Source organism: Sphingobium sp. YR768 (assembly GCF_900111125.1).
Classification (GTDB): domain Bacteria; phylum Pseudomonadota; class Alphaproteobacteria; order Sphingomonadales; family Sphingomonadaceae; genus Sphingobium.
On the sequence record NZ_FOGE01000014.1, the window covers coordinates 1 to 111,161 of the forward strand.

At 64.3% G+C, this 111,161-nt stretch carries 116 protein-coding genes (1 of these 116 running past the window's edge); 39 read left to right on the plus strand and 77 right to left on the minus strand.

The genetic code is table 11. The features are described 5' to 3' along the window. Window positions 1–270 (plus strand): UDP binding domain-containing protein (locus tag BMX92_RS15605; protein ID WP_305728178.1); only part of this gene is annotated, 270 nt, incomplete at its 5' end. Beyond that, complete coding sequence (locus tag BMX92_RS28065) at window positions 267–395, plus strand: hypothetical protein (RefSeq protein WP_256213464.1); 129 nt, start codon at window positions 267–269, stop codon at window positions 393–395. The genes BMX92_RS15605 and BMX92_RS28065, both read left to right, overlap by 4 nt. A gap of 156 nt (window positions 396–551) precedes the next feature. Here the strand turns inward: BMX92_RS28065 and BMX92_RS15610 are convergent, their stop codons facing one another. Next, complete coding sequence (locus BMX92_RS15610; protein ID WP_093018158.1) at window positions 552–1,412, minus strand: ABC transporter permease; 861 nt, start codon at window positions 1,410–1,412, stop codon at window positions 552–554. A gap of 118 nt (window positions 1,413–1,530) precedes the next feature. Here BMX92_RS15610 and BMX92_RS15615 point away from each other — a divergent pair, with 118 nt between their 5' ends. Next, complete coding sequence (locus BMX92_RS15615) at window positions 1,531–2,226, plus strand: GcrA family cell cycle regulator (protein ID WP_093018160.1); 696 nt, start codon at window positions 1,531–1,533, stop codon at window positions 2,224–2,226. Window positions 2,227–2,296: 70 nt separating this feature from the next. Here the strand turns inward: BMX92_RS15615 and BMX92_RS15620 are convergent, their stop codons facing one another. Continuing rightward, window positions 2,297–3,136 carry an outer membrane protein gene (locus BMX92_RS15620; protein ID WP_093018162.1) on the minus strand — a complete coding sequence of 280 codons (840 nt, stop codon included), beginning with the start codon at window positions 3,134–3,136 and terminating at the stop codon, window positions 2,297–2,299. A gap of 161 nt (window positions 3,137–3,297) precedes the next feature. Here BMX92_RS15620 and parE point away from each other — a divergent pair, with 161 nt between their 5' ends. Together parE and BMX92_RS15630 are read left to right on the plus strand one after the other, a co-directional pair. Then, entirely contained in the window at window positions 3,298–5,274 is a 1,977-nt protein-coding gene (gene parE / locus BMX92_RS15625; protein ID WP_093018164.1) for a DNA topoisomerase IV subunit B, read from the plus strand. Between the two features lie 119 nt (window positions 5,275–5,393). After that, window positions 5,394–6,644, plus strand: a complete 1,251-nt coding sequence (locus tag BMX92_RS15630; protein ID WP_093018166.1) for a serine hydrolase — start codon at window positions 5,394–5,396, stop codon at window positions 6,642–6,644. A 4-nt stretch (window positions 6,645–6,648) separates the two neighbouring features. On the opposite strand, the gene BMX92_RS15635 is transcribed toward BMX92_RS15630, so the two are convergent. The 12 genes from BMX92_RS15635 to uvrC all read right to left on the minus strand — a co-directional run bounded on the left by BMX92_RS15635 (window position 6,649) and on the right by uvrC (window position 20,448). Next, entirely contained in the window at window positions 6,649–7,014 is a 366-nt protein-coding gene (locus BMX92_RS15635; RefSeq protein ID WP_093018169.1) for a hypothetical protein, read from the minus strand. Between the two features lie 248 nt (window positions 7,015–7,262). Further along, the gene (locus tag BMX92_RS15640; protein WP_177185079.1) at window positions 7,263–10,007 is read right to left on the minus strand and encodes an autotransporter outer membrane beta-barrel domain-containing protein; all 2,745 of its coding nucleotides are present in this window, start codon (window positions 10,005–10,007) and stop codon (window positions 7,263–7,265) included. Window positions 10,008–10,185: 178 nt separating this feature from the next. Next, window positions 10,186–10,494, minus strand: coding sequence for a hypothetical protein (locus BMX92_RS26965; RefSeq protein WP_143066803.1), 309 nt, complete (start codon window positions 10,492–10,494; stop codon window positions 10,186–10,188). Window positions 10,495–10,659: 165 nt separating this feature from the next. Next, on the minus strand, window positions 10,660–11,451 hold the full coding sequence (locus BMX92_RS15645) for a LysR family transcriptional regulator (RefSeq protein WP_093018173.1): 792 nt from the start codon (window positions 11,449–11,451) through the stop codon (window positions 10,660–10,662). Further along, entirely contained in the window at window positions 11,448–11,846 is a 399-nt protein-coding gene (gene apaG, locus BMX92_RS15650) for a Co2+/Mg2+ efflux protein ApaG (RefSeq protein ID WP_093018356.1), read from the minus strand. Before apaG ends, BMX92_RS15645 begins: the two co-directional genes overlap by 4 nt. 38 nt (window positions 11,847–11,884) lie before the next feature. Continuing rightward, window positions 11,885–13,093, minus strand: coding sequence for an O-succinylhomoserine sulfhydrylase (gene metZ, locus BMX92_RS15655; protein WP_093018175.1), 1,209 nt, complete (start codon window positions 13,091–13,093; stop codon window positions 11,885–11,887). Further along, entirely contained in the window at window positions 13,090–14,082 is a 993-nt protein-coding gene (locus BMX92_RS15660) for a threonine dehydratase (protein WP_093018176.1), read from the minus strand. Before BMX92_RS15660 ends, metZ begins: the two co-directional genes overlap by 4 nt. Before the next feature lie 64 nt (window positions 14,083–14,146). Beyond that, window positions 14,147–14,566, minus strand: a complete 420-nt coding sequence (locus BMX92_RS15665; protein WP_093018358.1) for a hypothetical protein — start codon at window positions 14,564–14,566, stop codon at window positions 14,147–14,149. Window positions 14,567–14,654: 88 nt separating this feature from the next. Further along, a complete protein-coding gene (gene leuB, locus BMX92_RS15670) occupies window positions 14,655–15,698 on the minus strand; it encodes a 3-isopropylmalate dehydrogenase (RefSeq protein WP_093018178.1) in 1,044 nt (347 codons plus the stop codon). A 92-nt stretch (window positions 15,699–15,790) separates the two neighbouring features. After that, complete coding sequence (recO, locus tag BMX92_RS15675; RefSeq protein WP_093018180.1) at window positions 15,791–16,525, minus strand: DNA repair protein RecO; 735 nt, start codon at window positions 16,523–16,525, stop codon at window positions 15,791–15,793. 56 nt (window positions 16,526–16,581) lie between these two features. Next, the gene (locus BMX92_RS15680) at window positions 16,582–17,943 is read right to left on the minus strand and encodes an NAD-dependent succinate-semialdehyde dehydrogenase (RefSeq protein ID WP_093018360.1); all 1,362 of its coding nucleotides are present in this window, start codon (window positions 17,941–17,943) and stop codon (window positions 16,582–16,584) included. Between the two features lie 591 nt (window positions 17,944–18,534). After that, on the minus strand, window positions 18,535–20,448 hold the full coding sequence (gene uvrC / locus BMX92_RS15685) for an excinuclease ABC subunit UvrC (RefSeq protein WP_093018182.1): 1,914 nt from the start codon (window positions 20,446–20,448) through the stop codon (window positions 18,535–18,537). A gap of 155 nt (window positions 20,449–20,603) precedes the next feature. On the opposite strand from uvrC, the gene BMX92_RS15690 reads away from it, so the two are divergent. After that, window positions 20,604–21,656, plus strand: a complete 1,053-nt coding sequence (locus BMX92_RS15690; RefSeq protein WP_093018184.1) for an NAD(P)-dependent alcohol dehydrogenase — start codon at window positions 20,604–20,606, stop codon at window positions 21,654–21,656. A gap of 149 nt (window positions 21,657–21,805) precedes the next feature. Beyond that, window positions 21,806–23,110: a M20/M25/M40 family metallo-hydrolase gene (locus tag BMX92_RS15695; protein WP_093018186.1), complete on the plus strand. Its 1,305-nt coding sequence runs from the start codon at window positions 21,806–21,808 to the stop codon at window positions 23,108–23,110. Window positions 23,111–23,340: 230 nt separating this feature from the next. Here the strand turns inward: BMX92_RS15695 and BMX92_RS15700 are convergent, their stop codons facing one another. The 5 genes from BMX92_RS15700 to BMX92_RS15720 form a co-directional block, all read right to left on the minus strand. Then, a complete protein-coding gene (locus BMX92_RS15700; RefSeq protein WP_093018188.1) occupies window positions 23,341–23,952 on the minus strand; it encodes a F0F1 ATP synthase subunit B family protein in 612 nt (203 codons plus the stop codon). Then, window positions 23,945–24,439 (minus strand): F0F1 ATP synthase subunit B family protein, encoded by a 495-nt coding sequence (locus tag BMX92_RS15705; RefSeq protein ID WP_093018190.1) that lies wholly within the window; start codon window positions 24,437–24,439, stop codon window positions 23,945–23,947. Before BMX92_RS15705 ends, BMX92_RS15700 begins: the two co-directional genes overlap by 8 nt. Window positions 24,440–24,527: 88 nt before the next feature. Further along, window positions 24,528–24,755 (minus strand): F0F1 ATP synthase subunit C, encoded by a 228-nt coding sequence (locus tag BMX92_RS15710; protein ID WP_006961951.1) that lies wholly within the window; start codon window positions 24,753–24,755, stop codon window positions 24,528–24,530. Between the two features lie 60 nt (window positions 24,756–24,815). Continuing rightward, the gene (locus tag BMX92_RS15715) at window positions 24,816–25,601 is read right to left on the minus strand and encodes a F0F1 ATP synthase subunit A (protein ID WP_093018191.1); all 786 of its coding nucleotides are present in this window, start codon (window positions 25,599–25,601) and stop codon (window positions 24,816–24,818) included. A gap of 47 nt (window positions 25,602–25,648) precedes the next feature. Next, window positions 25,649–25,972 carry an AtpZ/AtpI family protein gene (locus tag BMX92_RS15720; RefSeq protein ID WP_093018192.1) on the minus strand — a complete coding sequence of 108 codons (324 nt, stop codon included), beginning with the start codon at window positions 25,970–25,972 and terminating at the stop codon, window positions 25,649–25,651. A gap of 191 nt (window positions 25,973–26,163) precedes the next feature. Here BMX92_RS15720 and BMX92_RS15725 point away from each other — a divergent pair, with 191 nt between their 5' ends. Continuing rightward, the gene (locus BMX92_RS15725; RefSeq protein WP_093018193.1) at window positions 26,164–26,469 is read left to right on the plus strand and encodes a metalloregulator ArsR/SmtB family transcription factor; all 306 of its coding nucleotides are present in this window, start codon (window positions 26,164–26,166) and stop codon (window positions 26,467–26,469) included. 935 nt (window positions 26,470–27,404) lie between these two features. On the opposite strand, the gene BMX92_RS15730 is transcribed toward BMX92_RS15725, so the two are convergent. The 3 genes from BMX92_RS15730 to BMX92_RS15740 are packed head-to-tail and all read right to left on the minus strand — an operon-like array spanning window position 27,405 to window position 31,200. Further along, a complete protein-coding gene (locus BMX92_RS15730) occupies window positions 27,405–27,785 on the minus strand; it encodes a YdbL family protein (protein WP_093018194.1) in 381 nt (126 codons plus the stop codon). Next, window positions 27,782–27,970 (minus strand): YnbE family lipoprotein, encoded by a 189-nt coding sequence (locus BMX92_RS15735; RefSeq protein WP_093018195.1) that lies wholly within the window; start codon window positions 27,968–27,970, stop codon window positions 27,782–27,784. Before BMX92_RS15735 ends, BMX92_RS15730 begins: the two co-directional genes overlap by 4 nt. Continuing rightward, the gene (locus tag BMX92_RS15740) at window positions 27,967–31,200 is read right to left on the minus strand and encodes an intermembrane phospholipid transport protein YdbH family protein (RefSeq protein WP_093018196.1); all 3,234 of its coding nucleotides are present in this window, start codon (window positions 31,198–31,200) and stop codon (window positions 27,967–27,969) included. The genes BMX92_RS15735 and BMX92_RS15740 overlap by 4 nt, the downstream gene beginning before the upstream one ends. 146 nt (window positions 31,201–31,346) lie before the next feature. Between BMX92_RS15740 and radC the strand changes: the two genes are divergently transcribed. The 5 genes from radC to rimO all read left to right on the plus strand — a co-directional run bounded on the left by radC (window position 31,347) and on the right by rimO (window position 38,701). Continuing rightward, entirely contained in the window at window positions 31,347–32,042 is a 696-nt protein-coding gene (gene radC, locus BMX92_RS15745) for a RadC family protein (protein ID WP_093018362.1), read from the plus strand. 82 nt (window positions 32,043–32,124) lie between these two features. Then, on the plus strand, window positions 32,125–33,192 hold the full coding sequence (locus BMX92_RS15750) for a LysM peptidoglycan-binding domain-containing M23 family metallopeptidase (protein ID WP_093018364.1): 1,068 nt from the start codon (window positions 32,125–32,127) through the stop codon (window positions 33,190–33,192). After that, on the plus strand, window positions 33,189–34,247 hold the full coding sequence (locus BMX92_RS15755; RefSeq protein ID WP_093018197.1) for a potassium channel family protein: 1,059 nt from the start codon (window positions 33,189–33,191) through the stop codon (window positions 34,245–34,247). Before BMX92_RS15750 ends, BMX92_RS15755 begins: the two co-directional genes overlap by 4 nt. Before the next feature lie 142 nt (window positions 34,248–34,389). After that, window positions 34,390–37,212: a TonB-dependent receptor domain-containing protein gene (locus BMX92_RS15760; RefSeq protein ID WP_093018198.1), complete on the plus strand. Its 2,823-nt coding sequence runs from the start codon at window positions 34,390–34,392 to the stop codon at window positions 37,210–37,212. Between the two features lie 106 nt (window positions 37,213–37,318). Continuing rightward, the gene (gene rimO / locus BMX92_RS15765; RefSeq protein WP_177185094.1) at window positions 37,319–38,701 is read left to right on the plus strand and encodes a 30S ribosomal protein S12 methylthiotransferase RimO; all 1,383 of its coding nucleotides are present in this window, start codon (window positions 37,319–37,321) and stop codon (window positions 38,699–38,701) included. 77 nt (window positions 38,702–38,778) lie between these two features. On the opposite strand, the gene BMX92_RS15770 is transcribed toward rimO, so the two are convergent. Beyond that, entirely contained in the window at window positions 38,779–39,612 is an 834-nt protein-coding gene (locus BMX92_RS15770; RefSeq protein WP_093018199.1) for a DUF4163 domain-containing protein, read from the minus strand. Beyond that, complete coding sequence (locus BMX92_RS15775; protein ID WP_093018368.1) at window positions 39,612–39,812, minus strand: hypothetical protein; 201 nt, start codon at window positions 39,810–39,812, stop codon at window positions 39,612–39,614. The genes BMX92_RS15770 and BMX92_RS15775 overlap by 1 nt, the downstream gene beginning before the upstream one ends. Before the next feature lie 141 nt (window positions 39,813–39,953). Here BMX92_RS15775 and BMX92_RS15780 point away from each other — a divergent pair, with 141 nt between their 5' ends. The 4 genes from BMX92_RS15780 to argC are packed head-to-tail and all read left to right on the plus strand — an operon-like array spanning window position 39,954 to window position 43,603. Next, entirely contained in the window at window positions 39,954–41,351 is a 1,398-nt protein-coding gene (locus BMX92_RS15780) for a leucyl aminopeptidase family protein (protein ID WP_093018200.1), read from the plus strand. 47 nt (window positions 41,352–41,398) lie between these two features. Next, window positions 41,399–41,794 carry a MarR family winged helix-turn-helix transcriptional regulator gene (locus tag BMX92_RS15785; RefSeq protein WP_093018201.1) on the plus strand — a complete coding sequence of 132 codons (396 nt, stop codon included), beginning with the start codon at window positions 41,399–41,401 and terminating at the stop codon, window positions 41,792–41,794. Continuing rightward, window positions 41,754–42,662: a C40 family peptidase gene (locus BMX92_RS15790; protein ID WP_093018203.1), complete on the plus strand. Its 909-nt coding sequence runs from the start codon at window positions 41,754–41,756 to the stop codon at window positions 42,660–42,662. Before BMX92_RS15785 ends, BMX92_RS15790 begins: the two co-directional genes overlap by 41 nt. Next, window positions 42,659–43,603, plus strand: coding sequence for an N-acetyl-gamma-glutamyl-phosphate reductase (gene argC, locus BMX92_RS15795; RefSeq protein WP_093018204.1), 945 nt, complete (start codon window positions 42,659–42,661; stop codon window positions 43,601–43,603). Before BMX92_RS15790 ends, argC begins: the two co-directional genes overlap by 4 nt. Before the next feature lie 6 nt (window positions 43,604–43,609). Here the strand turns inward: argC and BMX92_RS15800 are convergent, their stop codons facing one another. Continuing rightward, window positions 43,610–43,819, minus strand: coding sequence for a hypothetical protein (locus tag BMX92_RS15800; protein ID WP_177185080.1), 210 nt, complete (start codon window positions 43,817–43,819; stop codon window positions 43,610–43,612). A gap of 232 nt (window positions 43,820–44,051) precedes the next feature. Here BMX92_RS15800 and BMX92_RS27380 point away from each other — a divergent pair, with 232 nt between their 5' ends. Continuing rightward, a complete protein-coding gene (locus BMX92_RS27380; RefSeq protein ID WP_177185081.1) occupies window positions 44,052–44,225 on the plus strand; it encodes a hypothetical protein in 174 nt (57 codons plus the stop codon). A 61-nt stretch (window positions 44,226–44,286) separates the two neighbouring features. Further along, complete coding sequence (locus tag BMX92_RS15805) at window positions 44,287–45,612, plus strand: PQQ-dependent sugar dehydrogenase (RefSeq protein ID WP_093018206.1); 1,326 nt, start codon at window positions 44,287–44,289, stop codon at window positions 45,610–45,612. 84 nt (window positions 45,613–45,696) lie between these two features. Here the strand turns inward: BMX92_RS15805 and BMX92_RS15810 are convergent, their stop codons facing one another. After that, window positions 45,697–46,515: an ATP-binding protein gene (locus BMX92_RS15810; RefSeq protein WP_093018208.1), complete on the minus strand. Its 819-nt coding sequence runs from the start codon at window positions 46,513–46,515 to the stop codon at window positions 45,697–45,699. A gap of 241 nt (window positions 46,516–46,756) precedes the next feature. On the opposite strand from BMX92_RS15810, the gene BMX92_RS15815 reads away from it, so the two are divergent. Next, window positions 46,757–47,710 (plus strand): L-threonylcarbamoyladenylate synthase, encoded by a 954-nt coding sequence (locus tag BMX92_RS15815; RefSeq protein WP_093018372.1) that lies wholly within the window; start codon window positions 46,757–46,759, stop codon window positions 47,708–47,710. Between the two features lie 29 nt (window positions 47,711–47,739). Here BMX92_RS15815 and BMX92_RS15820 read toward each other — a convergent pair whose 3' ends face one another. The 8 genes from BMX92_RS15820 to BMX92_RS15850 all read right to left on the minus strand — a co-directional run bounded on the left by BMX92_RS15820 (window position 47,740) and on the right by BMX92_RS15850 (window position 54,989). Further along, window positions 47,740–48,003, minus strand: coding sequence for a hypothetical protein (locus BMX92_RS15820; protein ID WP_093018374.1), 264 nt, complete (start codon window positions 48,001–48,003; stop codon window positions 47,740–47,742). A 323-nt stretch (window positions 48,004–48,326) separates the two neighbouring features. Further along, complete coding sequence (msrA, locus tag BMX92_RS15825; RefSeq protein WP_093018210.1) at window positions 48,327–48,860, minus strand: peptide-methionine (S)-S-oxide reductase MsrA; 534 nt, start codon at window positions 48,858–48,860, stop codon at window positions 48,327–48,329. 42 nt (window positions 48,861–48,902) lie between these two features. Continuing rightward, on the minus strand, window positions 48,903–50,609 hold the full coding sequence (locus BMX92_RS15830) for a long-chain-fatty-acid--CoA ligase (protein ID WP_093018212.1): 1,707 nt from the start codon (window positions 50,607–50,609) through the stop codon (window positions 48,903–48,905). Window positions 50,610–50,745: 136 nt separating this feature from the next. After that, the gene (locus BMX92_RS15835) at window positions 50,746–51,429 is read right to left on the minus strand and encodes a DUF1013 domain-containing protein (RefSeq protein WP_093018214.1); all 684 of its coding nucleotides are present in this window, start codon (window positions 51,427–51,429) and stop codon (window positions 50,746–50,748) included. A gap of 126 nt (window positions 51,430–51,555) precedes the next feature. Next, window positions 51,556–52,596 carry a glycosyltransferase family 4 protein gene (locus tag BMX92_RS15840; protein WP_093018216.1) on the minus strand — a complete coding sequence of 347 codons (1,041 nt, stop codon included), beginning with the start codon at window positions 52,594–52,596 and terminating at the stop codon, window positions 51,556–51,558. Window positions 52,597–52,707: 111 nt separating this feature from the next. Next, the gene (locus BMX92_RS15845) at window positions 52,708–53,580 is read right to left on the minus strand and encodes a UDP-2,3-diacylglucosamine diphosphatase (protein ID WP_093018376.1); all 873 of its coding nucleotides are present in this window, start codon (window positions 53,578–53,580) and stop codon (window positions 52,708–52,710) included. Between the two features lie 211 nt (window positions 53,581–53,791). Next, window positions 53,792–53,974 (minus strand): hypothetical protein, encoded by a 183-nt coding sequence (locus tag BMX92_RS26970; protein WP_143066804.1) that lies wholly within the window; start codon window positions 53,972–53,974, stop codon window positions 53,792–53,794. Between the two features lie 10 nt (window positions 53,975–53,984). Further along, complete coding sequence (locus BMX92_RS15850; RefSeq protein WP_093018218.1) at window positions 53,985–54,989, minus strand: NAD(P)H-quinone oxidoreductase; 1,005 nt, start codon at window positions 54,987–54,989, stop codon at window positions 53,985–53,987. Between the two features lie 105 nt (window positions 54,990–55,094). Here BMX92_RS15850 and BMX92_RS15855 point away from each other — a divergent pair, with 105 nt between their 5' ends. The 4 genes from BMX92_RS15855 (at window position 55,095) to BMX92_RS15870 (ending at window position 59,336) form a co-directional block, all read left to right on the plus strand. Beyond that, window positions 55,095–55,292 carry a DUF1192 domain-containing protein gene (locus BMX92_RS15855; RefSeq protein ID WP_093018220.1) on the plus strand — a complete coding sequence of 66 codons (198 nt, stop codon included), beginning with the start codon at window positions 55,095–55,097 and terminating at the stop codon, window positions 55,290–55,292. 152 nt (window positions 55,293–55,444) lie between these two features. Then, window positions 55,445–57,778: an ATP-dependent Clp protease ATP-binding subunit ClpA gene (clpA, locus tag BMX92_RS15860; protein ID WP_093018222.1), complete on the plus strand. Its 2,334-nt coding sequence runs from the start codon at window positions 55,445–55,447 to the stop codon at window positions 57,776–57,778. A gap of 174 nt (window positions 57,779–57,952) precedes the next feature. Further along, window positions 57,953–58,657: an immunity protein Imm33 domain-containing protein gene (locus BMX92_RS15865; RefSeq protein ID WP_093018224.1), complete on the plus strand. Its 705-nt coding sequence runs from the start codon at window positions 57,953–57,955 to the stop codon at window positions 58,655–58,657. Then, window positions 58,644–59,336 carry an esterase/lipase family protein gene (locus tag BMX92_RS15870; RefSeq protein WP_093018226.1) on the plus strand — a complete coding sequence of 231 codons (693 nt, stop codon included), beginning with the start codon at window positions 58,644–58,646 and terminating at the stop codon, window positions 59,334–59,336. The genes BMX92_RS15865 and BMX92_RS15870 overlap by 14 nt, the downstream gene beginning before the upstream one ends. Here the strand turns inward: BMX92_RS15870 and BMX92_RS27385 are convergent. Beyond that, a complete protein-coding gene (locus BMX92_RS27385; RefSeq protein WP_177185082.1) occupies window positions 59,312–59,695 on the minus strand; it encodes a hypothetical protein in 384 nt (127 codons plus the stop codon). The two genes, BMX92_RS15870 and BMX92_RS27385, sit on opposite strands and share 25 nt — an antisense overlap. A 39-nt stretch (window positions 59,696–59,734) precedes the next feature. Here BMX92_RS27385 and BMX92_RS27390 point away from each other — a divergent pair, with 39 nt between their 5' ends. From BMX92_RS27390 to BMX92_RS15885, 3 genes are all read left to right on the plus strand, one after another. After that, window positions 59,735–60,145, plus strand: coding sequence for a hypothetical protein (locus BMX92_RS27390; protein ID WP_177185083.1), 411 nt, complete (start codon window positions 59,735–59,737; stop codon window positions 60,143–60,145). A 97-nt stretch (window positions 60,146–60,242) separates the two neighbouring features. After that, window positions 60,243–61,487, plus strand: coding sequence for a hypothetical protein (locus BMX92_RS15880; protein WP_093018230.1), 1,245 nt, complete (start codon window positions 60,243–60,245; stop codon window positions 61,485–61,487). Between the two features lie 238 nt (window positions 61,488–61,725). Further along, window positions 61,726–62,355, plus strand: a complete 630-nt coding sequence (locus tag BMX92_RS15885; RefSeq protein ID WP_093018232.1) for a glutathione S-transferase family protein — start codon at window positions 61,726–61,728, stop codon at window positions 62,353–62,355. A 152-nt stretch (window positions 62,356–62,507) separates the two neighbouring features. Here the strand turns inward: BMX92_RS15885 and BMX92_RS15890 are convergent, their stop codons facing one another. Beyond that, window positions 62,508–63,242, minus strand: coding sequence for a Bax inhibitor-1/YccA family protein (locus BMX92_RS15890; protein ID WP_093018378.1), 735 nt, complete (start codon window positions 63,240–63,242; stop codon window positions 62,508–62,510). A 1,151-nt stretch (window positions 63,243–64,393) separates the two neighbouring features. Here BMX92_RS15890 and thpR point away from each other — a divergent pair. Beyond that, window positions 64,394–64,930: an RNA 2',3'-cyclic phosphodiesterase gene (gene thpR / locus BMX92_RS15895; RefSeq protein WP_093018234.1), complete on the plus strand. Its 537-nt coding sequence runs from the start codon at window positions 64,394–64,396 to the stop codon at window positions 64,928–64,930. Window positions 64,931–65,002: 72 nt separating this feature from the next. Here the strand turns inward: thpR and BMX92_RS15900 are convergent, their stop codons facing one another. The 15 genes from BMX92_RS15900 to BMX92_RS15970 all read right to left on the minus strand — a co-directional run bounded on the left by BMX92_RS15900 (window position 65,003) and on the right by BMX92_RS15970 (window position 78,961). Continuing rightward, a complete protein-coding gene (locus BMX92_RS15900) occupies window positions 65,003–65,536 on the minus strand; it encodes a superoxide dismutase family protein (RefSeq protein ID WP_093018236.1) in 534 nt (177 codons plus the stop codon). Window positions 65,537–65,674: 138 nt separating this feature from the next. Next, window positions 65,675–66,694: an aromatic ring-hydroxylating dioxygenase subunit alpha gene (locus tag BMX92_RS15905; protein WP_256213465.1), complete on the minus strand. Its 1,020-nt coding sequence runs from the start codon at window positions 66,692–66,694 to the stop codon at window positions 65,675–65,677. Window positions 66,695–67,212: 518 nt separating this feature from the next. Beyond that, window positions 67,213–67,647 (minus strand): DUF7684 family protein, encoded by a 435-nt coding sequence (locus BMX92_RS15910; protein ID WP_093018238.1) that lies wholly within the window; start codon window positions 67,645–67,647, stop codon window positions 67,213–67,215. A 121-nt stretch (window positions 67,648–67,768) separates the two neighbouring features. Then, entirely contained in the window at window positions 67,769–68,926 is a 1,158-nt protein-coding gene (locus BMX92_RS15915) for an AAA family ATPase (protein WP_218145795.1), read from the minus strand. Between the two features lie 227 nt (window positions 68,927–69,153). Then, window positions 69,154–69,660 carry a hypothetical protein gene (locus tag BMX92_RS15920; RefSeq protein WP_093018240.1) on the minus strand — a complete coding sequence of 169 codons (507 nt, stop codon included), beginning with the start codon at window positions 69,658–69,660 and terminating at the stop codon, window positions 69,154–69,156. A gap of 147 nt (window positions 69,661–69,807) precedes the next feature. Next, entirely contained in the window at window positions 69,808–70,869 is a 1,062-nt protein-coding gene (locus BMX92_RS15925; RefSeq protein ID WP_093018242.1) for an OmpA family protein, read from the minus strand. Between the two features lie 200 nt (window positions 70,870–71,069). Beyond that, window positions 71,070–71,567 carry a DUF2793 domain-containing protein gene (locus BMX92_RS15930; protein WP_093018383.1) on the minus strand — a complete coding sequence of 166 codons (498 nt, stop codon included), beginning with the start codon at window positions 71,565–71,567 and terminating at the stop codon, window positions 71,070–71,072. Window positions 71,568–71,590: 23 nt separating this feature from the next. Further along, complete coding sequence (locus tag BMX92_RS15935; protein ID WP_093018244.1) at window positions 71,591–73,786, minus strand: phage tail protein; 2,196 nt, start codon at window positions 73,784–73,786, stop codon at window positions 71,591–71,593. A 91-nt stretch (window positions 73,787–73,877) separates the two neighbouring features. Then, window positions 73,878–74,246 carry a hypothetical protein gene (locus tag BMX92_RS15940; protein ID WP_093018246.1) on the minus strand — a complete coding sequence of 123 codons (369 nt, stop codon included), beginning with the start codon at window positions 74,244–74,246 and terminating at the stop codon, window positions 73,878–73,880. Next, entirely contained in the window at window positions 74,243–75,052 is an 810-nt protein-coding gene (locus tag BMX92_RS15945) for a DUF2163 domain-containing protein (RefSeq protein ID WP_093018249.1), read from the minus strand. Before BMX92_RS15945 ends, BMX92_RS15940 begins: the two co-directional genes overlap by 4 nt. Beyond that, window positions 75,049–77,376 (minus strand): DUF2460 domain-containing protein, encoded by a 2,328-nt coding sequence (locus BMX92_RS15950; RefSeq protein WP_093018251.1) that lies wholly within the window; start codon window positions 77,374–77,376, stop codon window positions 75,049–75,051. Before BMX92_RS15950 ends, BMX92_RS15945 begins: the two co-directional genes overlap by 4 nt. Beyond that, the gene (locus tag BMX92_RS15955; RefSeq protein ID WP_093018253.1) at window positions 77,373–77,933 is read right to left on the minus strand and encodes a tail tape measure protein; all 561 of its coding nucleotides are present in this window, start codon (window positions 77,931–77,933) and stop codon (window positions 77,373–77,375) included. Before BMX92_RS15955 ends, BMX92_RS15950 begins: the two co-directional genes overlap by 4 nt. A 100-nt stretch (window positions 77,934–78,033) precedes the next feature. Continuing rightward, entirely contained in the window at window positions 78,034–78,234 is a 201-nt protein-coding gene (locus tag BMX92_RS15960; protein WP_371262425.1) for a phage tail assembly chaperone, read from the minus strand. Beyond that, window positions 78,231–78,557 (minus strand): GTA-gp10 family protein, encoded by a 327-nt coding sequence (locus BMX92_RS15965; RefSeq protein WP_093018255.1) that lies wholly within the window; start codon window positions 78,555–78,557, stop codon window positions 78,231–78,233. The genes BMX92_RS15960 and BMX92_RS15965 overlap by 4 nt, the downstream gene beginning before the upstream one ends. Then, window positions 78,554–78,961, minus strand: a complete 408-nt coding sequence (locus BMX92_RS15970) for a phage tail tube protein (RefSeq protein ID WP_093018257.1) — start codon at window positions 78,959–78,961, stop codon at window positions 78,554–78,556. The genes BMX92_RS15965 and BMX92_RS15970 overlap by 4 nt, the downstream gene beginning before the upstream one ends. Window positions 78,962–79,098: 137 nt before the next feature. Here BMX92_RS15970 and BMX92_RS15975 point away from each other — a divergent pair, with 137 nt between their 5' ends. Next, on the plus strand, window positions 79,099–79,422 hold the full coding sequence (locus tag BMX92_RS15975) for a hypothetical protein (RefSeq protein WP_093018258.1): 324 nt from the start codon (window positions 79,099–79,101) through the stop codon (window positions 79,420–79,422). Between the two features lie 88 nt (window positions 79,423–79,510). On the opposite strand, the gene BMX92_RS15980 is transcribed toward BMX92_RS15975, so the two are convergent. From BMX92_RS15980 to BMX92_RS16005, 7 genes are all read right to left on the minus strand, one after another. After that, window positions 79,511–79,909: a tail completion protein gp17 gene (locus BMX92_RS15980; protein ID WP_093018260.1), complete on the minus strand. Its 399-nt coding sequence runs from the start codon at window positions 79,907–79,909 to the stop codon at window positions 79,511–79,513. Further along, entirely contained in the window at window positions 79,906–80,094 is a 189-nt protein-coding gene (locus BMX92_RS15985; protein ID WP_177185084.1) for a hypothetical protein, read from the minus strand. Before BMX92_RS15985 ends, BMX92_RS15980 begins: the two co-directional genes overlap by 4 nt. Beyond that, entirely contained in the window at window positions 80,091–80,615 is a 525-nt protein-coding gene (locus BMX92_RS15990; RefSeq protein ID WP_093018264.1) for a head-tail connector protein, read from the minus strand. Before BMX92_RS15990 ends, BMX92_RS15985 begins: the two co-directional genes overlap by 4 nt. Then, a complete protein-coding gene (locus BMX92_RS15995; protein ID WP_093018266.1) occupies window positions 80,615–80,893 on the minus strand; it encodes a phage fiber-tail adaptor protein in 279 nt (92 codons plus the stop codon). The genes BMX92_RS15990 and BMX92_RS15995 overlap by 1 nt, the downstream gene beginning before the upstream one ends. After that, window positions 80,890–81,057 carry a hypothetical protein gene (locus tag BMX92_RS27395; RefSeq protein ID WP_177185085.1) on the minus strand — a complete coding sequence of 56 codons (168 nt, stop codon included), beginning with the start codon at window positions 81,055–81,057 and terminating at the stop codon, window positions 80,890–80,892. Before BMX92_RS27395 ends, BMX92_RS15995 begins: the two co-directional genes overlap by 4 nt. After that, window positions 81,047–82,855, minus strand: coding sequence for a tail fiber domain-containing protein (locus BMX92_RS16000; RefSeq protein ID WP_143066806.1), 1,809 nt, complete (start codon window positions 82,853–82,855; stop codon window positions 81,047–81,049). The genes BMX92_RS27395 and BMX92_RS16000 overlap by 11 nt, the downstream gene beginning before the upstream one ends. 148 nt (window positions 82,856–83,003) lie before the next feature. Beyond that, window positions 83,004–84,119 carry a phage major capsid protein gene (locus tag BMX92_RS16005; protein ID WP_093018387.1) on the minus strand — a complete coding sequence of 372 codons (1,116 nt, stop codon included), beginning with the start codon at window positions 84,117–84,119 and terminating at the stop codon, window positions 83,004–83,006. Between the two features lie 297 nt (window positions 84,120–84,416). On the opposite strand from BMX92_RS16005, the gene BMX92_RS16010 reads away from it, so the two are divergent. Beyond that, window positions 84,417–85,085, plus strand: a complete 669-nt coding sequence (locus tag BMX92_RS16010; protein WP_093018270.1) for a phytanoyl-CoA dioxygenase family protein — start codon at window positions 84,417–84,419, stop codon at window positions 85,083–85,085. Between the two features lie 113 nt (window positions 85,086–85,198). Here the strand turns inward: BMX92_RS16010 and BMX92_RS16015 are convergent, their stop codons facing one another. Together BMX92_RS16015 and BMX92_RS16020 are read right to left on the minus strand one after the other, a co-directional pair. Further along, window positions 85,199–85,603, minus strand: a complete 405-nt coding sequence (locus BMX92_RS16015; protein ID WP_093018272.1) for an HK97 family phage prohead protease — start codon at window positions 85,601–85,603, stop codon at window positions 85,199–85,201. 178 nt (window positions 85,604–85,781) lie between these two features. Continuing rightward, the gene (locus tag BMX92_RS16020; RefSeq protein WP_093018389.1) at window positions 85,782–86,090 is read right to left on the minus strand and encodes a DUF6127 family protein; all 309 of its coding nucleotides are present in this window, start codon (window positions 86,088–86,090) and stop codon (window positions 85,782–85,784) included. 46 nt (window positions 86,091–86,136) lie between these two features. On the opposite strand from BMX92_RS16020, the gene BMX92_RS27400 reads away from it, so the two are divergent. Further along, window positions 86,137–86,310: a hypothetical protein gene (locus BMX92_RS27400; protein ID WP_177185086.1), complete on the plus strand. Its 174-nt coding sequence runs from the start codon at window positions 86,137–86,139 to the stop codon at window positions 86,308–86,310. A gap of 93 nt (window positions 86,311–86,403) precedes the next feature. On the opposite strand, the gene BMX92_RS16025 is transcribed toward BMX92_RS27400, so the two are convergent. The 6 genes from BMX92_RS16025 to BMX92_RS16045 form a co-directional block, all read right to left on the minus strand. Further along, a complete protein-coding gene (locus BMX92_RS16025; protein ID WP_093018274.1) occupies window positions 86,404–87,528 on the minus strand; it encodes a phage portal protein in 1,125 nt (374 codons plus the stop codon). Between the two features lie 114 nt (window positions 87,529–87,642). Beyond that, window positions 87,643–88,134: a GNAT family N-acetyltransferase gene (locus BMX92_RS16030; RefSeq protein WP_256213467.1), complete on the minus strand. Its 492-nt coding sequence runs from the start codon at window positions 88,132–88,134 to the stop codon at window positions 87,643–87,645. Window positions 88,135–88,192: 58 nt separating this feature from the next. Then, complete coding sequence (locus BMX92_RS27405) at window positions 88,193–88,357, minus strand: hypothetical protein (protein WP_177185088.1); 165 nt, start codon at window positions 88,355–88,357, stop codon at window positions 88,193–88,195. 161 nt (window positions 88,358–88,518) lie between these two features. Beyond that, a complete protein-coding gene (locus BMX92_RS16035; RefSeq protein WP_093018278.1) occupies window positions 88,519–88,857 on the minus strand; it encodes a hypothetical protein in 339 nt (112 codons plus the stop codon). Window positions 88,858–88,932: 75 nt separating this feature from the next. Next, window positions 88,933–89,565, minus strand: coding sequence for an NAD(P)H-dependent oxidoreductase (locus BMX92_RS16040; protein WP_093018279.1), 633 nt, complete (start codon window positions 89,563–89,565; stop codon window positions 88,933–88,935). A 226-nt stretch (window positions 89,566–89,791) separates the two neighbouring features. Next, the gene (locus BMX92_RS16045) at window positions 89,792–91,678 is read right to left on the minus strand and encodes a hypothetical protein (RefSeq protein WP_093018280.1); all 1,887 of its coding nucleotides are present in this window, start codon (window positions 91,676–91,678) and stop codon (window positions 89,792–89,794) included. Window positions 91,679–91,931: 253 nt separating this feature from the next. Here BMX92_RS16045 and BMX92_RS16050 point away from each other — a divergent pair, with 253 nt between their 5' ends. The 3 genes from BMX92_RS16050 to BMX92_RS16060 all read left to right on the plus strand — a co-directional run bounded on the left by BMX92_RS16050 (window position 91,932) and on the right by BMX92_RS16060 (window position 92,841). Continuing rightward, the gene (locus BMX92_RS16050) at window positions 91,932–92,303 is read left to right on the plus strand and encodes a hypothetical protein (protein WP_143066808.1); all 372 of its coding nucleotides are present in this window, start codon (window positions 91,932–91,934) and stop codon (window positions 92,301–92,303) included. Between the two features lie 82 nt (window positions 92,304–92,385). Then, a complete protein-coding gene (locus tag BMX92_RS16055) occupies window positions 92,386–92,601 on the plus strand; it encodes a hypothetical protein (protein ID WP_093018284.1) in 216 nt (71 codons plus the stop codon). 12 nt (window positions 92,602–92,613) lie between these two features. Continuing rightward, on the plus strand, window positions 92,614–92,841 hold the full coding sequence (locus tag BMX92_RS16060; protein WP_093018286.1) for a hypothetical protein: 228 nt from the start codon (window positions 92,614–92,616) through the stop codon (window positions 92,839–92,841). Between the two features lie 7 nt (window positions 92,842–92,848). On the opposite strand, the gene BMX92_RS16065 is transcribed toward BMX92_RS16060, so the two are convergent. Both BMX92_RS16065 and BMX92_RS16070 read right to left on the minus strand, forming a co-directional pair. Then, window positions 92,849–94,162 carry a DNA-packaging protein gene (locus tag BMX92_RS16065; RefSeq protein WP_093018288.1) on the minus strand — a complete coding sequence of 438 codons (1,314 nt, stop codon included), beginning with the start codon at window positions 94,160–94,162 and terminating at the stop codon, window positions 92,849–92,851. 91 nt (window positions 94,163–94,253) lie between these two features. Continuing rightward, window positions 94,254–95,567, minus strand: a complete 1,314-nt coding sequence (locus tag BMX92_RS16070; protein WP_093018290.1) for a M28 family peptidase — start codon at window positions 95,565–95,567, stop codon at window positions 94,254–94,256. A gap of 382 nt (window positions 95,568–95,949) precedes the next feature. On the opposite strand from BMX92_RS16070, the gene BMX92_RS16075 reads away from it, so the two are divergent. Further along, the gene (locus BMX92_RS16075; RefSeq protein WP_177185090.1) at window positions 95,950–96,654 is read left to right on the plus strand and encodes a hypothetical protein; all 705 of its coding nucleotides are present in this window, start codon (window positions 95,950–95,952) and stop codon (window positions 96,652–96,654) included. A 691-nt stretch (window positions 96,655–97,345) separates the two neighbouring features. On the opposite strand, the gene BMX92_RS16080 is transcribed toward BMX92_RS16075, so the two are convergent. After that, window positions 97,346–97,858, minus strand: coding sequence for a hypothetical protein (locus BMX92_RS16080; protein ID WP_093018292.1), 513 nt, complete (start codon window positions 97,856–97,858; stop codon window positions 97,346–97,348). A 191-nt stretch (window positions 97,859–98,049) separates the two neighbouring features. On the opposite strand from BMX92_RS16080, the gene BMX92_RS27410 reads away from it, so the two are divergent. Beyond that, window positions 98,050–98,208 (plus strand): hypothetical protein, encoded by a 159-nt coding sequence (locus BMX92_RS27410; protein WP_177185091.1) that lies wholly within the window; start codon window positions 98,050–98,052, stop codon window positions 98,206–98,208. Window positions 98,209–98,494: 286 nt separating this feature from the next. Here the strand turns inward: BMX92_RS27410 and BMX92_RS16085 are convergent, their stop codons facing one another. The 6 genes from BMX92_RS16085 to BMX92_RS16110 form a co-directional block, all read right to left on the minus strand. Further along, the gene (locus BMX92_RS16085; RefSeq protein WP_093018294.1) at window positions 98,495–99,046 is read right to left on the minus strand and encodes a hypothetical protein; all 552 of its coding nucleotides are present in this window, start codon (window positions 99,044–99,046) and stop codon (window positions 98,495–98,497) included. 154 nt (window positions 99,047–99,200) lie between these two features. Beyond that, window positions 99,201–99,860 (minus strand): glutathione S-transferase family protein, encoded by a 660-nt coding sequence (locus BMX92_RS16090; RefSeq protein WP_093018296.1) that lies wholly within the window; start codon window positions 99,858–99,860, stop codon window positions 99,201–99,203. Between the two features lie 83 nt (window positions 99,861–99,943). Next, window positions 99,944–100,543 (minus strand): hypothetical protein, encoded by a 600-nt coding sequence (locus tag BMX92_RS16095; protein WP_177185092.1) that lies wholly within the window; start codon window positions 100,541–100,543, stop codon window positions 99,944–99,946. Window positions 100,544–100,613: 70 nt separating this feature from the next. Continuing rightward, window positions 100,614–101,207, minus strand: coding sequence for a DJ-1/PfpI family protein (locus BMX92_RS16100; RefSeq protein ID WP_093018298.1), 594 nt, complete (start codon window positions 101,205–101,207; stop codon window positions 100,614–100,616). Window positions 101,208–101,596: 389 nt separating this feature from the next. After that, window positions 101,597–102,046: an Lrp/AsnC family transcriptional regulator gene (locus BMX92_RS16105; RefSeq protein ID WP_093018300.1), complete on the minus strand. Its 450-nt coding sequence runs from the start codon at window positions 102,044–102,046 to the stop codon at window positions 101,597–101,599. A 73-nt stretch (window positions 102,047–102,119) separates the two neighbouring features. Then, window positions 102,120–103,139 (minus strand): cyanophycinase, encoded by a 1,020-nt coding sequence (locus BMX92_RS16110; RefSeq protein ID WP_093018302.1) that lies wholly within the window; start codon window positions 103,137–103,139, stop codon window positions 102,120–102,122. A gap of 176 nt (window positions 103,140–103,315) precedes the next feature. Between BMX92_RS16110 and BMX92_RS16115 the strand changes: the two genes are divergently transcribed. From BMX92_RS16115 to BMX92_RS16125, 3 genes are all read left to right on the plus strand, one after another. After that, entirely contained in the window at window positions 103,316–106,114 is a 2,799-nt protein-coding gene (locus BMX92_RS16115; protein ID WP_093018304.1) for a TonB-dependent receptor plug domain-containing protein, read from the plus strand. Window positions 106,115–106,196: 82 nt separating this feature from the next. Continuing rightward, complete coding sequence (locus BMX92_RS16120) at window positions 106,197–106,682, plus strand: GAF domain-containing protein (RefSeq protein WP_093018306.1); 486 nt, start codon at window positions 106,197–106,199, stop codon at window positions 106,680–106,682. Window positions 106,683–106,860: 178 nt separating this feature from the next. Next, on the plus strand, window positions 106,861–107,919 hold the full coding sequence (locus BMX92_RS16125; RefSeq protein ID WP_093018308.1) for an RcnB family protein: 1,059 nt from the start codon (window positions 106,861–106,863) through the stop codon (window positions 107,917–107,919). A gap of 57 nt (window positions 107,920–107,976) precedes the next feature. On the opposite strand, the gene BMX92_RS16130 is transcribed toward BMX92_RS16125, so the two are convergent. Both BMX92_RS16130 and BMX92_RS16135 read right to left on the minus strand, forming a co-directional pair. Further along, window positions 107,977–110,517: a putative bifunctional diguanylate cyclase/phosphodiesterase gene (locus BMX92_RS16130; RefSeq protein WP_093018310.1), complete on the minus strand. Its 2,541-nt coding sequence runs from the start codon at window positions 110,515–110,517 to the stop codon at window positions 107,977–107,979. Window positions 110,518–110,654: 137 nt separating this feature from the next. Further along, window positions 110,655–111,161, minus strand: partial view of an arginyltransferase gene (locus tag BMX92_RS16135; protein WP_093018312.1) — the 3' portion only. 312 nt of this gene lie beyond the right edge of the window; only the last 507 of its 819 coding nucleotides appear in the window; its start codon lies off the right edge, out of view; it ends in the stop codon at window positions 110,655–110,657.

The following is a 111,161-nucleotide window of genomic DNA, read 5'->3' on the forward strand; positions in this document are numbered from 1 at the left end:
GCGAAGGTGGTGGCCTATGACCCGGAGGGGATGGAAGTGGCCGCGCCGATGATGCCGGGCGTGACGATGGTGAAGGACGCCTATGAAGCGGCGGCCGGGGCCGATGTGCTGGTGCTGGTGACGGAATGGGATATTTTCCGGGCGCTGGACCTGAAGCGTCTGGCCGCGTCGATGGTGCAGCCGGTGCTGGTGGACCTGCGCAACATCTATCCCGTCGCCGAAGCCACCGAAGCGGGCTTTGCCATTACACGCGTCGGGCAGAAGGGGTGATCCACTGGCCCTGGCAGGAAGGGCCGTCGAATGACGCCCTTCCCCGCTGGTATCACTGGCTGATCGCGGCGGCGACCCTGTTCCTGATGGGGATCGCCGTCCCCATCTTCGCAGCGTTTACCTGAAACGAGTCCGTTTGAAAAATGCGCGAAAGAGCGCATTTTTAGCCGCACCAGCCCGCTCCCCCACCCGGCCACCCATATGATACTGCCGTTGGGTGGCCGGGTGGGGGAGCGGGCTGGTGCGGCAAATCCGGCTTTGGCCGGATTTCTATGAAAACTTCAGGCCTTGATCTTCCAGCCGCGCTTCAACAGCGTGTAGCAGAGGCCACCAAGGACGAGGTTCAGGCCCAGCAAGACGCTGCTGCCGATCACGACATTGGTATCCGCCGCAGCGACGAAGCCGTAGCGGAAGCCGGAAATGATATAGAAGAAGGGGTTGGCGTGGCTGATCCCCTGAAACAGCGGCGGCAAGCGATCAATCGAATAAAAAGTACCCGAAAGCAGGGCGAGCGGACCGATCACGAAATTGGTGATCGCCGCACCATGATCGAATTTTTCCGCCCAGATCGACGTCAGCACGCCCAGAAAGGCGATGAAGCTGGTGCCGAGCAGGCCGAACCACACCACCGCCCACAGATGCGCCGGGGTCACATGCACGCCGGGCCACAGCGCCATCGCGCCCCAGAGCGCAAAGCCGACCATGATCGCGCGCGTCATGGAGGAGGAGACCAGCGCGAACAGCAATTCGCCGACAGAAATAGGCGGCATCAGATAGTCGACCAGCGTCCCCTGCACCTTCCCCACCATCAGCGCAAAGCTGGCATTGGCGAAGCAGGCATTGATCATGCCCATGATGATCAGGCCCGGCGCGATGAAGTCGGCGAAAGGCACCGCTTCCCCGCGCAGCATCACCGTCCGGCCGCTGCCGCCCAGCGCGACGATGAAGATGATCAGGAACATCAGCGTCGTGATTGCCGGCGCCCATACGGTCTGGAGCTGCACTTTCATGAAGCGGCGCACCTCCTTGCGGTAAAGCGCCCAGGTCCCGGCCCAGTTCACATTGCGGATCTGCGGCACGCCCGGCTCGGCAAAAGGCGAATCGAGGGGCGTGACGGCGACAATTTTGGGCTGGTCGTTCATGGCAGGATCGACTATCGGCTGGTCCGTTGTGCTGCAAGGGGTCAGGTCCAAAGGATTTGAACCTGCGCGCTGTGCTTCCCATATAGGAAGCCATACGAGATTTGTGAGGAGTTTTTCATTGTCCTGGACCGACGAGCGTATCGACCAGCTCAAGGGGATGTGGGAACGCGGTCTGACCGCGAGCCAGATCGCCGATGAACTGGGTGGCGTCAGCCGCAATGCGGTGATCGGCAAGGCCCATCGCCTGGGCCTGCAATCGCGTCCTTCGCCGGTCAAGGCGAACGACGCGCCCAAGAAGGCGGCAGCCGCCCCTGCCCCGCGCAAGCCAGCGCCGGAAGCCGAAGCGCCCCGCGCCGCCGCACCGGCAGCGCCCGCCCCCGCCGCCCCGGTTCGCGCGCCCGCGCCGCAGCCGGTTGCGCCTGCCGCACCGGTCGCCGCCGCACCGGCGGCGGAAGATGCCCCCACCCCCGCGCCGCAGCCGCGCATCATTTCGGTCGGCCCCGGCGGCTTCCTGCGTCAGGGCCCCGGCGATCAGCAGGCGCCGATTCCGCCCGCGCCGCCGCGCCGTCTGGTCCCCGCCAAGCCCAGCGCCGAAATCGCCGGCAAGACGAGCCTTCTCGATCTGACCGAGCGTATCTGCAAATGGCCGATGGGCCATCCAGGCGAACCCGATTTCCATTTCTGCGGCGAGCAGGTGAATCCCGGTTTCCCTTATTGCGTCGAGCATTGCGGCCGCGCCTATCAGGCACAGTTGCCGCGCGGCACGCGCCGTCCGCCCCCGCCGCTGCCCTTCGGCGGCCCGCGCGTTCGCTGATTTCGGATCAGACATGAAAAAGGCCCGGCTTCCTTATGGAAACCGGGCCTTTTTTGTAGCAGGCGCCTGATCAGAAGCGATAGCTGGTCGTGACCATCACGCTTTGCGTGTCGAACTTGTCTCCTCGATTGATGCTGGCGCCGCCCGATGGGGTGATGCGGAAGGGGTTGGTCGCGGGCGCCGTTCCGGCCCCGACATCGACCCGATAGTCGCCGACATTATAGCGGGTCCACAGATAGCGGGCGCCGATCGAGAAATTGCTCGACACCTTGGCCTCGACGCCGCCGCCCATGGTCCAGCCCCAGGCATCTTCCTTATTGTCGAACTGTGTGAAACTGTTCGCGGCATTGCTGGTCGTGAAGTTGTTCTTGACCTTTGCATAGGCCAGACCGCCGGTGATGTAGGGCATGATCCCACCCGGCGTCGTATAGCCCAGTCGCGCCCGCAGATTGGCATTCCAGTCAATCTTGCGCCGCATCGTGTAGAAGGCCGGGGTAGTCGAATATTCCGTCACCTTATCATCGATATAGGCCTGGCCGGCTTCGGCCACGACACCGGCGACGATGCTGCCAAATTGCCGATCATAGCCGACATGCCCCATCCAGCTAATGGCGTCCTTGTCGCCATCGCAACCGCTGGCCGGGGTCGATCCGCGCGCCGCGCCGCCGCAGGTTCCGGGTGAAAAGGCATTCGCCCCGGACGCCGTCGTCACGACATCGTCATAGGCTCCATCGGCATCGGTATCGAAACGCAGATGCTCGTTATTGTCGCTTTTTTGAAAAGTGTAGCCAAAGGAGCCACCAACATAGGGGCCAGTCCAATCCACAGCCCCCCTATCCTGCGCGACGGCCGGTGTCGCCAGGGCGAGCGCCAGCGTGGCGCCAAGCGGCGCAAATGCGATTGTCTTCATGAAACTATCTCCTCACCTGATGCAGAGAATTACCTCTCCACGGTCACGCTGCGAACGAAGGGGCAGATGACTTTGTTGCATCAGCCTTTGTGACAATTGATTGCTGCTGTGGCTTATGCGCAACGCTTGCGCCTGCCGCCCGGCCGCTTATAGCTTGTGGCATGTCCGAAGACCTGTTCGCCGCCAACACCCCCGCCGCCCCGCAATATGACGCCTCGACCATTGAGGTGCTGGAAGGACTGGAGCCGGTCCGCCGACGCCCCGGCATGTATATCGGCGGCACCGACGAACGAGCGCTGCATCATCTGGGCAGCGAAGTGCTGGACAACAGCATGGACGAAGCGGTCGCGGGCCACGCCACCCGGATCGAGGTGACGCTGGAGGCGGGCAACCGGCTGACCATCGTCGACAATGGCCGTGGCATGCCGATCGACGAGCATCCCAAATTCCCCGGCAAGTCAGCGCTGGAAGTGATCATGACCACGCTCCATTCGGGCGGCAAGTTCGAGGGGAAGGCCTATGCCACCTCCGGCGGTCTCCACGGTGTGGGCGCCAGCGTGGTCAATGCGCTGTCAACCGAGACGATCGTGGAAGTGGCGCGCAACAAGGAATTGTTCCGCCAGACTTTCTCACGCGGCCTGCCGCAGACCGAATTGCTGAAGGTCGGTGCGGCCCCCAACCGGCGCGGCACGTCGGTCAGCTTCATTCCCGACACCGAGATTTTCAGCGAGCAGAAGTTCAAGCCGGCGCGGCTGCATCGCCTCGCCCGTTCGAAGGCCTATCTGTTCGCGGGCGTCGAGATACGCTGGAAATGCGATCCGGCGCTGATCAGCGACGATACGCCGGCCGAAGCCGTGTTCCAGTTCCCCGGCGGCCTGGCCGACCATCTGAAGGAACAGGTCGGCGACCGCGATTGCGCCACCAGCGTCTTCTTTTCGGGCAATCAGGATTTTCCCGGCACCGCCGGCCGGGTGGAATGGGCGGTCGCATGGCCACTCTGGTCCGATGGCAGCTATAGCTGGTATTGCAACACCATCCCGACGCCCGACGGCGGCACCCATGAAGCCGGGCTGCGCACCGCGCTGGTCAAGGGCATCCGCGCCTTTGGCGAGTTGGTGGGGCAGAAAAAGGCGAAGGATATCACCGCCGACGACATCATGACGTCCTCGGAAATCATGCTATCCGTCTTCATCCGCGAACCGCAGTTCCAGAGCCAGACCAAGGACCGGCTGACCAGCCCGGACGCCGCACGGCTGGTGGAAAATGCGGTGCGCGACCATTTCGACCATTATCTGACCGACCATATGGACCGGGGCAAGGCGCTGCTGTCCTATGTGCTGGACCGCATGGACGAGCGGCTGAAGCGTAAGCAGGAGAAGGAGGTCAAGCGCAAGACCGCGACCAACAGCCGCAAGCTGCGGCTGCCCGGCAAGCTGACGGATTGTTCGAACGATGATCCGGAAGGTGCTGAAATCTTTCTGGTCGAAGGCGATTCCGCAGGCGGTTCCGCCAAGCAGGCACGCGACCGCAAGACACAGGCGATCCTCCCGTTGCGCGGCAAGATCCTCAACGTAGCCTCAGCAAACACCGCCAAGATATTGGCAAATCAGGAAATTGCCGACATGATCCTGGCGCTGGGCTGCGGCACGCGCAAGGATTGCAACCCGGATAACCTGCGCTACGAACGCATCGTCATCATGACCGACGCCGATGTCGACGGCGCGCATATCGCTACCCTGCTGATGACCTTCTTCTTTCAGGAAATGCCGGAACTGGTGCGGCGCGGGCATCTCTATCTGGCGCAACCCCCGCTCTATCGCCTGGTTGCGGGCGGCAAGAGCCTCTACGCCAAGGATGATGCGCATCGCGAGGAACTACTGGCGAAGGAGTTCAAGGGCAAGAAGGTCGACATCAGCCGCTTCAAGGGGCTGGGCGAAATGAACCCGATGCAGTTGCGCGAAACCACCATGGACCCCAAGACGCGCATCCTGATCCGCATCACCCTGCCCGACGATGTCGAAGACCGGCAGCAGGTGCGCGATCTGGTCGATCGGCTGATGGGCACCAATCCGGCGCACCGCTTCGCCTTCATTCAGGAAAATGCGGCGGCGGTGGACGAGGAAGCGATCGACGCATGAGGGGCATTCCAGTCCACCCGGAACGTGCTCCTGCGAAAGCAGGAGCCCACATCAGAGGGTGGAACTGGGCTCCTGCTTTCGCAGGAGCACGCTATATCTGGCTGACGGGTCTGCTATCCATGCTGACCATGTCCCTTTTCCCCCTGTCCGCGCACGCTGCCCCCTCTCCCGCCTATCAGGCCCGCGCCGAACAATTGCTTGGCATCCTCGCTGCGCCCGGTGGCGAGGAGGCGTACTTCTCCTCCCTCTTCCTCGACGCGGTGCCGGTGGATCGCTGGCGCGCCATTGCCGCCGATCTGCGTGCCCAGCATGGTCAGCCGATGGCACTGGGGGCTGTCAGCCAGACCAGCGATACCGCCGGGCAGGTCGAGATCCGTTATGAACGGGCGACGGTCGGCTTCTCGCTGGTGGTCGCGCCGCAAGCGCCCAATCGGGTCGTCGGCCTGCATATCGTCGGCGCAAAGACGGCGCAGGACAGCCTGGACAAGGTGATGGCCGATATCGCCGCCCTGCCCGGCAGCAGCGCCTTCGCCATCGCGAAACTGACCGATGCAGGACCGCAACTGCTGCGCGCCCAGCGGGCCGACGCACAGATGGCGACCGGCTCCAGCTTCAAACTCTATATCCTTGCCGAACTGGCCCGCGCGACTGGTGCCCGTCAAAGGCGCTGGAGCGACGTCATCCCGCTGGGTCCGAAGAGCTTTTCCGGCCGGCTGATGAACTGGCCGGACAAGGCGCCGATGACGCTGCACAGTCTGGCGACGGCGATGATCGCCGAAAGCGACAATAGCGCCAGCGACACGCTGCTCCGCGCGCTGGGCCGGGAGAAGGTCGATGCGATGCTGGCGACGGCGGGCCATATCGACGCAGGCAAGGCGCTGCCACTGCTGAGCACCGCCGAGGCCTTTGCGCTGAAGATGCCGGCCAATGCCGATCTGCGTCAGCGTTATGAGACGGGATCGCTGACTGAGCGGCGTGACCTGCTGCGGGATGCAGCAGCGCGCCTGACCGCCAATAAGGTCGATGTCGGCAGCGTTGCGGAAAACCCGACCGCGATCGACAGCATCGAATGGTTTGCTTCCCCGACCGACATGATCGCGCTGCTCGACTGGCTGCGTATGCATGGTGGAGAGGCCCTGCCGATCATGGCCGTCAATCCCGGCATCGCGCCAGCCGATGCGAAGCGCTGGCGCTATCTGGGGTACAAGGGCGGCAGCGAGCCGGGGGTCATGGCGATGAACCTGCTGGCACAGGCGCAGGACGGAAGCTGGTATGCCGTCAGTGGTAGCTGGAACAATCCGGCGGCGCGGGTGGAGGAGAGCCGGTTCGTTGCGCTGATGACGCGGGCGATGAATTTGGTCGCGAATTGAGGGATCAGCCCTCGTCCGCCAACCAGTCCCGCGCATCCTCCAAAGTCAGAAAGACACGCAGCCGGGGATGCACCAGAGTTCGTTCCGCCTGCGCCCTGTTCAACTGACTGCCGACGACCACAGCGGCTCGCCCGGTGGTAAGGACCATTCCGCCGCGCATGATGCCGGCGAGCAGGTCCGCGACATCGTTCGCCTGCACAGGAAAGTCGAAGGATTCGACGATGACGTTGAAATCGTCGCGGATCGCCCTGGCCTGATTGGCCTTCAAACCCACTTCCCGCGCGAGCGCGGAGACATTGTCGGGGTTCCAGAAACCCTCCACCTTGAGGGTGAGGATATTGGTGAAACGATCATAATCTACCTGAAACATCTGCCCCTCGGCCCACGGCCAGACATGGCTTCGTAAAAAGCCGTAAGATATTGGCAGATGGTGGTTTGCTGATCCTCTCCCTCGCACCATCGGCACCTTGGCTTGCTTCTGCCGCCATTGGCGCGACAACGCAATCCGTCAGAGGCGAACGGAGCCAGGATGATCACCGAAGGCAATCCCAGTAGAGGCGGGCAAGAGTGGCATGGCGGAGAAAGGCTTGCCCTCCCCCGCCACACATATCGTCTCTGTCAGAGCGGCCAGCGCAGGCTGGCCTTTACGCCATGATCGCGCAGATCATTGCCGATCTGCCCGGAATAGGACAGGCTGAGAACCGGGCCGGACGCCAGCCGTGCCTCGACGCCGAAGTCCACCGCCGCGACATCCTTGGCGATGGGCGGTGCGGTGATGGCGAAGCGATCGCCATCGGCAAAGGCCAGCGATGCCAGCGCATCGCGATTATGGCTGGCATGGCGCCAAGCCGCCGAGCCGGTCAGCGCGACGACGGTGCCCCCCTGCGGCGACAGATCAGCCTTGAACCGTGCCCCTAAGGTGCTGAACAGGATTTGCGAATTCTTGGCATGGACGAACAGTTTCGATGCCCCGCCGCTTTCGACGCCCTGACTGGAATCGAGATGGACATAGGCCAGACCGGCGACCGGTTCGATCGTCGCCGGACCGACGCCGATCTTGTAGCCAAGCTCGCCAAAGGCCTGACCGATGCCGATATCATATTTGCTGCCGAGCGAGTCGGTGAAGCCGGTGAAGGCAACCGACCGGTTCGTCTTGATGGACCGGAACGTGTAGGAAGCGCCCAGACGCGCGGCGAAACCCACATCCTTGCCGATCCCGACATAGGCGCCCAGATGCACGTCATCCGCCTTGGCCGAAGAGGAACGGGCCGGCAGCTTGACGCTGCTATGGCTGTAGCCGGTCAGCAGGCCGATGCGCAGCGCGCCGCTGCGAACCATGTCATAGCCGAGGAAGAAGCCGCCAATGTCGCGATCATAGCGTGCAGCATTGCCGTCCCCCTTCATCCGGCCCCAGGAGCCATAGCCCCTGAACCAGAGCGCATTGGGATCGGTCGCATCCAGCAGGCGGCCATTCACGGCCTCCCGAATGAAGCGGCTGTCCTCCAGCGCGGCGGCGCGGACGGTGGCATGGATTTCGCCCGAGATGGAATCGAAGGCGACACGGGCCTCCGCTTCCGTTTGCAGATAGCCGATCGCGTCGTGCAGCGTGCCGGTCGTGCTGTCCGCGCCTGCGGCCGCGGAAATCTGGTTCGGCGTTGCCCCGGCCGAGGCGAAGGAGCGGGTCTGCGCGACATCGAGATAGACATGTGTCGCGTCATAATTGTCGACCAGATTGTAGAAGAGCGACACCTGCGTATCGCCCGACAACGCATAGTCGCCGGTCACGCCGCCATCGGCGGTCAGCACGGTATAACGCTTGCCCAGCACATAGCGCGCGGCGTCCGTCTTGGTCACGACCAGTCGGGAGCCGCTATCCAGCGTCGCCGCGCCGGACACGTCCAGCAGGTCGGTGTCGCCGGTCGAGGTCAGTTCCACGGCATAGCGTGACCCCGTCGCCTGATGATAATCGCCATTGACGCTGAGCGTGCCGATCGATCCGCCCGGAGCGACCGTCGATCCCGTCTGCGCACTGATGCCGCCCACGGTGCCATAGCCGCCCAAAATGGCGCCGTTGCCGACTGTCACTGTTGACGTGGCGAGGCTGCCATTGACCTGGAGCTTCCCGGAGACGACCGTCGTCGGGCCGGTCAGGCTGCTGTCGGCCGTCAGTTCAAGCGCGCCGGCACCGGCCTTGAACAGGCTGCCTTCCCCGGAAATCGCATTGGCGAAGCTTGCATCGGCCGCCTGATCGATGATCATGCTGGCTCCGGCGTCGATCACCGCTTCGCCGCTGCCGAAGCTGGTGGCTGATCCGATCAACGTTCCGCCCGCCACGGTGGTCGTGCCGGAATAGCTGTTCTCGCCACCCAGAACCAATATGCCCAGATCCGTCTTGGTGAGGCCGGCCGTGCCGGTCAGCGGTGCGTCGATCGTAGCGACGAAGGACACGCCGTTAGCGGTGCCATCCCCCACCCGCATGGTCGCGGCGCTGCCGCTCAGTTCGATCGGTTCGCCGACGATATGATAGCCATCGACAGCGAAATACATGCCTTCGACCGCGACATTGCCCAGACTGTTGTCGACCGTCACCGTGCCGGCCGTGCCCGCGAAGGTCACGCTGCCCGGATTGGGCGTATAGGCGCCATTGGTGCCGCCGCCCGCTTCGGTCCAGTTGGCGGTGGTCGCATCCCACACGCCGTCGCCGCCATTCACCACGCCATTGTCGGCATTGCCGGCGGCGGCGCCGTCCCAATAGAGGAACTGGCCGGTCGGCGGGACAGTCGGCGGCGTCACCACCGGCCCGGTGCCGACATCGATCAGGCCGCCATCGACACCCTGCGTGAAATCGAAATAATTGTCATAGGGATCGACGTCGTTCAGCGTGAAGGCGAGCGCGTTGCTCGCCAGCAGGCTGTTGTAGATTTCCGTAAGGACCGCGACGTCCGTGATGCTGAAAAAGCCGGTCGCCAAGATGTCGTTACCGAACCCGTTGGTCGTGCTGAGCAGAGTCTGGCCATCGGACGTGGTCTGATAGGCGGTCACATCGGACCAGTTGCCGAGCAGGATATCATTGACCGACAGGGTATTTTCGCCCTCGTCGAAATCGCCCGGCGCGGTATCGCCATCATAGAGGGTGATGCGGATGGACAGGGACTGGATACCGCCGCCAAGCTGGTCCAGCAGCGTGCTGTCATAGCCAGTCTGGGTACCGAACAGCAAAGGATTGCCGGTCGCAACACCCGGAACCGCATTTTCCGAATAATTGGCATAGCCCCGGTATAATTGGGATGCTGCCAGCTGCGACACCACGCGCGTATCGTTGGTGCCGGTCAGATCGACGACGATGCCGCCAACTTCCGTCACACCGGATGGAAGAGCGCCGCCGGTTGGAGAATTTCTGGTTTCATCGCTGGCACTTGCAGGAACAGTATAACTTAGCGCCAAGGCACTAGCGGCTAACAACAATCCTATTTTCATGCTTCACTCCATTTGCAGCTATAATTGGCGAGCCAATATATAAATCTGTGGAGCGACCCCTTTTTTAAGCCTGTGCATTATTGCGCACATGCCATCTGATCGGCGGCATTTTACCGCGCGGCAATATGCTGCAACAACAGAGGATCAGATGAGGACGACGTTGCGTCAAAATGAAAGAAATATGCGCTGGAATGAAAATTATTACATAATGAATATGACAATTATTGTTAGAAATTTGTTTCGAATACGAAATAATATCCAAAAATTCATTATTCGCTGCAAACAATCCCGCTCTGACTCGAAATTTCGTAGAATATTGGGCCTGAATATTCAGCATCCCAGCCACACAAGGCTGCAATGCCGCATATGCCATGCAGCAGCCCTTCCACATATCATGATTGGAAGAGATAATTTCTTGTTATCAGACCATTAGAGCGGAGTGACTTCATATTGAGCCGTCATTGCGAGCGCAGATCAAAGCACTCCGATCTCACTTCGGATCAATCCTGCCGGACTGGCCCCCAGCCAGAGCGGGGTTTCAGGCGATCAGCGCCTCGACCAGCGCCTTGACCTTCTTCTGCCGCCATTGGGGCAGCGGCGCGATCAGCCAGTAGGCGAGCAGGGTCGGGCTGGTGTCGCCCACCTGCCGCACCCGGCCCGCCGCGATATCCGCCTGCGCCAGCAATTGCGGCACGCGGGCACGACCGAAGCCGTTCGCCGCTGCCTCGATTGCCAACCCGCCATCAGCCACGCGAATGGTCGCAGGCTTGTCGCCAGCGGGGCAACCGGGCCAGTCGATGCGATGATCGGGGCCGCCAGCCGCCGCTTCGACGGTGATATAGACGGCCTCGCCGATCTTCACGCCCTCATGCTCGCCTGCGCCGTCGGTCAGCCGCAGGGCGATGTCCAGATTGGCTTCGGTGAAGTCCAACGCTTCGTCAGCGGATATCAACTGGAACGTCAGGTCCGGCTGGCTGGCAGCATAGGCGGCCAGACGCGGCTGGAGCCATTTGGCGGTGATGTCGCGGGGCGCGGCGATGGTCAGCGCATGGCTGGACTGGCCCGCCTGCATCGCGCGGACGGCTTCCTCAAATTCCAGAAAACCGGCGCGCAGGGCATCCAGGCCCGCTTCGGTTTCCGGGGTTAGCTCCAGCCCCTTGGGTGTGCGGCGAAACAGCACGACGCCCAGCATATCCTCCAGCGCGCGAATCTGTTGCCCGACGGCCGCCGGCGTCACCGCCAGTTCGTCCGCCGCGCGGGTGAAGGACAGATGCCGCGCCGCCGCATCCAGCACGCGCAGGCCGTTGAGCGGCAAATGGGTCCGCTTCATTCGGCCACCGCCGGTGCGATCAGCGCGAAATGGGGGATGGCGACTTCGAATGTGTCACCGTCAATGCCGATCATGCGATAGCTGCCCTTCATCGACCCGGTCGGGGTACCCAGCGGACAACCCGAAACATAGTCATAGCTTTTCCCCGGCTGCACCACCGGTTGCTCCCCCACCACGCCGTCACCATCGACGCTATGCTGCGATCCGCGCCCGTCGGTGATGATCCAGTGACGCGTCAGAAGCTGCACCGGATGGTCGCCCTGATTTTCGATCCGGATATGATAGGCCCAGAACCAGCGGCCCCGATCCGGCTCCGACTGTTCGGGCAGGAACGTCACTGCGACATGGATAGTGATGTCGCGCGTCGTCGCATGAAAGGGGAAGAGCGCAAGCACGGTCATGTCTCAGGAATGCGCCCTAACCCCCTCGTCCGTCAACGGCCTATCGCGCGCAGCGCCTGATCGAAATCGGCGATGACATCGTCCGGGTCTTCCAGACCGACGTTGAGGCGCAGCATGTCCTCGGTAATGCCGACTTCCAGCCGGGCTTCTTCCGCCATGCCGAAATGGGTGGTGGAGGCCGGATGGGTCATCAGCGATCGCGAGTCGCCGATATTGTTGCTGATGTCGACCAGTTCCAGCGCATTGAGCAGGCCATGCGCCTCCGCACGGCCGCCACCGACATAAAGCGAGAAGATCGGACCGGCGGCCTCCATCTGCTGCATGGCCAGCGCATGCTGCGGATGGCTTTCAAGGCCGGGATAATTGACCTTGGGCAGGCGCGTTTCCAGGAAGCGCGCGACCTTGAGCGCATTGTCGCTCTGGCGACGGATGCGCAGGTCCAGCGTTTCCAGCCCCTTGAGCACCACCCAGGCGTTGAACGCGCTGAGCGTCGGCCCGGTGTTGCGGTGGAAGGGCAGCAGGACATTGTCGATCCAGTCGCGCGTGCCGCAGATGGCGCCGGCGAGCACGCGGCCCTGCCCGTCCATCATCTTGGTCGCGCTATAGGCCACGACGTCCGCGCCAAATTCCATCGGCCGCTGGAGCGCGGGCGAGGCAAAGGCATTGTCGACGACGGTGGTGATGCCATGCGCCTTCGCTATGGCGCACACGGCGGCGATATCCACCACGTCCATCGTCGGATTGGCCGGGGTTTCGAAGAAGAAGACCTTCGTATTCGGCTTCACCGCCGCTTCCCAGGCTGCAACGTCGGCGCCGTCGATCGTGGTCGTCTGAATGCCGAACTTGGGCAGCAGCGTGTCGACCAGCCAGCGGCAGGAGCCAAAGGCCGCCTTGGCCGCGACGACATGGTCGCCGGCCGACAACTGGCAGAGCAGCGCCGCCGTCATCGCCGCCATGCCGGTAGCCGTGGCGCGGCAGGCCTCGGCGCCTTCCAGCAGGGCGATGCGCTGTTCCAGCATCTCGACTGTCGGGTTCTGAAGGCGGCTATAGGTCATGCCGACCTGATCGCCAGCGAAGCGCGCGGCGGCATCCTCCGCCCGGTCATAGCAATAGCCGCTGGTCAGGAAGAGCGCTTCGGACGTTTCGCCATATTCGCTGCGCGCCGTGCCGCCCCGGATCGCCAGCGTCGCCGGCTTCCAGTTCTTCGTGATCTCCGGATTCTGTCCGCTCTTCCGCTTCATATCGCCTTCCGCAATTCCACGCGCGGGGTGGCCCCGCCCAATATCTCGGCCATCTGGCTTCTGTCGCCATTACCGCCCGACAGGATTACCGCAACCTTCTTGCCGCGCATTCGCTCTTTTTCCTGCATCAGCGCAGCCAGCGCGACGGCCCCCGCCCCTTCGGTCAGATTATGCGTGTCCTCCCAATAGATGCGGATCGCCTCGGCCACTTCATCATCGGTCACGGCGACGAAGCGATCGGCGCGCGGCCCGAAATAGTCGAGCGCAGCCTGAACCGGGGTGCAGACCGCCACGCCATCGGCAAAGGTGTAGGCTGTGGGACTGGAGATGAGGCGCCCTGCCTCGAAGCTGCGCTTGGCCGCATCGACATGGGCGGAGACGACGCCGACGACCTTCGTCTTCAGGCCCAGCGCATCGCGCGCCGCAATCGTACCGCACAGGCCGGAGCCGCAACCCACAGGCACGTAAACGGTGTCGAGGTCCGGCACCGCGTCGAACAGTTCCAGCCCATAGCTGGCCACACCGCGCACCAGCTGATCATGATAGGCGGGGACCATGAAGAGCCCCTGTTCCTGCGACAGGCGCAGCGCCTCCGCCTTGGCACTGTCGAAATCATGACCATGTTCGATCAGGTTCGCGCCAAAGGCGCGCATCGCCCGGTTCTTTTCCAGCGCATTGCCATGGGGCACGACGATGGTGACGGACAGACCGGCCGCCTTGGCCGCGCGCACCTGTGCCTGGCCATGATTGCCGCGCGTGGCGGTGATGATGCCCTTCACTTCGGGATGGGCCGTGCGCAGCCAGTCGATATAGGTGATCGCGCCGCGCACCTTGAACGCGCCGGTGGGCGTGTGATTTTCATGCTTCACCCACACATCGCAACCGCTGCGGCCCGCCAGCAGCGGCCAGGCATATTGCGGCGTCGGCGGCACCTGCTCATGGATCAGGGCAGCGGCGGAACGGAGCGAGGCAAGCGAAAGATCGGTCATCCTGCACATCTATCGGCCATGCACCGCCCGGGACAGGACCGATATGGGCGGATTGGCCCCTTTTTCAGGCTGCCTTGCGCACCCGACCGGCAAAGAGCGGGTGGAGATGGGCTTCTTCCCATTCCATCCGGTCATACAGGCCGTTCTGCAATTCCAGCACGGCGGCGCGATAGCCGGGCCAGTCGGCGGCGATCTGTGCCGGGGTCCAATATTTGATATGGTCGCTGTAGCGCAGGAACAGCGCAACCATGGCGCGGCTGCTGGTGCGGACCACCTGATCGGCGTGGGGCGTCATCGGATTGCGGCGCAAATCCTGCACCATCGCATCCTCGCGCGCCATATGTTCGCGGAACAGTTGCGAGAAGGCGATGCGGCGTCGCGCGATATCCGGCATGTCCTCCGCCCGCGCGCTTTCCATGGCGTGGGCGAAATCCCGCATCATCCTGCGGAGGCCGTCATGATCCTGCGCCAATTCCATATGCATATTCTGCGACCCCATTTTCCGATTAGATCGGCATGGAGCCGCAAAAGTTAAGCCGGTTCGCCGATTATGCGACGAACCGAAGGACGCTTCAAAGCGCGGCGAGCACAGCCTCGCCCATTTCCAGCGTGTTCATGCTGCCACCCAGATCGGGCGAGCGGGCGCCGTCGCGCAGCGCCTTCGCCACGGCCGCCTCAATCCGGTCGGCCTGTTCGGGCAGGTCCAGCGAGTAACGCAGCATCATTGCCGCCGACAATATGGTCGCCAGCGGATTGGCCTTGCCCTGCCCGGCAATATCGGGCGCGGAACCGTGGATCGGCTCATACAGGCCCTGCCCGCTGCCGTTGAGCGTAGCGGACGCCAGCATGCCGATCGAGCCAACGCACATGCTCGCCTGATCCGACAGGATATCGCCGAACAGATTGCCGGTGACGATGACGTCGAACTGGCCGGGGTTGCGGACCAGCTGCATCGCGGCATTGTCGACATACATGTGGCTGAGCGCGACATCGGGATAGTCCGCCGATACCGCGATCACCACGTCGCGCCACAATTGGCTGGTTTCCAGCACATTGGCCTTGTCCACCGAACAGAGTTTGCCGCGACGGGCGCGGGCGGCCTGGAAACCGGCATGGGCGATGCGGCGCACTTCGGCTTCGTTATAGGACATGATGTCATAGCCTTCACGCAGGCCATCGACGGTGGTGCGGAAACCCTTTTCGCCGAAATAGACGTCGCCATTGGTTTCGCGGACGATCAGCAGGTCGATCGATCCGGCGACTTCCGGCTTCAGCGCCGATTCATGCGCCAGTTCGGGGAAGACCTTGGCCGGGCGCAGGTTGGAAAAGAGGCCCAGTTCCTTGCGCAGGCCCAGGATCGCCTGTTCGGGGCGCAGATGCCGTTCCAGCGCGTCGCAATCGGGATCGCCGACCGCGCCGAACAGGATGGCGTCGGCGCGCTTGGCGATGTCCAGCGTTTCGGGCGGCAGCGGATGGCCGACCGCCTTATAGGCTGCGCCGCCGACCAGCCCCTCTTCATAGGTCAGGCCGTCGATCGCCAGCGCATCGAGCACGCGCTTCGCCTGTGCGACGATCTCGGGGCCGATACCATCTCCGGGGAACAGGGCGATCAACATGACGGTGCTTCCTCACAATATGTTCGTACAGCCCCAGGACGTGCAATAATGGGGCAGATTGTCGGCGCCCGCCTTTGCAGAAGCTGCCCGCTTTAGGCAACCGCTCTTTTGAGCCGTTCGACCAGTCTTTCCCGCGCCGCCAGCACATCGGCGCGCCGGTCGGTGAGGACGGAGCGCTCCAGAAAGAAGCCGGTCAGGCGCAGCCCATCGATAATCTGGTCCCAGTCGCCCATGCCCCCTTCCAGGAGGAAAGGCGGCAGCGGCAGCAGGCGGTTTTCATAGCCGACCGCCGCCGTGCGGCTGACGGCGGCGGCGCTGCGCGGGCTGACATAGGCCAGATCGGTCGTATCGCCCAACGCCGCGCAGCGCGTGAGATCGAGGCCGAAGCCCAGTTCGGCGAGCAACAGCAGTTCATAGCGGACCAGCGCCGCCGCCCAGCCTCGCGCCGCCGGGGCCGCCTCCACCGCGTCGAGCAGCCCGGACAAAGCCTGATGCAGCGCCGGATAGGGCGTCCCTTCGGGCAGGGATGCGGCGGTGAGCGCGCAGCTCCAGTCGATCGCGGCGGCCGGCAGCGGCTCGGCATGGAGCGGCGCGCGGCTATGGGCGAGTTCGACGGTCAGGCCCGCCAGTTGATCTTCGGTCCGGGCGCGAAATTCCGCCATCACCACATTGCCCGGCAGCAGCACCGGCCGCATAGTCCGCGACCGGCCGCCACGGACATAGCCGGGCAGCAGACCATCACCCGGCGTCAACAACCGCGCGATCGCGCCATGTTCGCCATGATGGCGCAACGCACAGACGATCGCGGTGGTGGAGAGATGGGGCATCGCCCTCTCCTAGAGCGAAGCGTGCTCCTGCGAAAGCAGGAGCCCATCCTTCCCGCTCACTTCCGATAAACGCTCTTGAGGTTCATGAATTCGTGCAGACCATAAGGGCCGAGTTCGCGGCCATGGCCGGAACGCTTCACGCCACCGAAGGGGGCTTCAGGCGCGGAGGCGAGCATCTGGTTCACGGCGGTCATGCCGGCCTGCACATCGCGGATGAAACGGGTCTGCTCGTCGGCATCGCTGGTCCAGACCGACGAACCCAGGCCGAAGGGGATGGCGTTGGCGATGGCGATCGCATCATCGATGTCTGTCGCCCGGAACAGCATGGCGATCGGCCCGAAAATCTCCTCCCCCATCAGTGCGGGATCGGTCGGCACATCGGTCAATATGCCGGCATTTATGTAAGCGCCCGGCCCCGGATGCGCCTCCCCGCCGATCAGCGTGGCGCCGGCCGCCTTCAGCTTCCAAATCTGCTCCTGCACGGTGCGGCGCTGTTCCTCGCTGGACAGCGGCCCCATGTCGGTCGCCGTGTCGAACGGATCGCCCGCCTTTACCGCCGCCATCGCCGCCGCATAGCGCTCCAGAAAAGCGTCATAGATATCCGTATGGACGATCATCCGCTTGCCGCAGATGCAGCTCTGGCCCGTATTCTGGATGCGGGCGGTGACCGCCTGCTTCACCGCCGCGTCGAGATCGGCCGAGGGCATGACGATGAAGGGATCGGCCCCGCCCAGTTCCAGCACGACCTTCTTGAGCGCCCGGCCCGCCTGTTCCGCGACCGCGCGCCCTGCCCCCTCGCTGCCCGTCAGGGTGACGGCGGCGACCCGATCGTCGGCGATGATCGCCGCGACCGCATCCGACCGGATCGGCAGGTTCTGGAACAGGCCGTCGGGCGCGGCGACGCGCGTCATCATCTCCTGCATCAGCGCGGCCACGCCCTGCACATTGCTGGCATGTTTGAGCAGCCCGACATTGCCGGCGAGGATGCAGGGGGCCAGGAAACGGGCGACCTGCCAATAAGGGAAATTCCACGGCATCACCGCCAGCACCGGACCGATGGGCAGCCACACCAGATCGGCCTTGCCTCCGGAGGCCAGCGGGATGCTGCCGCCCTCCAGCATGGCCGGGCCTTCTTTGGCATAATGGCGGAAGACGGCGACGCATTTGTCGACCTCCGCCAGCGCGGATTTCAGCGTCTTGCCCATTTCCAGCGTCGCCATGCGGGCGAGACGGTCGCGATGGTCATGATAGGCGTCGGCCAGGTCGGAGAGGAGCGCAGTGCGTTCCGACAGGTCCGTCTCCCGCCATGTCGCGAAGCCTGCCATCGCCCGGTCGAGCGCAGCGTCGATCTGCGCTTCGGTCAGCGCCTCATGGACGGCGATTTCCTCACCGGTGGCGGGATTGATGCTTTTCATGATCGGCTCCGGACGGGAATGATTCGGGGTGGAGAGAGCAATATGGGGATGCTCTTGCAGGGTCACAACGCAGTCGCGGGGGCGAAGTTCACACTGTCAATGGGGTACGGGAAACTGCGGAAAAATGGGGGATCAGCCGCGGTCGACGCGACAGGAAGGCGACGGCAACGCGCCTGCTACGCGCCGCTGACGCGACGGGTGCGCCATCATGGCGCGCCGGGTGGGTCACGGTGACGCGCCTGTTTTTTTGGAGAGAGCGTGCCGGGAGCTTTTCTGAATGGGCCATCCCACAGGGTAGATCAGAGGAAATCCTACATTGATAGCGGGATTTTGCGCAGCCGTTCGGGGTGCTGGTGAGCGGTCGGGCGGGCGATTTAGGGCACAGGTGATGGGTTCTCAATTTGCCCTCTCCCGCCTTCGCGGGAGAGGCTTCGGAGACTTGGCAGCTTGCTGCCTAGTCGATGTCGGTGAGGGTCTTCTTCCTTTTCCTGAGGATGCACGAAGGGAAGGAAGACCCTCACCCAACCTTCAAACGAGGCACGCGCCTCGTTTGAACCCGTGAAGACGGGAGAGGGCTAAAGAGGCTTCCCCTCCCTATCCATGGAAATAATCATAGACCTGTTGCGCGACCGCCTTCGACACGCCGGGCGCCTTGGCAAGGTCGTCCAGCGCCGCGTCCCGCACCGCCCGCGCCGTGCCGAAGTGCATCAGCAGCGCCTTCTTACGGGCGGGGCCGATGCCTGGGACGTCGTCCAGCGACGATACGGTGATCGCCTTGCTGCGCTTGGCGCGGTGGGCGCCGATGGCGAAGCGGTGGGCTTCGTCGCGCAGGCGCTGAAGGTAGAAGAGCACCGGATGGTTGAGCGGGAAGGTGATTTCGCGACCGTCGAGCAGATGGAAGACCTCTCGCCCCTCTCGGCCATGATGCGGCCCCTTGGCGACGCCGATCATGGTCACATCCTCTATGCCCATTTCCTCCAGCATGGCGCGGGCCGCCGATAGCTGGCCCTTGCCGCCGTCAATCAGGACCAGATCGGGCCATTCGCCGCTGTCGCGGTCCGGGTCTTCCTTCTGCGCGCGCCCGAAGCGGCGTTCGAACATTTCGCGCATCATCGCGAAATCGTCGTTCGAGATTTCGGGGTCTTTCATGTTGAACTTGCGATAGGCGTTCTTGCGGAAACCCTCCGGCCCGGCGACCACCATCGCGCCCAGGGCATGCGCGCCCTGAATATGGCTGTTGTCGTAAATCTCGATCCGGTCGGGCACGCCCTCCAGCCCGAAGGCCTCGACCATATCCTCCATGATGCGGCCCTGACTGGTCGTTTCCGCCAGTCGCCGGTCGAGCGCCTCCACCGCATTGCGCTGGGCTTGCTTGATCAGGCGGGTGCGGTCGCCGCGCTGGGGCACTTCGATCCGCACCTTGCTGCCGATCCGTTCCGACAGCGCCAGCGCCATCAGTTCGCATTCGGCCGGTTCGCGATCGGTCAGGATCAGCTTGGGCGGCGGCACTTCTTCGTAAAATTGCGCCATGAAGCTTTCCAGCACCTCCTCCGTCGCGACGTCGGCGGTGTGGACGGGGAAGAAGCTGCGATGGCCCCAATTTTGCCCGCCGCGTATGAAGAAGGCCTGGATGCACATCGATCCGCCCTTCTCCGCCAGCGCGAAGATATCGGCATCGCCCAGCCCTTCGGCGTTGATGGCCTGACTGCCCTGGATGAAGGTCAGCGCCTTCAGCCGGTCGCGGATCACCGCTGCCTGTTCGAAATCCAGCGCTTCGGCCGCCTGCTCCATCGCCGCGCCCAGCTTCTTCTGCACGGCGGTCGATTTGCCGCCAAGGAAGTCCTGCGCATCGCTGACCAGTTCGGCATAGCCCGCCGCATCGATCCGATCGACGCAGGGGGCCGAGCAGCGTTTGATTTGATACAGCAGGCAGGGCCGCGATCGGTTTGAAAAGAAACTGTCCGTGCAGGAGCGCAGCAGGAACAGTTTTTGCAGCGCGTTGATGGTGCGCGTCACTGACCCGGCGCTGGCGAAGGGACCATAATAGCGGCCCTTATATTTCCGCGCGCCGCGATGCTTCTGCACGCGAGGGAAGGCATGATCGTCGCGCAGCAGGATGAAGGGAAAGCTCTTATCGTCGCGCAGCAGGACATTATAGGGCGGACGATAGCGCTTGATCAGTTGCGCCTCCAGCAGCAGCGCTTCGGCTTCGCTGTTGGTGGTGACGATGGTCATGCTGCGGGTCTGGGCCACCATGCGGCGCAGGCGGTTGGGCAGGCGATCGACCTGCGTATAGTTGGCGACGCGGTTCTTCAGCGCGCGGGCCTTGCCCACATAGAGCACATCGCCGCGCGCATCATGCATGCGGTACACACCGGGACGGGTCGGCAGCGTCCGGAGCGTGGTGCGGATCGCTTCAACCCCCGCATCGATATCCGGCTGACTGCCGGTGACGGTGAAGCTCGCTTTGTCTTCGTTGAAACGATCGGGGGACTGGGGGCCGGACATGGGGGCAGAGATAGCGCCGGACGGTGGTTTGGCAATGGGCGGGCTTGAACGCCGCCTGTTTCCTTTCTATCTATACCGGGCTGTATAGATTTACGGCCTCTCCTAATCCTCCTCGCCATCTCTGGCGACATTATCAGCATCAAAGGGACCACCCAATGAGCGTAAAAGCCTATGGCGCCTATGCCGCCGACAAGCCGCTGGAATCCATCGACATCGAACGGCGCGCGGTCGGCGCCCATGATGTGCAGATTGCCATCGCCTATTGCGGCGTCTGCCATTCGGACCTGCATCAGGTCCGTTCCGAATGGGACGGCACCCAATATCCCTGTGTGCCCGGCCATGAAATCGTCGGCCATGTCACCGCCGTCGGCGACCATGTGAGCAAGTTCAAGGTCGGCGACACGGTCGGCGTCGGCTGTATGGTCGACAGCTGCCAGAGCTGCGCCGCCTGCGACGAAGGGCTGGAGCAATATTGCGAAACCGGCTTTACCGGCACCTATAATGGCGCGACCGAGGATGCGCCGGGCCACACGCTGGGCGGCTATTCGCAGAGCATCGTCGTGAAGGATGATTTCGTCCTGAAGATCAGCCATGCGCCCGAACAGCTGGCCGCGGTCGCACCTTTGCTGTGCGCGGGCATCACCACCTGGTCGCCGCTGCGCCACTGGAAGGTCGGGCCGGGCCAGAAGGTCGGCATCGTCGGCATCGGCGGTCTGGGCCATATGGGCATCAAGCTGGCCCATGCGCTGGGCGCACATGTGGTGGCCTTCACCACGTCCGAGTCGAAGCGGCAGGACGCGCTGGATCTGGGTGCGGACGAAGTGGTCGTGTCGCGCAACGAGGAAGAGATGGCGGCCCATGCCAACAGCTTCGACTTCATCCTGAACACGGTCGCCGCCAGCCATAATCTGGACGCCTTCACCACCCTGCTGAAGCGCGATGGCACGCTGACTTTGGTGGGCGTGCCCGAACATGCGCATCCGTCGCCCAATGTCGCCGCGCTGATCTTCAAGCGCCGCGCCATTGCCGGATCGTTGATCGGCGGCATCGCGGAAACCCAGGAAATGCTCGATTTCTGTGCCGAAAAGGGCATCACCTCCGAAATCGAACTGATCGCCGCGCAGGATATCGAAGCCGCCTATGCACGGATGGTGAAGAGCGACGTGAAATATCGCTTCGTGATCGACAGCGCCACGCTGGCGGCCTGAACCGATCTCATGAAGTCAGGGAAAGGGGGTGCGGAAACGCGCCCCCTTTTCGTTGGCCCCTTTCGTCAGAACACAGGCTCGACAATCCATGGCCGCACTCTTTAGACCAGCCCGACGTGTCGCACTGATAATCACGAAAAGGACGTAGAATGAAGCGCCTGGCGCTAAGCATGATCCTGGCGGGAACGGCCCTGTCGGCCACTATCGCCCCTGCCGCAACGGCCCCCGCCCCCGCCCCCGCAGATGCCAGGGCGATCGCCGCCATCCGCGCGCGCCCGGCGGTGAAAACCGCCTTCGCCGCGTTGGAGGCCGAGCATGCGCAATGGGTGAAGAATATCATCACCCTGACCGAAATTCCCGCCCCGCCCTTCAAGGAGCAGGCGCGCGGCAAGGCCTATGCCGATCTGTTCCGCGCCGCCGGTTTCGGCGATGTGGAGATTGACCCGGTGGGCAATGTGCTGGCGCTGCGGCGTGGCACGGGCAAGCCGGGTGGCAAAGTGGTCGTCATCGCGGCGCATCTGGATACCGTCTTTCCCGAAAGCACGCCGGTCACGGTCAAGCGCGAAGGCAATCGCCTGATGGCGCCGGGGATCGGCGACGATACGTCGGGCCTCGCCACGCTGCTGAGCCTGGCCAAGGCGATGAACGCCGCGAAGATCGAAACGCCGATGGATATCTTGTTCGTCGGCAATGTCGGCGAAGAAGGGCTGGGCGACCTGCGCGGCGCGAAGCAATTGTTCAATGCGGGCACATATCAGGGCCGCATCGCCAGCTTCTTTTCTATGGATGACAGTTCGACCGATGGCATCGTGACCGGCGGCGTCGGATCGAAGCGGTACAAGCTGCGCTTCAAGGGACCGGGCGGCCACAGCTTCGGCGCGTTCGGACTGGTCAACCCGATGACGGCGATGAGCCAGACGGTGGTGGACCTGTACAAGATCCCGGTGCCGGCATCGCCCAAGACGACCTACAGCGCCAGCGTCGTAGGCGGCGGTTCTTCGGTGAACGCCATTCCGGAGGAGACTTGGTTGCAGGTCGACATGCGATCGGAAAGCGCGGAGGAACTGGCGAAGCTGGAACAGGCGATGCTGGCGACGGCGGACCGTGCGGTCGCGACCGAAAATGCGGCGCGATCGACGAAGGAAGGCGCGATCAGCGTCGACAAGACGATGATCGGCGATCGCCCGGCCGGCCATAGCGACACCAACAGCGCGCTGGTCCGCCAGACGGTGGCGGCCTATGCGGCGGAGGGCGTGACCGCCCGGTTGAGCTTCAGTTCGACCGACGCGAATGTGCCGATGAGCCTGGGCATTCCCGCCGTCACCATCCCGCGCGCGGCGACTGGCGGGCGCGGCCATTCGCCGGACGAATGGATCGACGTGACGGCGGAACCCTCGCTGAAGGTCAAGCGGATGGACCTGATCGCGCTGCTGGCGGCGGCGGGATATCGCTGAGCCGTCCTCGCAGTTCGTCTCAGAGCATCCAGCAAATATGCCCCGTTCGCCCTGAGTAGGGACTGAGCGAAGTCGAAGGCCCGTATCGAAGGGTCCATCCTTCGATACGCCGCTTCGACAAGCTCAGCGGCCACTCAGGACGAACGGGTCGCGATCATCCGATGCCGCACAAACAGAAAAGGGCCGGTGCGACATGCGCACCGGCCCTTTTCTGTTGCGCTCTGATCCGATCAGTTGATCGTGCCGAGACCCGAAATCGCGCTGTCGACCAGTGCCTTGTCCGCCTTGGCGTCATGGCCCTGGGCGATCAGGGTAGCGGCGGCGGCGGTGGCCGCGTTCACCGTCTTGGCGCGGATGCTGGCGATGGCGGCGCGTTCGGCGGCGCCGATCTTGTCTTCCGCCATCTTCTGGCGACGGGCGACGAGATCTTCGGCATTGACCCTGGCGTCGGCGATCAGCCCTTCGGCTTCATGCTCGGCCGCCTTGCGCATGGCGTCGGCTTCACCGGCCGCAGCGGCCAGCTTGGCTTCATATTCGCCCTTGAGCGCTTCGGCTTCGGCGCGCAGGCGCGATGCTTCGGCCAGTTGCTCCTTGATCTGGGCGATCCGGCCGTCCAGCGTCTTGCCGATCAGGGCAGGCACCTTCTTGACCAGCAGGATGACGATGAACACCGCCATCGCCAGGCTGACCCAGGCGGTTGCGTCCAGACCGACCGCCTTGGGATCGGTATGGGGCACGACGCCTTCATGGGCGACGGTGCCGACCGGTTCCATGCCTTCGCTATGGATCGCCTGATTCAGGTGCGGAACGTCCGCTGCGCTATGTGCTGCTGCCTCAGCCATGGGCCAGTGCCGCCTTTACTGCGTTGCGGGCTGCATCGTCAGACGTTTCCACGCCGGAAATGCGAGCCACCATGTCGCGCGCCGCATCGACGGCGACGGTTTCGATTTCTGCCAGCGCCGCAGTGCTTGCGGCCTGGATGCGGGCTTCGGCCGCAGCGATCTTGCTGGCGACTTCGGCATCGGCGGCGGCGAGCTTCACTTCCGAAGCCTTGGCCGCTTCCGATTTCGCCTTCGCCACGACAGCCTGAGCGGCGGTGCGGTTCTGGGCGTCGCGAACGCGATAGTCGGCTTCCGCTTCGTCGGCGCGGGCGAAAGCCGCCTTGGCCGCGTCCAGATCGCCGCTGATCTTCGCGTCGCGCGCGTCCGCCGTACCCTGAACCTTGGGCACCATGCCCAGGCCAATGACGAAGAAGACGAAGCCGAACGTCAGCAGCAACCAGAATATCTGGCTGGAATAGGTATCGGCGATTTGCGCGATTTGAGGCATTTTACGGTCCGTCCGATCAGAGGGCGGTCAACAGGGAAGCGGGCAGGCACGGCGCAATGGCCGCCCTGCCCGCTTCAATTTCGTGCTATCAGGCCACGAACACCAGGATCATGGCGATAACGAACGCCAGCAGACCCAGAAGTTCCGCCGCGGCGAAACCGATGAACAGACGGCCCTGCTGGCCATCAGCGGCGCCCGGATTGCGCAGCGCGCCTTCGAGGAACGCGCTGAACACGTTGCCCACACCGAGGGCGGCGATGCCCGCACCGATCGCGGCCAGGCCAGCACCGAGCAGCTTTGCGGCTTCTGCGTCCATGTCGTAAACTCCTTTGTTAAATCAGATGAAAGTTGAACAAATCAGGCGAAACTTGAAACCTTAGTGCAGGTTCTCGGCATCGTTCAGATAGACCGAGGTCAGCAGCGCGAACACATAGGCCTGGATGACCGCGACCAGCATTTCCAGCGCGCTGATGCCGATCATCAGGATGAAGCTGGCAGTGCCGACGGTCAGACCCAAAGCCGGCGAGGCGTTGGCGCTGTTGATGACGAAGCCTGCGAGCACCTTCAGCAGAACGTGGCCAGCGGTCATCGCGACGAACAGTCGCAGGCCAAGGCTGAACGGACGCACCATGAAGGAGACGAGTTCGATGAAGAAGAGCGGCACCACCATCGCGATCGGCGTGCCGTGCGGCACGAACAGCGAGAAGAAGTGGAAACCATGCTTCCAGAAGCCGACGATCAGCACGATCGAGAAGCTCATGATCGCCAGCACGCCGGTTGCGGTGAAGTGGCTGGTGAAGGTGAAGGGATGCATCCCGATCAGCCCCAGCGGCAACAGGCCCAGCAGGTTGGCGAGCAGGATGAACATGAAGAGCGAGAAGACATAAGGAATGTACTTCCGGCCCTTTTCACCGATATTGGCGATCAGCAGGTTCTTGATGAAGCCGGTCATATATTCGACCGCCATCTGCCAGCGACCGGGGACCAGTTCACGCTTCATGCCGCCGATCACGAAGATCCACAGCACCACGGCGGCGAGCACCATATAGAGCGCGCTGTTGGTGAAGGCGATGTTGAAACCGCCGAGCGACAGGTGATCCGTACCGAACAGAGGTTCGATCGCAAACTGGTGCATCGGATCGATTTTGCCGGATTCTGCCACTTGGACCCCTGTTGCCGTCTAGCATTCGGACTAAGAGCGAAGCGGCCTTATTGTTCGGGCGGCTTCGTCGTCGTCAATCTGATGATATTCCTGAAGGCCGCCACGATCCCAAGACCGAGGAACACCAGCAGGAGCCAGGGCGTCGTGTTGAACCACCGGTCAAGAACCCAGCCGATCAACGCGCCACCGACAAGACCACCGATCAGTTCCGCCAGCACCCGGTTCCCCAGCCGCGACCCATCGTCCGCAGCCTGTTCCGTGGCGCCTTGCCTGACCTTTTCGACATGCTCGGCCTTCGCGATCCGCTCCTCTAGGGAAGCGATCCGCGAGTCCTCGCCCGCCTGGTCCTGTCCGGGTGTATCCGTGGCCATGCATCTCCTCCATCAGGCCTTCAGGCCTGTGGTGGCTGGCATGGCGCTTGCGGCTGCACCCGTCAAGGCGAGGCCCCTCTAGGAAGGGTTGGTCGGAGTGTCAACCCCGACAAAAGCCGCGGAAATCGGCCTTTTGGCCAATAGGCGCCGGAGCCTTGCGTTTTACCATTTTCCTATTTAGCTAAATAAGAATGGACAAGATCTTCAAGGCGCTGGCGTCCGAACCGCGCCGCCGCATCCTGCACTATCTGGTAGCCGAGCCGATGACGGTGGGGGAGATTGCCGACAATTTCGAAATGGCGATGCCGTCCATTTCGCGCCATCTGGCGGTGCTGAAGGAAGCCGGCGTGGTGCGGGAGCAGAAGCGCGGCCAATATGTCATCTACGCGCTCGTGCCGGAGCAGCTGACCGGGCAACTCTATGATTTCCTGACCCCCTTTTGCGAACAGGCGCGGGAGATTGTGGAAGCAAGGCCGCGGCGGCGTGGGCGGGAGTGAGGGGGGCTTGGGTAGTTATAAGACCGTCTGGTTATGGACGCAGGAGCAAAAAAACCTGCCTAGCAGGATTGCCCGAAAACCAACTCCAAGCGTCAAACCGACATGAGTGCGTCAAACACGACGCTACGCCATTCATGTTTGATGAGTAGCCGCAACTCGGCAGAGCGCACCTCTCCCCCTTTGGTCGTCATAACCTGAATGCGGTAATGGTCCTGTCCGGACAGTGTATAGAGTGCTGGCATTTCGAGCCGACAGGGATATCCTGCTTCATGTCGGCTTCGGGCGCATGACAATCCTGACGCGATGACCTTTTCAGACGGCATGGATACAAGCGCTGTGGCATCAGGTCGTCCCTTTGGCGCATCGTCGCAATTGTTTACGAAGACGCGGACGTCCAAAGGATAAGCAACCCGAGTAGCCAACACCCCGTTGCGCCAGCCTCCATTGCTAGTCGTGGAAATTGTGCAGCCCGTTTGGTTTGCTGAGACGATACTTTCGACGGTTTCCAAGCGATAAGGCCAGAGCATTAGACAAAGCAGTGCAAATCCCATCGCAGCACTGGCGACTACGTATCCCCGCTTCATCGGCATCATGGCCCCACGTTTATTACGACTGCGCCCAATGTGACAGTGCTGTGTGGAGCATAGCGTGGGCGTCAGGGTCCGCAATCGAGTATCGATTTACTGATGAAGAGTGACCTAGAATGGTCGCTTCGAGCCATTCCCTCGCTCGTCATGGCGGGCTTGACCCGGCATCCCGCTTTTCTCTTCAAACGCCGAAAAAGAAGCGGGACCCCGGATCAAGTCCGGGGTGACGCGAACTGGTCGTTTTTCCCGCCATGCCAGCAAAAGCTGAAATGACACCACCATCAGAACATAAAAAAGCGCGGTGACAGTGCCACCGCGCCTTCATTTCCCTGCAATCACGCCCGGCGTTCAGCCCGCCGTCGCGCAATAGGATGGCAGCGAAATCGCCCCTGCCCCCTTGGTCTGCCATGCGCCCGCGCCGATGCGATAGGCCTGGCCCTGCTTCAGGCGGGTGAGCGTCTGGCAGGCGGTGGCGGCGGCCATGTCCTGCACGGTCACGCCGCGCTGGCCGGCCAACTGGGTATAGGCGGCGCGGCGCTTGATATTGATCGATTCGACTTCGGAACGGACATCCGCGCCGACCGTGCCGGCGATGCCGAGATAGCCGTCGGCCTGTTCGCCCACGGTGCCCGCGCTCATCGCAGCGGCGACGGCGCCCGACTGTGCCATGACCGGCCCGGCGACAGCCAGGCCCAGCGCGGCGGCGACAAACCAAATCTTGCGTGTCATTGCGGGAACAACTCCGGATTATTCTGAATGAGGTCCTGGGCGTCGCGTTGCAGCTTCACCACAACCTCCTGCTGCACCTTCACATTCAGGTTGATTTCGATCGGCTTGTCCGGGGCCTTCACCTGGATGCAGCCCCCCAGCGCAAGACCGGCGAAACCGGCCGTCATGATTGCTCGTATCTTCATTTCGGCTCCCCGTTTATCGCCTTTTCGCTTTCCGCAGGCTGAACCGCAAGATTTTGTTGCGTACCCGTGCGCATTTCGCCCTGCACCTTGTCGCCGATGCTGTTCTGGATCAGTTGCGACGGGTCGATGAAGGACTGGGCCGTGCCCATCAGCCCCCGGAACGGCGCGGAAATGCGCACGTTGAAGATGAAGGGCAGGCCGATGAAGCTGCGCGAAATGCCGGTCGGCGCATCGCCCAGCTTGCCCCGATTGACGCCGTTGAAGACGACATTCGTCACCATTTCGCCATCCAGCGCGCCGTCCATCAGGATGGTCAGGCATTTATATTGCAGATCCTTGAGCGCGTCGAAGGCCATCTTGCCCATCACGCCGACCTGCTCGTTGGAGACGGGGCCGATATAGGAGAGCACGCCCGACTGGCGCGTGGGATCGCAGGGGATCACCGGCAGCACGCCTTCGGGCATGATCAGCGGCGGCATGCCCTGTTGCCGGGCGACCAGCACGCCGCCCGCGACTCGCCCGCCCTTCGCATTGAAGATCAGCGGCATGATGCCGTCGAACGTGCCGGTGGCCGACACATTGTCCAGTTCCATCGCCTGAATGAAGGCGCCCGCGTCCAGACCGATGACGCGGAAGGTCAGATAGCGGTCGACATCGGCGGAAAAATCCATCGTCGTCGGCAGCAATTCCAGCTTTCCGCCGGAAAAGGGCCATCCGCCCCCTTCGATCCGCACCTTCTGCCCCGCTTCCAGCCGGTAGCGGACCGTGCCGTCATGCGCCTCCACACCCGGATTGACGGAGCGGATCGTCACTTGCTGACCGGGCGCGGTGACCATGTTGATCAGGTCGGTGAAGTGGATTTCGCCCGACAGCCCCTCCACCGGGCCGAAGGCGGCGGCGAGACTGGCATTGTCGGTGCGGAAGGCGCCGCTGCTGGTGAGGGTGGAGCCGGTCCAGTCGATTCGCCCCTGTCCCTGGACGGTGGCGTTCACATTGGCGACCACGCCCATCGCCAGCGGCGTGATCTGCTCCGGCTGGAGGCTGGCGTTGAACCGCAAATCCGGCACGATCAGGTCGGCATGCCCCTTCCCGCTGGCCAGATCATGCGCGATGTCCAGCTTCGCCACGGCCGCGTCACCCTGCGGCGCCGTCAGCGTCCCGGTGGCGGCAATGCGGCCATCCTTCAGCGTCAGGGCGAAATCGGGCACGGGCATGGGATGGAAGCGCGCAGTCGCCTGCGAATCGCGCACGGTCATCGCCGCCTTGAACGTCAGCGCGCCGCTGGCGAAGCGCCAGTCGCCCACGCCCTGCTCCACGATCAGCGGCACGGTGCCGATCTGCCCGCCCGCGCCATTGACCTTGCCGCCAAAGCCGTTGGCGATCATCGCCCCGTCCAGCGTCGCGGCGGACAGGCGCACCGGCGCTTCCTGCGGGCCGATCGCCAACGCGGCATTGGTCATGGCAAAGCCGGTCTTGCCCAGCCGCACCTGCGCCTGATCGGCCGTCAGTTTCATCGGGCTGTCGCCGCTGCGCCCGTTCAGCGCCAGATCGCGGATCGCCGCCCCGCCGCTGACACCGGACGGGCCGGTGGCGATCATCGCGCCGCCATCCACCGGGCACAGGGTCTGGCGCGTCTGGCCGAGCGCGAAATTGCCGTAACGCGCCTCCACCAGCGACAGGGGGACGCAGCCCGGATTGATCGCGATCGCGCCATTAGCGGCGATCCGCCCCTCGACCGGCAGGCTGAGGCCGCGCACATGGCCATCGGGCAAGGGTCCGTCCAGCCGCACCGCCGTCGTCGCGAACCGGGTGGCGCCGTTGCGATCGGCGGTGAAGCGCACCGTATCGAGCGCCAGCCGCGCGTCACCCGCCGCATAGGGATCGACGAATAATTGCCCGCCAAAGCCGCCGCCCGGCCGCCGCGCCAGCTTGAGCGCGGCGCGGGGCAGGCCACCGCCATCCGTCGTCACCGCGCCATCCAACGCCCAGTCGATCGCCGCCACTTTGCCCGGCCAGGTCAGGGTCAGCCGGCTGTCGGCGCCCAGACCGATCCGCGCGCCGCTCTTCGCCTCCAGCCCGCCATCGGTGACGACCAGACTGCCGCCGCCCGCCTTCTGCACCAGCGCGAAGCGGGTTTGCAGGCGGTTATGTGCGCCCGCCTTCTCCACCGCATCGGCCAGCTTGGCAGCCAGCGGCGCGACAGGCGTTCCGGCGGCCGATGCGCGCAGTCCGGCCAGCGGATCGCGCCCGGCCAGATGCAGATCCTGCCCGGCAATCTGCCCTTTCAGGCTGGAACCATCCTTGCCGACCGACCAGTCGCCGGTCAGCGCGGCGTCCCGCAGCAGCGCGCCCTGCCCCGTCAGCGCCCGCGCGCCCATCCGCACGCGCCCGGCTGTCCGCTGTGCCGTGCCATCAAAATCGATCCGCCCATCAGGAGACGCCAGCACCAGACCGCTGCCTTTCAGCGCCTGACCCGACAGGTCGACATGGCCGGTCCAGCGTTCAAGCGCCTTGCCCAGCGTCAGGTCCACGACCGCCTTGGGCCGGGCGATCGCCGCGCCGGCGCTGCGACAGGCCATCGCATCCGCGCTGATCGGTCCGCTCAGATGCGGTTGCCCCTGTTGCATGGCGATGGCGACCATTGCTCGCGCCATGGTGAGGCCGCATCCGGGCAGCGCGGCGCGCGGCATGGCGGCGGCAAGCCGCCCCTGAAAACCGGACTGGAGATTGCCGCTGCCGTCCAGTTGCATGCCCACGCGCCCGGCGTCGGTATCCAGCGTCATGCGCGCGTCGGCCAGCGACACCAATATATCGGGCAGGCTGAACGGCGCGGTCGAATCGGGATCGCGAAACTTGTCCAGTTCGCCCAGTCGCAGCACATTGTCGCGATAGGAACCGCGCAGCCGCACGCCGCTGGCGCGCACCGCCGCCACTTGCGGCGTCAATCCAGCAAAGGCGATATCCACCTCCACCCAGCGGGCGGTCATATCCGGCCGGACGGGATCGCCCAGCACGATATTTTCGATCCGCTGGGTCCGAAAGCCGACATCGACCAGATCATAATTGGCCTGAACGCCCCGCCGGTTGAGTTCGCGGCTGACGAAATTCTCGGCGATCGGCGCGCGCTGCGTCCACAGGCCGACCAGCACCAGCGCCAATGACCCCGTGCCCACGCCCAGCCAGCGCAACCATGCCCGGCGAACCGTGTCTTCGCCGTCCTGTTCTTCCATGCCTATGGCCAACCCCGGCTTACTGCGACGCATCCGTCCGTAACGGGACCATAACGTCCTGCACGGCGGAAATATCCTTTTAAATATCCTTGCCCCGCGATTCCGCAACGCATAGCCTTTCAAACACCGCAACGGGGGGCGTGGATTTGGCCGAAGAGGATGCAAAAGCCACGCATGACGGCGCGGGCCATCGCGCCCGCTTACGCCAGAAACTGGCCGAGACTGGCGGCGTTGGGCTGCATGATCATGAACTGATCGAATATCTGCTGGCGCTGGCCATCCCCCGCCGCGACACCAAGCCGCTGGCCAAGGAATTGCTGCGCAGCTTCGGCGGGATCGGCGGGCTGATGAGCGCGGACTGGCAGGCGATCGCCCGCGTGCCCGGCATGGGCGACACCAGCGTCGCCGCGATCAAGATCGTGCAGGCGACCGCGCTGCGCCTGCTGCGCAACGAAGTCGCCGCGCGCCCGGTGCTGGCGAGTTGGCAGGCGCTGCTGGACTATTTGCGGGCGGACATGGCCTATCTGGGGGTGGAGCGGGTGCGCGTGCTGCACCTCAACAGCCGCAACATGCTGATCCGCGACGATCATATGGGGGACGGATCGATCGATCAGGCCGCCATCTATGTGCGGGAAGTTATCAAACGCGCAATGGAGCTGGGATCGGCGGCTTTGATATTGGTCCACAATCATCCATCGGGCGACCCCTCCCCCAGCCGGCAGGATATCGACATCACCCGGCAGATCATCGACGCCGGCAAGCGTCTGGGCATCGCGGTCCACGATCATATCATCATCGCCGCGAGCGGGCACACGAGCCTGCGGGCGCAGGGTTTGCTATAGAAAGTCCCGTTTCGGATCGACAGCGAGCAGGCATGATGGTTAAGGGCTGGAAACCATTACCGGATACGGTAAACGGATGCCGATGCAGCGCCTGCCTTTCTCTCTTCTCATCCTGTCCTCCGGTTCGCTGATGCTGGCCGGTTGCATTCCCCATCAGGCTGATCGCGCCGAACCCGCGCCGTCCTACACCCCGCCGCCCCGGATGGACGGGGACGCCTCGACCGTGAAGCTGGCCGAGCCCGAACCGGTCTGGACCGCGCAGCAGGTCGCCGCCAATGCCCGGCCGGTTACGGCGTCCACCTATGTCGTGCAGCCCGGCGATACCCTGCGCGGCGTGGGCAATCGCACCGGCGCAGGCTCCGAAGCGATCGCGCGGGCCAATGGCCTGATCGCGCCCTATATGCTGCGCGCGGGGCAAAGGCTGGCCATCCCCGGCGGCCGCTATCATCTGGTGGCGGAAGGCGAGACGGGCATCGCCATCGCATCGACCTATGGCGTGCCGTGGCGGCAGATTGTCGACGAGAACGGGCTGGAGGAACCCTATGTGCTGCGGCGGGGCCAGCGCCTGTTGCTGCCCGGCGCCAGCGCCACCCCGTCGCCGAGCGTGCCGCCGAGCATGGAACGGCGCGCCGCCGCCTTCCGCATCGATATTGACGATGTGCTGACCGGCGGCCAGCCCGCCATTGCCGACAATACGCCCCGTCTGGCGGCATCGACCGGCACCAAACCATTGCCGACCAATGTGCCCATCGCCCAGCCCGCCCGTTTCGCCGGCAGCTTCGCCTGGCCGGTCAAGGGCATGATCCTGTCCCGCTTCGGCCCCGGCGAAAGCGGCGCGAAGAATAATGGCATCGACATTGCCGCGCCGGTCGGCACGCCGATCCGCGCATCGGCCGACGGCGTCGTCGCCTATGCCGGAGACAAGGTGGCGGTGTTCGGCGGCCTGGTGCTGATCAACCATGGCGGCAGTTGGGTCAGCGCCTATGGCCATGCCAGCCGGGTCGATGTCGTACGCGGGCAAAAGATCAGCAAGGGCCAGGTCATCGGCCTGACCGGCGACACCGGCTATGCCAGCAAGCCCAAGCTGCATTTCGAACTGCGCAAGGATCGCGTGCCGGTGAACCCCATCGGGCAGCTTCCCCCGGCATGAGGATCGACCGGCCGCAGCCCTCCTCCCCCACGGCCGGTTTCCTGCGGCGCCGGTCCGGCCTGCCGATCTGGGCGGACCTGACATGGCGCGTGGGGCTGGTGTCCGGGCTGATCGGCGTGGTGCTGGCGCTCCACTGGTTCGGGCGCGACGGGCTGAAGGACAATTATGACAACCAGATCAGTTTCATCGATGTCCTCTATTTCACCACGGTAACCGTCACCACGGTCGGCTATGGCGATATCGTGCCGGTCACGCCCGAGGCGCGGCTGTTCGAATCGATTTTCGTGACGCCGATCCGGCTGTTCGTCTGGCTGATCTTCCTTGGCACGGCCTATAATCTCTTTTTCCGCAACATCCTCTACAGGTGGCGCATGGCGCGTATTCAGGCAGACCTGCATAATCACATCATCGTCACCGGTTTCGGCACCAGCGGGCAGGAAGCGGTGAACGAACTGCTGGCGCGCGGTGTAGACCCGCGCGAAATCGTCGTGATCGACGGCAGCGAAAAGGCGCTGGCGCTGGCCGAAGCGCAGGGCTGCAACATATTATGCGGCGATTCCACCCGCGACCGGACCCTGAAGGACGTGGCCATCCACCGCGCCCGCAGCATGATCGTGTCGGCCGGGCGCGACGACACGTCGATCCTGATCACGCTCACCGCCCGACACCTCGCCCCGCGCCTGCCGATCAGCATCGTCGTGCGCAATGAAGATAATGAATTGCCTGCACGGCAGGCGGGCGCGACCACGGTGATCAACCCGGTCAGCTTCGCCGGTCTGCTGCTGGCGGGTAGCACCAGCGGCCGGCATATCGCCGATTATATGGCAGATCTGGCGGCGTCGGGCGGGCGGGTGAAGCTGAACGAACGCTCTGTCCTGCCGCAGGAAATCGGCGGCCCCTTGTCCGCCATCCGCACCGGCCTTGGCGTGCGTATCTATCGCGATGACCGGCCGATCGGTTTCTGGGAAGAAGCGGCGCAAAGGCTCCAGACCGGCGACTGCATCATCGAGATCGTGGACGAAGGACAGGATCGGAAGGCGCCTGCCGACGAATAGAGCATCAGCGGAGACAGACCGTTCGCACTTGTTGCGAACCGGCAACATATTGCAAAATTCGCGCTACATTCATCCCGCCCCAATTGCCTTGCTGTAGTAGAACGGAAACACTCCCCTCACCGGTCTTATAGAGGGGTGTAACATGCGGTTTAAAAGTGCCTTGCAATGTGGCGTCGTCCTGTCGGTCGTCGCCTGGACCATTCCCGCCTTTGCCCAAGTCGAACCACAGGCCGACGATGGCACCGCCATCATCGTCACCGGTTCCCGCATCCGCCAGAACCCGCTGGAGCAGGACAAGCCGATCGTCACGGTCGACCAGCAGGCGATCGCCCGCACCGGCCTGACCTCGATCGCCGATGTGCTGCAACGCATCCCCAGCGCGGCCGGCGGCCTCAACACCAAGACCAATAATGCCGGTAATATCGGCGGCCCGCCCGATGGCACCGGCGTCAGCTCCGGCTCGGCCGAAATCGACCTGCGCTATCTGGGCGCCAAGCGGACGCTCGTGCTGGTGGACGGCATGCGTTACGTCAACGGATCGGCGGCGGGCGGCATCCCGGCCTCGGTCGACCTCAACACCATCCCGCAAAGCATGATCGAGCGGGTGGAAGTGCTGCAATCGGGCGCCTCCCCGCTTTATGGTTCGGACGCGGTGGCGGGCGTGGTGAACATCATCACCCGCCAGTCGCAAAAGGGCCTCGACATGTCGGCCCAGTTCGGCACCTATCGCGCGGGCGACGGCCACACCTACGACATCAACGCCAGCTACGGCATCCAGTCCGATCGCGTATCGGTCGTCTTGGGCGGCAATTATGTGAAGCAGGAAGGCGTCAGCACCGCCGACCGCTCCATATCGCAATGGCCCGCCGCAGGCGGCAGCAGTTGTGCCGATGGCGGCTGTTCCAGCGCCACGCCCAATGGCCGTTACGACGTGCTGGGCCGCAGCCTGACGCTCAGTAATCCGATCATCGGTCGCGCGCCGGTGGAGAGCGACTATCGCGCCTATAATAGCTCGACCGACTCCTTCAACTTCGCGCCTTATAATTATCTGCTCACCCCGTCCGAACGCTATGGCGCCTTCCTGAACGGCAAGTTCGAATTTTCCGACGCGGTCAGCCTGCGCACCCGGCTGGTCTATCAGCATCGCGAATCCACCACGCAGGCCGCTTTCCTGCCGCTGTTCATCGGGCCGGATGCGGGCAACGGCAATCTGCTCGACACCATTTCGGTCCATTCCACCAATCCCTACAACCCGTTCGGCGTCACCCTGTCGTCCGGGGCGGACGGATCGGAGGCCAATTATTCGACGATCCGTCGCCGCTTTGTCGAAGGCGGGCCGCGCATCTTCAGCCAGGAAGTCGACACGCTGACGATGGCGGCGACGCTGGAGGGCACATTCGATGTCGGCGAGCATAAATGGTATTGGGACGTCAACGGCAGTTACGGCACCAACAATGCGCACCAGACCTTCACCGGCAACCTGAATGCCGCCAAGCTGGCGCAGGCGCTCGGCCCGGTCGCAGACTGCACCGGCGCCTGCGTGCCGTTCAACATCTTCGGCGGCGCTGGCTCCATCACCCAGGCGATGCTCGACTATGTGACTTTTGACGAGCGTGACCGCAGCGAACAGGAATTGTGGGACGTCACCGCCAACCTGTCAGGCGACCTGTTCGACCTGCCGGCCGGTGCCGTGGGCTTCGCGATTGGTTATGAACATCGCGACCAGCAGGCGTCCTACACGCCCGATCCGATCATTACCGCAGGTCTGGGCGCGGACGTGCCGACCAGTCCCGCGCGCGGCGGCTTCAACGTCGATGAAGTCTATGGCGAAATTCGCATCCCGATCCTCGCCAATACGCCCTTCTTCCAGAAGCTGGAGCTGGACGGCGCGGTGCGCCATTCCAATTATAGCAGCTTCGGCAGCAACACGACCTACACCGTGTCAGGCCTGTGGAAACCAACCCGTGACCTGTTGCTGCGCGGCGGCTATGCCGAAAGCCTGCGCGCGCCCAGCATCGGCGAGCTTTATGCCGGTCGCTCCCGCACCGACGCGACGATCAACGACCCCTGCACCAATGTGCCGGGCAGCGCCTGGCAGACCAATGCCACCGTGCGGGCCAACTGTATCGCCAATGGCGTGCCGGAAAATGGCAGCTATGCCGAACCGCAGGGCGGCCAGCTTGGCGTCTTCTCGCAGGGCTTTACCGGCCTGAAGCCGGAAACGTCCAAGACCTGGACAGCGGGCGGCGTCTATAGCCCGGCCTGGGCGCGCGACAGTTTCGCCAGCCAGTTCAGCATCGAGGTCAATTATTACACCATCACGCTGAAGAATGCGATCGACTCGGTCCCCGCCTCGCTCACGCTGCAACGCTGCGCGTTCGAGGCTGATCCGATCAGTTGCGCCGCGATCACCCGCACCGGCAGCGGCGCGGTGGCCGGCATCAACGGCGTGCTCCAGAACCTCAACGCGATCGAAACCGACGGTATCGACGGCACGCTGAACTATCGTTCGAAGATGGTCGGCAACGGATCGATCGGCCTGAATGTCAACGCCGCCTATCTGCTGAAGTATAATATCAAGCCGCCAGCCGATCTGGGCGCGCCGACCATCAAATGCGCTGGCACGGAACGCTGCGGGTCGAGCGATCAGGCCTATCCCCACTTCAAGGCGAATGCGACGCTGGACTATTCGACCGAAGGCTATGGCCTGTCCTTCACCGGCCGCTATCTGAGCAAAGTCACCGAAGGCGACGGCAACGTCATGAAGGCGACCTTCTATGGCGACATTCAGGCCTATTTCTCGCCCGACTGGATGGACCACCGCGCGCGCTTCACGCTGGGTGTCAACAATCTGTTCAATCAGGACCCGCCGCTGTGCGGCACCTGTGACGGCGCGAACTTCGATACGACCAGCTATGATGTGCCGGGGCAATTCGGCTATCTGCGCCTGTCCTATAAAATGTAAGCGATCCAGTCGCTTATCGAATGGAAGGGCGCGCTATCAAAGCGCGCCCTTTTTCTTTGCGACCAACATGCATGACGCCCCCGTGACATTTGGCGCAAAAATCCCTATGTGCGCGGCGATCATGGCAACCAAAATCCCAGACGCGCCGAAAATCGGCATGGTTTCGCTCGGCTGTCCCAAGAATCTGGTCGACTCCGAACGTATCCTGACCAAGCTGCGGTCCGACGGCTATCAGATGTCCGCCGACTATGCCGGCGCCGACGTCGTGCTGGTCAACACCTGCGGCTTCCTCGATTCCGCCAAGGAAGAATCGCTGGAGGCGATCGGCGAGGCGATGGCCGAAAATGGCCGCGTCATCGTGACCGGCTGCATGGGTGACGAGGCGGATGTGATCCGGGCGAAATTCCCGCAGGTTCTGGCCGTGACCGGCGCGCATCAATATGAGCAGGTGGTCAATGCGGTGCATGACGCATCGCCGCCTATCCCGAACGCCTTCATCGACCTGGTGCCCGAAGGCGGGCTGAAATTGACCCCGCGCCATTACAGCTATCTCAAGATTTCAGAGGGCTGCAATCACCGCTGCTCCTTCTGCATCATCCCCTCTATCCGGGGAGATCTGGTGTCGCGGCGCATCGACGCGGTGCTGCGCGAGGCGGAGAAGCTGGTCGCGGCCGGCACCAAGGAATTGCTGGTCATCAGCCAGGATACGTCGGCCTATGGCGTCGATACCCGGCATGATCCGCGCATGTGGAAGGGCCGCGAGGTCCGCGCGCACATGACCGACATGGCGCGCGAACTGGGGCAACTGCGCACCGCCGACGGCAAGGCGCCGTGGGTACGGCTCCACTATGTCTATCCCTATCCCCATGTCGATCAGGTCATCCCGCTGATGGCCGAAGGGCTGCTTACGCCCTATCTCGACATTCCCTTCCAGCATGCTTCGCCGTCAGTGCTGAAGGCGATGAAGCGCCCGGCCAATGAAGCCAAGGTGCTGGACCGTATCCGCAAGTGGCGCGACATCTGCCCCGATATCGCGATCCGCTCCAGCTTCGTCGTCGGCTTCCCCGGCGAGACGGAGGCCGATTTCCAATATCTGCTCGACTGGCTGGAAGAAGCGCAACTCGACCGTGTCGGCGCCTTCCGCTTCGAACCGGTCGAGGGTGCGCCTGCCAACGCCTTGCCGGGCGCCGTGCCCGAAGAGGTCAAGGAAGAACGCTATCAGCGGATCATGGAAAAGACCGCCGCGATCAGCGCCGCCAAGTTGCAGGCGAAGGTCGGCCGTGTCCTGCCCGTGATCCTCGACGAAGTCGGCGAACCGGACGAGGAAGATGGCAGCATCGGCGCCACTGCCCGCAGTCAGGCCGATGCGCCGGAAATCGACGGCAACGTATTCCTGCGTGACGTGGGCGAAGGCCGTCAGGCCGGCGACATGTTCGACGTGCTGATCGAGGACGCCGACGATCATGATCTGTACGGCGTGCCGGTCTAAGACTAACGTGCTCCTGCGAAAGCAGGAGCCCAGTTCCACCGTTTCAACTGGACTCCTGCTTTCGCAGGAGCACAGCCTTACTTGCCCGCAAACCCGTCCTGATACTCGGTCTTGATCGCCTTGCGCATCGCCGCGTCTATGGGCAGCACCACGTCATAGCTGCCCTCCGCATAGGGGCCGGCGCTATAGGGGCCGACCACCACGGTCATGGCGTCGATCAGCTTGCCGTCTTTCGATGTCGGCACGATCACTTCCGCCATCGGATCGATACATTGGGTAAAGGGATCATCCCCCCGCACCACCGGCGCGCCGCGCTTTTCGGCACGCTGTCGATCCAGTTCCTTGCAGAAAGGTTCGCGGATCGCGGTGGCGAAGGCGGCGGGCGTCGTCATCAGCGCCTTGACGCTGGTCTCGCGATGGCGCGCTCTGTCCCACAGCACAACGTCATAGCCGGTCATGCCATGCGCACCGCCGGTATAGACATAAGTCTGGGATTCGAGCGACAGGAAGCGCGGCGTGTCCGCCTCGACGCTCCACTTTCTATCCAGACTGTGCGCGCGGAACGGAAAGCCCGACTTTTTGGCCGCCGCGCTGTCGTCCTTCGCCATTTTCAGCGCATCCGCTTTGGCGGAAGCCGCTTCCTTGCCGAACTTGTCAACAAGCGCCGGGATCGCGGCCGCCTGCCCTGGATAGGCGTAAGCGAATTCGAGGAAATCATTTTTCTCCGCCAGGGCAAAGGCCTTGGCGGGCGGCGGAGGCTGGGGCGTGCCCGACATCCTGTCGGCATAGCGGGACGCCGCAGCATTGGCGGAGGCGTTCCCGGCCGCCTGTTCAGACGCCGATTGTTCAGATGATGGCGAACAGGCGGCGAGCAACAGCATCGCAGCGAACCCCAGCCCCCCGTTCCGCATCAGTGGGCCTGCGCCGCGCGGCAGCGTTCACCCACAGCCTTGCGCGCATAGTCGCTGTCCATCGCCCGGCCGGCATTGGACCAGCCCTCGGCGATCAACGCCTGTTGCACGGCATTGCTATTGTCATATTGCCCGGTTTCCGCGAGCGCATAGGCCCGCGCCCGCGCCGCCTGAAGGCTGCGGTCGTCACCATATAGCATCATCCATCTCCTTCTCTTTTATATGCCTGAGAATCTAGGCCTCTGCGGTCAGTTTCGCAAAGGAAGAATGGGCCGGTCGTGCGATGGGCGCGATGAATTTTGCCCTTCCCTTCGCCAACCGCTTTCCCCTACACCCGCGCCATGACCGACCTTGCCGACCTTCTCAAAGCAGACAACCAGCAGCCTGCCCGTTCGATCCATCTGATTGAAGCGAAAGGCTTCGATGCCTGGCTTGCCGCCCAGCCAGCGCCGGCACGCGCCATCGTCTCCGCGCAGAAGTTCCGGGGCAAGGCCGGAGAACAGGCGATCCTGCCCGGCAGCGGCGCGGACGACTGGTCCGTCGTGGCAGGCGTCGCGGACAAGGAGGCCCTTGGCCCCTGGTGCCTCGCGCGCCTCGCCGAAACGCTGCCCGAAGGCAGCTATCGTCTGGCGGAAGGATCGATCGGCGCGGCGGGCCTTGGCTGGCTGACCGGCCAATATCGGTTCGATCGCTATCGCAGCGATGATATGCCCGCCGGCCCGCGCGTGCTGCTGACGGGGGATGTCGCGCGGGTCGACCAGACCGTGCAACTGGCAAAGGCCGTGGCGCTGGTGCGCGACCTCGTCAACACGCCCGCCGCCGACATGGGGCCGCCCGATCTGGAAAAGGCGACGGAAAGCGTCGCCAAATCCTTCGGCGCGACCGTCACCGTCACGCGCGGCGATGCGCTGGAACAAGGCTATCCGATGATCCACGCCGTCGGCAAGGCGGCGGACAAGGTCTTCGCCCCGCGCCTCATCGAACTCGACTGGGGTGATCCCGCCCATCCGCGACTGGCGCTGGTGGGCAAGGGCATCTGCTTCGACAGCGGCGGTCTGGATATCAAGCCCTCCTCGGGCATGCGCCTGATGAAGAAGGATATGGGCGGGGCCGCCCATGCGCTGGCGCTGGCGGAACTGGTGATGGCCGCGCGCCTGCCGGTGCGACTGCACCTGCTGATCGCGGCGGCGGAAAATGCCATCAGCGGCAATGCCTTCCGCCCCGGCGACATTCTCCGCACCCGCAAGGGTCTGAGCGTCGAAATCGGCAACACCGATGCCGAAGGGCGTCTGGTGCTGGGCGACGCCCTGACCCGTGCGGGCGAGGACAAGCCCGACCTCATCATCGATTTCGCGACCCTGACCGGCGCGGCGCGCGTTGCCCTCGGTCCCGACCTGCCCGCCCTCTTCGCCAATGACGAAGCGCTGGCCGCGCAGATCGCCACCGCCGGAACGGAAGTGGACGACCCGACCTGGCGCCTGCCGCTGTGGGATGGCTATGCCGACATGTTGAAATCCGACGTCGCGGACATCAACAATGCGGGCGAAGGCGGCTTTGCCGGTTCGATCACCGCCGCCCTGTTCCTCAAGCGCTTCGTGCCGGACGATACGCCCTGGCTGCACCTGGACACCTTCGCCTGGCGCCCCTCCCCCCGGCCCGGTCGGCCAAAGGGCGGTGAAGCGTTGGGATTGCGCGCCGTTTTCCGCCTGTTACAGCAACGCTACGGACGCGGCGGATAGTCGCCGTCCGTTACGCAACCGGATTGGGAATCATGCGTTAAGCCCGCATGAACGCCCATTCAGCCACCGATATCGAACGTCCCGGCATCCAGCCTTTGGGCCATTGGATGCGAACTCTGGTAGACTATGTCCGATCGGGCAGGCCGGACCTGACCAACCGGCAGATGGCGTTGATGATGACCGTCTATATCGGTTCCGGCCCGCATACGGTGCGCGGCCTTGCCGAGGCGCTGCATGTGTCGAAGCCCGTCATCACCCGCGCGCTCAACAAGCTTTCGGCGCTCGGCTACCTCCGCCGGGAGCGCGATGCGGCGGACCGTCGTAATATTTTCATCACCCGGACCTCAAAAGGGGCGGAATTCCTTGACGCCTTTCACCATTTCATCGCAGGAACCGCGCGCGATGATAGGCATCAACACCCCCATGCGGAACGGACCGCCTGAAAGAACCCGGTTCAAGCTTGACGGCCGTTCGGTCGCGCTCGACCGCCGTGTCCATGCCGCGCGCGGCGATCTGGCCGATCTGGCGCTCGCCGGCGTTCTCTTCTCCGCCCATTATGCCCGCGCGGTGGCCTTCACCTGCATTGCGCCGGGCGCGCCCATCTTCTCCAGCACGTCGCCCACTGCCGAAGCGGTCAGCGAATTGCTGCGCGGCGAAACCTTCCATGCGCTGGACGTGACCACGGACTGGGCATGGGGCTTTTGCGGCCATGACGGCTATGTCGGCTATATCCGCCGCGACGCGCTGGACCTGCTGGAAACGCCGACCCACCGGATCGTCGCGAAGACGGCGCCGCTGTTCAGCGCGGCCGACATCAAGTCGCCGATCGCGGACTATTGGCCGTGCGGCGCGACCTTCACCGGCGAGACGCAGGGCGATTTCGTCGTCTGCGCCGAAGGCTATATCCACGCCCGTCATGTAGAACCGGTCGATGCGCGCCCAGCCGACTGGGTCACAGTCGCGCAATCCTATATCGGCCAGCCCTATGTCTGGGGCGGGCGCGGTCATCGCGGCATCGACTGTTCCGGCCTCGTCCAGATCGCCCTCGCCCGGGCGGGCATCTTCGCCCCTCGCGACACGGACCTGCAATGCGAAGGCATCGGCGCGCCGATCGAAAGCGATGCGGCGCTCCGGCGCGGCGACATCATCTTCTTTCCGGGCCATGTCGGCATCATGACCGATGGCAAGACCCTGCTCCATGCCAACGCTCATTGGATGGCGGTGGTGGAAGAGCCTCTGGCGGATGTCGTCGCGCGCCTTGCCGACGCCCATATCCAGCCCATCGTCGCCCGGCGGAGATTGACGCCATGACCACGAACATCTTCATCGACGGCGGTCACGGCACCACCGGCATCGAAATCGCCGACCGGCTGGCTGGTCGCCCCGAACTGTCGCTGATCACCGTGCCGGAGGAAAAGCGCCGGGATGCCGGTGCGCGGCGCGACGCGCTGAACGCCGCCGACATCGTCATCCTCTGCCTGCCGGACGATGCCGCGCGCGAGGCCGTGTCGCTCATCGACAATGACACCACCCGTGTCATCGACGCATCGACCGCCCATCGCGTCGCGGATGGCTGGACCTATGGCTTCCCCGAACTGGAGCCGGGCCATCGGGACGTGCTGGCGAACAGCCGCTTCGTCGCCAATCCGGGGTGCTGGCCCACCGGCTTCCTGGCGCTGGTGCGTCCGCTGGTGCTGGCTGGCCTGCTCCCTGCCGACTGGCCGGTGACGGTGTCGGGCGCTTCGGGCTATTCGGGCGGCGGCAAGGCGATGATCGCCGATTATGAGGGCGATACGGGCGCACCCAGCGCTTTTCTGCCCTATGGCCTCGGCCTTGGGCACAAGCATGTGCCGGAAATGACTCGCTATTCCGGCCTCGCCCATCCGCCGCTCTTCGCGCCGGCCGTCGCCAATGCCTATCGCGGCATGATCGTGGAAGTGCCGCTGCAACTGCGCGCCATGCCCGGCACACCCTCTGTCGCCGCCATTCAGGATGCGCTGGCCGGCGCTTATGCCGGATCGCCGATCGTCAGCGTCGCCTCCTCGGAAGACAGCGCCGCCATGGGCAATGTCACGCTGGAACATGTCGGCGCAACCGACCGGCTCGCCCTGTTCGTCTTCGGCAATGAAGATCGGGGTCAGGCGCGGCTGGTGGCGGCGCTCGACAATCTGGGCAAGGGCGCTGCGGGCGCCGCCGTGCAGAATCTCAACATATTGGCAGGCCTCCCCGAAACGGCAGGCCTGCGGCTGTAAAAGCCTTTAGTGAATGGTGCCGAGTGGCTGGTCGTGCGTCAGCAGCACGATCAGCCTTTCAATCTGCCGCCAGTGGCAGAAATGGATATGATTGCCCTGATCCAGGCTGCGATCGGCGCGAGCCGCCGCTTCATAGCCGGCATTGGCCCCGAACAGCGCCATCAGTTCGGCAGCGTCCTCATAGGTCTTGCGACCCGACAGATATGGCACCTGCATTGCAACCCCGCTCATTGTCTTTTCGACATTTTAGTGGAAGAAGCCATTCAATCTCCGTGCCATTTCAATGCTTTGGCTCACATGGCGGGGCACGAGGGTAAACCCTCCATTAGCCAAGTCCCATATTGACGCATCCATCCCGATATGGGGCATATGGTCCGGAAATGGCGCACCACCGATGCCGGGACAAAGCCACTGGCCTTCCCGCACTGCCCATGGCAAAACCCGATCCATGACCACGGGCAAGAAGAATCCGACCGGCGCTGGCGCGATCATCGCTTTCCTGATCCTGGGCGGCGCCATCGTCGGCGGATTTATGGGCCAGCCGAGCATCGGGCTGCTGGCGGGAGCCGGCATCGGCGTCGCGATCGCCCTGCTGCTCTGGCTGCGCGAACGCGACAAATAAGCGTTACAGCACCTGCGTATCCGCCTTGCCCGGCGCTGCGCCCCGATTTAGACGGGAGCGCATGAACAAACATTTCATCGTCCTGCCACTCGTCGCTCTGGCTCTGGCCGGCGGCACCTTCCTCTATCTGGCACAGGGCGATAAGGCCCAGTTGCCCGCCGGCGCCGATACGGGCAAGGAGCCGGTGTTCACCGCCCCGCGCAGCGAGATGCTGCCCACGGTCAACATCGCCGAAGTGAAACCCTGGAAGGGCAATGAACAGCCGGTCGCGGCCAAAGGGCTGACGGTCGCCCGCTATGCCGATGGCCTCGCCCATCCGCGCTCAATGCTGCGCCTGCCCAATGGCGACATATTGGTGGCCGAAACCAACAGCCCGCCCCGCCCCGAAACCGGCATCGTCAACCGGGTGATGAACTATCTGATGAACAAGGCGGGCGCCGGCGTCCCCTCCGCCAATCGCATCACCCTGTTGCGGGATGTCGATGGCGATGGCAAGGCGGAGACCAAGACCGCTTTCCTGACCGGCCTCAACTCGCCTTATGGCATGGCGCTGATCGGCGAAACCCTCTATGTCGCGAACACCGATGCGCTGATGGCCTTCCCCTATAAGGAAGGCGATACCAAGATCAGCGACAAGGGCCGCAAGATCCTGGACCTGCCCGCTCAGGCGCCCAATCAGCACTGGACCAAGTCTCTCGTCGCCAGCCCGCAGGGGCTGCTCTATGTCGGCGTCGGCTCCAACAGCAATATCGGCGACAATGGACTGGAAGTGGAGAAGGGCCGCGCGCTCGTCCTCGAAGTCAATCCCAGGACCGGCTACAAACGCATCTTCGCCTCCGGCCTGCGCAACCCGGTCGGCCTCGCCTTCGAACCCAAGAGTGGCGAATTGTGGGGCGTGGTCAATGAACGCGACATGCTGGGCGGCGATCTCGTCCCCGACTATCTGACCCGCGTGGAATTTGGCGCTTTCTATGGCTGGCCGTGGAATTACTGGGGCGGGTATGAGGATCGCCGCGTGCAGCCGCAGCGCCCGGAAATCCGCGAATATACCAAGCGTCCCGACTATGCGCTGGGCAACCATGTCGCCCCGCTCGGCCTGACCTTCGCCGACAAGGTGCAGTTGGGTGCACCCTATACCGACGGCGCCTTTGTCGGCCTGCACGGTAGCTGGAACCGCAAGCCTGCCGCCGGCTATAAAATCGTCTATGTCGGCTTTGCCGATGGCGAGGCAGGCAAGGCCAAGCCGGTCGACGTTCTGACCGGATTCCTCGACAAGGATGGCGCCGCCCATGGCCGCCCGGTCGACGTGACCGCCGACGCCAAGGGCGCGCTGCTGGTCAGCGACGATGTCGGCGGCGTCGTCTGGCGCGTGACGAAGGGGCAATAGCCACAGGACAAGGTGCTCCTGCGAAAGCAGGAGCCCAGTTCCGCGCTCCCGACTGGGCTCCTGCTTTCGCAGGAGCACGCCACCTTAAATCGTCAAACCATTCCGCCCGGCCAACTCAACGACATATTGCCAGGCCACGCGGCCCGAACGACTGCCGCGCTGGGTCGCCCACTGGATCGCCTCCAGCGGATCGAAGCTGAGGCCCAGCTTGCCGGCATAGCCGCTGACGATCGCGACATAGGCGTCCTGATCGATCGCATGGAAACCCAGGCTCAGCCCAAAACGGTCGGACAGCGCCATCTTGTCGTCGATCACGTCGCGCGGATTGATCGGATCATCCTGCTCGGCCAGATGCCGCGGCACGATATGGCGGCGATTCGACGTTACATAGAGGCGGACATTGGCCGGTCGCGCCGCCGTCCCGCCCTGCAACAGCGACCGCAGCGCGCGCGCATCGCCCACACCATCGCCGTCAAAGCCCAGATCGTCCAGAAACAGGATGAAAGGCCGGGTCGTCGCACGCAGCAGCGAGAAGAGCTTGGGCAGGCTCGCCAGTTCGTCGATCGCGCATTGCATCAGGGCGATATCCTGCCCGTCCGCCTGCAATTTGCCGACCACGCCCGCGACTACCGCCGACTTGCCGGTGCCGCGCGCGCCCCACAACAATACGTCATGCGCGGCATGGCCGGCGGCATGGCGGCGGCTGTTATCCAGCAGCGCGCCCTTCTGGGCGTCGATCCCGCTCAGCAGCGCATAATCCACCGGCGCGAACGCCTCCACCGCATGAATGGCATGGCCATCCCATATATAGGCGGATGCGGTCGCCAGATCGGCAGACACGGGCGGCGGCGGGGCCAGGCGCTCCAGCGCCTCGGCAATGCGGGTCAGAAGGGCTTCGCTCATGGCGGCGGCTTAACCGTCGATCCTGCGTCCGACAAGTTACCTTAGAGTTTGTTTGGAAATGCGCCTCTGGCGCATCCGCACCGGCCTTCAAACGAGTCACGTGCCTCGTTTGAAGGCCGGTGCGGTTCTTGAAATGCGCTCTTTCGCGCATTTCCAAACAGACTCACATATTCCCACTTTGTCATGGTCGTTACGCAATGGCCTTTTACTCGCGGAAATCGGGGACTATATCGCGGGGGCCGTGACTATCGCACAATCAGCCTTTTCCACCCGATCCTGCCCCTATGGCGCCGAGGCGCTGCGGGAGGCGGCCCTTCTGATCCGCGCCGGAGAACCGGTCGCCGTTCCCACCGAAACCGTCTATGGCCTGGCCGCCGACGCCACCGACAGCAGCGCCGTCGCCGCGATCTACAGCGCGAAAGGGCGGCCCAGCTTCAATCCGCTGATCGTGCATGTCGCCGATCGCGACATGGCGCAAAGGCTGGCGGATTTCTCGCCCGTCGCCGCGAAACTGGCCGATCGCTTCTGGCCCGGCCCGCTGACGCTGGTGTTGCCCGTGCGCGCCGACAGCGGCCTGTCGCCGCTCGTCATGGCCGGCCTACCGACCGTGGCGCTGCGCCTGCCCGCTCATCCGGCGATGCGCGCGCTGATCCGCGAAAGCGGTTGCCCCCTCGCCGCCCCGTCCGCCAACCGCAGCGGATCGATCAGCCCGACCCGGGCCGAACATGTGCTCGCCAGCCTGAATGGCAAGATCCGCATGATCCTGGACGAAGGCCCGACCAGCGAGGGCCTGGAATCCACCATCGCCGCCCCGGAAGCCGACCGCGTCCGCCTGCTGCGCCCCGGCCCGGTGACGGCTGCGATGCTGGAGGAGGCGACCGGCCTGCCCGTCACGACCGGCGGCGACGCGAAAATCGAGGCGCCCGGCCAGCTCGAAAGCCATTATGCCCCGTCAAAGCCGGTGCGGCTGGATGCGCTGCGCGCGGAGAAGGATGAATATCTGATCGGCTTCGGGCTGATGCCCTGCCATATCAATCTCAGCCCGGAGGCCGATTTGCGGGAAGCCGCCGCCAATCTGTTCGCCGCGCTGCACATCGCCGACGCCAGCGCCACGCCGCGTATCGCCGTGGCGCCCATCCCGATCGAGGGGATAGGCGCCGCGATCAACGACCGGCTGAAACGCGCGGCCGCCTGATCCGGCCTGATCTCCGGGCGGTCAATCCGTCAACCGCAATTACCGTAACCGGCCTCCCGGCACTGCTTGCGCCGTTCCTTGTCCGCTTTCTTCCGCTCCTTGCCTTCGCGCGCTTCCTGCTTGCGCATCTTGCGGCCATAATTGCGGTCGGCCTCTTCCTGGCTCGTCGTCGTCCAGTCGACCACCTGCGATCCGGCCCGCACCGGCGCCGTCACCACATTCGCCACCGTCCGCACGCAGCCCGGCAGCGCCAGCAACAGCATCGGCGCAGCGATCAGCATCTTCTTCATCATCATCCGTCCCCCGACCATCGGTTCGCCGCGTCCCTATCATGGTTCAGATGAACCATCGACTAAGGACGCCTCAAAACAGGATGGACCGTTGGAGGCGATTGGGGCGGGAGAGGTCATTCTTTCTACCCCTCTCTCTTGAGGGAGAGGGGTGCGATGACTTGGCTGCTTGCTGCCCTAGTCGTAGCTGGGTGAGGGAGAATGCAGGCTCACCCAATCGCGCGCGCCTATCCCCTGTCCCCCTCATCCAACTCCGCCTAAGCGCCTTCGTCGCTAAGGCTTCATATCCTTCTCCTTCAAGGGAGAAGGTAAATTAACAGCCCCCCTTACCCCTCGATCCGCGCCGCAAAGCCCTTGCGCAGCTTGGCCAGCTTGGGCGGGATCACCGCCATGCAATAGGGGTTCTGGTCGCCGACCCGGTCCCAATATTTCTGGTGATAATCCTCCGCCGGATACCAGGGCGCGTCCGGTTCGATCGCGGTGACGATCGGGTCGCTCTGGTCCGCCTGCGCCCGCTCGATCCCGGCGCGCGCTTCCGCTTCCTGTTCCGCCGAATGGGGGAAGATGGCGGACCGATATTGGGTGCCGATATCATTGCCCTGCCGGTTCAGCGTCGTGGGATTATGCGTAGCGAAGAAGATGTCGAGCAGGTCGGCATAGCCAATGACCGAAGGGTCATAGGTGATGCGGATCGCCTCGGCATGATCGGTCGCGCCCGAACAGACCTGCTCATAGGTCGGGTTGGGCAGCTTGCCGCCAATATAGCCGCTCTCCACGCCCTCGACGCCCTTCAGATTCTGATAGACCGCCTCCGTGCACCAGAAGCAGCCCCCGGCCAGCGTCGCGATTTCCTGCGTCATTGATCATTCCCTATCCGTGTTTGGCCGCACAGATAGGGAGGATCAGGCCGCTGTTCCAGCCTCTTCCCGCGCCGCTTCCGCCTTGGCCCGTTCCTCGGCCACCAGTTCCTTGCGGGACAGCTTGCCGACCAGCGTCTTGGGCAGGTTCAGGCGCACTTCCACCTCGCACACCCGCTCATGCTTGCCCAGTTGCGGGTTCAGCCAGTCCTTCAGGCCCGGCCCGTCAATCTCCGCGCCCTCGTTCAGCGTCACGAACGCCTTGGGCTGCTCGCCGCGATAGCGATCGGGCACGCCGATCACCAGCGCCTCCTTGACCGCCGGATGATGATAGAGGACCGCCTCGACCTGGCTCGGAAACACCTTGAACCCGCCGACCGCGATCATATCCTTCAGCCGGTCGACGATCTTCACATAACCATCTTCGTCGATGATGCCCACGTCACCGGTGCGTACAAACTCGCCGACGAACACCTGCGCATCCGCATCGGGCCTGTTCCAATAGCCCTTCATGATCTGCGGCCCGGCAAAGAGCAGTTCGCCCGGCTCGCCCTCCGGCGGCGGCTTCGTGGGGTCTTCGCGATCGACCAGCTTGACGCGCGTGCCCGGCACCGGCTGCCCCACCGTCCCGGTCTTGTTCAGCCCTTCATAGGGATTGGAACAGACGATCGGACTGGTTTCGGTCAGGCCATAACCCTCGATCAGCTTGGCGCCCGTCGCCGCCTCGAACTTCTGCTTCACCTCCAGCGGCAGCGGCGCGCCCCCGGAAATGCACGCCCGCAGCGAAGAAAAATCGACATTGCGGATCGCGGGATGGTCCAGCAGCGCCTGATACATGGTCGGCACACCCGGCAGCGACGTGGCCTTCACCCGCTGCACCGCCGCCAGCACCTGCGCCGCGTCGAAGCGCGGCAGCATCACCATCTCGCCGCCATTGATGACGGTGCGGTTGAGCGTGCAGGTATTGGCGAACACATGAAAGAAGGGCAGCACCGCGATGATCCGGTCGGCCTCATGCGCATGCGGATCGATCGCCTGCGCCTGCCGCGCATTGGCGGTCAGATTCTGGTGCGTCAGCATCGCCCCCTTGGGCGTGCCGGTGGTGCCGCCGGTATATTGCAGCAGCGCGATGTCGTTGACGGGGTCGATCGGCGCCACCGCGCAATCGCCCTTGTTCGCCATGAACCGATCATAGCGGATCACGCGCGGATCATCGGGCAGAGGGGTGCATTCGCTCGCCTTGAACCAGCGGAACAGCAGCGACTTGACCGGCGACAGCACCTCGGCGACCGATCCGACGATCAGCGTTTCCAGCGTGCTTTCCTCCAGCACCTTGAGCGCCGTCGGCAACAGCGCCTTGGCCGACAAAGTGAACAGGATCTTCGTGCCGCTATCCTCGACCTGATGCTCCAGCTCGGCGGCGGTATAGAGGGGGGAGAAATTGACGACGATCGCGCCGGCCGTCAGCGCGCCATAATAGGCCGCGACATAATGGGGCGTGTTGGGCAGGTACAGGCCGACCCGGTCGCCCTTCTTCACCCCCCGCGCCTGCAATCCGCAGGCGATCCGGCGGATCTGATCATGCATCTCGCCATAGCTGAACTTGCGGCCCATGAAGTCGATCATATGGGCATGGGGATGCGCCTTGACGCTTGCCTCCACCATCTCGCCCATCGACATCGGGGTGAATGTCTGGTCCCAGGCCGACGGGTGCTGGTACCGCTCTCTCCAGATTTTTTCTGTCTTCTCCATGCCCGAAGTCTATGGGCATGACGCACTTTACGCAAGCGTCAACCAACGCAAAAAGGGCCGCGCCGAAATGCCGGCGCGGCCCTTAAAATTGCTGCATCGCAGCGACTTAGAACAAGCCGCCGATGACGCTACGGCATCACGCCTCGCCCTTGTTCCCGCCGAACGGGTCCAGGATCGTGGCACTGCCGGAGATGAAGACGGACTCGCTCTTGAGCGCATCCTCCGCGCGGCGCGCGGCGTCGTCGCGCTCGCGGCGCAGTTCGTTGATCAGCGCCTCGCGGTCGCCATCCAGACGCGAATCGGTCGGCGCTTCGATGCCTGCCTTCTTCGCGGCCTTGGTCACCAGGCCGTCCAGTTCGCGCTGCGAACACAGGCCCAGCGTCACCGGGTCCTTGGGCGTGATGTTGCTGATGTTCCAGTGCGTCCGATCGCGGATCGCCGCGATGGTCGTGCGCGTGGTGCCGATCAGCTTGCCGATCGCGCCGTCCGAAATCTCCGGATGGTTGCGCAGGATCCAGGCGATGCCGTCCGGCTTGTCCTGACGCTTGCTGACCGGGGTGTAACGCGGCCCCTTGGTGCGGCGGACCGGCTCGGGGCCCTTCAGCATCTTCAGCTTGTAATCGGGGTTGCTTTCGCCCTTGTGGATTTCGTCCATGGTGATTTCATGGGCGCGCACCGGATCGCGGCCGGTATATTTGATGCTGGCGGTGTCATCGGCGATCGCCTGCACTTCCAATATGTGGAGCCCACAGAATTCCGCGATCTGGTCGAAGCTCAGAGCGCTGTTGTCGACCAGCCAGCTGGCGGTCGCGTGGGGCATGAGAGGCTGGGACACGGGGGTCTTCTCCGGCGTAAAAACGATAAGGGCCGCCCAAGCAGGGCGGCCACGACGGATCAGAGATAGAACATCCCGCCGCATCCGGCAACAGAATCCTTGGGAAAAGCGTCAGGCCGCGCTTTCCAGAACATCGGCCATGACCTCCGGGTCGATCGCGTGCAGGCCCGACAGAAATTCCCGCGCGCTGCGGTCCCAGCTGAAGCTGCGGCCATAGGCGGCGCAGGCCGCCCGGTCGCAGGACAGCGCCTGTGCGATCGCCGCGCCCAGATCCTCCGCCAGCGCGCCCGTCTCCGGCGTCACGATATCGACCGGCCCCGTCACCGGATAGGCCGCAACCGGCGTGCCGCAGGCCAGCGCCTCGATCATCACCAGCCCGAACGTATCGGTGCGGCTGGGGAAGACGAAGACATCCGCCCCGGCATAGGCACCGGCCAGTTCCGTGCCGAACATCGATCCCAGAAAACGCGCCTGCGGATAGGCCCGCTCCAGCGCCGCGCGCGCTGGCCCGTCGCCCACCACGACCTTGGTGCCCGGATGATCGGTGGCCAGAAAAGCCTCCAAATTCTTCTCGACCGCCACGCGCCCGACATAGAGCATGATCGGCCGGGGCAGATCCGCAAAAACCGCCGGTGCCGCCGCAGCGGGCGCAAAGGCGGTCAGGTCCACCCCCCTGCCCCATGGCCGCACCTTGGGCAGGCCATGCGCGCGAAGCTGCTCGCGCACCGACCGGGTCGACACCAGCACCGCCTGCGCCGGCCCATGGAACCAGCGGATATAGCGCCAGAACCAGGCAGCCGGCAGCCCAGTCCGCTGCGCCACATAATCGGGAAAATGGGTGTGATAGGCCGTCGTGAACGGCACCCCGCCGCGCAGGCACCAGCGCCGCGCCGCCAGACAGAGCGGCCCTTCGGTCGCCAGATGCACGGCATCGGGCCGGAACGCCGCGATCGCCTGCCCCACCACGCCCGGCCGCACCAGCGCCAGCCTTATTTCGGGATAGGTCGGACAGGGAATGGAGCCATAAAGATCGGGCGAGATCACCTCAACCACATGCCCCATCCGTTCCAGTTCGGCCCGGATCGTCTGGAGCGTGCGCACCACGCCATTGACCTGCGGCGACCAGGCATCGGTAACGATCGCTATGCGCATGGGAAAGCCCCCCAGTCACTCGTCATTGCGAGCGAAGCGAAGCAATCCAATGGCGCACCGTGGATTGCTTCGCTCCGCTCGCAATGACGAAATTTCATCTGAATAGCCGCCTCAAGCCGCCATCCGCGCCTTGGCGTCCAGTTCGTCCCGCTCCCGCTTGGCGATCTCGTCGGCCCAATGCAGCACTTCCATCTGCCCGTCGCCATGCTCGACCAGCGCGGTGCAGCCCTCCACCCAGTCGCCGTCATTATAATATTCTATGCCCTCGATCTCGCGCATCTCGGCATTGTGGATATGGCCGCACACCACCCCGTCGACACCGCGCGTCCCGGCTTCATGCGCCACCACTTCCTCGAAGCGGGAGATGAAGGACACGGCGTTCTTGACCTTGTGCTTGGCCATCTTGCTCAGCGACCAATAGGGCAGCCCCATGCGCTGCCGCACCGCGTTCACGACCACATTCAGCCGCATCAGCGTGGTGTAGGCCGCGTCCCCGACGAAGGCGAGCCAGCGATGCGCCAGCATGATCGTGTCGAACTCGTCGCCATGCAGCACCAGCAGCTTGCGCCCGTCCGCTGTCTGGTGGATCGCCTTGCGCCGGATTTCCACGCCGCCAAAGCTCATGCCGGTGAACTGCCGGAACATCTCGTCATGATTGCCGGGGATATAGACGACCCGCGTGCCGCGCTTGGCCCGCTTCATCAGGCGCCACACCACGTCATTATGGCTGGCCGGCCAGTAGAAGCGCTTCTTCAGCCGCCATCCGTCGATGATGTCGCCCACCAGATAGATGGTGTCGCTGTCCACATTATCCAGAAAGTCGATCAGCATCGCCGCATTGCAGCCGCGCGTGCCAAGGTGAATGTCCGAAATCCAGATGGTGCGATAGCGGCGCCGCTGCCCTTCCCGCTCAGGGATATGGAAACGATCGTCCGCGCCCTCTTCCAGCTCGCCCAGAAAGGGCAGGCGCGTAATGGCATTCATGCTGCGATCCCCAAAGATCAATGTCCTCGGGAGCGATTCCTTAAGCCCGCAATGTTACAGTTCCGAAGGAAATATGACGGAAATGCTACGATTTCCGGGGGTTTTACGGAAGGATTACGCCTTATTTTCTTCGTCATGCTGAACTTGTTTCAGCATCCATCGTGCAGCACCGACCTTCGCTCAATTTGGAGAAATGGACCCTGAAACAAGTTCAGGGTGACGTTTCCCTTTTGTCATCGGCAGCTTTGGGAAGTCGGCTCAAAACCTTTGGCTCATCGGGATCGACATACCCCTTGCAATCGCATTGGGAGGTCGTGCACCACATTTCGCCATCACCATCCCAATGATAGCCAATCAGGTGCCCGCAACGCTTGCAGCCTTCGGGTTCGCTCATGATGCCCCCCTCAAACCACCAGCACGATCTTCCCGAAATGTTCGCCCGCATCCATCCGCGCATGCGCCTTGGCCGCATCGACCAGCGCAAACCGCTGATCCATCGCCGGCCGCAACTTCCCCTCGCCGACGAAGCTCCACACGGTCCGCATCAGCTCATCCGCGACCAGGCTCTTGAACCCGCTCGACCGCGCGCGCAGCGTCGATCCGGTGATGGTCAGCCGCTTCGTCATCACCGCCGGAATGAACAGGCTCGTCTTCGCCCCGCCCAGCACCGCGATCGACACATGCCGCCCATCTTCGGCCAGACAGTCCAGATTGCGCGGCACATAATCGCCGCCCACCATGTCCAGCACCGCCTGACATCCCTGCCCGCCGGTGATCCGCTTCACTTCCGCGACATAATCCTGGGTCTTGTAATTGATCGCATGATCCGCGCCCCAGTCCTTCGCCTGCGCGCACTTCTCGTCCGACCCGCAGGTGACGATGATGGTCACGCCGAACAGATTGCACAGCCGGATCGCCATCGTCCCGATGCCGCTGGTGCCGCCATGGACCAGCACTATGTCGCCCTCCACGGCATAGGCGCGCTCGAACAGGTTCGTCCAAACCGTAAACAGCGTCTCGGGCAGCGCCGCCGCCTCCGCCAGATCATAGCCGTCGGGCACCGGCAGACATTGCCCCGCAGGCGCCACCGCATATTCCGCATAGCCCCCGCCCGCCAGCAGCGCGCAGACCTTCTGCCCGATCAGCGCATCCGCGCCGCTCCCGGCCGCGACGATCGTGCCGGCCACTTCCAGCCCCGGAATGTCGGAAGCGCCCGGCGGCGGCGGATATTTGCCCTGCCGTTGCAGCACGTCGGGCCGGTTCACGCCCGCCGCCGCGACCTTGATCAGCACCTCGCCCGGCCCCGGCACCGGCACCGGCCGCGTTTCGGGCACCAATGCTTCGGGACCACCCGGCGCGGCGATGCCGATCGCCGTCATTTCGGTTGGCACCTTTAATCCGTCCGCCATAGAGCCGCCCCCGCAAGCTGTCATCATGCTGCACCGCATCAAAATCGACAGTCGGAGCGCGCGACCTTATTGACAGAGTGGGCGACAGGGTCAACATTGCGATTCATGGACTTGGAAGACTATCTGCCGCGAAAGGGAGATGATCCGCTGGCCCGCCTGCTGACACAGGATCTGGGGCCGCTCTCCGTGGCTGAACTGGAAAGCCGCGTCGCCGCCCTCGAAGCGGAGATCGCGCGCACCAAAGCGAAGATTGAAGGCGCCGTTAACCACAAGGCAACTGCCGAGGCGCTATTCAAGAGATGAACCGGCGCCATGCTCCTAACGAATTATATCGTTCATCCGGGCATGGGCAGTCTGGCAATTCCGGCGGTCGGGGGCACGCCCTTGATCCGTCGTCGAGCAATGCCGACATAGGGTTCAAGGTCGCTCCCGATGGGAGCTTGGAGTAAAAGAATATGCCTTCATTCGCACCCGCCCTTGAAACCACCCTGCACAATGCGCTGACCCATGCGTCGGAGCGCAAGCATGAATATGCCACGCTGGAGCATCTCCTCCTGGCATTGATAGATGACGAACATGCGTCAAAGGTGATGCAGGCCTGCGGCGTGGAACTGGGCGAACTGGGCGACGCCGTCACCCATTATCTCGACACCGAACTGGACAGCCTGAAGGTCGAAGGGGCGTCGGACCCCTCCCCCACCAGCGGCTTCCAGCGCGTGGTCCAGCGCGCCATCCTGCACGTCCAGTCGTCCGGCAAGGATGAAGTGACCGGCGCCAACGTCCTGGTCGCGCTCTTTTCCGAACGCGAATCCTATGCCGTCTACTTCCTGCAACAGCAGGATATGAGCCGCCTCGATGCCGTGAGCTTCATCAGCCATGGCGTCGGCAAGGGCACGCCCGCGCCCGAGCGTCAGGAGACCAAGGGCACCGCCGAGGAGGAAAAGAAGGTGCAGGACGGTAAAGGCAAGAAGGACAGCGCCCTCGACCAGTTCACCGTCAACCTCAATGAAAAGGCGGATCGCGGCAAGGTCGATCCGCTGATCGGCCGCACCGCCGAAGTCGAACGCACGATCCAGATCCTGTGCCGCCGGTCGAAGAACAACCCGCTCTATGTGGGGGATCCGGGCGTCGGCAAGACCGCGATCGCCGAAGGCCTCGCCCGCAAGATCATCGAAGGCGAAGTGCCCGACGTGCTCAAGGACGCCGTCATCTACTCGCTCGACATGGGCGCGCTGCTGGCCGGCACCCGCTATCGCGGCGATTTCGAGGAGCGCTTGAAGGCGGTCGTCACCGAACTGGAAAAAATGCCGCACGCGGTCCTCTTCATCGATGAGATCCATACGGTGATCGGCGCCGGCGCGACCAGCGGCGGCGCGATGGATGCGTCGAACCTGCTCAAGCCGGCTCTGTCGGGCGGCACGATCCGCTGCATCGGATCGACTACCTACAAGGAATTCCGCAATCACTTCGAAAAGGACCGCGCGCTGCTGCGCCGGTTCCAGAAGATCGACGTCAACGAGCCCACGATCGAGGACACGATCAAGATTCTCGCCGGTCTGCGCACCGCGTTCGAGGATCATCATCATGTCAAATATACGCCGGACGCGATCAAGGCAGCGGTGGAACTGTCGGCCCGCTACATCAACGACCGCAAATTGCCGGACAAGGCGATCGACGTGATCGATGAAGTCGGCGCGATGCAGATGCTGGTGGTGCCCTCCAAGCGCAAGAAGACGATCACGCCCAAGGAGATCGAGCAGGTCATCGCGACCATGGCCCGCATTCCCCCCAAGACCGTGTCGTCCGACGACAAGAGCGTGCTGGAATCGCTGACCACCGATTTGAAGCGCGTCGTCTTCGGTCAGGACAAGGCGATCGAGGTGCTGTCCTCCGCAATCAAGCTGTCGCGCGCCGGCCTGCGCGATCCCGACAAGCCGATCGGCAACTATCTCTTCTCCGGCCCCACCGGCGTCGGCAAGACGGAGGTGGCGCGCCAACTCGCGACCCTGCTCGGCATCCCGCTCCAGCGCTTCGACATGTCGGAATATATGGAACGCCATTCGGTCAGCCGCCTGATCGGCGCCCCTCCGGGCTATGTCGGCTATGATCAGGGCGGCCTGCTGACCGACGCGGTCGACCAGAATCCGCACAGCGTGCTGCTGCTCGATGAAATCGAAAAGGCGCATCCGGACCTGTTCAACATCCTGTTGCAGGTGATGGACAATGGCCGCCTGACCGATCATCACGGCAAGACCGTCGATTTCCGCAACACCATCCTCATCATGACCACCAATGCCGGTGCGTCGGACATGGCGAAGGAATCGATCGGTTTCGGCGAACTGACCCGCGAGGATGTGCAGGAAGACGCGGTGAAGAAGCTCTTCACCCCCGAATTCCGCAACCGCCTCGATGCGATCGTGCCCTTCGGCTATCTGCCGCCGGAAATCGTCGCCCGCGTCATCGACAAGTTCGTGCTGCAACTCGAACTGCAACTGGCCGACCGCGACGTCCACATCACGCTGGACGAAGACGCCAAGGCATGGCTCACCAAGAAGGGCTATGACAAGCTCTATGGCGCGCGCCCGATGGGCCGCCTGATGCAGGAAAAGATCAAGCAGCCGCTGGCCGAGGAACTGCTCTTCGGCAAGCTGGTCCATGGCGGCGAAGTCCATGTCCATATGAAGGACGATGCCGACGGCGTTTCAGCCCTCGCCTTCCAGATCACCCCCGCTGCTCCTAAAAAGGGCAAAAAGGGCGGCAAGGCCAAGACGACCGAAGGCACGAAATAAGCGCCTTCTCACGCAAAACGAAAAGGGCGGCCCGAAACGGCCGCCCTTTCTTCCTTCAAACCTTCTCCCTTGAGGGAGAAGGATACGAAGCCTTGGCAGCTTGCTGCCTAGGCGAAGTTGGATGAGGGGGTAGCAGCCTTGCCTTCCCGCAAGCCCCCGCTAGTTTCGCTCCAAATGCGCCTCAAGCACCGCCTCTACAATCTGCGCCGCCGCCTTTTCGGCTCCTGGTCGATCGACGATCCGCGCCCCATTCAGGCCGATGCACCCTACACCTATTTCCTGCCTCCTCCCAATGAGATTGCCGCCCTCCGCCCCGGTGATCTGGTCAAGCTCGTCATCCGCAGCCATCCCCCCGGTCTCGAATGGGACGCCGAACGCATGTGGGTAGAGGTAAAGACGATCGCGCCAGACGGCTGGAGCGGCGCCTTGGCAAATACGCCCTTCGACATGCCCCAATTGCACGAAGGCAGCCTCATTCGGTTCCACCCCTTCCACATCATCGACCTCCTCTTTGAAGGCGATCGCGACATACCGCCCCGACCGGCCCGACGCGAATATTGGGACCGCTGCCTGGTCGACAGTTGTGTGCTCGATGAGGGCGTCCCGGTCTATTATGTCTATCGCGAAGAGCCGGACATGACCGACGAGAAGGACAAATATCCCGACAGCGGTTGGCGCATCAGGGGCGACTATCGCGACCTGACCGACGAGGAACTGGAAGCCCGCCCCTTCCAATATATCGCCATCGGCAAGGTGCTGAACGCCGATGATAGCTGGCTGCACCTGATCGACAGCCCGATCGGATCGGCATGGCTGCGCAACTTCGAAACCGGCGCCTATGAACCGCTCGATGAAGAGGGCGGCCATGGCGACGCCTGAAGCCATCCTCCTCCTCCACGGTTTCGGCGGCCATCCGCTCCAGACCGCCCTGCTCGCCCGCCGCCTGCGCGCCAAGGGCTTCGATGTCGCGAATATCGGCTATCCCAGCTGGCGCTGGCCCATCGACCGCGTGCTGGACCATCTGCACCGCCGCCTTACAGCTTCCCCCGTCAGCGCTGCGAAGACGCTCCATTGCGTCGGCCATTCCATGGGCGGCCTGATGCTGCGCGCCTATATCGCCCGCCATCGCCCCGAAAATCTCGGCCGCGTGGTGATGCTCGGCACACCTAACGACGGCAGCGAAATCGCCGACCTGCTCTACCGCCTGCGCCTGCACCAGCCGATCCTGAACCATGCCGGCGCTCTCCTCCGCACCCGCCGCGACGCCGCAACGGAGGCGCGCTTCGGCGCCATCGACTATCCCGTCGGCGTCATCGCCGGCGATCGCCCGATGATCGGCGCCCTCCCCAACCACATCTTCCGAGCCCCCAATGACGGCAAGGTCAGCGTCGCCGCCACCCATGTTGCGGGCCAGAGCGACCATCTCACCCTGCCCGTCGCTCACACCGCCATGATCTACAGCCAGCCCGTCGCCGATCAGATCGCCCATTTCCTGCGCGAAGGATGTTTCAAGCGGCCATCTCAGCCCCATCTTCAACAAATGGGCAAAGCGCTATAATGGTAGATCCCGTCGATCATGCAGGATCGAAAATGGCCAAAGCACTGACCTTTCCCGAATTGCTGATGCGGACCGCCAGGCAGAAAATCGACGCCGCCAAGGCTCGGAACGCAACAGATGGCGGCGCGGAAAAACCCAAAGAGGTCATTCTTGCCGCTTGCAAAGCGATCGCCGATCATCTGGTCGAAGACGGCTTTGCCTTTCGGAAAAGCGGCCCCGATCTGATCCGCAAAGCGGGCGACCTGACATTCCGCATCCATTTTCAGTCGGACCGCAATAATGTCGCGGGTCGACGGGCCGCGATATGGATTCACGCCGTCGCAAGTTCGGACCATTTGGCGGAGTGGCGCCTCGCCCATCCCCTGCCATGGAATGGTGCGGGCAAAGCCAGTCTGGGCATGATATCAGGCGGCCAGATTGGCAATCTTCTGCATCACCCCAAGTGGATGGAATGGGATTTCGCCAATCCTCACAAACGCCAGCACCGCATCAACGATGCGGCAGCGACCATCAGGGCCATTATCCTGCCTTTCTTCGCATTATTTGATAGGCCCGCACTCGCCGTCGACACGCTTCTTCAGCGCCCCGCCTTGAGGCAAACCTCCATCATAGAATATGCGTTCGCGATGCTTGGCCGTGATGCGGCTATGGCGGCCATGCACGACTATCTTGCGGCCAACCCTGTCATTCAGTCGCGCTACAAGACAGCCCTTGCCCATGCCCGCAGCCATGGCCCCGCGCACCATGCGGGCGACATGGCGCAGGAATTGGCTGCAATCACCCTTCTGCACAGGCTTGATCAGCCATAGGGTCACCCCCCCTCCCACCCCACGCCATTCTCTGCTACACAGCGTCATCCCAGAAAAAAGGTCGCATCTCTTCCACAACGGTCAAGGAACAGATGTCGTGCATAAAATTCTGACTTCGCGCCCCGCTCGCGTCGCGCTTCTTGTCGCATCCCTCACCCTTCTCGCCGTGCCGTCCACCAGCCAGCAGGCGTCAGGCCCGGTCGCCCGCTACACCATCGACGCAGGCACCATGTCCGGCATGGCGGCCATGGGCGGCGGAGGCGGCGGCATGGGCGCCGCCATGGGCATGATGATGGGCGGCCGCGGCACGCAGGCCATGCATGAACTGGTGCTGCGCCTCGGTTCCACCCGCGCGCCCGCCAGCGGCGCGCCGGCCGCCGATCATTTCCTGCCCGTCGGCGTCGGCCTTGGCGCCTCCGTCCCGCTCGTCACCCCGCGCATCGTCCCCAGCGAGGAACAGGCCATCCCCGGCGAAAAGCCCAAGGGCCGCCTGCTTCTCTACTGGGGCTGCGGCGCCACGCCCGGCCCCGGCCAGCCGATCGTCATCGATTTCGCGAAAGTCGCTAAAGGCCAGATGCCCCCCGGCCTCTACATGACCGGTGCCGCCATCCCGCAGGAATGGCAGGTCCGCGCCTCCAACAGCAAAACCTATGGCGACTGGCCCAATGGCCAGACGCGCAAGATGGTCCCCGCCAACGCGTCCCTGCTGGGCGACCACCGCATCGGCGGCAATTACAGCCCCGACATCGCCTTCAATCTGAAACAGGATTTCATGCCCACCATCACCGGTCGCGCCAGTCCGGGCGCGGGCGGCGCTACGGAGCTTAGCTGGAACGCGCTGCCACAGGCGACCGGCTATTATGCCTGGGTGTTCGGCGCGAAGGAAAATGGCGATATGGTCTGGTGGGCCTCCTCCGCCAGTCAGGCCTTTGGCGGCCCGGTCTGGGACTGGATCTCCCCAGCCTCGGTGCAGAAGCTCATCGGGCAGAAAATCGTCATGCCGCCCAGCCAGACAAGCTGCACCGTCCCCGCCGCCGTGGGGCAAGCGGGCGAGGACATGCTGATGGGCAGCCTCTACGCCTATGGCCCGGAAGCCAACTTCGCCTATCCGCCGCGCCCCGCCGATCCCAAGATCGCCTGGAAGCCCGAATGGATCGCCCGCGTCCGCTATCGCGCCAACACGATGTGGATGCTGAACGGCCCGGATATGGGCGCAATGATGGGCGAAGCCAGCGATGACGAAGCCGATGCGGGCGACGCCCCCGCCCAGCCGAAGAAAAAGAAAAAATGCGGCGGCGGCCTCGGCGGCATGCTGAGCGGCGCCATGGGCGTGGGCTGTTAGTCGTATAAGCAACGTGCTCCTGCGCAGGCAGGAACCCGGTTGCGACCTTTCAACCGCGCTCGCACCTGGCGCATTGAGCCTTAGATAAGACCCGTTCGCCCTGAGCCTGTCGAAGGGCGCGCGTGCCCTTCGACAGGCTCAGGGCGAACGGACGTCAAAGACATTCCGATGGACCGTGAGTTGCGCCGGGCTGCAAGCCGCGCCACCTTGCCGCCATCCCGATTCAGGAGAGCGCCCGATGACCCTCGACCTCGTCTTCTACACAAACCCCATGTCGCGCGGACAGATTGCCCGCTGGATGCTGGAGGAGGTCGGCGAAGTCTATGAAACGGTGCTGCTCGGCTATGGCACGACGATGAAGGCGGCCGACTATCGCGCCATCAACCCGATGGGCAAGGTGCCCGCCATCGTCCATCGGGGGAAGGTCGTCACCGAATGCGCCGCCATCTGCGCCTATCTGGCCGATGCCTTTCCCGCCGCCAATCTCGCCCCGCCGGTCGACCAGCGCCATGCTTATTATCGCTGGCTCTTCTTCGCCGCCGGCCCGGTCGAAGCCGCCGTCACCAACAAGGCGCTGGGCTTCGTCCTTCCCGAAGGGCGCGAGCGCACCGCTGGCTATGGCAGTTTCGACGATACGATCGACGCGCTGGAAAGCGCGGTTTCAGGCGACGGCTGGATTTGCGGCGATCAGTTCACCGCCGCGGACGTCTATGTCGGGTCGCAGATCGATTGGGGCCTGATGTTCAAATCCATCCCCACCCGCCCCGCCTTCGAAGCCTATGCCGCCCGCCTGCGCGCCCGCCCCGCCTATCAGCGGCAGAAAGAAATCGACGGCGCCCTGATCGCCGAAATGCAGAAACAGGGCTGATCCCCGGCACCACGTGCTCCTGCGAAGGCAGGAGCCCAGTCCAGACCTTCGCGCCATATCCCGGCAGACGCGGCAACACCCAGCACAATAACAAAAAAGGCCCGGCGGATCGCTCCACCGGGCCTTTCCCATTTCGCTCTCGCGCCTGTCGATCAGCGACGATCGCCGAACAGGCGCAGCAGGAACATGAACATGTTGATGAAGTCGAGATAGAGGTTCAGCGCCCCCATCACCACCGACTTGCCCATCATGTCGGTGCCCGCGACCTGCGCATAGATGCCCTTGATCTTCTGCGTGTCATAGGCGGTCAGACCGGCGAAGATCAGCACGCCCAGCGCGCTGATCACCAGGCTCATCAGCCCCGACTGGAAGAAAAGATTGATCAGGCTGGCCACGAACAGGCCGACCACACCCATGATCAGGAAGGTGCCGAAGCCCGACAGATCCTTCTTGGTGGTATAGCCCCACAGGCTCAGCCCCGCAAAGGCTGCCGCCGTCGCGAAGAAGGTCTGCGCGATCGACATCTGCGTATAGACCAGGAAGATCGACGACATCGACAGGCCCATCACTGCGGCAAAGGCCCAGAACAGCATCTGCATCGTCGCCGTCGACAGGCGGGCGATGCCGAAACTCATCACCATGACGAACGCCAGCGGCGCGAACATCAGGACATATTTCAGAATGCCGGGACCAGCGAGGATCTGCAACGCCAACCCGCTCGACGCGAACAGCATCGCGACGACGCCGGTCAGCAGCACGCCGCTCGCCATATAATTATAGACCGACAGCATATAGCGGCGCAGCCCGGCGTCGAAAGCCTCGCCGCGCGCGGCAGAGGCGCCGCCAAAGCCCGCAATGTCGGAACGGGGATCGGACCAGTTGGCCATGAAATTCTTCTCCTTCACCGGCATCTCTCTCGCCGGCATTCCCCATTATCGGCGCAACCGCGCTTCACTTCAAGCCAAACCCGCATCCTGAACGCTTCGTCACGAAGCGGACAGGCAAAGACATCGCATTCGGCTTGGGGCGAGGCATGGAAAGCAAGCCACGAAAAACACGCAAACCCACCCCCACCACACCGTCATCCCCGCGCAGGCGGGAATCCATCTCGCCCCACTGCACCTTGCCGTCAGACTGAGGGATAGGCTCGCGATTTCGCGGACATGACGACAAGGGGGTGATTAGCGGACGTTATGCGCGGGCGTGAAGAACCATCCCAACGGGCAGTGTCAGCAATAGAAATGCAGCAAGGCCGGTAAATGCCACGAACCAATTTCCTCCGGCCATGCCTAAGATGATCGGCAACCCAACGAGCATCACAACAATTTGGGAGTAAAATAAAATCAACAAATAAGATTGGGAATTTAACTCTGAAATCTGTCGCGCGTCGCAGGCCCTGCATCTTGCTATACATCTGCGTCGCAGACTTCCGAGCGCACCAACCCGCGCAGATTTTTCGCCGCATGATGCGCATCTAGCATTAACGCTCAGACCTAACATACACGAACTCCTACCTGTGTGAAACCTTGTCACACCGGATATCGACTGTCCACAGATGGTCGTTTTTACCCGTCATGCCAACGAAAGCTGGCATCTCAGGCGGAGGCGCGCTGTAATTGACGAGGTGCTGTTCCAGCCTCATCTCGCCATCGCCGGAGACCCCAGCGTTGGCCTTTGGCCGCCCTTCGGGTCGCTGGGGTGACGGAAGGAGGATGGCCGCATTCTAACGATAACGTTGCGCGCGTAACCGTCCGCAAATGGTCGCCTTATGTCGAAGGCAAATATTATGTTCGCGCAAAGGCGCAGACAAAGCAAAGCAGGTTGATACGCGCCTCTGCGCTCTCTGCGCCTCTGCGCGAAATCTTCCTTCATCTTTCACGCGGAGGCGCGGGGACGCGGAGGGGTTGCGCTCCCCCCTCCGCGTCCCCGCGTGAACAAAATGCACTGCCCTCGACGCCGCTCCAGCAAACTCCGACTTATGCATCCCCCCCAAAACAAAACATCCCCCAACCGTCGCAAATCCCCCTATACCCACCCCATGCACCGCCTGTTCGTCGCCATCCGCCCGCCCGCTGATCAGCGCGCCTATCTTATCTCCCTCATGGCCGGGGTCGATGGCGCCCGCTGGCAGGATGACGCCCAACTTCACCTCACCCTGCGCTTCATCGGCGAAGTCGATCGCCACGGGGCCAACGATATTGCCGATGTGCTGACCGGCATCCGCTTCGCATCGTTCGACATCCGCCTGTCTGGCGTGGGCAGTTTCGATCGCAAGGGCGTGGTCGACACGCTCTGGGCCGGCGTCCAGCCGCGCGATCCGCTCGCGGCCCTGCACAAGAAGATTGACCGCGCCTGCGTCTCGACCGGTCTGGAGCCGGAAAGCCGCGCCTATCTGCCCCATGTCACGCTCGCCCGCTTCGGCCGCAACGGGGCCTTCATCGATCCCTTCCTCGCCCGTCATGCCGGCCTTGCCGCCGCACCCTTCCGCGTCGACGGCTTCACCCTCTATGAAAGCCGGATCGGCCATGGCGGCGCGACCTATCATCCGATCGAAGACTATCCCGCCACCGCCTGAACGACAAAAGGCCCCGGACCGCCATCATGGGCGATCCGGGGCCTTTTGCTCATAACTCGCCCGAAGGCCCTTTTACTTGGCCGACAGCACGCCGCATGCCGCACGCCCACCGGCATTGCCGGTCGGGTCAGTCTGATAATCGTCAGCCTGCGCATGGATCACGATCGCCGCGCCATCGGCATCCAGCAACGGCGTGGCGCCTTCGCTGATGGTCCCTGCGGGCACGATATATTCGATCGCGCCGGTGCCGTCCGGGCCGACCGTCATATTGGGCATGTCGCCCATATGCGGACCGGCCGGATTATCCTTGCCATGCTTGTGCGCGGTCGGGTTCCAGTGACCGCCCGCGCTGGTGAAGTCGGGGCCGACGCACTGGCCGGTCGTATGGATATGCACCGCATGAATGCCGGGCGTCACGCCCACCGCCTTCACCAGCACATGCAGCCCGTCCGCTGCCTGTGTGACGGTGGCGGTGCCGCGCGCGGCGCCATCGCCCGCCGCCAGCTTGGCCGAAGCGGTGGGGGCAGCAGCGCTGTCGCCAGTGGTGGCACAGGCGGACGCCGCAAGGGCAAGAGGCAAAGCGGCAAGAAGCGGAACGATTTTCATGACAAACTCCCGGGAAAGGGCAAGGCCGCTACGCGAACGCGGCACGACGCTTTTTGTTGCCCATTCGCACCGATTTGTCACGCCCCTAACCTACTGATTTTCATTAGCCCAACCCTGCCCACTCCCCTGTCCCGCTGCTCAGGCCGCCGCCGGCACCGCCGCTTCCGCCCGCCGCAACTGCATCAGCCGCCGCCGCGCCCGGATCGCGCCTGCATCCGTCTCCAATATCGCCGGCCGCGCGTCCCAGAAATCCTGCCCGTTGAGCGCCGCCTGCGCCGCCTCGATCATCGGTTCATCCTCCTCGACGAACACCTGCCGCGCCAGCGCCGCCGCTTCGGGCGTCGCTTCATGGTCATAGAAATAATGCGAACTTTCCTGCGATTCCGGCGTGATGATATGGGGATTGGTCATTTGCGGGATCAGCATATCCCCGCGCCCGCTCCCGGCCCGCGCCAGTCCGACCGTCAGCGCCATACTGGCCGGCGCATGCCAACGCATATGCAGCCACTGGTCGATCCGCTCGCCCGGCGCCAGCATCGGCTCCGCCCACATCGGCGCGGCGACATCGGTCATGTCCCAATTATTCCAGATCGCGCCGCTCTCGTCCTTCATCACCGACTGCCGCCCGGCAAAGATCGACCCGTTCACGCCAAAGCTTTTCACATGCAGGAATTCGGCATGGGTCAGGTCCATCAGATTGTCGGTCAGCAATTCATAATGGCCCCGGATGACCATGCTGCTGCGCTGCATCCCCGGCCGGTCGACAAAGGCGAAATCGGGGATCAGCGCCGGATCGGCCTTGTCGACCTCCCCCGGCCAGAACCACAGCCCGCGATGCCGATGCACCACCGGCATGGTCCGCGCCCGCACATGCGCGGGCGGCGGCGCGGGAAAGGGATTGTGGACGCACGCCCCGCTGCGATCGAAGCCCAGCCCATGATAGGGGCAGTGGATCACCCCCGCCTCGTCCAGCCGCCCCTTGCTCAGCGGCACGAACCGATGGGGACAGCGATCGATCAGCATCGCATAGCCGCCATCGGGCAGCCGCGCGATCAGCCATTGTTCGTCCAGCAGGCGGCGCGACAGCATCCCGCTCTCGGGCACCTCATGGTCCCAGGCCGCCATATACCAGAGATTGCGCACATAGTCCGACATCATCCTCTCCCATTGACTTTCGGAAGATGGCAGCCGGCGAAAAACAGGCAGCGCCGCTTCCATCCCGAAGGACTGCCCCCGATCGGGGCAAAGCGGCCTGCAGCATGACGCGCGGATACCCCGCATCGTCTTCCCAAACGCGACCAAAGGCCGCGCTACCAGGCTGAGGGATTTGTAATTGGAATTTATATTCCAGTCAACCTCGCATCCGCGCCCGCCAAAATGACGCGCGGATAAATTCCCTCGCACATGAAATGGCAGCTAACTGTCATTTCTCGCGTCAAGGATACCGGTCAGTTGAACAAATGAGCGGAGCGCAACGTCAGCTCAAAGCAGCATCCCATTTCCGTCACCCCAGCGAAAGCTGGGGTCTCAGGCAACTGCGGGATAGACTTGAATAAGCGCCACGCTCAACCTGCTCGCGCCGTCGCCTGAGATGCCAGCCTTCGCTGGCATGACATGTACGACCAATTGTCGCTATTTACGCCCCGTTCGTCCGGCCTCCAAAACCGGACTTTGGCTTAGGCTTCGTCCGCCGTCAGTTGGCTCTCGCTGTAAAGCTGCAATGTGGCGGCGCGCTGTTCTTCGCGCGTGACATGGACGATCAGCGTGTCTGCAAGTTCAACATTGGGGTGCGATGCGCAGTTTCCAGCGAACCAGAGCGCTTCTGACAGCGGTTCTTTATCATGCCATGTCGTCATTACAAATCTGTCGTCCGGTATATCTCCGAAGTCAAAAGCTTCTAAGACTGTCCAATCCACGGCATCGTGCCACTCCTCACACGCAACACCCCAAGCGATAAAGTATAGGCATCCGCTACCCAATAGCCACGATGCTACTTCATCCCGCCAAACTTGGTTTACCGCCTGTTCGGCAATCAAAACGACCCGGTAAGGCCGAGCCTCTACGCGAGACAGAGCATGGTCGGGTGATAGATGCAGATAATCCAGCGTCATCGCGCAAACCTAATCTCGTCTCGATCCAGTGCAAGCAGAACGGCAATTGTCAACAGCGCGTGACTAAAAACAGGCCGTTCGCAGACCACCTGAACCGGCCCACACTGCGCCCATCCATCCCCTACCGCTTGGGCCACACCCATCGCGGCGAATCGGCATCCTCGGCGCGGGTTTCGCCCAGTTGTTTCGCCAGCCGGATTTCCTCTATCCCCCCGTCGCGCCGCAGCCCCTGGATCAGCCTTTCGCTGTGCGACACCAGGATGATCTGCGTCCGTGCCGACGCGCGCACCAGCAATCGGGCCAGCGGCGCCAGCAGCGAGGGATGCAGGCTCGCCTCCGGTTCGTTCAGCACCATGATGTCGGGCGGCCGCGGCGACAGCAGCGCCGCCGACAGCAACAGATAGCGCAGCGTCCCGTCCGACAATTCCCGCACATGCAGCGGCCGCAGCAAGCCGGGCTGGCGCATTTCCACCACGCCATGGTCATCGCCGCCCTGCACTAACACCTGGCAACCGGGAAAAGCATCCTCGATCGTCTCTTCCAGTTCCTCCCGCTCGCCAATCGCCAATATGGTGGCGATCGCGGCGGCCAGATCGCCGCCATCGCTGGCCAGCACCGGCGTATAGGTCATCACCTGCGGCCGCCGCGCCGGCGCGTCCGCATCGGTGCGCAGATTGTCGTAAAAGCGCCAGTTGCGCATCCGCTCCCGCATCAGCAGCAATTCCAGCCCATCGGCCGGATCGGCGCAATGGGTCACCATGCTGTCAAAGGCGGAAAGTTCGCCGGAGGCATGCCGCCATTCCCCGCTATCGGCCCGACGCAGGCTGACCAGAGGCCCCCGCCGCTCGGCAAAGAGATTGGCGCGCCCCAGCATCTCGCCGGTCCACATCGCCTCGGCCTTGATTTCCGGGTCGCGCTGGAAAGGATGGGTCGGGTCCGGCAATCCCAGATCGACCGCATAGCCGAAATCCGCACCGGCAAAGCCCAGCCGCAGACTGACCGGCCCCGTTCGCACCGTCCCCTGCACCGCCTGCCGGCCGCTCAGCATCTCCCGGCTGAACCGCTCCGGCCCCGCCCACAGCGTAGAGGATAGCCCACCCTCCGCCGCCAGCGACGCGACCAGTCGCCCCTGCGCCGTTTCCGCCAGCAACCGCAGCGCGCGATAGAGGCTCGACTTGCCGCTGCCATTGGCGCCCGTGATCAGGGTGAGTTGCCCCACATCCAGCACCACATCGCGCAGGGACCGATATCCCGAAACCGCCAGCCGCGTAATCAGCAACGCCTTCTCCCTGCCCTGCCCCGATCGGCAACTGATGCTACCCGGATCACCCAGGCAACGGATACTCCATGCCCGCCATCAGGCAAAGCCGCGGCCCCAACCACCGACGGCCCGATATCGCAGCGACGTCGCAACGCACCCCCCTCCACGCCGGAACAGTCATTTGCGATAGGCTCTATCCGCCCGACGCCAGCAAAAGGCCCTCTCAGTAAGGCGCACAAGCTGTACTATGGAACCGGAATTGGGACGAGCGGTGAAAACTCGGAGAGGTTCCCAAGGCAGGTTGCAAGAATGCGTGCATCTTCATGGCCGTGCTCGGCATACAGGTTCGTACAATATCGAATGATGCGGGTCCTAAGCTGCGGATCGCTTGCGACCTCCCGCTCCCGAAGCGAAAGTCGACTTTGGTCTGTCATCTTCTGCTGCGCTTTCGAAATATCGATGGCGAAGAAAACAGCTTGCACCGCTTCGTCCTGCTTGCGGGCGCAGGCTGGATCAACAGATCCGTTGCGATAGCAGTATCGATAGCCCCTCTCTCGCAGGTCTCTGAGCCATGGATCGTCCCGAAACAGGCGGGCCCACATCGGCGGCAGAAGCTTGTCTTCAGCCTTCTGAGCCCGAGAAATTTCCAGCGTCGATGGGTTGGACACAGGACGCGGTTTAGCGATCAGATAGCCTGCTACGAACCCCATTGCAGCCGCAATTGTCAGGGGCAGGATATGAACGGCCTTCATTGGTCAATTATGCAGCAATGCTGTGAATCAGCAATCGGCATCATCGAACCTCTGCCGGCAAACCGATCCACCACCCGCAACGAAAAAGGGGCCAGTCTTGCGACTGGCCCCTCTTCTGCTTTCCATCCCGAAGGACGGAAAATCCGATTACATGCCCGCGCCGGGACCGTAGCTGATTTCCACGCGACGGTTCTGGACTTCGCGAACACCGTCCGCGGTTTCGACGCGCGGCTTCGATTCACCGAAGGCCTGGGTGGTCATCACGCCGTCAGGGATACCCTTCGAGGCGAGATAAGCCTTGGTCGCGTCAGCGCGGCGCTGCGACAGGCCGACGTTGTACGATGCCGAACCCGACTTGTCCGCGTGACCTGCCAGCATGACCTGCGCACTGCCGCAGCTGCTGTAGGCCGAAACCGCGTTGTCGAGAATGGTGGCGGCGTCAGGCGTGATGTCCGACTTGTCCCATTCGAAGAACACGATGTACGGTCCGGGGTTGCACTCCACAGCCGGCGGAGGCGGCGGCGGGGGAGGCGGCGGGGGCGGCGGCGGCGGGGGAGGCGGCGGCGGCGGAGCCGCTTCAGCCGGAGCGCCGAAGTTGTAGGTCAGGCCGAGCAGCAGGCTGTGCGTGCGCAGCTTGGTCTTGATCGTGTCGCCGGCATCCGCAACTGCGGTGGTGTAAGCCGGGATCAGCTTGATATCGTCCTGGTTGAAGAAACGATACTTCAGCGAGACGTCGACATTGCTGGTGACCGGGTAACGAACGCCAGCAATCGCCTGCCAGGCGAAGCCGGTGTCGCTGTCGTTCACGATGTCGCTGGCCAGCTTGCCGCGCGAAACGCCGACACCGCCGCCGACAAAGCCCTGAAGGCCATCGTCGGGACCGAAGTCGAGCAAGCCGTTCAACATGAACGACAGAGCCGAGGCTGCACCACCGAAGCCGCTCTGGCTCAGGTCAACCTTGGCGCGCTTGTAAGCCGATTCCGCTTCCAGGCGGAAACCGCCGAAATCGTAACCGATATTGGCGTCGAAATCATATCCCTTATGGAAATCGACCGAACCGCCGGCATCGACGCCGTTTACGGTTGCGTTCTGGTCTTCCACAAGCAGGACGCCGGCGTCGACGCCAACGTACCAGCTGTTGTCGCGCGCGAAGGCCGGGCTGGCCAGGACGCTAGTCGCAAGAGCAGCCGCGAGGGCAAGCTTCCGCATTTGGTTTCCCCTTTCAAGAGTGTCACGAAGGACTGCTGAAACCCTGTATCCGCAAGAAGGTTTCATAGCAAGTCCACAATTAGTGAAACCGTTGCAAAAATAACGCACTAGCCCGCCTTCTGACGTCTCGACAGGCTAATGGGAAGGAATCCTAGACTATTGACGCACCACCGCAACAAGAAAAGCATATTAGCGTAATATTAGGCTACAATCAGCCCATGTGCGCGCAGGGCTGACAGAATGGCCGCCAATGTTGTTCGCGCCTCGACATCGATAACGCTCCCTCCCCCCGGAGCCGGGATCGCTGCCTGACGGGCGGCAATCACACGCTGATCGTCCACATACAGGCCATCACTTCGCACCGCACCGTCGCGCCAGTCCGTCCCGTCATGAAAAAGCCGGTGCCCCCGGTCGGCGACATCCATCGCCATGCCCGCGCGCGCCGTCACGAACCGCCATCCACCCTCGCTCCAGCAGGCGATCGCCCCCGCCTGCCCGGCCCATGCCCCGCTGGCCCCCGCCGCCACGATCCAGCATTGTCCGATTTCCGGCGCGCTTGGCGGGCTCGCCACGTCCGCGCTCTCCGCCCGCCCATGCAGCAGCGCGTCGACCAAAGTCAGCGCCTCATTGTGAAAGACTTCCTTCTGCGCCTGCCCGGCAAACAGCAAAGGCAGCGCCCATCGCGGCGTCATATCCATGATCATAGTCCCTTTTCAGATTTTCACAAATTAAGAGCGATCCGCGCCGCCCGCCCCATGGCCAGCGTGCCGATCTGCGCCACCTCGACCGCCCAGTCCGCACCCGCCGCGCCATCCGCCGCGATCATCGCCGCGTCATAGGTCCAGCCCGGCGCGCCCGTCTCCACGCTCCGCACCACCCGCTCGCCGTCCAGCACCCGCACCCGATAGCGCTCGCTTTCCTCGCCCAGCGGCACGTCCCCGCCATTGCTCCAGCGCCATCCGGCCCGGCTGCGCCTGACCCAGCCGACCACCCGGCCACCGTCCTCACCCCGCACCGTCAGATGCACCGGCGCCGGCGGAACCAGCGCCTCTCCCCGGATCGCCAGCGCATCCTCCACCGGCTCGACATCGCCCAGCCCGATCGCCGCCAGACGCAGGCTTGCCCCCACTTCCCCGCTCGCGCCCATCGCCGTCAGCGGCTCGACCAGCCGGTCCTCCTCGATCAGCAGGAAGCGATCGCCCACGCCATGCGCATCCATCGCCCATTCGCTCCCGCGCAGCCCCCGCCGCAGCCCACTGAGCCGCCAGCTTGCCGGCCCGATCCGCTCCGCCGCCTCATACTGGAGCAATTCCTCACCCAGCAGACACAGGTTCCGCCCCTGCGCCAAAGCCGCCTCGTCCGCGCCGCCCAGATCCATATCTTCCGCCAGCAACGTCACCAGCAGCGCCTGTTCCCGATCCACCAGCACCCGGCTACCGTCCGGCAGCGCCGCATCCGCCACCCCCATCACCGCCCGCCCGGCACTCCGCCCGATCGCACCGGCCTCGCCGCTGTCGCTCATCACGAACAGCGCCGCACTGCGCCAACCCGCCCCGCCACTCGCCGCCGCCACCAGCAGGGGCGCACTCGCCGCCCCATCCCGCAGCGACGGCAAATCCGCCAGCATCAGCGTCGTTGCCCCATGCGGCGCATCCACCTGCCGCACGATCGCGCCCGAAGACGCCCCCGTCGGCAGCGCGCCGCCCGCCCCCGGCACCCGCCGCAGCGACAGCCGCACCGCCATCGCCTCCCATTCCCGCTCCTCGATCCGCCACAAGCCCGGCACATCGTCGACCGTCACCACCATGCCCGGCGCCAGCGTCAGCGCGCTCCAGTCACAGCGCAGCGCCATCATCGCCCGCCCGGTCCATGCCGCCCCCAGTCGCACCGCCGCCAGCGCCCGCGCATCGTCCGCGCCCATCACGACCGGCAGTTCCATCCCCTGCTCCTGCCGCCCCGCCCCCGGCCGCACCACCCGCTGCACGCCCGCCTGATAGTCCCGCGCCGCATCATAATGGCGCAGGCTCAGCGCCACCGGCACGCCATCGGCCGCCCCGCCCGATCGCTCGACCGGATCGATCGCCTGCCCGTTGATCCGCCGCGCCAGCCTGTCCGCGCCGATCGCTCCTTCGGCCGAGCCTACCGCCCGCAACTGCAATCCCGCCTCCCCCGTCCCCAGCGCCAACCCCTGCGCCTCGACCAGCGGACCGATCGCCGCCCCGATATCGGCCCCGCCCGCCGCAAAGCCATCCAGCGCCGCCAGCCCGGCCCCGCCCAGCGCCCCGTCGCTCAATTCCGCCGCAACGGCCTCGATCGAAACCGCCCCGTCGTCCGCCTCCACCTCGAAGGTCAGCGACGGAATGCGATTGCCATAATCGGCCAGCGCCAGATCCTCGAACAGCACATAGGCCATGCCCCGGTGTCCCGGCGTCAGCGTCATCCCTTCCGCCGCCGCGATCAGCGGATCGACCGCCTGATCCTCACCCCCCGGATGCACACGAAAGGCGGACACTTCACTCTTGAAGTCCCCCGCCGATCCGCGCAGCAGATTGCCGTCCGCCCATATCCGCCCGATCGACCGGATCGCCCGCGCCGACAGCGCCACCGCGAAACTCGCCGAATAGCTATAGGTCGTGACGCTCGCCCGCCCCTTGCCACCGCCACTCTTGCTCTTCACCTCCTTCAGGTCCGTCGCCCAGATCACCGTCCCGGCGACCCGCATCGTTCCGAAAATCTTCGGCACCTGCGTCCCGTAACTGGATGTCTGCACCTGCAAGTCGGACAGGCGCGATCCCTCCCGCCCCTTCGGCTTGAACAATATCTGATTATCGATGACATTGCCGATCACCGCCCCGATCGCCGCGCCGATCGGCCCGCCCAGCACGGTCCCCACCGCCGTCAGCACCACCGTCGCCATAACATTCTCCCCAAAAGCACAACGTGCTCCTGCGAAGGCAGGAGCCCAGTTCAGACCGTGGGACTGGGCTCCTGCCTTCGCAGGAGCACACCTACATCAAGGTCCACCATCCAAGAATCGGCCATGGCGACACCCCCGGCATCTCCACCACCCGCCCCAGTCCGGCATGGGCATGGACAAAGCCCGCCCCCGTCCCGATCATCAGATGCAGTTGCAAAGGCCCCGGCCTTGCCAGCGCCAGATCACCCGGCCGCCCCTGCGCCACCAGCCGCAGTCCCGCCGCCCGCAGCCAGCCCTCGGCCCGCGCCACATCGCCGCTGCGCAGCCCATAATCGCCCGGCGCTTCCCGCCCCAAAGCCAGCGCCGCCAGCCCCACGCAATCCAGCCCCTCCCGACCGCGCCCATGCAACCGAAAAGGCACCCCGATCAGCGCCCGCGCCCGCTCGACCGCCGCGCTCATGCGCCGGGATAGCGGGTCAGCAAGTCCATCCCCGGCAGATAAGGCTCCCCCCGGAAATTCACGACATTGCCGAACCGACCCGCGCAGGTCGTCAGTTGCCGATCGCACCCCTGCGTCAGCAGCGCCAAAGTCCCCGCCGCCACCGCAAAGGCCGGCGGATCGACCAGAGTCACGCCCTCCGCCCCATTATCCGCCACCGCCTGCACCAGCCCGACATTGGCCCCGCCCAGCCAGCGCAGCGTGCCAAAGGCATAGTCGCCCGCCTCCAGCCCATCCGCCGCCACCTGCGCCCCGTCCACGGCCGCAACCGCCACGATCCGCCGCCGCCCCGCCATGTCGACCCGGCATGCCCGGTCGCCCAGCCGCGCCCGGCAATCGGGCGACGTACTCGGCGCCACCGGCCCACCCAGCACCGCCGCCGCGCCGATCAGTTCGGCCGTAAAAGCCGCCCCCTTGCGCGACACCGCCCCCATCTCGCCCCGCGCCAGCAGCAGCCACAGCGCGCCCGGCGCTTCCCATTGCGTCAACCGCAATTCCAGCGCAGCCCCGTCCCAGCGCCCCGCCATCAAATCCGCCTCGCTGATCGCATCGCTGGTCAGCGCCCCCGCAACATCGCTATCTTCGCCCTCCAGCCCGATGCCCGATCGCACCGCAGAGGGCGTCATCCCCGGCGCCGCGCGATAGAGCAGCCCGCCAATATCCAGATCGCGATCATGGCTGGTCAGCCCGATCGTCACTCCGTCCCGCCGCTCGATCCGCCAGCAAAAGGCCAGCGTCGTCAGCGCCCCGTCCAGCCCCCCGCTCATTCGCGTATCTCCACCAGCGGCACCGACACCGCCTCCCCGGCGGCAAAGGTCGCCCGGTTGATCTCCAGCCGGTCCTCGGCAAAGCGCACCGGCACATCGAAGCGATAGCCAGCGGTCAGCACCACGCCCTCGTCCGGCGCATCGTCGAACGCGATCACGCCCATCCCCGCATGGCTCCATCCCCCGACCATCTCGACGCCATCGGCCGCCACGCGAATGCTCCCCGCCACTGGCCGCGTGATGGTCCGCGCCTGCGCCTCCTCTCCCGATCCATAATAGCGCATCAGCGGAAATTCGGCCGCCACCCCGTCCCCCACGCCCAGCCGCTGGTCCAGCGGCCCCGGCGCAACGCCCGGCGCCCCGCTGCGATCAGCATAGGGATCACTGAAGCGGAACCCCCGCGCCGCCCCCCGCCGCGCCCGGAAGAAGGCGATCAGCGTAGCGATATCCGCCTCGCTCCGCACCCCCGGCCCGGCATCATAGGACAGCCTGGCATCGGCCCAGTCGCTCGACCGCCGCTCATGCCCGGCCGGGCTTTCCACAATCTGCGTCGAAAAGGCCGGGGCCAGGCTCGCCTCCCGCCCGATGGCCATGGGAAAGATCACATCGTCAAAGGCTTGCACATCATCCTCCCCATCGATTGCAAAGCAGGTAAAGCCATCGCGGCACACTTGCGGCATCGCCCAGATGAAGGTCGCCGCCGTCCCCCGCGCGACAGACGCCTGCGCCGCCGCCACGATCGCCCGCCACTGCCCGGCCTGCTCCGGCAACAGCACGAAGCCCGAAAAATAATGCTGTTCCCCGATCGGATAGCCCAGCCGCGCCGTCGCCATCTCCACGCCCCGCGCGGTCAGATGCGGCCGCCCCTCCGTCACCCAGTCATAATCTTCCAGTTGCAGCACATCGAAGGCGGGCGAGGCCCAGCCGACCGGCATATTCGCCCTTTTGGCCTCCGGCGCACGCGGATCGAGAATGGTCGGCAGATAGGCCAGCAAATGCGTCACCGCCCCCGGCGCAATCGCCTTCACATGCGCGCACAAAGCCGCCGTCGACGCCGCCAGCAACGCCCCCGCCGCATCCAGCACATCGCACTGGTCGCTATCCAGCGCACCCCAAACGCTCCCGATCGACACCGGCGTCCCGCCAAGCGCCACCCGCGCCGCATCGTCATAGATACAGATGCGCCCATCCCCCGGCATCACCCACCACCAGGGTTCCCCCACCTGAAAGCGGATCGGCAACCCCGCCTCCAACCCGATGGAAACAAAGGCCCCCGCCACCGCCTGCAAATAGCCCATCGCCCCGCTTTGCGCCGGCGACAGCAAAGTCGAAGGCGGCGACCAACCGGTCAGCGCCGGGTCGCCATTCTCCGCCCTCTGCTTCCAGTCGTTCCAGCAATGCGCATCGAACAATTCATAGGAGAGCGACCAGATCAGGTCGAAGTCCCATGCCTTCGCCTGCGCCGCGAAATCCCGGTGCCAGGCCGCGCAGGGCGCATTCAGCACCCCGCCCGCCAGACTGACGAACAGGCCGCCGCCCGCCCGCTCCAGCCGGAAATAATGGCTCATCCCGACATAATGGTTGATCGCCCCGCGATAGCCCAGCGCATGGATCGCCGCTACGACCCGCGCGGGCGTCTGGTTGAAACAATCATCATAGCCGGTCGCCATTCCCAACCCATGCTCCGGCAGCATCACATCGCCCACCGCCAGCACCGATCCCGCCCCGTCACAGCCTATCTCGCTCAGTTCCGCCCAACCTTCGACCCCCGCCGCGAAAGACGTATCCCCCGCATCATAATCGGGCGGCACCAGAGAAATGAACATCCGGTCCACATCCCCCGCCCACACCGGGTCCGCCTCATCGGGCAACAGATAGCCGCCATCCATCGCCGCAAAATCCAGCGTGATGACAGCCTCTTCCGGCCCACCGCTCGCATAATTCCACAAGCGCACATACCAGGCCCGCGGCACCCCGCCCGCATCCCGCCCCTCGATCGTCAGCGTCGGCCCATGCGTCTCGTCCAGCTTGCGCAGCCCACCGGAGCGCCAGCGAAAGGACAGGCTGCAATCCCGAAAATCCCGCCGCGTCTCATAGGCCAGCAGGGGATGGCTCCATTTGTCCTCCGCTTCCCAGATCAGCCCCGCCAGATCGCCCGAACCGTAAAAGACCGCATCCACGCGCAAAGCGTCAGCCGCCGTCGTCACCACGCCAGCCATCATCGGCCGGGGGAAATTCACCGTCCAGTGCGTCGCCGCAAAGCGCTTCATGAACGCCGCCTCCTGCCCCCGCCGCGTATCGGCCAGCCAATAGCCTATCGTCATTGCGCCAATGCCCCCCGCACCGCCCGTGCCACCTGCCGCGCGCTGCGCGCCAGCAACCGGCTTTCGCTCTCCCCACCCCGGCCATTGACCGCGATGTTCACCCGCACATCGCGCGTGCCCGATCCGCCAGCCGCCACCACCTGCCCGCTGCTCGTCGGCACGAACAATTCCGGCCCGCGCTCACCGACCATATAGGCCCGTCCGCCCGTCACCGGCCCGCCGGTCGCCCGCCCCGGCGATCCCATCAGCGCCGTCAGCGCCGCCGTCGCCAGACCCGCCAGTCCGCCGCCACTGCTGCTCCCGCCACCCATGGCCGATTGCAACGCGCTCGCCGCAATCTCGTTCAGCGCCGACAAAGCCACCGCGCGCAGATCGTCAAAGCCCAGCTTGCCGGTCCGTACCGCCCGCAACAGCCCCTGCTCGATCCGCCGCCCGGCCCGGTCCGCCCCATCGGCCAGCGGCCCTTCCATCTCGCTACGCATCGCCGCCACATCCCGGCTCAACCCCTGCGTATCCGCCCGCACCCGCACCACCAGCGTCTCGATATCGTCTTCCATATGCCCTCCCGCACCCCACAGAGCATGTGCTCCTGCGAAAGCAGGAGCCCAGTCCCGCCCTCTCCACTGGGCTCCTGCTTTCGCAGGAGCACGACGCACCTCAATCCGGCATCACCCCCATCAACCGCCGCAACTCCGCCGCATCCACGCCCGCCTCCCCCACATCCTCCTCCCCCCGCGCCGCGCGCAGCACCGCCGCCAGTTCCACCGGCGTCGCGCGCCAGAACTGCTCCGGCCGCCAGCCCAGCAGCCACCCGGCCACCCCCGCCAGCCGCCCCGCGCCCGCCCGGAATGTCATCATTTTCCCGCCAATATCTGCTGCAAGATCGCCCTCAGCACCGGCGTCACCCGCGCCAGCCCCACCGCCAGCACCGCCTCGCCCAGCGCCTCGCGCGTCATCCGCTCGCGATCGACCAGACAATGCCAGAACAGCCCGACCAGCTCCGCCAGTGACAGCTTGCCCTCCGCCGCCCGCTCCACCAGCGCGAACAGCGGCCCCAATTCCGCCTCCGCCGCCACCAAAGCCGCGAAACTCGGCCGCACCAGCAGATGCTCGCCGCCAATCTCCAGCGCAGCCTCGCCCCTTTCGGGATTTGGGCGCTCAGCATTCGCCACGCCGCTCATTCGCTCACCACCGCGCCGCTGCTTTCCAGGCTCAGCGTATAATTGCGCTCGCCATTATAATCGCCGGCATAGTCCAGCCGCGTCACCAGAAAGCGCCCGCGCATCCGCTCCCCACTCTCGAAGCTCAGCTCATATGCCTCGATCGTCCCGGCCAGCGCATGGTTGCGCACCCGCACTTCGGCCGCCGATCCGGTGAACAGCCCCGCCGCCGACACGCTGACCGATCGCACCCCCGCGCCCGACAGCAATTCGCGCCAGCCGCCCGAATCCTTGCTGGTGATGTTCACCGCCTCGCCATTTACGGACAATTGGGTGGTGCGCATCCCGGCCACCGTCGCATATGTTGCGGGCATGTTGCCGTCGCCCACCTTCAGCAAAAACGCACTTCCTTTTTCGACGCCCATGGCGCATTCTCCAGCCAAGCGACACCGGCGTCCGAAGCACCCTGCCACGGCCCGGAAAATCGCGAAAAAACAGGAGACTCGGCCGCCTTCCGCGCGACCGGTCTCAATAGAAATCTGGGGTTGATGGAGAGGTCCCGATGATTGTTGCCGCTTCGCTTGCGATGATGCTTGCCGCCGCGCCTTCCGCCGATGCCGTGGGCACCGGGCGCAAGGAATTTTCCAAATGCCTCAGCGCCCAGACGCAACCTGCGCTGGAAAAGAAATTGTCCGTCGGCGATTTCCAGTCCGCGATCAAAAGCGCCTGCGCCGACAAGGAAGCCGCCTTCCGCAACGCCATCATCGCCCAGGACAAGGCCGACAAAATGTCCGACGCCGCCGCCAGCAGCGACGCCGACGACCAGATCTCCGAATATGTCGACAAGATCACCGGCGAATATGAAGAAAGCAGCCGCCCGAACTGACGTCCTCTTCCTCTCTCCCCCTCTCAGGGGGAGAGATACGAAGGCTTGGCAGCTTGCTGCCTAGCCGCAGTTGAGAGGAGAGGCTGCGCTACGCCGCTTCCCGCACCGCCCTAATCCGATAATCCACCACGCCACGCCAACCCTGCGCCCCGCTCCGCGCCACCCGCGACCGCAGCAACCGCGCACTCACGATCCGCCAGCCCTGCTCCGCGCCCGCAGCGACGATCGCCGGATCGACCCGCGCGATCATCCCCGCCAGCCGCCCCGGCGTCTCGTCCGCCACCACCAGCCCGATGGTCAGCCGCAATTCCCGCCCCTCGACATCCTTGCCGCCCCAGTCGCTGCCCAGGCATTCGCCCACAAAACCAAACGGCGCCGCCGCCCGCACCGGCTCCCCGTCATAAAGGCCATTGACCAGCGCCATCAGCGCCGCATCCGCCCGCAACGCCGCGATCACCGCCGCGCGCACCGCCACTTCCGCGCTCATCGCCCTCTCCCCGCTTCCCGCAGCGCCAGATCGCGCAGCCATCGCCCGCGCAGCCCCCGCCCGGCCGCCACGATATCCTCACCCTCGACCAGCGCGTCGACACCCTCGTCCCGCAAAGCCGCGACGATCGCCGCCCGACGCGCCGCCGCCCGCGCCTCCACCAGCCGCACCAGCGTCGCCCTCATGCCAGCCGCATCCGCCGGAACGGCCGCCACAGCGCGCTCACCACCGCCGGCGGCGCCGCGCTCTCATTCCCGCGCGCCAGATAATGGTCCGCCGCCAGCCGCACGATCCCCTGCCGCAACGCCTCCGGCAGGCCATTCATCTCCCCCGCCAGTCCCGCGCGATAGCGCACCGCCAGCACCCCCGGCTCCCCCGCCCGCATCGCCCGCACCCAGCCGTCGCCCGCCGCATCCACATCGATCGCATAGGCCCCCACCGCCAAGGCCGCGCCATCCGCCGCCGTCAGGCTGTCGATGCTCAGCACCGGCCGCGCCGACAGTCTTTGCCAGCGCCCGTCGCCCGCCACCGTCTCGCGCGCCTCGCGCGCCACCAGCCACTGGCCGACAAACTGCTCGCACAGCGCCGCCGCACTGCGCAGCAGCCCGGCCAGCACCGCATCTTCCGCCCCCGTCTCGATCCGCAAATAGGCTTTCAGTTCCGCCAGCGACGCCGCCAGCCCCCCGCTTTCCCGTTCCACCAGCATCAGCGTTCCTCCACCCGGATCGTCAGCGTCCGCTCATCCACCTGCCCATCGGACAGGGCGACGCGATTGACCAGCCGATAGACATGGCCGATCACCCCGCCGCTCAGCCGCACGCTGCTGCGCTGCGCCTCGAACGCGCTCGCCTCCACCACCAGCCCGCCCGTCTCGACCGGCGCCACCGTCCATCCGCTCGCGACCAGGCTCTGCCCGGCCAGATAGGCGGACCAGTCGACGCCATGGTCGATCCGAGCATCCGGATCTTTCAATAATAGGCTCATCTTATCCTGCTCCCCCGTTCCGCCTCGGCCCGTGCCGTCCGCGCCTCGCCCGGCACGCGCCAGCCCTGCCCCGGCCGCACGCCGCCGCGCCACGGCCCTGCCCAGCGATCCGCGCTCTCCGCCAGATCGCCGATCACCCCCGCGCCCAGCGCCTCACCCTGCATGGCCCGCCTCCAGCGCCGCCACCCGATCCGCCAGCGCCGCGATCGCGCGCCGCTGCCACGCCGCCTCCAGCGCCAGACATTCTTCATAGCGCAGCCCCCAGCGCTCGCCCGCCTCCCGCGCCGGCCGCACGACAATGCCCTCGTCATCGCGCGCCTCGGCCTGCGCATCCCACGCATCATGGCAGAGCAATCCCCAGCGCTGCGCCGCGCCATCGCCCATCCGCGCGTCGATCGCGTCGCGCACCTGCTGCGCCACCAGCCCGACATGCCATCGCGCCGCGTCGCCCTTCTCCGCCACCGCAGCGCGAAATCGATAGCGCACCCAGCGCACCTCGCCCCACGCCTCGATCAACCCCGGATCGATCCCGTCCATCTCCTGCTTCTCGCGCGCATCGGACGTGCTGATCGTCCCGCTCCCGGCATAGACGATCGACCATCGCAGCGCGGCCCCGCCCAGCGCCAGACTATTGTCGCTCGCCGGCGCCAGCACGCCGCCCACCTGAACCTCGCCCGTATCCCGCCGGATGGTCAGCGCCGTGCCCAGCACCGTTCCGCCATCGGCAAAGCGCCGCAACGCAAAGTCCGACCCGGCATTGCTCCCGCTTTCGGCGCCATTGGTCTTGCCCATGTCCCAGCGCCCCGCCGTGCCGCTGCGCCAGCGCAGCAGCGCATATTGGCCGGCAAGCGAGTCGATATAGGAAAAGGCGGTCGAGGAGGGATGGCTCACCTGCAAGCTGGTCAGCCCCGCCACCACACCGCCGCTGATCGCCACCGCCGACGCCGCCTGCACCGCCATGTCGCCCAGACCGAGCGCGCCGCGCGCACCGCTGGCGCTGGTCGCCCCGGTGCCTCCGCTCGCCAGCGCCAGCGTCCCGCCCAGCGTCAGCGTCCCGCTGCCCGTTACCGGCCCGCCCGACACGCTCAGCCCCGTCGTCCCGCCGCTCATCGCCACGCTGGTCACGGTGCCGCTCGTGCTGCTCGTTCCCGCGCCGATATAGCTGCGCACGCCCGCCGCATCCGCCCGCGTCAGCAGCGCCCGGCCGAAACTGGTCGTCGCCAGCGCCGCGATCGCCTCCAGATCGGCGTCATAGGCCTGCACGTCGCTGCCGATCGCCAGCCCCAGATTGCTCCGCGCCACGCTGGCGCTCGACGCCCCGGTGCCGCCATCGGCCACCGCCAGATCCACGATCCCGCCGATCGTCCCGCCGCTGATCGCCACCGCGCCGGGGCTTTGCGTCGCGAGGGCGCCCAGCCCGATCGCCGCCCGCGCCGCCGCCGCATCGCCCGCGCCGATCAGGCTGCGCCCCTGCGCGCTCAGCGCCGTCAGCCCGGCTGCGCCCGCCCCGGTCCAGTAGCTCATCTGGTTCGCCGCGCTCGCCTGCCCGGCCAGCGCCGTCAGATTGGCGCTCGCCCCCTGCTTGCCGTCCAGCGCCGCCGCCAGCCCGTCGATCGCCGCCATCCCATGGCCATGCGCCTCGACCGCCGCCACCCATCCGGCATGCAGCGCCAGCCCGACCTTCTTCTCCAGCGGCGCGAAATCCACCGCCGCGCCCCCGGCCGAAGACGCGACCGGCGTCCGCACCAGCCGCCCGGCTTCGTCCAGTTCGCCGGTCCCCGCCTCCCACTGGGTCGGATCGCCCACGCCCATGATCATATAGGGAAAGCGCGCCCCCGCCCCCAGCACATCGGCAAAAGCACGATAGCCCGCCACCGCCCCGCCCAGCAGCAACGGCCCATCCCCGCCATCATAACAGACCTCCCGCACCAGGTCGGCCATCTCCATCCCCGAAATCGCCACGCCCACCCCCTCGAACAAAAAAGGGGGAAGAAGCCCGACGCCCCTCCCCCCAAATCTTCTCCCCCATGGGGGAGAAGGATACGCAGTCTTACCGGCGCAGCCGGTTAGACGAAGTTGGATGAGGGGGGACCAACGCCCCCTCACCCCCTCACGAAGCCGCAAACTTCATCAGCTTAATCGCCTCGCTATTGGCCACGCCGCCCCCAATCCGCTTGACCGCATAAAAATGCACGAACGGCTTGTTGCTGAACGGATCGCGCAGGATGCTCGTCTCCTGGCGCTCGGCGATGACATAGCCCGCCTGGAAATTGCCGAAGGCGATCGACAGGCTGTTCGCGGCGATATCGGGCATGTCCTCCGCCTCGACCACGCGATAGCCCAGCAAAGTCGCCGGCTGCCCCGCCGCCATGGACGGCTGCCACAGAAACGCGCCATCGCTCGTCTTCATCTTGCGGATCACCGCCAGCGTCGACGAGTTCATGACGAAGCTCGCCCCCTGCCGGTAGGGCGCGCGCAGGCTCTGCACCAGATCGATGAGCCTGTCCTGCGGATTGGACGCGGCAAAGGCCCCCGCCGCCCCCGACGCCACATATTGCAGCGACCCGAAGGCGCGCACGCTGTCCGCCTCATTGGTCGTCGTATAGGTCAGGAAGCCCTTGGGCTTGCTGGTCCCATTGCCATTGACGAAGGCCGCGCCCTCCGCCGCCGCAAATTCGCGGGCGATCTCGCTCGCCAGCCAGCTTTCGACATCGAACTGCGCATCGTCCAGCATTGCCTGCGACGCCGCCGGATTGGCGAACAGTTCGCCCGAAGGCGGCACGATCTCGTTGAAGCTCGGCGTTCCCGTCTCGGCCCGCGCGCCCGTCTCGCTGGCCCAGCCCGACACGATCCCGCCCGACGTCACCAGCTTGCGATAGCCCGCCGTCCCGGTCCGCACGACATTGGCGATCCCGCGGATCGGCGACACGCTTTTCAGCGTCGCGTCGATCAGCTGGTCGATCTCGCGCGGCACCGCATAGCCCCCCGCCGCGCCACTGGCGCCCGAAAAGCTCTTCAGCTCGACCCCGGCTTCCAACCCCTGCCGCAGATAGCGTTCCACAAATTGCGCCCGCGCCGGATCGACGGCGCCGCCCTTGACGCCATCCAGCGCAGGCCGCTGCTGCGCCAGCAAAGCCCCCTTCAGCGCCGCGATCTCTCCCGCCAGCCCCTCGATCCGCTCCCCCTGCGCCACCAGCTCCAGGCTCGCCTCCAACATATCCGTCATGCCCGTCTCCACAAAAAAAGGCGGCCCAATCGGACCGCCCATACAAAACAGAAAACAAACCTTCTCCCCTCAGGGGAGAAGGATACGAAGTCTTACCGGCACAGCCGGTTAGACGAAGTTGGATGAGAGGGTGGCCCACACGAAGCCGCAGAACCATAGAGCAAGCAAAAACCCGGCCAAGGCGGCCAATCTCCCTCTTCTTTCTCCGCGTCCCCGCGCCTCCGCGCGAACAAAACCTCCGCGCCCTCTGCGCGAACCCACTGGACAGCCCCGCCACCCGCATCGGATAGCAGCATCATGCCTCTCACCCTCGTCCCCCACGGCGCGCACCATATCCCCGCCGCGCTCCCCGAAACAGCGCTCGCCACCATCGAAGCCGCCCTAGCGATCCTGCCAACCGACCGCGCCGGCCAGCGCCTCGCCAGCCTGCCCGCCCTCGCCGACATGCTCAGCGCCAGCGGCGCAATCGGCCGCCACCCCGCCGCCCATCTGGGCGAGGCTGCAAAACCCGTCCGCGCGATCTTCTTCGACAAGAGCGAAGCCATCAACTGGTCGCTCGGCTGGCATCAGGACCGCACCATCGCCGTGCAGCAGCGCATTGACACGCCGGGCTTCGGCCCCTGGACGCTCAAGTCCGGCATCCAGCATGTCGCCCCGCCGCAATCCTTGCTCGACCGCATGCTGACCCTGCGCATCCATCTCGACCCGGTCGACGCAGACAATGCCCCGCTGCTGATCGCCCCCGGCTCCCACCGCCACGGCCGCGTTCCCGAAGGCGATGTCGCCGCCCTCGCCACCGCCTGCGGCACCCATGCCTGCCTCGCCCAGCGCGGCGACATCTGGCTCTACGCCACCCCGATCCTCCACGCCTCCGACGCCGCCGCCACCCCCCGCCACCGCCGTGTCCTGCAACTCGACTATAGCGCCGACCCGCTACCGGGCGCGCTGCAATGGTTGGGGATTTAGTTTGTCTGAATCGAGACTTGATATAGGATTACCCAGTCCTCCCGGTTGCTAAGGGCGTTGGGATCGAAGGTCGCAGTGAAGACTGCGGCATTCATCGCCGGGAGGCACTGACATCATCCCTGCTCCACCGCCACCACCCGCGCCAATGGCTGCATCGGATGCGTCACCACGCTCACCTCGACCAGTTCCAGCGCCAGCAATTCGCGCGGCCCCGCACCCCGCGCCGCCTTCACCCGATAGCCGAAGGACAGCCCGTCCACCGCGCGCGAAGCCAGCGCCGCCGCAGCCTCCCGCCCGGCCGCCGTGCGCCGCGACACCCGGCCGATCACCCGCAGCCCGCGCGCATCTTCCCGCGCCGTCTCGACCACGCCGATGACGCTGCCCGGCCCATGCTGCCACAGCAAAGGCACGCCCACCGCGTCCACGGCGCCAAAAGCCCCCGCCCGCACCACATCCCCGCCCCGGTCCACCCGATCGAAAATCGCCGCATAGCCGGCAAAGCGCAGATCGCTGTCCATTCTTCCCTCCAACTCGCCATGGTTCGCGCAGAGGCGCACAGTGCGCAGAGTGCGCAGAGAAAAAAACCACCAAAGGCGGCCCATTCTCCCTTATCTTCTCCGCGTCCCCGCGCCTCCGCGCGAACACAATCTCAGCGTCCTCGGCGCCTCTGCGCGAACGAAATTGCCCCCTTCCCGCTCATCCCTTCACCAACCCGACAAGGCCGACCTTCACCGCAATCCCCAGCAGCAACAGCGCCATGCCGATCCGCACGATCCAGCCGATCACCGCCCCGCGCGCCGCCTTCTTCGCGTCGCGCCAGGCGGACAGCAATTCGCGCAATTCCCGCACATCGCCCTCCGCGCGCCGGTCCGCCAGCCCCAGCCGCGCCAGCGCCCGCCCCGCGCCCAGCTCGCTCGCCTCCTCGATCAGCGCGCGGATCGTCACCAGATCCAGCACCTGCCCGTCCGCCTGCGCCACCAGCCGCGCCAGCATCTCCTCTTTCATCGCCCGCTCCTTCCCATCCGCCTGCTCTGCTCCTATCTGGAGCGCCATGAAGCGCACACCCCGCAAAGTCCTGATCGTCCTTATCCTCGCCGCGATCGGCGCCCTCGCCTGGCATTTCGACCTGTTCCGCGCCGGCGATTGCCTGACGCAGGGCGGCACATGGAATTGGGACGGCCATTTCTGCCGCCTCGATTCCCTCCCCGCCCGCGCCCCGGACTGAAAAGCGCGAAAATCGCAGACAAGAAAAAGCCGCCCAAAAGGCGGCCCATTCTCCCTGGCTGCTCCGCGCCCTCTGCGCCTCTGCGCGAACCCCTTATAATCCCAGCATCGCCCTCTTCTCGTCCCCCGACAGGAAGTCCGCCGCCGCCACCCGCTCCCACAGCGCCGCGCGCTCATCCGCCAGCGCCGGCACCGCATCCAGATCGGGCTCGATCGCCACGCCCGGCCACCAGGGCTGCAACCCCTGCGACAGCCCCGTGCAAATCTTGCCCACCAAAGGCAAAATCGCCTGCCGCCACAGCGCCTTGTTCGCCTCGCGATAATTGGCGTAGCTATTGTCGCCCGGCAGCCCCATCAGCATCGGCGGCACCCCGAAAGCCAGCGCGATCTCCCGCGCCGCCGCGCTCTTCAGCCCCACGAAATCCATCTCCGCCGGGGTCAGGCTCATCGCTTTCCAGCTGAGCCCCCCCTCCAGCAGCATCGGCCGCCCCGCATTGGCCGCCCCCGCAAAGGCCGCCTCCATCTCGCGCTTCACCCGCTCGAACTGCTCAGGGGACAGCACCGATCCATCGCCCGGTTCATAGACCATCGCGCCGGAAGGCCGCGCCGCATTGTCCAGCAGCGCCTTGTTCCACACGCTCGCTACATTGTGGATCGCCACCGCCCCCGCCGCCGCGCCGACACAGCCCAGCCCATAATGATCGTCCAGCGGATGCAGCGCCTTCAGATGCAGCAAGCTGGTCCGCCCCGCGCCATCCTCCGGCGACAGCCGCGTCACGCTCTCCCCCACGCGATACAGGTACGCCGCCGGCCACCCCCGCGCATCCGCCTCGACACTGACCCGCTCGGGCCGCAGCGCGAACAGTTCGGCAGGCCGCCCATCCGCCCCCGCCATCACCTGCACATAGCCATTGCCATGCAGCAGCAGATGACAGGCCAAAGTCTCCACCAGCCCCTGCCCCGCAGACGCCCGCCCGACCAGCGCCATGACGGCCGCGTCCTCATCCACCCCGCGCACCTTGATCGCACAGGCCCCCGCGCCTTCGGACACCAGCCGCATCGCCCGCTGCGCCACCGGATTGCCCATCACCCCCGCGCGCAACTGCGCCTCATAGGATGCCGGCCACTCCCCCAGCGCCACCGCCCCCGATCCCCAGGCACGCGCCAACACCGGCCGCGCATCCTGCGATGCGGCCGCCTTCGTCCCGAACCATTTCATGAAACCACCCGCCCATAAAAAATCCCCTCCCCGTCAGGGGAGAGGATGATGAAAACCAGCGGCAGGGCCGCCTACCGAAACATGAAAGACAGCGGCCTCAAGGTCGGCACGCGCTCATTCCGCCGCGCGCAACTGATCCCGCATGTCGATGGCTGTTTGCAAAGGCAGAAACATGCCTGCCCCACTTCGATAGCGCTCGAAGCCCAGCCCTTCGTAAAAGTCAGCCACTGCCCGGTTCAACGGCGTCAATATCAACAGCGGCAAACCGATCTGCTCGCCATAGTCGGCAAAGTCCAGAATGACCTTGACCATCATGGTCGATCCCACGCCTTGCCTTTGCCTGTCCTGCGCGACCGCCAGATAAACCATGCTGAGGCACGGAAAATATCGGGGATTGCCGAAAAACGGAATGTACGGAGCGCCCGCCAGCAACCGCGCTTCCTCAATCACCGTCGACAGGGCATAAAACCCAATCGGCTGCGTATCTGCACCGGCATCATGCGCGCATGTCACGATATGTTTACGCCGATCATGATCCTTCAATGATTTCGAACGAAACCATTTATCGATCTCAGCGACACCGCAGCAAAAGGACAGAGTACGCACATCTGTGCAATGGCGACGGAAAAATACAGGCTCTTCCGTCGCTGTGTCTCCGCTTGACTTAATGAGCGACCTTAGCGCTATAAATCGCCATCAGCTTGCGAAGCCCGGGGGTCAACCCGCCGCGCTTTGCATGAGCTTTTGCACCGACACGGAATGCCAGCGACGTACCTTTCTCAGATAATGGCTTGGATGCCGCGAAACGATCTTTCCGAACGATTGCCATTGCTGCCTCCTTTCCACTATCAGAACGTCAATTAAGCCTATTCGCTTAAGCGTCATCCAGATAGCAATTTTCCCACTTGACGCCAAGCGTTCTGCCGGTATGGCTGACGCCGTTATATAACGGCGTCAGCCATACCGGCAGAACGCTTGCGGCCGAATCAATCACCGATTCCGCGCCAGCACCCGATCGCACACAGAATTCGTACCCTCGCTCTTGCCGATCACGCGCCCGGCCACCGCGCCCGCGGCGCCCGCCAGCAATGTCTCGCCCAGGCTCCCGCCCGCCAGCGCGCCCACGCCAGCCCCACCAGCCGCACCGATCACCGTGCCCTTGTCGCGCCCCTGCTTGCCCTTGAGCAGGCAGTAGCGCACATCGTCCCGATCGCGCGGCGCCGCGCGGGCCACCCGCGCGCGATCCTTGCTGTTCAGACTGGCGGCCATCACCGGCGTCGCGATCACGCTCACGCCAACAGCCACCGCCATCAGCTTCACCATATTCATGTCACATACTCCTGATTACGGCAGGAGAACGATCAAGGCCGCCCGCCAGTTCCCCGGCAGAGGGCCCGGCAACCCTCAATCGATCCGCGAAACAAACTCGTCGATCGGCCGCCGCACCTTCTTCAGGCCCAGCAACCAGTCGCCCTCGTCCGCGCGATAGCCCAGCGGCATGATCGCCACCGACCGCAGCCCCCGCGCCCGCAAATCCAGTATCGCGTCCAGCGCGGCGGGATCGAAGCCTTCCATCGGCGTCGCATCCACTTCCTCGAAAGCGGCGGCGGTCAGCGCGATGCCCAGCCCCACATAGGCCTGCCGCGCGGCATGTTCGAAATTGGTCTGCGCATCGCGCTGCGGATAGGTCCCCAGCAGCATCTGCCGATAGGCTTCCCAGCCCTCGTTGCGGAACCCGCGCTCGTCATTGACCAGATCGAACATATGGTTGATCCGCTCAGGCGTATAATTGTCCCACGCGGCAAAGACGATCAGATGCGACGCATCCGTCACCTGTTCCTGGTTCCAGGCGATCGCCTTGATCTGCTCGCGAACAGCCTTGTTGGTGACGACGATCACCTCGAACTGCTGCAACCCGCTCGACGTCGGCGCCAGCCGCACCGCCTCCAGGATGCGCTCGATCTTGTCTTCGGGCACCCGCTTGTCCGGGTTCATCTTCTTGGTGGCATAGCGCCAGTTCAACCGGTCGATCAGCATGCAAACTCCTCAAAACAACGCCCGCCGGAGATAGAACCGGCCGATGACGCTGTGATGTAGAGGCGTGCACGGAGAAATAAAGGTCTTGGTTTGAAACCTTATGTTCACCGCTATGGGAAACGACCTCATCATCGAAGCCATTGTTGAGGGGGGCGCCGCGCCATCTGACCCACAGCGCCCTCCTCGCTCAGGCCGCCCTCAACAGAATTGACGGGCAGCCCGAAGATCAGTCGGCATGAATACTGGGAGATTTCATCATCAGCGTGATCTTGAACCGGATCGCCTGACCGCTGATCAGATCACTGGTCTGCAAATATCGGTTTACGGGGCCATCCCATCGCAATCGGATATAGGATTGGCCACTCGGCACCGATGCCGTCAGGCCATATCCGTTCGTGGGATAGGTGATACCTGCGACCGTCAGAACCTCGACAGGCCCATGTCCATCGCCATAGCCCACCGTATCCAGATAATTCAGTCCACTGATCCGCACTTCACCATGGGTCAGGGTTGCGGCAAAAGTGGGCGTAGCCGTAATTTCCAACGTAAAATAACTGAGATTTCCGATACGCTCATATTCGCCTACCTGCGTGACCTGCTCAAAGGTCACGCCTGAACCAGTTGCGCCCATGACGGGCATGAACGTGCCATCCAGATAGGTATTGCCTATCATGGTACGGGGCGTGGTGTCGTCCAGCGCTTTTATCACATGCCGGGATTCCGAGTCCGCGTTGCCGGAAACAGGTATTGCGCCGCCCGAATAGAGATTATCCGTATAGGTTTTCTGCGAACCAAGATTTTCATAGAGATGGATGCCGTTCGCCATCTCGAAGCTGTTATCCTTCACGATATTTCCAACGGCGGGATAGAATGTCGTGCCCCTCGCCGTAACCTCGATATCATTTCCCGCTACAACGGTGTTGCTCAACGTCCAGAAATCACCGCTGCCCCCGGTGATCGTGGTTCCCACCGGAATGCCTGTCCCTGTTAGCTTGTGTCCAATCACCAATACCCCACTCGTGACTGAATCCACTGTCAAAGTATTTCCGTCAAGATCAGCCGTGACCTTGGCACTTGGCGGTATTTCCATCTGACGAATGTCGATCCCTCGATGTCCGTCAGTCGCGGTCCAGTCCTTCATACGGAGCGTGTTGCCGATGACCTTCGCATAGGACGCACCTTCCAGACGCATCGCATGCAGGCTGTCATTTAGCTCGAAGATCGCGCTTGCCGCCTCTTTATCCCAGCGATAGCGCCAACCCCAGTCGGTGATGATGTTGCCCGTCACGACATCCCCGCCTTCCATGTTCAGGCGCACGGCACGGTCGCCGACACGAGTCAAAGTGTTGTTGGACAGAATCATTTCGCGGCCGGGCGATACGTCACCGGCCTCGGTACGGCCAAAGCCCTGCCGACAATCTTCAACGGTATTGCCCATCACGATGAAGCGTCGGGACTGGCGCGTCGTGCTGCCGGCCGTGTTGCAATGGCGGATCGAACAGAACAGGATTTTCCAGTCGCCATAATCGTCCTGCGAACCACTGGACGAACCGCCGGTGAAATAGAAGGCTTTGTCAGCCTGCCCCTGAACATCGCAAAAGGCGGCAGCACCCGGCCCGCATGAATTAACGACCAGGCCACTATCGGACTTTTCCATCTTATAATAGGAATTATCGCCCCAGAACTTCGAATATCCGACAAACCAGGTGTCGAACCGCACGATGTTCAACGCAGTTCCGCTTGCTTCCGCAGCGGCATAGTTTCGGTCACTATTATCAATTGAAAGACCGGACCAGTGCAGGGAAGGCCGCGTGGAGCCACCATCCAGACGAATGACTGCGTTGGGGTTGATAACCGGCTCGCCTTCAGCATTCTCGCCGTCAGCCATGCCCACAATCCAGGCACCAGGCGCGCCCTCGACGCGCACCGGCTTCGCGATACCGCTCACCAGCACAGGCGAAGTGTAAAATTTCCCGGGCGGGCAATATGCGGTCAGTCCCGCCGAAATCGCCGCCGCCAGCCAGGCCTCGATTGCCGTCTTATTATCGAAAGTATCATCATTCGCCACGGCACCAAATGCAATGTCATCAAGAGATATGTAATTATCCGCCATAATATACACCCCGCATATAACTGAATATTAATTCATATTTTTACAAATCTAGAAATCACATCTCCTTGAATATTATAAAGAATTCACATGTTTCATGATTAGACATCAGACACACTTCAGCCCGACACTCGCAGCACATGAAAAATGAAATGAAGGATCGCCTCACGCCGTCGGCGCGTTGGCCCAGTCAAAAGCGCGCAAAAGCGGAGAAATCCCGGTCGCACGCAGTCGACAAAAATGCTTAGCTTGCACCATGATCAGACCCGCAGGTCCCAGCGCTCTACTGGCCAGCTTATTGGCGCTGCTCTCCGCTTGCGCCCGCCCCATCACCGATCCGGCAGAACTGGACGCGATCAGAAACGAAGCCCTGTCGCTCGCGAAAAGCCATCCCGCTCCCACGGGTCAAAACGGGGCAGATATTCCCAAAAACCAATGGCCACCCACCATCGCCAGCCTCGCCCCGAAGATCGTGACCGTGGACGACACAGGCGTCGACATCCTGATCCAGCATGGCTTCGACGGCGGCTATGGCTATGAAATCCCGCGCGACGGCCACAGCCTCGCCATGCCCGCAAAATGCTATTCCGAACCCGCAAAGGGCCTGTTCTGGCACGGTCCTTGTTAAGCCCGCCTGCCCCTTATCCAGTCTAGCATCACCCCGAACTTGACCCGTTTCGGACTTCAGAGAAATCAGATAAAGAAACGATATGGTCCGCCCCGACTATTCCGGCATGACCGTCAATGAACGGCTCTTTGTGGCAGGCCTGCTGCATGATTTTGAAGATGCCATTCAGCGTCACGACAAAGTGCGAGCAATGGAGATACTGGCAAGCGTCAACCTCGATTGGCCGGACACCGTTGTCGCCCAATGCCTCAACGACCGGCATGGCAAACAGCATTCCGCCATCAATCGATCTTTCTGACCACTCTTGCTGATGGCGGCCATGCTGGTCGGCCTGTGGCTCTACCATATGAACAACGGCCCCGACTTACCCTGTCTCGATGGACATTGCCCGGATGCCGACACACCCGAATATCTCGCCGGTGTCGCGATCAGGCATGAACAGGCACCAATAGTTGCCTTCGTGGGCGGCGCATCCGTCTTTTTCATCGGCGTCATGATCCGCGCGCTACTGACCTGGATCAGGCGGCGGCGCGCATAAGCCACCCTCACATCCCCCGCACCCGCGCCTCCCCCACCTTCCCCAGCATCAGCTCGCTCATAGCCCACACCAGCGCGTCCGCCCGGTCCGGCGATCGCCCCGGCCCGACATAGCCGCCCCCCGCCAGCAATCCGCACATCTGGTCCTCCAGCTCCGGAAAGGCCCCGCGATGCGCCACCCGCCCGGCCTCGTACAAAGCCGCCACCGGCTCCGCCCGCGCCGCTTTTCCCCGGCTCGCATGGACCAGTCGCACCGGCATCTTCTCTTCCGCCGCGCGCAGCACGCTTTCCACCATCTGCCCGCCATTATTCGCCTCGGCCACGACCCGGTCCGCGCCATGCACCATCGCCGCCGCCGCGACCGCGCGCGCCCAGCCTTCGGGCCGCATCCCCGCCACGCTCGCGTCCGCGATCACATAGCCGCGCCCGTCCCCGCCGATCCCGGCCACCACGATCCCGCACGCATCCCCGCCTGCGCTCGCCGGCGGATCGACCGCCACCACCACACGGGCCAGCACGCCCGGCACATGGCGCACCCGGCACCGCTCGATCAGGTCGCGCGTCCACAGCGCGCCCTCCACCTCCTCGATCAGTTCGCCGTCCAGTTCCTGCCGCCCCAGCCGCGTCCCGCCATAGCTAGCCGCCATCGCCGCCACGAAGCCCGGCGCCAGATTGGCCTCATTGTCCGCCGTCCGCCCCCGCGTCACGACGACATCATCGCCGTCCCGCGCGACCAGCCCCCGCACCAGCGGCACCGGCCGCGGCGTCGTCGTCGCCAGCACGCGCGGCGCCTTCCCCAGTCGCAATCCCATCATCAGATTATGCCAGGCCGCCTCCCCGCCTGCCCATTTGGCGATCTCGTCGGCCCAGCCATGGCTGAACTGCGGCCCGCGCAAACTCTCCGGCTCGGCCGCGCCGAACAGCATCGCCGTCGCGCCATTGGGCCAGCGCAGCCGCCGCAGCGCCGGGGCATAGTCCGGCCGCGCCCACCATGGCGCGATATTCAGCAGCCCGCTCTCCCCCTCCACCATCACGCTGCGCGCCTCGCCCAGCGTCGCGCCCACCAGCGCGATCCGCGCCGCCGGATCGGCCTCGGCAATGGCCCGCACCCATTCCGCCCCGGCCCGCGTCTTGCCGAAACCGCGCCCCGCCAGCATCAGCCAGATGCGCCACTCGCCCGTCGGCGTCCTCTGCCCCGGCCGCGCGACAAAGCGCCACTCCCGCTCCAGCCGCTCCGCCGCCGCCGGCGTCAGCCCCGCGCGCAACCGCGCCCACAAAGCCGCATCCTCCCCGCCCAGCCATTCCCGATCCGAAACGTCCATCGCCCTCCCCCGAAACGGCACAAAAAAAGGCCGCCCGAAAGCGGCCTTTCCTCCACAATCTCAGCGCCCTCTGCGCCTCTGCGCGAACCAATTACTTTCGGGGAGCCATGCCCCCAAAAGTCACCAGACTTTCCGCTCCATCCTTGCCCACGGCCGCCACGCCGATGAAATGATCATCGACCACGATATCCTTCAGCACCGTCTCCGTCCCGCCGGTCACGACCCGGCTGTCGCTCCAGTCCTGCGCATCGGCCCGCCGCCAGTAAACCTTATAAGCCGCCGCCCCCGGCACCGCGTCCCAGAAGACCCGCGTATCCATCGACAGCGCGCCATCCAGCGACACGCTCGCAGGCGCCGCCGGCGCATCCGCCAGCGCCCGCAGCGTCGCGACATTCAGCGCCGTCACCTTCGCCAGATAGGGAAAGTCCATCCCCTCGACCGTATCGCCATAGACCCGGCCATTTTCGGTCCGCAGGTCCTGATGCTGCCGGTCATAATTTTCGATCCCCACCGAAAAGCGCACCGCCGGAAAGCCCAAGTCCAGGAAGGGCGAATGATCGCCCCCGCGCCCGAACCGGTCGAACCGCCGCACCGCAAACACGTCCAGCCCGATCGCCGGATCGGCCTTGGCGATCCCGTCAATCTTCTTGGCCAGCGCGCGCGAAGGGCCATCATCCTCCCCGCCGATCGCCCGGCGGGTCAAATTCGCCTTCCCGTCCTCCGAAAAGCGGATGCCTTCGGAAAAGACGCGCACCCGGTCGGCCACCCGCTGTCCATTCTGGCCCAGCGTGTTGCCGACAATGTCATTGTTCAGCATCGCCCGCACCTGCCAGCCGCGCGCCCTGGCCGTGGCCGCCAGCAGTTTCCCGCCCCACAGCCCCTGCTCCTCGCCCGACAGCAGCGCATAGACGATCGTCCCGTCGAATTTCTCGCCCGCCAGCACCCGCGCCGCCTCGATCACCAGCGCCGTGCCCGACGCATTGTCATTCGCGCCCGGCGCATCGCTGCTGATGTTCATCACGTCGGTCACGCGGCTGTCGATATGCCCGGCGACGATCACCACCTGAGACGGATCACCCGTCCCCTTCTGGATCGCCAGCACATCCACCACCTCGACCCCGTCCGGCGCACGCGGCCCGGTAAAGCGATCCGCGATCGTCTCCACGCTCAGACAGCCGCCGCACGCCTTGCCGATCTTCTGGAACTCCCCCGCGCCCCATGTCCGCGCCGCGCCGATCCCCCGCTTGGGATCGGTCGCCGAAGACAGCGTATGCCGCGTGCCGAAACGCACCAATTTCTCCACCTTCGCCTTCATCCGCACCGGATCGGGCGCCTTGGTCTGGGCAAAAACAGGTTGCGCAAGGGCGGTGGCCGACAGCGCGGCGATCAGGATCATCTTGGTCATGGGGCCAAACTCATATCGCCTGTCTCACGCCTGTAAAGCACCGCGCGCCACGCCCCGACGCATAGAGCCCCCCTCCCCAAACGCCCCTCAGTGTCTGTTTGGAAATGCGCCCCTGGCGCATCCGCACCGGCCCACACCCCCACCCGACCGCCCAGCTATGGTACCCTGTTGGGCGGTCGGGTGGGGGTGTGGGCCGGTGCGGGGTCGAAAATGCGCTCTTTCGCGCATTTTCCAAACAACCAGTCCCCGTCCTGCCCCGGAACAGTCGCGCCAAATAAAGCCCAAGACCAATCAACACTTTATCGCTTGACGACTTGCCCGCACACAAGCACCAGTGGCGCGTCGGCTCCGGGGGGAGTCGTATCTATTGGGGGGTCCCATCATGAAGTCCGTGTCCAGCGCCGTTCTCGGCGCGATTGCCTTTGCCTGCGCGCCGTCCGTCATGGCGCAAGTCACCACCGCGCCCGCAACGCCGGTCGCCACCATCGTCGCCACGCCCGCCAACGGCAACATCCTGCGCGCCGGCACCCAGATTCCGCTCAAAATGGCCGAGCCGCTCACCACCGAAGGCAAGAAGCTGCTCGTGGGCCAGCGCGTCCAGCTCGAAGTCGCCGAAGCCGTCAGCCTCAATGGCCAGATCGTGATCCCGGCCGGCAGCCCCGTCACCGGCGAAGTCACCGACGTCCGCAACAAGGGCATGTGGGGCAAGTCCGGCCACATCACCGGCCGCGTCCTCTATGTCCGCGCCAACGGCAATCAGATCCGCCTGACCGGCGCCTTCGATGACAAGGGCGTCACCGGCACCGCCGGCGTGGTCGCCGCGATCGCCTTCGTGCCGGTCGCCGGCTTCTTCACCACCGGCACCAGCGCCCGCATCCCGCTCGGCACGCCCGTCTCCGCCTTCCTGGACGAAGATGTCAGCGTCGCCTTCGCCGCTGCCGCACCCGCGCCAGCCGCCGTCCCGGTCGCCGCGACGCCCGTCGCAGCCCCCGTCACCCCGGCAGCAACGACACCCGCCGCCGCGACCCCGACCGCAACCAAGACATCGCTGGTCGACCCCTCGCTGGAAATCAACGCCGGCCGCTAACGGACACCGGGACGCCGGCCGAACAACCGGCGTCCCGACCGCCAGAGGCGCAGCGGACGACAGCATCACCCGCCAAACGGGTTTGCAATCGCAGGGAACCTCGACCACCAACCGTCACCCCAGCGCAAGCTGGGGTCTCAGGCGATGGCGGGAAAGGCTTGAACAGCCAGGTCGCCGAAGTGCCGCCGCAGGCAGCATATATTGTTCAAGCGGAGCCGCGAAGACGCGTAGAAAATGCGCAACCCCTCCGCGTCTTCGCGCCTCCGCGTGAACCAAATTAAAGAAAGATTGCGCGCAGAGACGCAGAGAGCGCAGAGGAGATGACCGCGCCCGCTCCGCATTCTCTGCGCCTCTGCGCGAATATAATAAATGGGCAAGTGAGCGGAGCGCGACCTTGCCTGAAAGCTGCCCACCCTATCCCGCCACCCCAGCGAAAGCTGGGGTCTCGGGCGATGGCGGAACAGGCTTGAACAGGCACCACGCTCAACCGTTTCGCGCCTTCGCCTGAGATGCCGTTGAGAGTCACGTGCCTCTCAACGGCCTTCGCTGGCATGACGATTAAAAATGCCGCTCGCGACCCAAAGCGGCGCTGTATAAGCCCCTCCCCTTCAGGTCGAAGGGCACACATGCCCCTCTTCGAGGGTTGGGGTGAGAACCATCCACCCGACGCAGCATGTGCGGCAATCCCCACTCAAAACGACCGGCCCTCAAAAGGCCGTCGCGCTGTCCGGCGAAACATCGCCGCATCAACCGACGCGCCCCCAAGATGCTCGACGAATTTCGCCTCCAGCCATCGAAGATGTTGCGTTTCCCTCAGTTCGCCCCCTGAACCTCCGTCAGCCCGAACGGCCAGTCTGGCGAAATCCTCGGCCGTGACCGTGCCCGATGTCGCAATGAGATCATCGACCCTCACAGGCTTGCCATCCACGATACCGCCGCACCAGCCGCCCCGAACGCAAATATCCCACATCAGCATGTCGCATGGCGATGGGAAAACGATGTCAATGTCATAGCTGTCGGCGTTGCACCAAAGCTCGATCTTCCGCTCCGATACGACAGAATAGCTACGATCCTCCGCATTCTCCGACAGGACATAGCGCAGGCCCACTCGGGCAAGATGAGGAACCTCATGCCGGTCGCCCCACGGCTCGACGACAAGTATCAGGGTCGTCTCATCCCCATTTTCAAACTCGATTATCGCCATTCCATTCTCGTGCGCGCGATTTCTGTTCTGCGCAAGGCATGCCCGTAATCAAACCCTCCCCACCATTCACCGCAAAAACCGCAATTCGGTCGCAATAGCGCGCACCCCGCAACACTTTATTAACCCCCTTCCTCAAAACTCCCTCTCTTGGGCGCGCCCGGCGCAGACCGCCGCCCAGGGAGAGTGAGGCCATGATGCAGGGGTCCGACTTCGTTTATTATTCCACCCGGTGCCGCAAACAGCGGTTGATGGCCGACGCCTCGACCCACAGCCGCGCGCGCGCCGCCCATCGCAAGCTCGCCGCCGCCTATGCGGACCGCGCCGCCCTCGCCATGCTCAACAGCGATTAGAGCCTGTTTGGAAAATGCGCGGAAGAGCGCATTTTCCAAACAGGCTCTTATAGCCTCGCGCCAAAAAGTGGGCACCGGTTTTTGGCATAAAGCGATGCGAAAACAAAAAGCCGGAGCGCGCTGTTCGCTTCAGATCTGGCGCAGCGCACCCCGCGCCCATCGGGCTCACTTCTCAACCCGTTCGCCCTGAGCGAAGTCGAAGGGCATCACTGAGCCGCAGGCGAAGTCGCTTCGCGCCGCTCGGCGCTGGGCACGGACCCGGCCGGATAGCAGGCAAGCCGCCAGGCTAAACACCCACCGACTCCGCACGCCCCCTCTCCTCGCGCACCCCCTCTATAATCGCATCCACCCGCGCGATCGCATCCGGACTGTCGGGCCGCTCGACCGCTGCCCCTGCCGCCGCCTGCCGCATCGCCAGCATCGTGTCGCGATGATAGGCCAGCAGGCGCAGCGCCACGGCCATGTTGCGGCTGCGCTTCACCTTGCGCGTCTTGACCGCCCCCTCGGCATCCAGCGTGATATCCTCCACCTCGCTGCCGAACAATATTTCCCGCATCAGCAGCATCTCGATCTCCTCATAGCCGATCGTCAGCGCCTCCATCCACGCCTGCGCAAAGGCCGGGACAGCCTTCTTCCGGCGATAGGCGCCCGTCCGGCTCTTGCCGATCGCGCGCGCCGCCTCGCTGGCGTTGCACGTCTCGGCCAGCGTCTCCAGAAACAGCCGCTCGTCCGCCTGGCTCCATCCGTCGCTGCGCGTCTTGCGCATCTGCGCCTGCGTGCCGCCCGCCATCGCCTGCCGCTGCGGCACCATCTCGCTCCGCTTCTTCCTCGCCGCCATGCCCCGATCCCCCGCATGCCGCCCGCACGACGAAAAGGGCCGGCCCCATATAGGACCAGCCCCTTGCACCGCCATGTCGGCGACTCACATTTTCCCAATATCCACATATCTGCCACAACAGCGTGACGCTGTCAAGCAGAATGTACCATATGGGTTATTTACTCAACATAGGCTCCACCATCGGCCATTCCTCCGCCAGCGCGGCGGAGACGCTCGGCCGCGCCCGCACCCGCGCCAGCCAGTCGACCGTGCACGGCCATCGATCCGCGCTCAGCCCGGCCGAAACATAGGCGACATTGATCAGCGGACAGGCCACCGCCAGATCGGCCAGGGTGAAGCGATCCCCCACCAGCCAGCCGCCGCCCTCCGGCCCGGACGCCAGCACGGATTCCAGATAATCATGGATTTTCGGCATCTCCTCGGCCTCGGCCAGGTCCGCCGCCGCCAGATCCGGCTTGCGCTTCAGCCGCCGCGCCACCGCCCGGTTGAAGAAGATCTTCTGCCCGGCCGCCTGCACGATCGTATCGCCAAATTCCTCATACCATATCGTGCGCGCCCGCTCCCTCGGCGCTGCCGGGATCATCTCCTCACCGGGCTTCAGAGCATCCATATAGGTAACAATCGCGGTCGAATCGCACAGCAGGAAATCGCCATCCTCCAGCGCCGGTATCTTGCCGAAGGGCGATCCTTTCAGATAGCCCTCCGCCCCGCGCCCGAAGCCCGCCGCCTGCACCTCGACAGCGATGCCCTTCTCGGCGGCAAAGACGATCACCTTGCGCACAAATGGCGACGGCCGCGCCCCATGGATGATCATGCCCGTTCCTCCTCTCCTGTGGTCGGATGGCCGCACCATGGCAGGCCAGTAGTGGATTGCAACCTGCAATCACCGCCCTCAGGTCACTCCGCCCCGCTCCTCCTGCGCGCCTCTCGCGCCTGCGCCTCCCGCTCCAGTTCGGCCCGCTCCGTCTCCTGCTCGGCCAGCAGCGGCACGCCGGCTACCGCGCGCAGCGCGTCGGGCACCAGCGCCCGGTCATAGGGTTCCTGCGTCGCCACGCCGTCGCGCACCCGATATTGCGTGCCGTAAATCTGCGACCGGCCGATTGCCTTCAAATAGCGGTCCAGCGTCGCCGCCGCGATCCATGCCGCATCGGCCCGCCCCTTCGCCACCGCGCTCGTCGCCAGCACATGCGCCTTCAGATAATCGTCCGGTTCCCCGCCATGCTGATAGATATAGGCCGCATGATAGAAATCCGTGCCGCTGCGCAGCGCCCCTGCCGCGATCAGCCCCCCCGTCCGCGCCCGCCGCTGCCCATCCTCCGCCTCGATCCGGTCCCAGTCGCCATCAAAGCCATTTTTGCGCGCAGCCTGATCGGCGTCGAACAATGAAGTCATCTCGGCATTGACCGGGCAATCGCTCCCGCAATCCTCCGGCGCCTCAGCGGCCAACGCGCCCTGCGACAGGATCAGGCATAACAGGACAGTGGCAAGCCGACGCATATTCGCACCTCCGATCATGAAGACCATCGGTCATGCCGCTATCACCGGACGCGGGCAATCCCTCCGCCCGTCATCCCAGAAACGGCCCCACCACGCCCATCACCCGCGCGACCGTCTCCGCCTTCTCGCCCACCGGCGCGACATAGTCGATCACGGTCCGCGCCTCCTCTTCCCCCGCGCCGCGCCCAATCGCCCAGGCCGCCAGATAGTGCGCCGCCATGCACCCGCCCGCCGTGGCCACATTGCCGCGCGCATGGAAAGGCGCATCGATCACCCGCGCCCCCGCCCCAACGACCCAGGGCTTCGTCGTCAGATCGGTGCACACCGGCACATCCCCCAGCAGCCCCAGCGTCGCCAGCAGCAGCGCGCCCGAACATTGCGCCCCGATAATCTGCCGCGCCGGGTCCAGCCGCAACCGCGCCATCAGTTTCGCATCCGAAACGACTTCGCGCGTCCGCACCCCGCTGCCGATCAGAACGACATCGGCTTCACCCGCAAATTCAATGCCTTGCTGCACCGCAACCTGCACGCCATTCATCGACGTCAGCGTCTCTCCCGGCCCGCAAATCCCGGCCTGCCAGCCCGGCGCCCGGTTGAGCAGCGCCAACGCCACGAAACTGTCCAGTTCGTTGAACCCATCGAACGTCAAAATCGCCGCCCGCATCGCCCTGTCTCCTTTCCGAAGACGCGATGCCTAGCCCAAGCAGCCCGACGCCGCCCGGTCCGCTCCGGCCGAATTGGCTTTCCCACATTGTCCAGCCACCCATAACTGCCATTGAGCGGCAACAATCCCAAGCCAGACTGGACCACCGATCTCACAGTCTGTTTGGGAATGCGCCTTTGGCGCATCCGCACCGGCCCTCACCCCCACCCGACCGCCCAACAGGGTACCATATGTGGGCGGTCGGGTGGGGTTCAAACGAGTCACGTGCCTCGTTTGAAGGCCGGTGCGGCTACAAAAATGCGCTCTTTCGCGCATTTTTCAAACGGTCTCTCAGCATCAGTGCGCAATTTGCCCGCCGTCAGTACGGCTTGTTCTGCAATCGCCCGATGCTAACGCTCCAGCTTCGTCGCCAGCAGCACCAGGGTCGTCGTCCGCTCCATGCCGTCAAACTGCCCGATATCGTCGATGATATCGTTCAGTTCGGCCCCATCATCGGCCTCCAGCACGGCAATGATGTCATATTCGCCGCTGATGGCATGGACCGCCTGAACATGATCGATCCGCATCAGCGCCTGCTCTATGTCGCGGCGATGGCGCGGCAGGGTCTTGATCATCATGTGCGCCCGCACCCGACTGGCGGAGAAGACGGAGCCGAGGCGGATCGTATAGCCCGCCACGATGCCGTCTTCCTCCAGACGGGCAATGCGCGAATAGAGATGCCCCCGCGATACGCCGAGCTCCTTGGCCAACTGGGCGATGGGCTGGCGCGAATCCTGCCGCAACAGGCTCAGCAGCCGTTCGTCCAGCTCATCGAGGCGCAGACCGCCATGGGGCATCATCGCCCCATGGCGTCCATCGCGCCATGCCGATTACCGTCACCCGCCATATAGTCAGCATATCGGGCCGGCAGGGTCATGGCAAAGGCCGATCGCCATCCTTGCTCAGCCGCATCTGCCCATCCTGCACCTCATATAGCCGCTCGAAGGTAGGGCGATCCACGCTGCCCTGCGGCAGATGCACGACCGATCCCGCGCCGATGCCCGTGACGGAAATGGCGGAGGCATTGAGCGGCCCCTGCGTTGGCAGATTGCGCAGCGCGGCACCGTCGACCAGCCATGCCCCCCCTTGCGGATCGGTGGCGTAGATGCGCGCCGCCCCGTCCGGTTCGACCGCCAGAGACGCACTTTCATCGACGCCCAGCCCCAGCATGGCAGGCTGATCCATGGGGCGCCCCACTTGCGCCTTGGCCACGAAGGCGAACAATCGGCCCAACCGATCCCGCTCCTTGAAATGCGTGTCGGTCACGATCCCCTTGAGCAGTGTCAGGTGCAGGAAATCCCCTTCGATCGTATTGGCAGGGCCGAAGGGCGCGGCCAGCGCTTCTGCGCTGGTGATGCTGCCATCGTCCATCGCGCCGTAAAGCTTCTCGCCCAGCATGGCGAGGCCTGCACTGGTCCCTGCCAGCGGCTTGCCCGCGGCGACATGCGCATCCAGCGCTTCGGCAACCGGGGTGCCGCGCCAGAAGCGGACATAGCGGGCCTGATCTCCCCCGGCGATGAAAATGCCGTCGGCATGTTTCAGGCTGGCGAGAATCTTCGGATCGGTCGCCGCGCTGCGATCGGCAAAGACGAATGTCTCGGCGGACTGGATGCCACCCAGCTTGTGATAGAATTCCTCGCCGATCTGCCCCTTCTGCGACGCCCGCAATATGACGATATGGCCATGCCCCGCCTTCGCGAAGAACCATTTCATAGCATCGGCATTGCGATCGCCACCGCCCAGCAACAGCAGGCCGCCGGACACCGGATCGGGCGTTGGCGTCGTCAGCTTGCCCAGTTGATAATGGCGATAGGATGCCTCCTTCGCCTGCGCCCCGCTTATGGACAGGACCATGGCGGCCAATGCGATGGCAGCCCCCAGCGCGCGTCGCATAGCAATCTCCCTTCCGATCAGATGCGCATTTTCATGTCACATATTGTCCACAGGGCAAAACAATATGTTCCGCATCTCCATCACAATGATTGAATCATACGCGGGTTTCTGATGTAACAATCGGAAATATGGGGATGCAGAGGCGCGTGGGGCGCCATCCCCGGAATGGGGGCAATATGAACTTCGCGGAACGCCGTATCTTTCGGGCGATGCTGGGCCTGGGATGTTGCCTGCCGGCGCTGATCGGCAGCGCGACGGCACAGACTGGCGGGCAGCAGGAGGGCGAGCCGGAAATCATCGTCACCGGATCGCGCATTCCCCGCGCGGCGCAGGAAGGGCCAGCCCCGGTGACGACCATCACCGCCGACACGATCCGCGCCAACGGCTATACCAGCGTTCCCGACATCCTGCGCGCAGTCACCCAGAATGGCGGCGAAACGCAGAGCCAGCAATCGTTCAGCGGCGCCAGCTTCACCCCCGGCGCGCAGCAGGTCGACCTGCGCGGGCTTGGCCCCAACCATACGCTGGTGCTGGTCAACGGTCGCCGCATCGCGGACTTCCCCCTGCCCTTTCAGGGACGCAGCAACTTCACCGATATTTCGAATATCCCCCTGGGCCTGATCGATCAGGTCGAAGTGCTCAGCGGCAGCGCATCGGCCATTTACGGGTCGGATGCGATTGCCGGCGTCATCAATTTCAAGCTGAAGGACAAGGTCGACGGCACGACGATCGACTATCGTGCCGGGCGGACGGAACATGGCGGCGGCGCATCCCACCGCATCACCGCGACCACCGGCTGGTCGAACGATCGCTTCCATATCGTCGCGGGCGGCGAATATATGCTGCAAAAGCCGATCTGGGGGTATCAACGCAAGATTCAGGACAGTCGGGCCGACAATCCCACGACGATAACCCCGCTCGCTGGCCGCACATTCCTGCGCTATGATCCCGATGCAGATGAATATGTCGATCCGGGCGCGGCGACCTGTGGGGCGCTATCCTACCTAAATGGCGGATCGACTTATTATGCGTCACGTCCGCGCTTTGGCGCCTATGACGACACTCTCGAAGATTATGGCCCCGGCTATTTCTGCGGTAGCAATACGTCGGTCGGCTATGGCACCATCATCTCGCGGCGTGAGGGCTTCAACAGCTTTGCCTCAGCCGGTTACGAGCTTTCCGATTCCGCAAATCTGTTCGTAGATGCGCAATTCGGCATCAGCAAAGTCACGCTGATGCGGAATATTCTCAAATGGAGTTACCAGGATTCCTCTGGCAGCAGCGATGCTAGCTTCTACAACAGTTTCGATGGCAGGCTGGACGACTGGAACCGAGAGTTCACGCCGGAAGAGTCGGGCGGCTTTGCCAATGTCATGACCCGCAACCGGCAACAGACGTTCAGCATCACGCCGGGCGTGAAGGGCCAGTTTGGCGGCACATGGAATTACGAACTTTCCTTCAACCACAGCGAATATAAGGCGAAGGTCAAATTCCCGCAGGTAATCGCGGCCAAGGCCAACGCCCTGTTCCTGGGCGAACAGCAGGGCGTGGATGAAGATAGCGGCTATCCGATCTTCAATGCCGATCCCGCGCGCCTCTACACGCCGCTGACCCAGTCGGAATATGACAGCATCACCGCCTACAGCGTCTATAATCCCAAAAGCTGGACCGATAATCTGTCCGCCACGATCAGCAGCACCGAATTGTTTCAGCTACCCGCTGGCCCGGTCGGCTTCGCGGCGGTCGCGGAACTGGGCAAGCAGGGCTATGACCTCAATCCCGATCCGCTGGCGCTGACCGACTATTATTACGGCCTCAAGGACAGCGACGGACAGGGCAGCCGCAAACATTGGGCGCTGGGCGGCGAGTTGCGCGTGCCCGTCACCAGCTTCCTGCAACTGTTGGGCGCGGCCCGCTATGACCGGTTCCGTTTTGGCGGCGGCAGCGTGGGCAAGTTCACCTATAATGGCGGGATCGAATTGCGGCCGACCAGCACGCTGCTGCTGCGCGCCGCCTATGGCACCAGCTTCCGCGCGCCAGACCTGCATTATGTCTTCACCGGTCCGGGCAACACCCATCCGTCCGAAACCGACTATTATCTCTGCCGCACGGAAGAGCCGGACGAGGATATCGGCGATTGCAGCTATGCCGACGAGGGCATCGTCGCCCAGCGCAACGGCAACCGGAAGCTGAAGCCGGAAACCGCCCGTTCGATCAATGCCGGCATCGTCTGGTCGCCCTCACGCCATTTCGACGTGTCGGTCGATTATTTCCGCGTCTCCCTGTCCAATCAGGTGCAGGATCTCAGCATCGACACGCTGCTGCGTGACGAAGCCGACTGCCGCATCGGCACGACGATGGGCGGCGCTGCGGTCGATATCAATTCGCCGACCTGTCAGGATGCCCTTGCCCGCGTCCATCGCTTCGTCGGTGGCGTCAATGACGGGGAACTGGATTCGGTGTCGGTCAATCCGATCAACATCGCGCATGAAAAGACCAGCGGCATCGATATCGCCTTGCATGGCAGCCTGCCGACCAGCTTTGGCGAATTCGGCCTGTCCTTCGCCCACACCCATGTCTTCGATCATACATTCCGCCAATATCCGGGCGATGCGTCGATCAACAAGCTGGCGGCGACCAGCGGCTATTATATCCCGCGCGACAAGACGACGGCGAGCGTCAGCTGGTCGCTGGAGGGACTGAAATGGACGGTGGAAGGCAAGCGCCTGGGCAAGCTGCCCAATTATGACGAGGATGCCTATATCAGGGCCAGCTACCTGTTCAACACGACGCTGCAATATGACTTCACCGATCATCTGCGCGGATCGCTGACCGTGACGAACCTGTTCGATCAAAAGCCGGTCAAGGACCCGAGCTACGCCGCCTATCCCTATTATGACATCAGCTGGTTCGACAGCGTGGGCCGCAGCATGTTCCTGCAACTGACCTACAAGCTGGGCGGCGGCGCCCTGTAAGACTGTACTGGCGCGCCGCCCCAATCTGGGCGACGCGCCTGCCGCTCTGGCAACAATCCATCGTCGCGCCTATATGGGCGCGATGTATGATTTTTCGCCCGATACCGCCGTCGACAAGACCAGCCTCTATGCCGACCTCTTGTCCGCCGCCGATGCGCTGACCGCCGGGGAGCCGGACCCGGTCGCCAATATGAGCAACCTGTCCGCGCTTCTCTGGCAGTTTCTGCCCGACCTCAACTGGGCCGGTTTCTATCGCATGGTGGATGGCGAACTGGTACTCGGCCCGTTTCAGGGCAAGCCTGCCTGCATCCGCATCCCGGTCGGCCGGGGCGTATGCGGCACGGCGGCCGCCACCGGCGAAACCCAGTTGGTGGAGGATGTCCACGCCTTTCCGGGGCATATCGCCTGCGACGCCGCCAGCGCTTCGGAAATCGTCGTGCCGGTTCTCCATGACGGCAAGCTGATCGGCGTGCTGGATCTGGACAGCCCCGTGCCCGCCCGGTTCGACTCGCAGGATGCGCAGGGTCTGGAAGCGCTGGTGTCAAAGATCGCCGCCAGAATAATCTGACGCATTAACCATATCTTGCCTGCGGGAACGCGAAGTCTTTGCTCTTTTCGGCCCGTTTCGGGACAGCAATTTGCTGGCTGGATCATGGATAGGCGCGGATCATCATGCTAAACGAAGCGTTAGCATTTTCGGTCCGCGTACGCCTCCTCGCTGCGCGCGACAACAGGGAGCGTTAACCATGAAGATTTCCAGCCTTCTGCTTGTGGGCGCCAGCGCCGCACTGGCGAGCATCGGGGTGCCCGCCCTTGCCGAAGCGCCCGCAGCTGGCGGCTGGACCGGCGCACGCCCTGCCCCGCAGGCACCCCGCCCCGCCGGCAATTGGAACGGGCATCGCTGGGGGCCACGACAGAATGGCCGCTGGTTCGCCGGTACGCGCGCGCCCGGCGGCTGGGGCGCCTATCGCCGTCCGGTCTATGGTTATGTGCTGCCCCGCTACTGGATCAGCCCGACCTACTATATCGGCAATTACGGCGCCTATGGCCTGCCCGTGCCCGCGCGCGGCTATGGCTGGTCGCGCTATTATGACGATGCGGTCATGACCGAAAGCTATGGCCGGGTCTATGATCATCGCAGCAATGTCGACTGGGGCCGCTATGAAGGCGGCTATGCGCCCGACGGCTATTATGACGACGGCTCCTATGCCGAGCCACGCCGGGACAATGGCGTGGGCGGCGCCGCGATCGGCGCGGTCGTCGGCGGCGTGGCCGGCAACCGGATCGCGGGACGCGGCAACCGCACCGCCGGCACGCTGATCGGCGCAGGCGTTGGCGCTGTTGCCGGCATGGCGATCGACAAGGCGGAAGACGGCCCGCGCCGCCATGCCCCGCCGCCGCCGCGTCGTCCGGGTGCGGGCTATGACGATGGATACGGTTATGCCGATGACGGTGTAACCAGCCAGAATGAATATGACGGCCGCTGGACCGGCACCTGGACCACGGACGATGGCCGGAAGGTCAGCGGCACCTACGAAGGCCGATTCGAAGGCGATGTGCGCGGCGCGGGCGTCGATTATGACGCGCCGCCCTATGGCGGACCGCACTGGCGCGGCGCCGGACCGATGCCGGCGCAGGTCGGCTATGTGTCGGGTGGCTATTATTATCCCGCGCCGATCGTCACCACGGTCACGGTGAAACCGGAAGAGACCACGACGACGACCACCACCACCTATGTCACGGAAACGGTCGCGCCGCGTAAGACCGTGCGGCGCAAGGTCGTGCGAAACTGTCGCTGCAAATAGAAAAAGCCCCGGCGAGTCACGACGTCGGTGCGGGGCCGGTTCCTGACGGAGCCGGCCCTATTGCCTGATGCGATCATCCCCGACCGGGGGACGCAGGACATCAAAGGGCTGCGGTCGACCCAGATGGAAGCCCTGCCCCACGACGCAGCCCAGACCGAGCAGGAACCGGGCCTGCGCTTCGGATTCGACACCCTCGGCAACCACCTCCATGCCGAAGCTGCCGCCCAATTTCACGATCGCATCGACGATCGCGGCATCCCCCGTATCCCGTTCGATATTGCTCACGAAGCTGCGATCGATCTTCAGCACATCGACCGGATATTGCTTCAAATGGGTGAGCGAGGCGAAGCCCGTGCCGAAATCATCCAGCGCAACCCGCACGCCTGCCTTGGAAAAATGATTCAGGGCATGCGCCACCTGGTCCGTTCCCCGTCCCAGAAACACGCTTTCAGTCACTTCGACTTCGAAATGCGCGGTCGGGATGTCGAACTGGGCGAGACGCTCCAGCAGTCGCTCGGCAAAATCTCCACTGGCAAAATCCGCCGCCGACGCATTGATCGCTACCCGTCCGGGATCATGGCCTGCCTGTAACCATTGCCGAAGGTCGCGCAATACCGACGCCAGCATCTGCCGCGTCAATTCCACGGCGATCTCACCATGGTCGAAGGCGGCAGCGATGGTGCCGGGCAATTGCAGCCCCATGCGCGGATGATGCCAGCGCAGCAGCGCTTCATAGCCAAGCAACCGCCCCGACCGCATGTCCACGCGGGGCTGATAATAAGGGATGACAAGATCGTCGGAAACGATCTGCCGCGCCATGCGGATCATCGAACTGCGATGCTGCGCCTCGGCCCGCAATTGGGACTGGAACAGGGTCAACCGCCCCCGCCCGGCCGCCTTTGACGCATAGAGTGCCAGGTCGGCAGCCTTGAGCAAATCATCAGCCCGGCTGGCATGGTCGCCAAACAGCGCGCCGCCAATGCTGACACCGCAATCCAGCGCCCGCCCCTCATGCAGATGCGGCGCGCGGACATTGTCGTACAGGCGCGCGCTGAACGCCTCCAAAGCGCAACTATCGGCCAGAGAGGCCGCGATCAGCCCGAATTCGTCGCCGCCAAGGCGCCCCAGCACCGCGTCCGATGGTGCCAATGCCACCAGTCGCTGGGCAAAGGCGCAGAGCAGCGCATCGCCCGCATCATGGCCCAGTGAATCATTGGTGCGCTTGAGGTCGTCGATATCGAACAGCAGCAGGCCGAAGCTTTCCTTGTTCGCCAGCGATCGGGTCGCCATTTCCTCCAGCGTCGCCTGCCACAGTGCCCGGTTCGGCATGCGCGTCATCGGGTCATGCGTCGCGGCCCAGCGTATCCTCTGTTCTGCATCCCGTTCTTCGGTCACATCCAGAAAGGTGACGATGATCCGCTGTGGACGGCCGCCATCGGACCGCGTCGTCCAACCCGTGCTGCGTATCCAGCGAAGCGCGCCGTTATCCGCCCGGTAGATGCGCAATGTCGCCTCGAAATGCGGTGGCAAAGCGCCCTCGGCAACGGCCTCCAGCATCGCGCGCAGCCGATCGCGATCGTCAGGATGCAGCAGGCTGAGCGCGAGTTCGGTGGTCGCCGGCTGCTCCTCGGGCAAGCCCAGCATCCGGCGCAATTCGCCCGACCATGTCCGGGCGCCGGTCACGCAATCGAAGTCCCAAATGCCCAGTCGCGCCGACTGGACCGCCAATCGGAACCGTTCCTCGCTCTGGCTGAGCGCGCGCTGCGCCAGCCGTTCGGCATGCACATCTTCCAGCGTGCCATACCAGCGCAGGACCGCGCCTCTGGCGTCCCGCCGCGCCGATGCCCGCGCGCGCATCCATCGATAGCCGCCGTCGCGCAAATGGATGCGATATTCGACATCGAGCGGCATGCCGCTCGACAGATGATTGCTCCATGTCGCCACGGTCCGGGCCAGATCGTCGGGATGCACGGCGCCAAGCCAGCCCGTCCCCAGCGCCTCCTGCGGCGCCATGCCGGTCAGGTCCAGCCAGCGCGGCCCCACTTCCTCCACATTGCCATCCGGCCCGGCGGTCCATGGCACTTGCGGGCTGAGATCGACCGACCAGCGATAATGTTCGCGACTTTCCGCCAGCGCATCGGCCAGCAGACGGGCGTCACGATCATGGCGCTCATGAATATCTTCGATCGTGCCATACCAGCAGGGCAATCCGGTCGCGCCTGTGGCACGGGCTATGCGAACCAGACACCAGCGCCGTTGTCCGTCGGCGCAACCGATACGCAGGGTCAGCGGCTGGGGTCGATCCTCCGTCAGGGCGGCACCCAGCAAGGCGCGACGATCCTTGGCCGACACCAACCCCCGCCATCCCCGACCGATCGGGTCGCCACCGAAACGTGGCGGGAAACCGACACCATCGCGCTCCATGGCGATCAACTGCCCTTTGTGATCCGCGATCCAGCGCAACAATGGGGGCGAAACCTGTTCGAACAGCGGAGAGCCAAGAAGGTCGTTCCGATACAGGAACAAGTCGCGCGCGCCGGCACCGCCGCCCAGCGCAAGACGGACATCTTCAAATCGATGATCAACAAAGCGGTCCATTCCCGCTCCCGTTTCTACCGCCTCGTTCCCACTATTTTTGGAACCTAGCTAAAAAGGTTAAACAAATTGGCAGTCCAAAATGTCCATTCGCCCCACTATTTCTAATATCGAGAAAAGACAGTATTATAGCGTGGCCGCTACTTGCGGAACATGCCCACCAGTTCGACTGGAAGCGGCGGTTCATCGCGCTGGGGCACTTCGCGTACCGCCTCGACCTGCTCATCCGGGTCGAATCGCACCCAACCGGTGCGGCTGAGCTTTTCGAGCGGTCGATACCGCACCTTATATTGCATCCGCTGCGACCCATCGACCCAATAGCCCAGATAGACATAGGGCAGACCCGCCTTCGCTGCGCGCAGGATATGGTCCATGATGATATAGTTGCCGAGGCCCGGCCGCTCTGCCAGTTCGGTGTCGAAGAAGCTGTAGATCATCGACAGGCCATCGCCCTGCCGATCGGTCAGGCAGGCGCCGACCAGTTTGCCCGGACGGCCATCCATGGTCGCTTCACGATATTCGACGATATAGCTGTCGACGGGCGTCTGCTCGACCATGTCGGCAAAGTCCATCTCGTCCATCTCGGTCATGCCGCCGCCGGGATGACGCGCCTGGAGATAACGCTGGAGCAGCGTATATTGCTCTTC

Excerpts from the sequence above, each read along its gene's own strand:
- argC (WP_093018204.1), top strand. The coding sequence starts at position 42,659 with ATGACCACGAACATCTTCATCGACGGCGGTCACGGCACCACCGGCATC.
- BMX92_RS15740 (WP_093018196.1), bottom strand. The coding sequence starts at position 31,200 with ATGGAAGAACAGGACGGCGAAGACACGGTTCGCCGGGCATGGTTGCGC.
- BMX92_RS15690 (WP_093018184.1), top strand. The coding sequence starts at position 20,604 with ATGAGCGTAAAAGCCTATGGCGCCTATGCCGCCGACAAGCCGCTGGAA.
- BMX92_RS15940 (WP_093018246.1), bottom strand. The coding sequence starts at position 74,246 with ATGAGCGCGGCGGTCGAGCGGGCGCGGGCGCTGATCGGGGTGCCTTTT.
- leuB (WP_093018178.1), bottom strand. The coding sequence starts at position 15,698 with ATGTTGATCGCCCTGTTCCCCGGAGATGGTATCGGCCCCGAGATCGTC.
- BMX92_RS16100 (WP_093018298.1), bottom strand. The coding sequence starts at position 101,207 with ATGCGGGCGGCGATTTTGACGTTCGATGGGTTCAACGAACTGGACAGT.
- BMX92_RS15775 (WP_093018368.1), bottom strand. The coding sequence starts at position 39,812 with ATGCTATATGGTGACGACCGCAGCCTTCAGGCGGCGCGGGCGCGGGCC.
- BMX92_RS16125 (WP_093018308.1), top strand. The coding sequence starts at position 106,861 with ATGAAGATTTCCAGCCTTCTGCTTGTGGGCGCCAGCGCCGCACTGGCG.
- BMX92_RS15735 (WP_093018195.1), bottom strand. The coding sequence starts at position 27,970 with ATGAAGATACGAGCAATCATGACGGCCGGTTTCGCCGGTCTTGCGCTG.
- BMX92_RS16015 (WP_093018272.1), bottom strand. The coding sequence starts at position 85,603 with ATGGACAGCGATCTGCGCTTTGCCGGCTATGCGGCGATTTTCGATCGG.
- BMX92_RS15850 (WP_093018218.1), bottom strand. The coding sequence starts at position 54,989 with ATGGCGGACGGATTAAAGGTGCCAACCGAAATGACGGCGATCGGCATC.
- BMX92_RS16065 (WP_093018288.1), bottom strand. The coding sequence starts at position 94,162 with ATGGACGTTTCGGATCGGGAATGGCTGGGCGGGGAGGATGCGGCTTTG.
- BMX92_RS16040 (WP_093018279.1), bottom strand. The coding sequence starts at position 89,565 with ATGCTGATCGACCGGTTGAACTGGCGCTATGCCACCAAGAAGATGAAC.
- BMX92_RS16115 (WP_093018304.1), top strand. The coding sequence starts at position 103,316 with ATGAACTTCGCGGAACGCCGTATCTTTCGGGCGATGCTGGGCCTGGGA.
- BMX92_RS15665 (WP_093018358.1), bottom strand. The coding sequence starts at position 14,566 with ATGCATATGGAATTGGCGCAGGATCATGACGGCCTCCGCAGGATGATG.
- BMX92_RS27385 (WP_177185082.1), bottom strand. The coding sequence starts at position 59,695 with ATGGGCGAGGCGCCACTCCGCCAAATGGTCCGAACTTGCGACGGCGTG.
- BMX92_RS15985 (WP_177185084.1), bottom strand. The coding sequence starts at position 80,094 with ATGAGGGCGACGCTGGTGCGGCTGGTGGAGGCGCGGGCGGCGGCGCGT.
- BMX92_RS27410 (WP_177185091.1), top strand. The coding sequence starts at position 98,050 with ATGATGCAGGGGTCCGACTTCGTTTATTATTCCACCCGGTGCCGCAAA.
- BMX92_RS15820 (WP_093018374.1), bottom strand. The coding sequence starts at position 48,003 with ATGATGAAGAAGATGCTGATCGCTGCGCCGATGCTGTTGCTGGCGCTG.
- BMX92_RS16085 (WP_093018294.1), bottom strand. The coding sequence starts at position 99,046 with ATGGCGGCGAGGAAGAAGCGGAGCGAGATGGTGCCGCAGCGGCAGGCG.
- BMX92_RS27390 (WP_177185083.1), top strand. The coding sequence starts at position 59,735 with ATGATATCAGGCGGCCAGATTGGCAATCTTCTGCATCACCCCAAGTGG.
- BMX92_RS16005 (WP_093018387.1), bottom strand. The coding sequence starts at position 84,119 with ATGACGGATATGTTGGAGGCGAGCCTGGAGCTGGTGGCGCAGGGGGAG.
- metZ (WP_093018175.1), bottom strand. The coding sequence starts at position 13,093 with ATGAAGCGGAAGAGCGGACAGAATCCGGAGATCACGAAGAACTGGAAG.
- BMX92_RS16130 (WP_093018310.1), bottom strand. The coding sequence starts at position 110,517 with ATGGACCGCTTTGTTGATCATCGATTTGAAGATGTCCGTCTTGCGCTG.
- BMX92_RS16010 (WP_093018270.1), top strand. The coding sequence starts at position 84,417 with ATGCCTCTCACCCTCGTCCCCCACGGCGCGCACCATATCCCCGCCGCG.
- BMX92_RS16060 (WP_093018286.1), top strand. The coding sequence starts at position 92,614 with ATGGCGGCCATGCTGGTCGGCCTGTGGCTCTACCATATGAACAACGGC.
- BMX92_RS15630 (WP_093018166.1), top strand. The coding sequence starts at position 5,394 with ATGCTGACCATGTCCCTTTTCCCCCTGTCCGCGCACGCTGCCCCCTCT.
- BMX92_RS15835 (WP_093018214.1), bottom strand. The coding sequence starts at position 51,429 with ATGCCCCACGCGACCGCCAGCTGGCTGGTCGACAACAGCGCTCTGAGC.
- BMX92_RS26965 (WP_143066803.1), bottom strand. The coding sequence starts at position 10,494 with ATGGCATATGCGGCATTGCAGCCTTGTGTGGCTGGGATGCTGAATATT.
- BMX92_RS15790 (WP_093018203.1), top strand. The coding sequence starts at position 41,754 with ATGATAGGCATCAACACCCCCATGCGGAACGGACCGCCTGAAAGAACC.
- BMX92_RS15890 (WP_093018378.1), bottom strand. The coding sequence starts at position 63,242 with ATGGCCAACTGGTCCGATCCCCGTTCCGACATTGCGGGCTTTGGCGGC.
- BMX92_RS15960 (WP_371262425.1), bottom strand. The coding sequence starts at position 78,234 with ATGATGACATTCCGGGCGGGCGCGGGGCGGCTGGCGGGGGTGGCCGGG.
- BMX92_RS27400 (WP_177185086.1), top strand. The coding sequence starts at position 86,137 with ATGAAGCGCACACCCCGCAAAGTCCTGATCGTCCTTATCCTCGCCGCG.
- BMX92_RS15885 (WP_093018232.1), top strand. The coding sequence starts at position 61,726 with ATGACCCTCGACCTCGTCTTCTACACAAACCCCATGTCGCGCGGACAG.
- BMX92_RS27405 (WP_177185088.1), bottom strand. The coding sequence starts at position 88,357 with ATGGCAATCGTTCGGAAAGATCGTTTCGCGGCATCCAAGCCATTATCT.
- BMX92_RS15705 (WP_093018190.1), bottom strand. The coding sequence starts at position 24,439 with ATGCCTCAAATCGCGCAAATCGCCGATACCTATTCCAGCCAGATATTC.
- BMX92_RS15700 (WP_093018188.1), bottom strand. The coding sequence starts at position 23,952 with ATGGCTGAGGCAGCAGCACATAGCGCAGCGGACGTTCCGCACCTGAAT.
- BMX92_RS15760 (WP_093018198.1), top strand. The coding sequence starts at position 34,390 with ATGCGGTTTAAAAGTGCCTTGCAATGTGGCGTCGTCCTGTCGGTCGTC.
- BMX92_RS16075 (WP_177185090.1), top strand. The coding sequence starts at position 95,950 with ATGAAGTCCGTGTCCAGCGCCGTTCTCGGCGCGATTGCCTTTGCCTGC.
- BMX92_RS15990 (WP_093018264.1), bottom strand. The coding sequence starts at position 80,615 with ATGCTGGTGGAACGGGAAAGCGGGGGGCTGGCGGCGTCGCTGGCGGAA.
- BMX92_RS16055 (WP_093018284.1), top strand. The coding sequence starts at position 92,386 with ATGGTCCGCCCCGACTATTCCGGCATGACCGTCAATGAACGGCTCTTT.
- BMX92_RS27395 (WP_177185085.1), bottom strand. The coding sequence starts at position 81,057 with ATGCAGGGTGAGGCGCTGGGCGCGGGGGTGATCGGCGATCTGGCGGAG.
- BMX92_RS15695 (WP_093018186.1), top strand. The coding sequence starts at position 21,806 with ATGAAGCGCCTGGCGCTAAGCATGATCCTGGCGGGAACGGCCCTGTCG.
- thpR (WP_093018234.1), top strand. The coding sequence starts at position 64,394 with ATGCACCGCCTGTTCGTCGCCATCCGCCCGCCCGCTGATCAGCGCGCC.
- BMX92_RS15645 (WP_093018173.1), bottom strand. The coding sequence starts at position 11,451 with ATGAAGCGGACCCATTTGCCGCTCAACGGCCTGCGCGTGCTGGATGCG.
- BMX92_RS16110 (WP_093018302.1), bottom strand. The coding sequence starts at position 103,139 with ATGCGACGCGCGCTGGGGGCTGCCATCGCATTGGCCGCCATGGTCCTG.
- BMX92_RS15770 (WP_093018199.1), bottom strand. The coding sequence starts at position 39,612 with ATGCGGAACGGGGGGCTGGGGTTCGCTGCGATGCTGTTGCTCGCCGCC.
- BMX92_RS16025 (WP_093018274.1), bottom strand. The coding sequence starts at position 87,528 with ATGAAATGGTTCGGGACGAAGGCGGCCGCATCGCAGGATGCGCGGCCG.
- BMX92_RS15945 (WP_093018249.1), bottom strand. The coding sequence starts at position 75,052 with ATGAGCGGGGGGCTGGACGGGGCGCTGACGACGCTGGCCTTTTGCTGG.
- BMX92_RS16095 (WP_177185092.1), bottom strand. The coding sequence starts at position 100,543 with ATGCGTCGGCTTGCCACTGTCCTGTTATGCCTGATCCTGTCGCAGGGC.
- BMX92_RS15800 (WP_177185080.1), bottom strand. The coding sequence starts at position 43,819 with ATGCAGGTGCCATATCTGTCGGGTCGCAAGACCTATGAGGACGCTGCC.
- BMX92_RS15635 (WP_093018169.1), bottom strand. The coding sequence starts at position 7,014 with ATGTTTCAGGTAGATTATGATCGTTTCACCAATATCCTCACCCTCAAG.
- BMX92_RS15905 (WP_256213465.1), bottom strand. The coding sequence starts at position 66,694 with ATGATGTCGGACTATGTGCGCAATCTCTGGTATATGGCGGCCTGGGAC.
- BMX92_RS15975 (WP_093018258.1), top strand. The coding sequence starts at position 79,099 with ATGATTGTTGCCGCTTCGCTTGCGATGATGCTTGCCGCCGCGCCTTCC.
- BMX92_RS15785 (WP_093018201.1), top strand. The coding sequence starts at position 41,399 with ATGAACGCCCATTCAGCCACCGATATCGAACGTCCCGGCATCCAGCCT.
- BMX92_RS16035 (WP_093018278.1), bottom strand. The coding sequence starts at position 88,857 with ATGAATATGGTGAAGCTGATGGCGGTGGCTGTTGGCGTGAGCGTGATC.
- BMX92_RS15970 (WP_093018257.1), bottom strand. The coding sequence starts at position 78,961 with ATGGGCGTCGAAAAAGGAAGTGCGTTTTTGCTGAAGGTGGGCGACGGC.
- BMX92_RS16070 (WP_093018290.1), bottom strand. The coding sequence starts at position 95,567 with ATGACCAAGATGATCCTGATCGCCGCGCTGTCGGCCACCGCCCTTGCG.
- BMX92_RS15925 (WP_093018242.1), bottom strand. The coding sequence starts at position 70,869 with ATGCGGAAGCTTGCCCTCGCGGCTGCTCTTGCGACTAGCGTCCTGGCC.
- BMX92_RS16120 (WP_093018306.1), top strand. The coding sequence starts at position 106,197 with ATGTATGATTTTTCGCCCGATACCGCCGTCGACAAGACCAGCCTCTAT.
- BMX92_RS15720 (WP_093018192.1), bottom strand. The coding sequence starts at position 25,972 with ATGGCCACGGATACACCCGGACAGGACCAGGCGGGCGAGGACTCGCGG.
- BMX92_RS15780 (WP_093018200.1), top strand. The coding sequence starts at position 39,954 with ATGACCGACCTTGCCGACCTTCTCAAAGCAGACAACCAGCAGCCTGCC.
- BMX92_RS15845 (WP_093018376.1), bottom strand. The coding sequence starts at position 53,580 with ATGAATGCCATTACGCGCCTGCCCTTTCTGGGCGAGCTGGAAGAGGGC.
- BMX92_RS16050 (WP_143066808.1), top strand. The coding sequence starts at position 91,932 with ATGATCAGACCCGCAGGTCCCAGCGCTCTACTGGCCAGCTTATTGGCG.
- BMX92_RS15755 (WP_093018197.1), top strand. The coding sequence starts at position 33,189 with ATGAGGATCGACCGGCCGCAGCCCTCCTCCCCCACGGCCGGTTTCCTG.
- BMX92_RS15660 (WP_093018176.1), bottom strand. The coding sequence starts at position 14,082 with ATGACCGATCTTTCGCTTGCCTCGCTCCGTTCCGCCGCTGCCCTGATC.
- clpA (WP_093018222.1), top strand. The coding sequence starts at position 55,445 with ATGCCTTCATTCGCACCCGCCCTTGAAACCACCCTGCACAATGCGCTG.
- BMX92_RS15730 (WP_093018194.1), bottom strand. The coding sequence starts at position 27,785 with ATGACACGCAAGATTTGGTTTGTCGCCGCCGCGCTGGGCCTGGCTGTC.
- BMX92_RS15900 (WP_093018236.1), bottom strand. The coding sequence starts at position 65,536 with ATGAAAATCGTTCCGCTTCTTGCCGCTTTGCCTCTTGCCCTTGCGGCG.
- BMX92_RS16105 (WP_093018300.1), bottom strand. The coding sequence starts at position 102,046 with ATGATGCCCCATGGCGGTCTGCGCCTCGATGAGCTGGACGAACGGCTG.
- BMX92_RS15725 (WP_093018193.1), top strand. The coding sequence starts at position 26,164 with ATGGACAAGATCTTCAAGGCGCTGGCGTCCGAACCGCGCCGCCGCATC.
- rimO (WP_177185094.1), top strand. The coding sequence starts at position 37,319 with ATGTGCGCGGCGATCATGGCAACCAAAATCCCAGACGCGCCGAAAATC.
- BMX92_RS15810 (WP_093018208.1), bottom strand. The coding sequence starts at position 46,515 with ATGAGCGAAGCCCTTCTGACCCGCATTGCCGAGGCGCTGGAGCGCCTG.
- BMX92_RS15865 (WP_093018224.1), top strand. The coding sequence starts at position 57,953 with ATGCGCCTCAAGCACCGCCTCTACAATCTGCGCCGCCGCCTTTTCGGC.
- BMX92_RS15870 (WP_093018226.1), top strand. The coding sequence starts at position 58,644 with ATGGCGACGCCTGAAGCCATCCTCCTCCTCCACGGTTTCGGCGGCCAT.
- BMX92_RS16045 (WP_093018280.1), bottom strand. The coding sequence starts at position 91,678 with ATGGCGGATAATTACATATCTCTTGATGACATTGCATTTGGTGCCGTG.
- BMX92_RS15855 (WP_093018220.1), top strand. The coding sequence starts at position 55,095 with ATGGACTTGGAAGACTATCTGCCGCGAAAGGGAGATGATCCGCTGGCC.
- BMX92_RS16090 (WP_093018296.1), bottom strand. The coding sequence starts at position 99,860 with ATGATCATCCATGGGGCGCGGCCGTCGCCATTTGTGCGCAAGGTGATC.
- BMX92_RS27380 (WP_177185081.1), top strand. The coding sequence starts at position 44,052 with ATGACCACGGGCAAGAAGAATCCGACCGGCGCTGGCGCGATCATCGCT.
- BMX92_RS15920 (WP_093018240.1), bottom strand. The coding sequence starts at position 69,660 with ATGAAGGCCGTTCATATCCTGCCCCTGACAATTGCGGCTGCAATGGGG.
- BMX92_RS15930 (WP_093018383.1), bottom strand. The coding sequence starts at position 71,567 with ATGGATATGACGCCGCGATGGGCGCTGCCTTTGCTGTTTGCCGGGCAG.
- BMX92_RS15935 (WP_093018244.1), bottom strand. The coding sequence starts at position 73,786 with ATGGCGACGGTGGTGCTGACGGCGGTGGGGACCGTGCTGGGCGGGCCG.
- uvrC (WP_093018182.1), bottom strand. The coding sequence starts at position 20,448 with ATGTCCGGCCCCCAGTCCCCCGATCGTTTCAACGAAGACAAAGCGAGC.
- BMX92_RS16020 (WP_093018389.1), bottom strand. The coding sequence starts at position 86,090 with ATGAAAGAGGAGATGCTGGCGCGGCTGGTGGCGCAGGCGGACGGGCAG.
- recO (WP_093018180.1), bottom strand. The coding sequence starts at position 16,525 with ATGCCCCATCTCTCCACCACCGCGATCGTCTGTGCGTTGCGCCATCAT.
- parE (WP_093018164.1), top strand. The coding sequence starts at position 3,298 with ATGTCCGAAGACCTGTTCGCCGCCAACACCCCCGCCGCCCCGCAATAT.
- BMX92_RS15610 (WP_093018158.1), bottom strand. The coding sequence starts at position 1,412 with ATGAACGACCAGCCCAAAATTGTCGCCGTCACGCCCCTCGATTCGCCT.
- BMX92_RS15750 (WP_093018364.1), top strand. The coding sequence starts at position 32,125 with ATGCAGCGCCTGCCTTTCTCTCTTCTCATCCTGTCCTCCGGTTCGCTG.
- BMX92_RS15995 (WP_093018266.1), bottom strand. The coding sequence starts at position 80,893 with ATGAGCCTATTATTGAAAGATCCGGATGCTCGGATCGACCATGGCGTC.
- BMX92_RS15805 (WP_093018206.1), top strand. The coding sequence starts at position 44,287 with ATGAACAAACATTTCATCGTCCTGCCACTCGTCGCTCTGGCTCTGGCC.
- BMX92_RS15710 (WP_006961951.1), bottom strand. The coding sequence starts at position 24,755 with ATGGACGCAGAAGCCGCAAAGCTGCTCGGTGCTGGCCTGGCCGCGATC.
- BMX92_RS15950 (WP_093018251.1), bottom strand. The coding sequence starts at position 77,376 with ATGACGATAGGCTATTGGCTGGCCGATACGCGGCGGGGGCAGGAGGCG.
- BMX92_RS16080 (WP_093018292.1), bottom strand. The coding sequence starts at position 97,858 with ATGGCGATAATCGAGTTTGAAAATGGGGATGAGACGACCCTGATACTT.
- BMX92_RS15830 (WP_093018212.1), bottom strand. The coding sequence starts at position 50,609 with ATGGAGAAGACAGAAAAAATCTGGAGAGAGCGGTACCAGCACCCGTCG.
- BMX92_RS15965 (WP_093018255.1), bottom strand. The coding sequence starts at position 78,557 with ATGAGCGGCGTGGCGAATGCTGAGCGCCCAAATCCCGAAAGGGGCGAG.
- BMX92_RS15840 (WP_093018216.1), bottom strand. The coding sequence starts at position 52,596 with ATGCGCATAGCGATCGTTACCGATGCCTGGTCGCCGCAGGTCAATGGC.
- BMX92_RS26970 (WP_143066804.1), bottom strand. The coding sequence starts at position 53,974 with ATGAGCGAACCCGAAGGCTGCAAGCGTTGCGGGCACCTGATTGGCTAT.
- BMX92_RS15620 (WP_093018162.1), bottom strand. The coding sequence starts at position 3,136 with ATGAAGACAATCGCATTTGCGCCGCTTGGCGCCACGCTGGCGCTCGCC.
- BMX92_RS15910 (WP_093018238.1), bottom strand. The coding sequence starts at position 67,647 with ATGACGCTGGATTATCTGCATCTATCACCCGACCATGCTCTGTCTCGC.
- BMX92_RS15980 (WP_093018260.1), bottom strand. The coding sequence starts at position 79,909 with ATGAGCGCGGAAGTGGCGGTGCGCGCGGCGGTGATCGCGGCGTTGCGG.
- msrA (WP_093018210.1), bottom strand. The coding sequence starts at position 48,860 with ATGACGCAGGAAATCGCGACGCTGGCCGGGGGCTGCTTCTGGTGCACG.
- BMX92_RS15955 (WP_093018253.1), bottom strand. The coding sequence starts at position 77,933 with ATGGAAGACGATATCGAGACGCTGGTGGTGCGGGTGCGGGCGGATACG.